Source organism: Mesorhizobium sp. B2-4-18, assembly GCF_006441385.1.
Classification (GTDB): domain Bacteria; phylum Pseudomonadota; class Alphaproteobacteria; order Rhizobiales; family Rhizobiaceae; genus Mesorhizobium; species Mesorhizobium australicum.
Window position 1 is genome coordinate 340359 of record NZ_VFUW01000005.1, and the last position, 112007, is coordinate 452365.

The 112007-nt window shown below is 62.1% G+C and carries 118 protein-coding genes and 1 pseudogene (2 of these 119 cut by a window edge); 66 read left to right on the plus strand and 53 right to left on the minus strand.

Features of this window, described 5'->3' with window-relative positions:
• A pseudogene (locus FJ527_RS14910) lies at window positions 1-822 on the minus strand (NAD(P)-dependent oxidoreductase); its annotated part reaches 369 nt to the left of the window's first position; the annotation flags it as partial.
• Between the two features lie 301 nt (window positions 823-1123).
• On the opposite strand from FJ527_RS14910, the gene FJ527_RS14915 reads away from it, so the two are divergent.
• Both FJ527_RS14915 and FJ527_RS14920 read left to right on the plus strand, forming a co-directional pair.
• Window positions 1124-2977 (plus strand): ABC transporter ATP-binding protein, encoded by a 1854-nt coding sequence (locus FJ527_RS14915; RefSeq protein WP_140823479.1) that lies wholly within the window; start codon window positions 1124-1126, stop codon window positions 2975-2977.
• The gene (locus FJ527_RS14920) at window positions 2977-4866 is read left to right on the plus strand and encodes an ABC transporter ATP-binding protein (protein ID WP_181166362.1); all 1890 of its coding nucleotides are present in this window, start codon (window positions 2977-2979) and stop codon (window positions 4864-4866) included. Before FJ527_RS14915 ends, FJ527_RS14920 begins: the two co-directional genes overlap by 1 nt.
• Window positions 4867-4919: 53 nt before the next feature.
• Here FJ527_RS14920 and FJ527_RS14925 read toward each other — a convergent pair whose 3' ends face one another.
• A complete protein-coding gene (locus FJ527_RS14925; RefSeq protein ID WP_140823481.1) occupies window positions 4920-6365 on the minus strand; it encodes a DHA2 family efflux MFS transporter permease subunit in 1446 nt (481 codons plus the stop codon).
• Window positions 6366-6645: 280 nt separating this feature from the next.
• On the opposite strand from FJ527_RS14925, the gene FJ527_RS14930 reads away from it, so the two are divergent.
• Complete coding sequence (locus FJ527_RS14930; protein WP_140617504.1) at window positions 6646-6975, plus strand: hypothetical protein; 330 nt, start codon at window positions 6646-6648, stop codon at window positions 6973-6975.
• Window positions 6976-7012: 37 nt separating this feature from the next.
• Here the strand turns inward: FJ527_RS14930 and FJ527_RS14935 are convergent, their stop codons facing one another.
• The 7 genes from FJ527_RS14935 to FJ527_RS14965 form a co-directional block, all read right to left on the minus strand.
• Window positions 7013-7795: an ABC transporter ATP-binding protein gene (locus tag FJ527_RS14935; RefSeq protein WP_140791513.1), complete on the minus strand. Its 783-nt coding sequence runs from the start codon at window positions 7793-7795 to the stop codon at window positions 7013-7015.
• A 10-nt stretch (window positions 7796-7805) separates the two neighbouring features.
• Window positions 7806-8669, minus strand: a complete 864-nt coding sequence (locus FJ527_RS14940) for an ABC transporter permease (protein ID WP_140617506.1) — start codon at window positions 8667-8669, stop codon at window positions 7806-7808.
• 28 nt (window positions 8670-8697) lie between these two features.
• A complete protein-coding gene (locus FJ527_RS14945) occupies window positions 8698-9708 on the minus strand; it encodes an ABC transporter substrate-binding protein (RefSeq protein ID WP_140617507.1) in 1011 nt (336 codons plus the stop codon).
• A gap of 265 nt (window positions 9709-9973) precedes the next feature.
• Entirely contained in the window at window positions 9974-10705 is a 732-nt protein-coding gene (hutC, locus tag FJ527_RS14950) for a histidine utilization repressor (protein WP_140617508.1), read from the minus strand.
• 1 nt (window position 10706) lies between these two features.
• A complete protein-coding gene (locus tag FJ527_RS14955; protein WP_140823482.1) occupies window positions 10707-11735 on the minus strand; it encodes an alcohol dehydrogenase catalytic domain-containing protein in 1029 nt (342 codons plus the stop codon).
• A 15-nt stretch (window positions 11736-11750) separates the two neighbouring features.
• The gene (gene hisD, locus FJ527_RS14960; protein WP_140823483.1) at window positions 11751-13073 is read right to left on the minus strand and encodes a histidinol dehydrogenase; all 1323 of its coding nucleotides are present in this window, start codon (window positions 13071-13073) and stop codon (window positions 11751-11753) included.
• Between the two features lie 79 nt (window positions 13074-13152).
• On the minus strand, window positions 13153-13926 hold the full coding sequence (locus tag FJ527_RS14965) for a glucose 1-dehydrogenase (protein WP_140724316.1): 774 nt from the start codon (window positions 13924-13926) through the stop codon (window positions 13153-13155).
• 304 nt (window positions 13927-14230) lie between these two features.
• Here FJ527_RS14965 and FJ527_RS14970 point away from each other — a divergent pair, with 304 nt between their 5' ends.
• Complete coding sequence (locus FJ527_RS14970; protein WP_140724313.1) at window positions 14231-15514, plus strand: FAD-binding oxidoreductase; 1284 nt, start codon at window positions 14231-14233, stop codon at window positions 15512-15514.
• Between the two features lie 201 nt (window positions 15515-15715).
• Here the strand turns inward: FJ527_RS14970 and msuE are convergent, their stop codons facing one another.
• Window positions 15716-16276, minus strand: a complete 561-nt coding sequence (gene msuE / locus FJ527_RS14975; protein ID WP_015319100.1) for an FMN reductase — start codon at window positions 16274-16276, stop codon at window positions 15716-15718.
• 707 nt (window positions 16277-16983) lie between these two features.
• On the opposite strand from msuE, the gene FJ527_RS14985 reads away from it, so the two are divergent.
• The 8 genes from FJ527_RS14985 to FJ527_RS15020 all read left to right on the plus strand — a co-directional run bounded on the left by FJ527_RS14985 (window position 16984) and on the right by FJ527_RS15020 (window position 22872).
• Complete coding sequence (locus FJ527_RS14985; protein WP_140661607.1) at window positions 16984-17955, plus strand: SDR family oxidoreductase; 972 nt, start codon at window positions 16984-16986, stop codon at window positions 17953-17955.
• Window positions 17956-17965: 10 nt separating this feature from the next.
• Window positions 17966-19678, plus strand: a complete 1713-nt coding sequence (locus FJ527_RS14990; protein ID WP_140823484.1) for an HAD family hydrolase — start codon at window positions 17966-17968, stop codon at window positions 19676-19678.
• Between the two features lie 20 nt (window positions 19679-19698).
• Window positions 19699-19884: a hypothetical protein gene (locus FJ527_RS14995; RefSeq protein WP_140617515.1), complete on the plus strand. Its 186-nt coding sequence runs from the start codon at window positions 19699-19701 to the stop codon at window positions 19882-19884.
• Window positions 19885-19996: 112 nt separating this feature from the next.
• Window positions 19997-20314, plus strand: coding sequence for a hypothetical protein (locus tag FJ527_RS15000; protein ID WP_015319105.1), 318 nt, complete (start codon window positions 19997-19999; stop codon window positions 20312-20314).
• A gap of 25 nt (window positions 20315-20339) precedes the next feature.
• Complete coding sequence (locus tag FJ527_RS15005; protein ID WP_015319106.1) at window positions 20340-20783, plus strand: PPC domain-containing DNA-binding protein; 444 nt, start codon at window positions 20340-20342, stop codon at window positions 20781-20783.
• A gap of 67 nt (window positions 20784-20850) precedes the next feature.
• Window positions 20851-21852 (plus strand): ATP-dependent DNA ligase, encoded by a 1002-nt coding sequence (locus FJ527_RS15010; protein WP_140823485.1) that lies wholly within the window; start codon window positions 20851-20853, stop codon window positions 21850-21852.
• Between the two features lie 157 nt (window positions 21853-22009).
• Window positions 22010-22528, plus strand: coding sequence for a ferritin-like domain-containing protein (locus FJ527_RS15015; protein WP_015319108.1), 519 nt, complete (start codon window positions 22010-22012; stop codon window positions 22526-22528).
• A 68-nt stretch (window positions 22529-22596) separates the two neighbouring features.
• Window positions 22597-22872, plus strand: coding sequence for a hypothetical protein (locus FJ527_RS15020; RefSeq protein ID WP_015319109.1), 276 nt, complete (start codon window positions 22597-22599; stop codon window positions 22870-22872).
• A 295-nt stretch (window positions 22873-23167) separates the two neighbouring features.
• Here the strand turns inward: FJ527_RS15020 and FJ527_RS15030 are convergent, their stop codons facing one another.
• From FJ527_RS15030 to FJ527_RS15060, 7 genes are all read right to left on the minus strand, one after another.
• Complete coding sequence (locus tag FJ527_RS15030) at window positions 23168-23371, minus strand: hypothetical protein (RefSeq protein WP_140661611.1); 204 nt, start codon at window positions 23369-23371, stop codon at window positions 23168-23170.
• Window positions 23372-23490: 119 nt separating this feature from the next.
• Entirely contained in the window at window positions 23491-25770 is a 2280-nt protein-coding gene (locus FJ527_RS15035; protein WP_140823486.1) for a xanthine dehydrogenase family protein molybdopterin-binding subunit, read from the minus strand.
• Between the two features lie 2 nt (window positions 25771-25772).
• The gene (locus FJ527_RS15040; RefSeq protein ID WP_140823487.1) at window positions 25773-26795 is read right to left on the minus strand and encodes a xanthine dehydrogenase family protein subunit M; all 1023 of its coding nucleotides are present in this window, start codon (window positions 26793-26795) and stop codon (window positions 25773-25775) included.
• Between the two features lies 1 nt (window position 26796).
• A complete protein-coding gene (locus tag FJ527_RS15045; RefSeq protein WP_167331131.1) occupies window positions 26797-27366 on the minus strand; it encodes a (2Fe-2S)-binding protein in 570 nt (189 codons plus the stop codon).
• Window positions 27367-27611: 245 nt separating this feature from the next.
• Window positions 27612-27980 (minus strand): DUF427 domain-containing protein, encoded by a 369-nt coding sequence (locus FJ527_RS15050; RefSeq protein WP_246677719.1) that lies wholly within the window; start codon window positions 27978-27980, stop codon window positions 27612-27614.
• A 255-nt stretch (window positions 27981-28235) separates the two neighbouring features.
• Window positions 28236-28418, minus strand: a complete 183-nt coding sequence (locus tag FJ527_RS15055) for a hypothetical protein (protein WP_015319116.1) — start codon at window positions 28416-28418, stop codon at window positions 28236-28238.
• Complete coding sequence (locus FJ527_RS15060) at window positions 28415-28774, minus strand: DUF768 domain-containing protein (RefSeq protein WP_140823489.1); 360 nt, start codon at window positions 28772-28774, stop codon at window positions 28415-28417. Before FJ527_RS15060 ends, FJ527_RS15055 begins: the two co-directional genes overlap by 4 nt.
• A gap of 149 nt (window positions 28775-28923) precedes the next feature.
• Here FJ527_RS15060 and FJ527_RS15065 point away from each other — a divergent pair, with 149 nt between their 5' ends.
• From FJ527_RS15065 to FJ527_RS29295, 4 genes are all read left to right on the plus strand, one after another.
• Window positions 28924-29994, plus strand: coding sequence for a YihY/virulence factor BrkB family protein (locus FJ527_RS15065; protein WP_140617522.1), 1071 nt, complete (start codon window positions 28924-28926; stop codon window positions 29992-29994).
• 424 nt (window positions 29995-30418) lie between these two features.
• Window positions 30419-31471, plus strand: a complete 1053-nt coding sequence (locus FJ527_RS15070; protein WP_140617523.1) for an HlyD family secretion protein — start codon at window positions 30419-30421, stop codon at window positions 31469-31471.
• Complete coding sequence (locus FJ527_RS15075) at window positions 31468-33093, plus strand: DHA2 family efflux MFS transporter permease subunit (protein WP_140823490.1); 1626 nt, start codon at window positions 31468-31470, stop codon at window positions 33091-33093. Before FJ527_RS15070 ends, FJ527_RS15075 begins: the two co-directional genes overlap by 4 nt.
• A gap of 91 nt (window positions 33094-33184) precedes the next feature.
• Window positions 33185-33349: a hypothetical protein gene (locus tag FJ527_RS29295; protein WP_015319121.1), complete on the plus strand. Its 165-nt coding sequence runs from the start codon at window positions 33185-33187 to the stop codon at window positions 33347-33349.
• Between the two features lie 57 nt (window positions 33350-33406).
• On the opposite strand, the gene FJ527_RS15080 is transcribed toward FJ527_RS29295, so the two are convergent.
• From FJ527_RS15080 to FJ527_RS15100, 5 genes are all read right to left on the minus strand, one after another.
• Window positions 33407-33838 carry a hypothetical protein gene (locus FJ527_RS15080; protein WP_023771244.1) on the minus strand — a complete coding sequence of 144 codons (432 nt, stop codon included), beginning with the start codon at window positions 33836-33838 and terminating at the stop codon, window positions 33407-33409.
• 212 nt (window positions 33839-34050) lie between these two features.
• Window positions 34051-34800, minus strand: a complete 750-nt coding sequence (locus tag FJ527_RS15085; protein WP_140617525.1) for a metallophosphoesterase — start codon at window positions 34798-34800, stop codon at window positions 34051-34053.
• On the minus strand, window positions 34793-35602 hold the full coding sequence (locus FJ527_RS15090; protein ID WP_015319124.1) for a hypothetical protein: 810 nt from the start codon (window positions 35600-35602) through the stop codon (window positions 34793-34795). The genes FJ527_RS15085 and FJ527_RS15090 overlap by 8 nt, the downstream gene beginning before the upstream one ends.
• Before the next feature lie 287 nt (window positions 35603-35889).
• Window positions 35890-36492, minus strand: a complete 603-nt coding sequence (locus tag FJ527_RS15095) for a general stress protein (protein ID WP_015319125.1) — start codon at window positions 36490-36492, stop codon at window positions 35890-35892.
• 21 nt (window positions 36493-36513) lie between these two features.
• Window positions 36514-37257, minus strand: a complete 744-nt coding sequence (locus tag FJ527_RS15100; protein ID WP_015319126.1) for a DUF4142 domain-containing protein — start codon at window positions 37255-37257, stop codon at window positions 36514-36516.
• A gap of 218 nt (window positions 37258-37475) precedes the next feature.
• Between FJ527_RS15100 and FJ527_RS15105 the strand changes: the two genes are divergently transcribed.
• The gene (locus FJ527_RS15105; protein WP_224595357.1) at window positions 37476-37763 is read left to right on the plus strand and encodes a DUF982 domain-containing protein; all 288 of its coding nucleotides are present in this window, start codon (window positions 37476-37478) and stop codon (window positions 37761-37763) included.
• 72 nt (window positions 37764-37835) lie between these two features.
• Complete coding sequence (locus tag FJ527_RS15110) at window positions 37836-38153, plus strand: hypothetical protein (RefSeq protein ID WP_140823543.1); 318 nt, start codon at window positions 37836-37838, stop codon at window positions 38151-38153.
• Window positions 38154-38181: 28 nt separating this feature from the next.
• On the opposite strand, the gene FJ527_RS15115 is transcribed toward FJ527_RS15110, so the two are convergent.
• The 8 genes from FJ527_RS15115 to FJ527_RS15150 form a co-directional block, all read right to left on the minus strand.
• Entirely contained in the window at window positions 38182-38514 is a 333-nt protein-coding gene (locus FJ527_RS15115; RefSeq protein ID WP_140617526.1) for a hypothetical protein, read from the minus strand.
• A 2-nt stretch (window positions 38515-38516) separates the two neighbouring features.
• Complete coding sequence (locus tag FJ527_RS15120; RefSeq protein WP_015319130.1) at window positions 38517-38876, minus strand: hypothetical protein; 360 nt, start codon at window positions 38874-38876, stop codon at window positions 38517-38519.
• Window positions 38876-40096 (minus strand): divalent metal cation transporter, encoded by a 1221-nt coding sequence (locus FJ527_RS15125; protein ID WP_140823491.1) that lies wholly within the window; start codon window positions 40094-40096, stop codon window positions 38876-38878. The genes FJ527_RS15120 and FJ527_RS15125 overlap by 1 nt, the downstream gene beginning before the upstream one ends.
• Window positions 40093-40497: a hypothetical protein gene (locus FJ527_RS15130; RefSeq protein WP_140617528.1), complete on the minus strand. Its 405-nt coding sequence runs from the start codon at window positions 40495-40497 to the stop codon at window positions 40093-40095. The genes FJ527_RS15125 and FJ527_RS15130 overlap by 4 nt, the downstream gene beginning before the upstream one ends.
• Before the next feature lie 445 nt (window positions 40498-40942).
• Window positions 40943-41170, minus strand: coding sequence for a hypothetical protein (locus FJ527_RS15135; protein ID WP_015319133.1), 228 nt, complete (start codon window positions 41168-41170; stop codon window positions 40943-40945).
• A gap of 245 nt (window positions 41171-41415) precedes the next feature.
• A complete protein-coding gene (locus FJ527_RS15140; RefSeq protein WP_015319134.1) occupies window positions 41416-41634 on the minus strand; it encodes a hypothetical protein in 219 nt (72 codons plus the stop codon).
• A gap of 319 nt (window positions 41635-41953) precedes the next feature.
• The gene (locus tag FJ527_RS15145) at window positions 41954-42178 is read right to left on the minus strand and encodes a hypothetical protein (RefSeq protein WP_015319135.1); all 225 of its coding nucleotides are present in this window, start codon (window positions 42176-42178) and stop codon (window positions 41954-41956) included.
• Window positions 42175-42441, minus strand: a complete 267-nt coding sequence (locus FJ527_RS15150; protein ID WP_015319136.1) for a hypothetical protein — start codon at window positions 42439-42441, stop codon at window positions 42175-42177. Before FJ527_RS15150 ends, FJ527_RS15145 begins: the two co-directional genes overlap by 4 nt.
• A 355-nt stretch (window positions 42442-42796) precedes the next feature.
• Here FJ527_RS15150 and FJ527_RS15155 point away from each other — a divergent pair, with 355 nt between their 5' ends.
• The 3 genes from FJ527_RS15155 (at window position 42797) to FJ527_RS29300 (ending at window position 45253) form a co-directional block, all read left to right on the plus strand.
• A complete protein-coding gene (locus FJ527_RS15155) occupies window positions 42797-43582 on the plus strand; it encodes an SDR family NAD(P)-dependent oxidoreductase (RefSeq protein ID WP_140715363.1) in 786 nt (261 codons plus the stop codon).
• Window positions 43583-43708: 126 nt separating this feature from the next.
• The gene (locus tag FJ527_RS15160) at window positions 43709-44887 is read left to right on the plus strand and encodes a zinc-dependent alcohol dehydrogenase (protein WP_140617532.1); all 1179 of its coding nucleotides are present in this window, start codon (window positions 43709-43711) and stop codon (window positions 44885-44887) included.
• Window positions 44888-45013: 126 nt separating this feature from the next.
• Entirely contained in the window at window positions 45014-45253 is a 240-nt protein-coding gene (locus FJ527_RS29300) for a hypothetical protein (RefSeq protein WP_015319139.1), read from the plus strand.
• A 23-nt stretch (window positions 45254-45276) separates the two neighbouring features.
• Here the strand turns inward: FJ527_RS29300 and FJ527_RS15165 are convergent, their stop codons facing one another.
• Both FJ527_RS15165 and FJ527_RS15170 read right to left on the minus strand, forming a co-directional pair.
• Window positions 45277-45648 (minus strand): response regulator, encoded by a 372-nt coding sequence (locus FJ527_RS15165; protein WP_015319140.1) that lies wholly within the window; start codon window positions 45646-45648, stop codon window positions 45277-45279.
• A complete protein-coding gene (locus tag FJ527_RS15170; protein ID WP_140617533.1) occupies window positions 45645-48755 on the minus strand; it encodes a CheR family methyltransferase in 3111 nt (1036 codons plus the stop codon). Before FJ527_RS15170 ends, FJ527_RS15165 begins: the two co-directional genes overlap by 4 nt.
• An 83-nt stretch (window positions 48756-48838) precedes the next feature.
• On the opposite strand from FJ527_RS15170, the gene FJ527_RS15175 reads away from it, so the two are divergent.
• A complete protein-coding gene (locus FJ527_RS15175) occupies window positions 48839-49081 on the plus strand; it encodes a hypothetical protein (protein WP_140617534.1) in 243 nt (80 codons plus the stop codon).
• A gap of 4 nt (window positions 49082-49085) precedes the next feature.
• Window positions 49086-49682 carry a response regulator gene (locus FJ527_RS15180; protein WP_015319142.1) on the plus strand — a complete coding sequence of 199 codons (597 nt, stop codon included), beginning with the start codon at window positions 49086-49088 and terminating at the stop codon, window positions 49680-49682.
• A gap of 144 nt (window positions 49683-49826) precedes the next feature.
• Here the strand turns inward: FJ527_RS15180 and FJ527_RS15185 are convergent, their stop codons facing one another.
• A complete protein-coding gene (locus tag FJ527_RS15185) occupies window positions 49827-50099 on the minus strand; it encodes a hypothetical protein (protein ID WP_015319143.1) in 273 nt (90 codons plus the stop codon).
• Between the two features lie 215 nt (window positions 50100-50314).
• Between FJ527_RS15185 and FJ527_RS15190 the strand changes: the two genes are divergently transcribed.
• From FJ527_RS15190 to FJ527_RS15230, 9 genes are all read left to right on the plus strand, one after another.
• A complete protein-coding gene (locus FJ527_RS15190) occupies window positions 50315-51421 on the plus strand; it encodes an NAD-dependent epimerase/dehydratase family protein (protein WP_140823492.1) in 1107 nt (368 codons plus the stop codon).
• Window positions 51418-52497, plus strand: coding sequence for an NAD-dependent epimerase/dehydratase family protein (locus tag FJ527_RS15195; RefSeq protein WP_140823493.1), 1080 nt, complete (start codon window positions 51418-51420; stop codon window positions 52495-52497). Before FJ527_RS15190 ends, FJ527_RS15195 begins: the two co-directional genes overlap by 4 nt.
• A complete protein-coding gene (locus FJ527_RS15200; protein WP_140823494.1) occupies window positions 52494-53786 on the plus strand; it encodes a TIGR04295 family B12-binding domain-containing radical SAM protein in 1293 nt (430 codons plus the stop codon). The genes FJ527_RS15195 and FJ527_RS15200 overlap by 4 nt, the downstream gene beginning before the upstream one ends.
• A complete protein-coding gene (locus FJ527_RS15205) occupies window positions 53771-54871 on the plus strand; it encodes a glycosyltransferase family 4 protein (protein WP_140823495.1) in 1101 nt (366 codons plus the stop codon). Before FJ527_RS15200 ends, FJ527_RS15205 begins: the two co-directional genes overlap by 16 nt.
• Window positions 54872-54873: 2 nt before the next feature.
• Window positions 54874-56004, plus strand: a complete 1131-nt coding sequence (locus tag FJ527_RS15210; RefSeq protein ID WP_140823544.1) for a glycosyltransferase — start codon at window positions 54874-54876, stop codon at window positions 56002-56004.
• The gene (locus FJ527_RS15215) at window positions 56001-57095 is read left to right on the plus strand and encodes a glycosyltransferase (protein ID WP_140724269.1); all 1095 of its coding nucleotides are present in this window, start codon (window positions 56001-56003) and stop codon (window positions 57093-57095) included. Before FJ527_RS15210 ends, FJ527_RS15215 begins: the two co-directional genes overlap by 4 nt.
• The gene (locus FJ527_RS15220; protein WP_140823496.1) at window positions 57092-58195 is read left to right on the plus strand and encodes a glycosyltransferase; all 1104 of its coding nucleotides are present in this window, start codon (window positions 57092-57094) and stop codon (window positions 58193-58195) included. Before FJ527_RS15215 ends, FJ527_RS15220 begins: the two co-directional genes overlap by 4 nt.
• A 23-nt stretch (window positions 58196-58218) precedes the next feature.
• Window positions 58219-59265, plus strand: a complete 1047-nt coding sequence (locus tag FJ527_RS15225; RefSeq protein WP_140617540.1) for a UDP-glucuronic acid decarboxylase family protein — start codon at window positions 58219-58221, stop codon at window positions 59263-59265.
• An 80-nt stretch (window positions 59266-59345) separates the two neighbouring features.
• Window positions 59346-59546 (plus strand): hypothetical protein, encoded by a 201-nt coding sequence (locus FJ527_RS15230; RefSeq protein WP_015319152.1) that lies wholly within the window; start codon window positions 59346-59348, stop codon window positions 59544-59546.
• A gap of 6 nt (window positions 59547-59552) precedes the next feature.
• On the opposite strand, the gene FJ527_RS15235 is transcribed toward FJ527_RS15230, so the two are convergent.
• On the minus strand, window positions 59553-61298 hold the full coding sequence (locus FJ527_RS15235) for a hypothetical protein (protein WP_140823497.1): 1746 nt from the start codon (window positions 61296-61298) through the stop codon (window positions 59553-59555).
• Window positions 61299-61453: 155 nt separating this feature from the next.
• Here FJ527_RS15235 and FJ527_RS15240 point away from each other — a divergent pair, with 155 nt between their 5' ends.
• The 10 genes from FJ527_RS15240 (at window position 61454) to FJ527_RS15285 (ending at window position 70403) form a co-directional block, all read left to right on the plus strand.
• Window positions 61454-62557 carry an inositol-3-phosphate synthase gene (locus FJ527_RS15240; RefSeq protein WP_140793148.1) on the plus strand — a complete coding sequence of 368 codons (1104 nt, stop codon included), beginning with the start codon at window positions 61454-61456 and terminating at the stop codon, window positions 62555-62557.
• Window positions 62554-63150 carry a histidine phosphatase family protein gene (locus FJ527_RS15245; RefSeq protein WP_140617543.1) on the plus strand — a complete coding sequence of 199 codons (597 nt, stop codon included), beginning with the start codon at window positions 62554-62556 and terminating at the stop codon, window positions 63148-63150. The genes FJ527_RS15240 and FJ527_RS15245 overlap by 4 nt, the downstream gene beginning before the upstream one ends.
• Window positions 63151-63164: 14 nt before the next feature.
• Window positions 63165-64265 (plus strand): glycosyltransferase, encoded by a 1101-nt coding sequence (locus FJ527_RS15250; protein WP_140823498.1) that lies wholly within the window; start codon window positions 63165-63167, stop codon window positions 64263-64265.
• Entirely contained in the window at window positions 64265-65068 is an 804-nt protein-coding gene (locus tag FJ527_RS15255; RefSeq protein WP_015319157.1) for a sugar phosphate nucleotidyltransferase, read from the plus strand. Before FJ527_RS15250 ends, FJ527_RS15255 begins: the two co-directional genes overlap by 1 nt.
• Before the next feature lie 2 nt (window positions 65069-65070).
• Complete coding sequence (locus FJ527_RS15260; RefSeq protein WP_140715391.1) at window positions 65071-65832, plus strand: TIGR04290 family methyltransferase; 762 nt, start codon at window positions 65071-65073, stop codon at window positions 65830-65832.
• The gene (locus FJ527_RS15265) at window positions 65825-66757 is read left to right on the plus strand and encodes a beta-xylosidase (protein ID WP_140724257.1); all 933 of its coding nucleotides are present in this window, start codon (window positions 65825-65827) and stop codon (window positions 66755-66757) included. Before FJ527_RS15260 ends, FJ527_RS15265 begins: the two co-directional genes overlap by 8 nt.
• Window positions 66758-66886: 129 nt before the next feature.
• On the plus strand, window positions 66887-67951 hold the full coding sequence (locus FJ527_RS15270; protein WP_140823499.1) for a glycosyltransferase: 1065 nt from the start codon (window positions 66887-66889) through the stop codon (window positions 67949-67951).
• A complete protein-coding gene (locus tag FJ527_RS15275) occupies window positions 67948-68940 on the plus strand; it encodes a GNAT family N-acetyltransferase (protein ID WP_140823500.1) in 993 nt (330 codons plus the stop codon). Before FJ527_RS15270 ends, FJ527_RS15275 begins: the two co-directional genes overlap by 4 nt.
• Before the next feature lie 70 nt (window positions 68941-69010).
• Window positions 69011-69991 (plus strand): class I SAM-dependent methyltransferase, encoded by a 981-nt coding sequence (locus FJ527_RS15280; protein WP_246677720.1) that lies wholly within the window; start codon window positions 69011-69013, stop codon window positions 69989-69991.
• Window positions 69992-70226: 235 nt separating this feature from the next.
• A complete protein-coding gene (locus FJ527_RS15285; RefSeq protein ID WP_015319163.1) occupies window positions 70227-70403 on the plus strand; it encodes a hypothetical protein in 177 nt (58 codons plus the stop codon).
• Here the strand turns inward: FJ527_RS15285 and FJ527_RS15290 are convergent, their stop codons facing one another.
• The gene (locus tag FJ527_RS15290; RefSeq protein WP_015319164.1) at window positions 70404-70967 is read right to left on the minus strand and encodes a sigma-70 family RNA polymerase sigma factor; all 564 of its coding nucleotides are present in this window, start codon (window positions 70965-70967) and stop codon (window positions 70404-70406) included.
• A gap of 291 nt (window positions 70968-71258) precedes the next feature.
• Here FJ527_RS15290 and FJ527_RS15295 point away from each other — a divergent pair, with 291 nt between their 5' ends.
• Window positions 71259-73370 (plus strand): catalase, encoded by a 2112-nt coding sequence (locus FJ527_RS15295; protein WP_140823502.1) that lies wholly within the window; start codon window positions 71259-71261, stop codon window positions 73368-73370.
• 66 nt (window positions 73371-73436) lie between these two features.
• On the opposite strand, the gene FJ527_RS15300 is transcribed toward FJ527_RS15295, so the two are convergent.
• From FJ527_RS15300 to FJ527_RS15310, 3 genes are all read right to left on the minus strand, one after another.
• Window positions 73437-73931 carry a hypothetical protein gene (locus FJ527_RS15300; RefSeq protein WP_140793116.1) on the minus strand — a complete coding sequence of 165 codons (495 nt, stop codon included), beginning with the start codon at window positions 73929-73931 and terminating at the stop codon, window positions 73437-73439.
• Window positions 73932-74298: 367 nt separating this feature from the next.
• Complete coding sequence (locus FJ527_RS15305) at window positions 74299-74601, minus strand: hypothetical protein (RefSeq protein WP_140823503.1); 303 nt, start codon at window positions 74599-74601, stop codon at window positions 74299-74301.
• 236 nt (window positions 74602-74837) lie between these two features.
• Window positions 74838-75500, minus strand: coding sequence for an isoprenylcysteine carboxylmethyltransferase family protein (locus FJ527_RS15310; protein WP_140665683.1), 663 nt, complete (start codon window positions 75498-75500; stop codon window positions 74838-74840).
• Window positions 75501-75733: 233 nt separating this feature from the next.
• On the opposite strand from FJ527_RS15310, the gene FJ527_RS15315 reads away from it, so the two are divergent.
• Complete coding sequence (locus FJ527_RS15315; RefSeq protein WP_140665680.1) at window positions 75734-76558, plus strand: sterol desaturase family protein; 825 nt, start codon at window positions 75734-75736, stop codon at window positions 76556-76558.
• Between the two features lie 42 nt (window positions 76559-76600).
• Here FJ527_RS15315 and FJ527_RS15320 read toward each other — a convergent pair whose 3' ends face one another.
• From FJ527_RS15320 to FJ527_RS15340, 5 genes are read right to left on the minus strand one after another with little or no spacing between them, the layout of a single operon-like run.
• A complete protein-coding gene (locus tag FJ527_RS15320; protein WP_140665678.1) occupies window positions 76601-77125 on the minus strand; it encodes a prepilin peptidase in 525 nt (174 codons plus the stop codon).
• A gap of 1 nt (window position 77126) precedes the next feature.
• Complete coding sequence (locus tag FJ527_RS15325) at window positions 77127-77684, minus strand: tetratricopeptide repeat protein (RefSeq protein WP_140665676.1); 558 nt, start codon at window positions 77682-77684, stop codon at window positions 77127-77129.
• A gap of 55 nt (window positions 77685-77739) precedes the next feature.
• The gene (locus FJ527_RS15330; RefSeq protein ID WP_140823504.1) at window positions 77740-78696 is read right to left on the minus strand and encodes a type II secretion system F family protein; all 957 of its coding nucleotides are present in this window, start codon (window positions 78694-78696) and stop codon (window positions 77740-77742) included.
• 8 nt (window positions 78697-78704) lie between these two features.
• Window positions 78705-79676, minus strand: coding sequence for a type II secretion system F family protein (locus tag FJ527_RS15335; protein WP_140823505.1), 972 nt, complete (start codon window positions 79674-79676; stop codon window positions 78705-78707).
• Complete coding sequence (locus tag FJ527_RS15340; protein ID WP_140823506.1) at window positions 79676-81061, minus strand: CpaF family protein; 1386 nt, start codon at window positions 81059-81061, stop codon at window positions 79676-79678. The genes FJ527_RS15335 and FJ527_RS15340 overlap by 1 nt, the downstream gene beginning before the upstream one ends.
• A gap of 541 nt (window positions 81062-81602) precedes the next feature.
• Between FJ527_RS15340 and FJ527_RS15345 the strand changes: the two genes are divergently transcribed.
• The 11 genes from FJ527_RS15345 to FJ527_RS15395 all read left to right on the plus strand — a co-directional run bounded on the left by FJ527_RS15345 (window position 81603) and on the right by FJ527_RS15395 (window position 90197).
• Window positions 81603-81785, plus strand: coding sequence for a Flp family type IVb pilin (locus FJ527_RS15345; RefSeq protein ID WP_140823507.1), 183 nt, complete (start codon window positions 81603-81605; stop codon window positions 81783-81785).
• A gap of 220 nt (window positions 81786-82005) precedes the next feature.
• A complete protein-coding gene (locus FJ527_RS15350; RefSeq protein WP_140823508.1) occupies window positions 82006-82188 on the plus strand; it encodes a Flp family type IVb pilin in 183 nt (60 codons plus the stop codon).
• Between the two features lie 97 nt (window positions 82189-82285).
• Window positions 82286-83371: a Flp pilus assembly protein CpaB gene (cpaB, locus tag FJ527_RS15355; protein ID WP_140823545.1), complete on the plus strand. Its 1086-nt coding sequence runs from the start codon at window positions 82286-82288 to the stop codon at window positions 83369-83371.
• A gap of 61 nt (window positions 83372-83432) precedes the next feature.
• Window positions 83433-84863 carry a type II and III secretion system protein family protein gene (locus FJ527_RS15360; protein WP_224582595.1) on the plus strand — a complete coding sequence of 477 codons (1431 nt, stop codon included), beginning with the start codon at window positions 83433-83435 and terminating at the stop codon, window positions 84861-84863.
• A gap of 4 nt (window positions 84864-84867) precedes the next feature.
• On the plus strand, window positions 84868-85149 hold the full coding sequence (locus FJ527_RS15365; protein ID WP_246677721.1) for a hypothetical protein: 282 nt from the start codon (window positions 84868-84870) through the stop codon (window positions 85147-85149).
• 77 nt (window positions 85150-85226) lie between these two features.
• Window positions 85227-86753, plus strand: coding sequence for a pilus assembly protein TadG-related protein (locus FJ527_RS15370; protein ID WP_140665654.1), 1527 nt, complete (start codon window positions 85227-85229; stop codon window positions 86751-86753).
• Between the two features lie 5 nt (window positions 86754-86758).
• A complete protein-coding gene (locus tag FJ527_RS15375; protein WP_224582593.1) occupies window positions 86759-87280 on the plus strand; it encodes a TadE/TadG family type IV pilus assembly protein in 522 nt (173 codons plus the stop codon).
• A 2-nt stretch (window positions 87281-87282) separates the two neighbouring features.
• On the plus strand, window positions 87283-87918 hold the full coding sequence (locus tag FJ527_RS15380; protein ID WP_140823510.1) for a TadE/TadG family type IV pilus assembly protein: 636 nt from the start codon (window positions 87283-87285) through the stop codon (window positions 87916-87918).
• A complete protein-coding gene (locus tag FJ527_RS15385) occupies window positions 87915-89078 on the plus strand; it encodes an AAA family ATPase (protein WP_140823511.1) in 1164 nt (387 codons plus the stop codon). The genes FJ527_RS15380 and FJ527_RS15385 overlap by 4 nt, the downstream gene beginning before the upstream one ends.
• Window positions 89065-89637: a L,D-transpeptidase gene (locus tag FJ527_RS15390; RefSeq protein ID WP_140823512.1), complete on the plus strand. Its 573-nt coding sequence runs from the start codon at window positions 89065-89067 to the stop codon at window positions 89635-89637. The genes FJ527_RS15385 and FJ527_RS15390 overlap by 14 nt, the downstream gene beginning before the upstream one ends.
• Window positions 89634-90197 carry a hypothetical protein gene (locus tag FJ527_RS15395; RefSeq protein WP_140823513.1) on the plus strand — a complete coding sequence of 188 codons (564 nt, stop codon included), beginning with the start codon at window positions 89634-89636 and terminating at the stop codon, window positions 90195-90197. The genes FJ527_RS15390 and FJ527_RS15395 overlap by 4 nt, the downstream gene beginning before the upstream one ends.
• Window positions 90198-90234: 37 nt before the next feature.
• On the opposite strand, the gene FJ527_RS15400 is transcribed toward FJ527_RS15395, so the two are convergent.
• The 4 genes from FJ527_RS15400 to FJ527_RS15415 form a co-directional block, all read right to left on the minus strand.
• Entirely contained in the window at window positions 90235-90771 is a 537-nt protein-coding gene (locus FJ527_RS15400) for a hypothetical protein (protein ID WP_140665641.1), read from the minus strand.
• Between the two features lie 84 nt (window positions 90772-90855).
• Window positions 90856-91671: an alpha/beta hydrolase gene (locus FJ527_RS15405; protein ID WP_140823514.1), complete on the minus strand. Its 816-nt coding sequence runs from the start codon at window positions 91669-91671 to the stop codon at window positions 90856-90858.
• Between the two features lie 9 nt (window positions 91672-91680).
• Window positions 91681-93168 carry an NAD-dependent succinate-semialdehyde dehydrogenase gene (locus FJ527_RS15410; protein ID WP_140823515.1) on the minus strand — a complete coding sequence of 496 codons (1488 nt, stop codon included), beginning with the start codon at window positions 93166-93168 and terminating at the stop codon, window positions 91681-91683.
• A gap of 17 nt (window positions 93169-93185) precedes the next feature.
• Window positions 93186-94412, minus strand: coding sequence for an iron-containing alcohol dehydrogenase (locus FJ527_RS15415; protein ID WP_140823516.1), 1227 nt, complete (start codon window positions 94410-94412; stop codon window positions 93186-93188).
• A gap of 155 nt (window positions 94413-94567) precedes the next feature.
• Between FJ527_RS15415 and FJ527_RS15420 the strand changes: the two genes are divergently transcribed.
• From FJ527_RS15420 to FJ527_RS15440, 5 genes are all read left to right on the plus strand, one after another.
• Window positions 94568-95269: a GntR family transcriptional regulator gene (locus FJ527_RS15420; protein ID WP_140823517.1), complete on the plus strand. Its 702-nt coding sequence runs from the start codon at window positions 94568-94570 to the stop codon at window positions 95267-95269.
• 11 nt (window positions 95270-95280) lie between these two features.
• Window positions 95281-96873 carry a sugar ABC transporter ATP-binding protein gene (locus FJ527_RS15425; protein ID WP_140823518.1) on the plus strand — a complete coding sequence of 531 codons (1593 nt, stop codon included), beginning with the start codon at window positions 95281-95283 and terminating at the stop codon, window positions 96871-96873.
• Window positions 96870-97859 carry an ABC transporter permease gene (locus FJ527_RS15430; protein WP_181166372.1) on the plus strand — a complete coding sequence of 330 codons (990 nt, stop codon included), beginning with the start codon at window positions 96870-96872 and terminating at the stop codon, window positions 97857-97859. The genes FJ527_RS15425 and FJ527_RS15430 overlap by 4 nt, the downstream gene beginning before the upstream one ends.
• 55 nt (window positions 97860-97914) lie before the next feature.
• Window positions 97915-98865 carry a substrate-binding domain-containing protein gene (locus tag FJ527_RS15435; protein ID WP_140823520.1) on the plus strand — a complete coding sequence of 317 codons (951 nt, stop codon included), beginning with the start codon at window positions 97915-97917 and terminating at the stop codon, window positions 98863-98865.
• 67 nt (window positions 98866-98932) lie between these two features.
• Window positions 98933-99526 (plus strand): DJ-1/PfpI family protein, encoded by a 594-nt coding sequence (locus FJ527_RS15440; RefSeq protein WP_015319191.1) that lies wholly within the window; start codon window positions 98933-98935, stop codon window positions 99524-99526.
• A 111-nt stretch (window positions 99527-99637) separates the two neighbouring features.
• Here FJ527_RS15440 and FJ527_RS15445 read toward each other — a convergent pair whose 3' ends face one another.
• The 5 genes from FJ527_RS15445 to FJ527_RS15465 all read right to left on the minus strand — a co-directional run bounded on the left by FJ527_RS15445 (window position 99638) and on the right by FJ527_RS15465 (window position 104620).
• Window positions 99638-100837: a mandelate racemase/muconate lactonizing enzyme family protein gene (locus FJ527_RS15445; RefSeq protein ID WP_140823521.1), complete on the minus strand. Its 1200-nt coding sequence runs from the start codon at window positions 100835-100837 to the stop codon at window positions 99638-99640.
• Window positions 100838-100846: 9 nt separating this feature from the next.
• A complete protein-coding gene (locus FJ527_RS15450) occupies window positions 100847-101173 on the minus strand; it encodes an NIPSNAP family protein (protein WP_140617572.1) in 327 nt (108 codons plus the stop codon).
• A gap of 102 nt (window positions 101174-101275) precedes the next feature.
• Window positions 101276-102631, minus strand: a complete 1356-nt coding sequence (locus tag FJ527_RS15455; RefSeq protein ID WP_140823522.1) for a mandelate racemase/muconate lactonizing enzyme family protein — start codon at window positions 102629-102631, stop codon at window positions 101276-101278.
• 55 nt (window positions 102632-102686) lie between these two features.
• Window positions 102687-103853 carry a mandelate racemase/muconate lactonizing enzyme family protein gene (locus FJ527_RS15460; RefSeq protein ID WP_015319195.1) on the minus strand — a complete coding sequence of 389 codons (1167 nt, stop codon included), beginning with the start codon at window positions 103851-103853 and terminating at the stop codon, window positions 102687-102689.
• Window positions 103854-103909: 56 nt separating this feature from the next.
• Window positions 103910-104620, minus strand: a complete 711-nt coding sequence (locus FJ527_RS15465; RefSeq protein WP_140665610.1) for a GntR family transcriptional regulator — start codon at window positions 104618-104620, stop codon at window positions 103910-103912.
• Between the two features lie 184 nt (window positions 104621-104804).
• Between FJ527_RS15465 and FJ527_RS15470 the strand changes: the two genes are divergently transcribed.
• From FJ527_RS15470 to FJ527_RS15495, 6 genes are all read left to right on the plus strand, one after another.
• Window positions 104805-106283: a sugar ABC transporter substrate-binding protein gene (locus tag FJ527_RS15470; RefSeq protein WP_015319197.1), complete on the plus strand. Its 1479-nt coding sequence runs from the start codon at window positions 104805-104807 to the stop codon at window positions 106281-106283.
• Window positions 106284-106356: 73 nt separating this feature from the next.
• On the plus strand, window positions 106357-107316 hold the full coding sequence (locus FJ527_RS15475; protein WP_015319198.1) for a sugar ABC transporter permease: 960 nt from the start codon (window positions 106357-106359) through the stop codon (window positions 107314-107316).
• Window positions 107313-108203 carry a carbohydrate ABC transporter permease gene (locus FJ527_RS15480; RefSeq protein ID WP_015319199.1) on the plus strand — a complete coding sequence of 297 codons (891 nt, stop codon included), beginning with the start codon at window positions 107313-107315 and terminating at the stop codon, window positions 108201-108203. Before FJ527_RS15475 ends, FJ527_RS15480 begins: the two co-directional genes overlap by 4 nt.
• Window positions 108204-108213: 10 nt before the next feature.
• Window positions 108214-109311 carry an ABC transporter ATP-binding protein gene (locus FJ527_RS15485; protein WP_140823523.1) on the plus strand — a complete coding sequence of 366 codons (1098 nt, stop codon included), beginning with the start codon at window positions 108214-108216 and terminating at the stop codon, window positions 109309-109311.
• A gap of 33 nt (window positions 109312-109344) precedes the next feature.
• Window positions 109345-110508, plus strand: a complete 1164-nt coding sequence (locus tag FJ527_RS15490) for a mandelate racemase/muconate lactonizing enzyme family protein (protein ID WP_140617576.1) — start codon at window positions 109345-109347, stop codon at window positions 110506-110508.
• 23 nt (window positions 110509-110531) lie between these two features.
• Window positions 110532-111272: a ribonuclease activity regulator RraA gene (locus tag FJ527_RS15495; RefSeq protein ID WP_015319202.1), complete on the plus strand. Its 741-nt coding sequence runs from the start codon at window positions 110532-110534 to the stop codon at window positions 111270-111272.
• Window positions 111273-111336: 64 nt separating this feature from the next.
• Here FJ527_RS15495 and FJ527_RS15500 read toward each other — a convergent pair whose 3' ends face one another.
• Window positions 111337-112007, minus strand: the 3' portion of a protein-coding gene (locus tag FJ527_RS15500; RefSeq protein ID WP_140617578.1) for a LysR family transcriptional regulator. It continues 226 nt past the right edge of the window; 671 of the gene's 897 nt are visible here — the last part of the coding sequence; its start codon lies beyond the right edge, outside the window — the gene reads right to left on this strand; it ends in the stop codon at window positions 111337-111339.

Consider the following 112007-nt stretch of genomic DNA (forward strand, 5'->3'; position numbering starts at 1 on the left):
GCCTTTGTTCACGCGCGACAGGACATCCGCGCCGATGAGCCCGGCATTGGCGTAGCGGCCGGTCTGCGCATCCTGCTTGCCCAGGCCGACATGAACACTCAACACATCGGCACCATCAGCCGCATCGAGGAGATCCGCCGCATAGACAAAGCCTTCGGCCTCTATCCAGTCCCGATGCCGGGGCCGTGCGTGGATCACCACGCGCATGCCGAAGGCCTGGGCAAGTTTGGCCACCTCCCTGCCGATATTGCCGTAGCCGACGATCGCGATCGTCTTGCCTTCGAGCTTTTCGGTCGGGAAATCGCGCAGCTCCCTGCCGGTGTCGAAGGCGCCGCGCGCCACCCGGTTGTGAAGCAAGTCCACCGGGAGATCCGGCAGCACTTTCAGGATCGCCTTCATCACCATCTGCGCCGTGGCGCGGCTGTTGATGCCGGGCGTATTCATCAGCACGGCCGTACCGCCTTCGCCGCTGCCGCCGCCCCAGGAGTGCGAACCCATATTGCCGGTGCCGGCGCCGATGCGGACGCCGGCGAGCGGAAAGACGGTTTCGGCGGGCAGGAAGGTCGCGGCGGCAATGACGGCATCATAGCGTCCATCGCCGGCGACTTCGATCAGCTCTTCGCGGGTGCTGAGGTCCGGCTGATAGAAGAAATGCACGCGGCCAGATTCGAGAGCGGCCTTGTCGCCAAGCGCAGCCGTATGAAAGCGGCCGCCCTTGGCTTCGATATGCGCACGCACCTCCGACGGGTCGGGCTTTCCGTCGGCGTCGAAGCGCAGGCCGATCAGATCGCAGACCAGCACGGTGTAGGCGCGTTGCGGATCGACCGGTTCAACGGCGCGGGTGTCGGCATTTGCGATCACGTCGGTTTCCTTCGTGCAAGAGCGGAGTCCTGCTGGTCCGGCAGGCTTTGAATAATCAGAACCTATCCGCCGGGAACGGCGCGAGATCGATCACCGGCGGCAGACCAGCGGCGAGTTGCGACACGATCTTGCCGGTTTCAGGTACAGTGCGATGCCGCCATTGGTCCCTTGAACGGGCAGGTCGGACGCGCGTAAAATCGCGCTATCTGATTGAGTCTGCTACATTCGTTCGGGCTAATGTCCGGATTGGTCTGGTATTTCCTTGCACACTGATGCGACCAGCGCGGCCAAGCGCGGCAAATCATTTGCCCATGTGGCGGAAGCCTCCTGGGGCAAGGGCCTCAGCACCTTGCTGCGCATCGTGCGCATGACGCTGCGCCATCCCTGGCAGGTTGCAATCACCCTCATCTCGACCTTCATCGCGGCGACGCTGCAGCTTTTCATTCCGCGTCTCCTGGGGCGCGCCATCGACCAGGCGCAAGGCGTGATGGCGGCGGGTGCCGGCATCGCGGCCGAGCAGGCGCTGTGGAATACGGCGCTGACGCTGTTGGTCGTCAGCATCCTGCGCGGCCTCTTCACCATGGCGCAGAATTACTATGGCGAAGCCGTCGGCCACCGGACAGGCTATGAACTGCGGCTCGCCTTCTACGAGAAGATCCAGCGGCTGAGCTTTTCCTTCCACGACAAGGTCCATACCGGCGATCTCATCACCCTCGGGCTGCTCGACCTCGACGGCGTGCGCATGTTCTTTTCGACCGGTATCCTGCGCGTGGTGCTGCTTGGCGTGCTGATCGGTGTCGGCGCCTATCTGTTGATCAGCACCGATCTCGTGCTCGGGTTGTTGAGCCTCAGCTTCGTGCCATTTGTTGCCTGGCGCTCGTCAGTGACGCAGCTCCGACTGCGCAGCACCTGGCTGACGCTGCAGGAGCGGCTGTCGGTGCTGAGCCGGGTGATGGAGGAGAATCTCGGCGGCATTCGTGTCGTGCGCGCCTTCGCGGCTCAAAGGCATGAGCTGGCAAAATTCGACCGTGCCAAACGGGACGCACTGGACCTCGCCAATGAGCGCGTCGACATCCGCGTCTCGAACACCAGCGCCATGAATTTTTCCTTCCTTGCCGCCATGGGCCTGGTGCTGTGGTTCGGCGGCCAGAAGGTGATCGCGGGTCAGATCAGCGTCGGCACGCTGGCCCAGTTCCTCACCTTCATGACCATATTGCAGATGCCGGTGCGCCAGCTCGGCCTGATGGTCAACTCCTTCGCGCGCGCCTCGACCTGCGGCACGCGGCTGTTCGAACTGCTCGACGCTGAGCTCGACATCGAGGACGCGCCCGACGCCAGGGAGCTCGTCATCGCCGAGGGCGTGCTGCGCTTCGACAATGTCGGTTTTCGCTATCAGGGCGCGGGCGAGCGTCCGACGCTTTCCGGCGTTTCCTTCGAAGCAAGGCCCGGCGAGACCGTCGGCATCGTCGGGCCGCCAGGCAGCGGCAAGTCGACCATCGCGCACCTGATCCCGCGCTTCTACGACGTGACCTCGGGCGCGATCACCATCGACGGACAGGACATCCGCAAGGTCACGCTGCAATCGCTGCGCAAGGCAGTCGGCGTCGTGCAGCAGGATGCGTTCCTGTTCACGACCTCGATCGAAAACAACATCGCCTACGGCAATCCCTGGGCGCGCGAGACCCGCATCGGCCAGGCCGCCGAATATGCCCAGCTGCACAATTACATCATCGGGCTTCCGGCCGGCTACACCACGGTCGTGGGGGAACGCGGCGCCTCGCTTTCCGGCGGCCAGCGGCAGCGCCTGACCATCGCGCGCAGCCTGATGCTAAGACCATCGGTGCTGGTCTTCGACGATTCCACGGCCGCGGTCGACGCCGGCACCGAGCAGCGGATCCGGGCGGCGATGAAGCGCTTCGCCAGGGATCGCGTGACGCTCATCATTTCGCATCGGCTGAGTTCGCTGATGCATGCCGACCAGATCCTGTTCGTCGAGGGCGGCCGGATCGTGGAGCGCGGCGCGCATGAGGAATTGCTGGCGCTCGGCGGACGCTACCGCGCGCTTTACGACCTGCAGTTGCGGCCGGACGGCGATCGGATCGAGGGAGCCGCCTGATGTCGACACAGGACGACGAGAAGGAAGACACAAGCCGACGCCCGACCAAGGCCGTCGTCGGCTCGCACCGCGATGAGGAAGAGGTCTTCGGCAAGGCCTACGATCCACGCATCGTCAGGCGCATCTGGAGCTTCGTCAGACCATATCGGGGCCGGATCTTCATCTCGGTCGCGGCGGTGCTGGTGTTCACGCTGACGCAGTTGGCGATCCCGCTGGTCATCCGCTACGCCATCGATCACGGTATGGCGCCAGGCAGGCTCGACCGTTCGGTGATGATCACCGCGATCGCCGCCTTTGCCGTGATCATCCTCATCAACTACGCGGCCAGCCATGTCCAAGAGAGCGTCGTCGGCAAGGTGGCGGAGAACGTGCTGTCCGACCTGCGCCGCGCCATGTTCAGCCACCTGCAGCGTGTCTCCCTGGGCTTCATGGACAAGACCGAGGTCGGCCGGCTGATGTCGCGCCTGCAGGGCGACGTCAATTCGATGCAGGAATTCCTCGAAACGTCCGTGATGTCGGTTGGCGACATCGTGCTTCTGTTCGGCATCGTCACCGTCCTGCTGTGGCTGGACTTCCGGCTCGGGCTGCTGACGCTGTCGACCATGCCGGCGCTGTTCATCGTGCGCCTGTTCTGGCTGCCGCGCGCCAAGGTCGCCTTCATGGCCGCGCACGAGACCAACTCCATCGCCAACGGTGCGCTGGCCGAAGGCATCCACGGCGTGCGTACGGTGCAGAGCCTGGAGCGCCAGCACGTCAATTTCGATCTCTATGACGAGAAGGTGCTGGCCAATCTCAACGCCCATCTGCGGTCGGCGAGATATGCGCAGGTGATGGTGCCGATCGTCGACACACTGACGGGCATCGCCATGGCGACCGTGATCGTCGTCGGCGGGTCGATGGTGCTGTCGCACAGTCTCGATATCGGCGTGATGGTGGCGTTCCTGTTCTACATCCAGCGCTTCTTCGACCCGATCCGCTCGCTCACCATGCAATACAGCGTCATGCAGCGCGCCATGGCGTCAGGCCAGCGCATTTCCGAAGTGCTCGACGTGCCCGTGGATGTCAGCGACAAGGAAAATGCGGTGGCGCTGTCGCGCGACATGGACGGTTCGGTCGAGTTCCGGAATGTCACCTTCGGCTACCGGCCGAACCAGCCGGTGCTGAAGAACATCTCGTTCCGCGTCAATCCGGGCGAGACGGTCGCGCTTGTCGGGCCGACCGGATCAGGCAAGTCGAGTTCGATGGCGCTGGTGCACCGCTTCTACGATGTCTGGTCGGGTGAGGTCCTGGTCGGCGGCCATGACGTGCGCGACCTGACGCAGGATTCGCTCGGCGATCAGGTAGCCATGGTGCTGCAGGAGCCGTTCCTGTTCTCCGGCACGGTGCTGGAGAACATCCGCTATCACAAGACCGGCGCCAGCCGCGAAGAGGTGGTCCGCGCCGCACAAGCCGTCGGCGCGCACGACTTCATCGAGCAACTGCCTGACGGCTACGACACCGAACTCGAGCAGCGCGGCGGCAATCTCTCGCTCGGTCAGCGCCAGCTGATCAGCTTCGCGCGGGCGCTGGTGGCCGACGCCAAGATCCTGGTGCTCGACGAAGCCACCGCCAGCATCGATTCCTACACCGAGATGCTGATCCAAAAGGCATTGGTCAAGCTGCTCGAAGGGCGCACCGGGTTGGTCATCGCGCACCGGCTGGCGACCATAAGGGGCGCCGACCGCATCATCGTGCTGCAGAATGGCGATATCGTCGAAAGCGGCAACCATGAACAGTTGATGAAGAGAAAAGGTCTTTACGCCCGCCTCTACAACATGAACTACGCTTCCTTCGACGACATTTCCGAGGAAGCCATGGGAATGGACGCTTCGGTCGGCAAAGCGACCTGAGCCGGTGCCGGCAGGGTGCGAGCCGACGGATTGCCTGATGCCTCCGACACGACCTATTTGCGAGATCCCTTGATGTGGCCGCTAACTTGAACGCCGTCTTCGGCGCGCAGGTACAGGAAGCCCGGAATCGAGAGCAGCGGGATGATCGCGGTCAGCAGGAACACCTGATGAAAGCGTTCCGGCGTCAGGACATGGCTTTCGCCCGCAATCAGGCCCAGCAGCATCGCGGCGATCGAGACACCAAGCGACACGCTGAGCTGTTGCAGCACGCCGCCAAGACTGGTGGCGCGGCTGAGCTTGTCGGCCGGCAGATCGGCGTAGGAGAGGGTGTTGGATGTCATGAACTGCGCCGAGCGGACGATGCCGAACAGAAAGACATAGAAACCGATCAGCCAATGCGGCGTATCGGGACCCATCAGGGCGAAGCCCGCCACGGTGGCGGAGCCGACGAGCGCGCTGCCGACCAGCACCACACCGAAGCCAAAGCGCCGCAGCAGCGGCGACAGCAGCGGCCGCATGAGCAGCGCCCCAAAGCTGCCGACGAATGTCAGCGAGCCTGATGTGACCGGGCTCATGCCGAAGCCGACCTGCAGCATCAGCGGCACCAGGAACGGCGCGCCGTTGAGACCGACGCGGCACAGGCCGCCCGCCAGCGTGCCGACCCAGAACGAGCGGAACCGAAACAGCGTCAGGTCGATAGCCGGCGCCACGACGCGGCGCGCATAGCGCCCGAAGGCAAGCAGCAGCAACGCGGCCGCGGCCAACACCAGCACCGTCGCGGACCCGGGAATGACCGGCCGGCCGATATTCTCCAGCCCGAACTGCAGTAGTGCCACGCCAAACCCCACCATCAGGAAGCCCGGGACATCGAAACGCTGCACCGCCTCGCCATGGAAGTCGTCGACGAAGCGCAGCGCGGCAACGATACCAAGGCAGCCGAACGGCACGTTGACATAGAATATCCAGCGCCACGACGCGTAGGTGGTCAGCAGGCCGCCGAGCAGCGGCCCGATGACCGGCCCCATGATGGCCGGCAGGGTCATATAGGTCATGGCGGTGATCAGGCCGCTGCGCGGAAAGCTGCGCAGCAGGATCAGCCGGCCGACCGGCGTCATCATGGCGCCGCCCAGCCCCTGCAGGGCACGCATCGCCAGCAGCATGCCGAAACTGTCGGCCATGCCGCACAGCGCCGAGCCAAGGGTGAAGGTAAAAAGCGCCAGCGCGAACACCCTGCGCGCGCCGAACCTGTCGGCAAACCAGCCGCTGACCGGGATGAACACGGCGAGCGTCAAGATGTAGGTGGTGATCGCAAGGTTCAGACGGACCGGCGTCGTGTCGAGACTTTGCGCTATTGCCGGGATCGCGGTGGTGATGATGGTGGAATCGAGCTGCTCCATCAAAAACGCGATGGCGACGATGATCGGAATGATCAGCCGCAGCCTCGGGTCGCGCTCGGTGGCAAATTGAGGCTGTTCCAATGCTCTGGTCAATTCCGTCATGCAGATGGCTTCTACCGGCCAAAGTGGCTTGTCCCGGTTCAAAGGCAAGATTGCCTTGCCGGCCAGCCGGGCCTGATCGCAGGCCCTCTTGTGATCCGGCAAATCGGCGAGCGGTAGTCATTTCCGCTTCGCTGGAAGTCAACAAATCTTGACCGGCACCACGAGTGCCGCGGACAAACACTGCCCATTTCAGCGAGCGCCGTCCCGATTTCGTGAAGGAACGTGTGCAGCGAGCCGGGCGTTCTTTCCCATATGTCTCGAATGGCAAGGAGACATGCTGATGAGAAAGCGAAGCGTATTCCTCGGCTCCCTCGTGGTGCTGTTGGCCGCGAGCGCCGTCCCGTTTGCCGCTGTGGCCGATGCCGCCGTCACCAGGCACCATTATGTCCGCGTCAACGCCGCCCATAATGACCACGCGCACGCCGCGAACCGCGGACGCGGCCACCGTCACGGTTGGGTCGGCAGGGGCTGGACCGGCGAGAATTCGGCCGACAATAACGACTGGATGGACAGCTACTACAATGGCTACGGCAGCTACCGGGGCCGTGCCGACGACTTCTGTGGAACCATCCAGTGGACGCTCGGCCTGTGCGGTCCCCACGGCCCATGATACCTGTCCGCCGGCGGGCCTACGAAGGTTGCTGGCACTACACCATTTCGGGACGTCTTGACGCCTCGCGAATCGCCTTGTGCACGCCGCGCTGCAAATCCATGAAGGCCGGCGTTTCCATCACTTCTTCCCGGCGCGGGCGTTCGATGTCGACGTTGAAGGTCTGCATGATGCGTCCCGGGCCGATCCCCATGACGACGATGCGGTCCGATAGATAAACGGCCTCCTCCACGTCATGCGTGACGAACAGCACCGTGAGCCGGTGCTCCTCCCAGATCTGGGTCAGCAGTTCCTGCATCTGGTGTCGGGTCAAGGCATCGAGCGCGCCGAAGGGTTCGTCCATCAGCAGCATTTTGGGGCGATAGGAGAGAGCGCGCGCGATGGCGACGCGCTGTTTCATGCCGCCCGACAGTTCGGACGGGAAGCGATCGGCGCTTTGCGTGAGCTTGACGAGGTCGAGATGCTCGAGCGCGATCTCGCGGCAGGCGGCGCGATCATAGCCGGCGGCCTTGAGAGCAAACTCGATGTTCTGCCGCGCCGTCAGCCAGGGGAGCAGCGTATAGGACTGGAAGACAACACCACGGTCGAGGCCCGGCTGCAGGATCGGCGCGCCATCGATGCTGAGATCGCCGGCGTCGAAATCCTGCAGTCCAGCGACGATCGACAGCAGCGTGCTCTTGCCGCAGCCCGACGTGCCGACGAGGGAGACGAACTCGTTGTCGGCGAGGTCGAGATTGATGTCCCGCAGCACTTGCGTGCGCCGCTCGCCGGTGCCGAAGCTCTTGTCGAGACCCGCGATGCGCAATTTGGGAACAGTCACCGGCGGTTCCTCATTGCTGGTGGCCTTCCTGCCGAAACAGCACCTTCTCCAGGGCCTTCATGACCTGATCGGTGATGAGGCCAAGCACGCCCAAGAGCAGGATGTAGCCGATGATGGTGTTTGTCTGGAAATAGCGCTGCGACACGGTGATGCGATAGCCGAGGCCGGATGTCGCAGCGACGAGTTCGGCCAGCACCAGCCAGGTCCATGCCCAGCCAAGGCTGATGCGCAGCGTGTCCCAGATGCCCGGCAAGGCGCTGGGAACGACGATGCGCGTCAGGATCTTGCGGTCCGGCAGGCCGAGCGTGCGCCCAAGGCCGATGAAGTCGGCGGGAACCCGTTTCACATTGTCCATGATCATCAGCACCTGCTGGAAGAAAGTGCCGATGAAGATGATCAGGAATTTCTGGGTATCGCCGGTGCCTGCCCACAGGATGGAGAGCGGCACGAAGGCGACAACCGGCATGTAACGGATGAAATCGACCAGCGGCTCGATGGCCGCCTCCCAGGAACGGAAACTGCCGATCAGCACGCCGATCGGCATGGACAGTGCCGAGGCGAGGAGGAAGCCGATGGAAATGCGGTACATCGAAGCCCTGAGGTCGAGCCACAAGGTGCCGTCGGCGGCGAGCTTGGCGATCTGGGTCGCAACGCTGCCCGGCGACGGCAGGAAGATGGGTTTCACCCATCCCAGCCCGGTCGCTGCCCACCAGGCAAGGCCAAGGCCAACAAAGACGGCCACCGCTATCGCAAGGAAACGCGACCGGGCGATGGGCACGCCGATCCCGGAGGATCGGCGTCGCCTTGCCTGTGTTGCGGCGGGCGCTCGTGCCGGGCGGGCCAAGCCGGTTTTCGCGGGAGGCTCCCCGGACATCCGCGTTACCACCGCGATCCGGATCTCGTCACTGCGCCGCCTTGACGAAGGACGGATCGATCATCTGCTCCGGCGTCACATCGGCCTGCAGAAGCTTGGCGTTCTTGGCGGCCGCTTCGACATCGGCGAATGTCTTGGTGGTAAACTCGCCGGTGAGCGCCGTCTTGTTTTCGGCGAGCGAATAGTAGCGCACCCCGTCGAAAGCGGTGTTGAGATCCTTGACGTCGGAACCGACCGCCTTGGCGATGATGGCGCGGCCGCCGGGGGTGTCGGCGTTATAATCCTTGAGCGCGGCGTCCCAGCTCTTGATCATGGCCAGCACCTGGCCGGGTCGCGATTTGATCACCTCGTCACGCACCACCAGCACGTCGCTGATCAGGCCGGGATCCTCGCCGGCGGTGAACAGCAGCTTGACGTCCTTGTTCTGCGCCATGGCGACAGTGAGGTACGGCTCGTAGGTGACCGCGACCGGCACCTGGCCCGCGATCAGGGCGCCGCCGGCGTCGGCGGCAGGCATCGGAACCGGCTGGATATCGGCGACCGACATGCCGTTCCTGGCGAGCGCGTATTTGAGCAGGATGTCGCTCGTCGTGCCTTCCTCGAAAGCGACCTGCTTGCCCTTGAGATCGGCGATGGAGGTGACATCCTTGCCGGCGACGATGGCGTCGGCGGTCATGGAGACATCGAGCAGCAGCACGATCTTCACCGGCAGACCGGCCGCAACCATGCCCATCGCCGTGTGGGTGGCGATGTTGGCGGCGTCGAGCTGGCCGCTTGCGAGCGCCGCGTTGATGTCCTTGTCCTCGGCAAAGTTGACGATCTGGACGTCCGACAGACCGTTTGTCTTGAACAGTCCCTTGGCCTCGGCGACGTGCCATTGACCATATCCAAGCCAGGGCTCGATGCCTATCTTGAACGATCCAGCTTCAGGTGTCGTCGGGATGGCAGCATCGGCTGCGTGGGCCACCGGGGCGGTGGCGAGCCCGATCGCGGCGGCCATCACGAGCGCGCGAAATTGTCCTGCTAGGTTAAGCGTCATCTTTCGTTCCCCTTGATGATCAGACCGCTTTTTACCCAGGCATCCGGTCTGGTGAGACTGCGGGGTTCTGCTCTTGCGGCACTGTGCCTCGGCGTCTTGCCCGCCACTTCATGGTTGAAGCGCTGACATATTTCAGCGGCAGCGGCAGCGGATGTCAAGGCTGAAATACATACATGCATATACAAGTTGGAGAGACTCAAATTTCAGGTTGATCCCGCTCGGCGGCTTGCATTGGCCCGTCGCCTTCAGCTCGCTCCCGTCGCCTTCAGCTCGCTTTGGAAGGCGAGTAGCGGCTGCCGAGCGAGTAGCGGCTGCCGGCATAGGTCAGCTTGCTGATCGTGGCCACGATGGCCCCCGTCCATGTCCGGCGATGCAGGAGAAGGCAGCAACTGCCGACATCGATGCCGAGATGCTGTGCGGCCTCCTTGTCGGCCGGGATGGCGGAGATGATATGCTCGACCTCGGTCACCGGCGTCTTCTGCATCAGGTAGTCATAGGTCGCTGTCTTGGTGAAGTCCTGCTTGTCGTAGTCGGGGATCAGGCCCGGATTGACGAAACGCTCCTCCAGTTGCACCGGCAAGTCGTTCTCGAAATTGACGACGACGGAGTGATAGATCGAAACCCGCTTCGCAAACTCGAACGACAGTGCCAATTCCTTGCTCGGCATCATCGTTTCGAGAACGAGGACTTCGGAGCGGTGGCTGTTGCCGCGCTCGACGATCTCCGCCGCGATATTGTTGATCTCGATCAGCGTCGACTGCGGCCGGGGCGGCGCGATGAATGTTCCCACACCCTGCAGCCGGATCAGGAATCCCGCCGAGGTCAGCTCCCGCAGAGCCCGGTGGACCGTCATCCGCGACACGCCCAGTGACGCCACTAGCTCATTCTCGGACGGCAGCTTGCGGTCCTTGCCCCACCGGCCCGTCCCGATATTGGTCAGGATATAGTCCTTCACCTTCTCGTAGAGGGGGCTTGCCGTGTCGGGCAAATCGATCATTTCAAAAATCCTTTCCGGCAGGTTGCCGCATGCGGATGATTGTTTTCAAGCCATCGCTGCTTCCCGCCAACAGCCGCTCATAGGCGGCTGGGATGTCGTCCAGACCGATCTCGCAATCGACCAGGGCCAGCAGCGGTTCACTCAGCTCACCCAGCATCCGGACAGCGTCGGGCAATTCGTCCGCGAAAGCATGGCAGCCGAGCAACGCGATCTCGCGTTCGACAAGAACATTGGGGTCGATGTCGAGGCGGCCACGGAAGATGCCGACCATCGCTATCGCACCACCAGGATCGAGAACGCCGAGCAACTGGCTGAACGCCGCGATGCTACCGGTCGCCTCGATGGCCGCCAGCAACGGGACATTGGCGGTCGCGGCTGCAATGGCCTCGCGGTCGAGATCGACGATCGTGGCGCCCGTCACCCGCGCCACGCGGGCGCAGCGCGCCTGGTTGCGGTCGGCGACAAGCACCGTGCCGGCGAAGGTTCGCGAAAGCAACAGCGCGGCAAGACCACCGATCGGCCCGCAGCCGACGACCAGAACCGAACCTACCGTCTTCGGCAGACGCCGCACCGCGTGCAGCGCGACGGCAAGCGGCTCGGCCATCGCCGCGACGCGCTCGTCAAGGCTCCCATCGATGACATGCAGCAGACGTGCGGGCAACACCGCCTGTTCTGCAAAGCCGCCGTCGCAGATTTCGCCGACGAAGCCCAGCGCAGCGCAGAGATGCCGCTTGCCGGCACGGCATTGCGCGCAGTCTCCGCACCAGAAACGGGAATCGGCGACGACCCTGTCGCCGACGGCAATGGTATCGACGCCCTCGCCCAGCGCGATCACCGTGCCGGTCAACTCGTGGCCCGCCGTCGAGGGCGCCCGGCTTATCCATTGGCCGGTGCGGAAATTGTGCAGGTCCGAACCGCAGATGCCGGCGGCATCGACCCTGAGCTTTACCCAGCCGGCATCGGGAATGCCTGGCGCGGCGATGTCCTCGACGCGCAGGTCGCCCGGTCCATAAAGTCGTGCCGCCCTCATCGCGATCGTCTCCGCTCAGCCGGCGAGATAGCGGTCGCGGATTTCCGAGACCGCGTTTTCGTGCGAGCTGAAGCCTTCGTAGCGGGCGAGCCTGCGGGCATGCTGCGCCAGTTCCGGATACGCGGCCGAGGTGACATAGCCGACCGAAGAGCGCTTGACGAAATCCGTCACCGAAAGCGGCCCGTAGGTTCGCGCCCAGCGGCTGGTCGGCAGCACCGCATTCGGCCCGAGGACGAAGTTGGCAAGGGTTACCGGCGTATGCGGGCCCATGAGGATTTCGGCCGCCTCGGTGATGTGGCCGAGATGCGCGAACGGCTCCTTCGACAGGATTTCCAGATGTTCGGGCGCGTAGTCGTTGATGAAGCGATAGCTTTCCTCCAGCGACGCCGTCAGCACGATGCCGCCGCGCTTTCCGGTCAGCACCGCGCGCGAGAATTCCACACGCTGTTCGGTCATCCGCGACCAGTGGTCGGGAAGTGCAGCAAGGGCTGCCTCGGCGACCTTTCGGCTGTGCGTCACCAGATAGGCTGAAGAATCCGGCCCGTGCTCGGCTTCGATCAGCAGGTCGAGCGCGGCAAGGCCTCCGTCGACGCTGTCGTCGGCAAAGATGATGGCCTCCGACGGTCCGGCCGGCAGGCCCGTATTGATCATTGAGGACAGCACGCTCTTGGCCGCCACCACCCAGGGGCTGCCCGGGCCGACGATCTTGAGCGCCGGCTTAACCGTCTCGGTGCCGTAGGCGACGGCGGCAACGGCTTGCGCGCCGCCGCATTTATAGACGGTTTCGACGCCGGCAAGGCGAGCGGCGACCAGCGTGGCCGCGTCCACCGAACCATCCGAAGTTGGCGGCGTCACGATCGCGATCCGCGGCACGCCGGCAATCACAGCCGGAACCGACGTCATCATCGTCACCGATGGAAAGGCGCCCTTGCCGCGCGGCACGTAGAGCGCGACCGATGCGATGGGCGTATACCGGTCGCCGGCATAGGCGCCCGGCCGGATCTCCTTGAGCCACATGGTCTCCGGCTTCTGCTCCTCATGAAAATGCCTGATATTCTCGATGCCGAACCTGATGCTCTCCACGACTTCCTTCTCGACCTTGTCGAAGGCCGCATCGAACTCCGCTTCCGACACTTTCAGTCCGCCTTCCCTCACATTGGCCTTGTCGAACTCCCTGGCGAAACGGATCAGGGCGGCGTCACCCTCTTCCCTGACGGCCTGGATGATCGGGCGGACCTTTTCGACGAAGGCCGACAGATCGCCTTCGGCGCGTTTCAGCAGACCGGCCCGTTGCGTGGTATTGAGGGATGACAGATCGTGGAAGCTGATGTCGGACATGGGTGCTCCTTCTGTTCAGAGCAATGCGCCGGCCGGTCACATTGCGGAAGACTTTGTTCTCTAACCTGGGCGAGCCGCCTCAGATCGATGCGAGGAAACCGCCATCCACCGGAATGGACTGGCCGGTAATGTAGGCTGAGGCATCCGAAGCAAGGAACACGGCGACGCCGTGCAAGTCGCGCAGATCGCCGAAACGATGCTGCGGGATTTTGGCGAGTATGGATTGCCGCCACGCTTCGTCGGCGTAGAACACCTCCGTCATCGCCGTCCTGAAATAGCCCGGGGCGATGGCGTTGACCCTGATGCCAAGCTGCGCCCATTCCGCTGCCAGCGCCCGGGTCATGCCGAGCAGGCCCGACTTGGACGAGCCGTATGGCACCGCCGTCGGAATGCCGACTTCTGAAGTCAACGAGCAGAGGTTGATAATGGCGCCGGGCCGCCCGGCGTCCCGCATCTGCCGTGCCGCCGCCTGGGCGCAGAAGAACGCCCCTTTGAGATTGGTATCGACGATCCGGTCCCACAGCGGCTCGTCAACGTCGAGCGAGGGCCGGACCTCTTCCACTCCGGCATTGTTGACGAGAATGTCGAAGCCGCCAAGCAGGCGGGCTGCCTCGGCGATGACCGTGCGGCACTGGTCGACATCGGTCACGTCAAGCGCAATGGCGTGCGCAACCCCGCCGGCCGCGCGGATGGCCGCCGTCGTCTCGTCAAGCGAGTCCAGGCTACGCGCCGTGACCGCGACGTCGGCGCCGGCCGCGCTCAGCGCCCCGGCGATGCTGCGGCCAATGCCACGGCTGGCGCCGGTGACAAGCGCCTTCCTGCCGGAGAGGTCGAAAAGAGAAGCGTCGCGCATGTGATCCTCCTTGGCCGCTCCATAGCCCAGAGACTACCAGATCGACTTACATATACAAGCATATACAAACAAAGCTGATTGCGATAACGTGACGTCAGCCGCCGCACCAGGATCGCGTAGTTGGCTCTTCATACGAGATGCCACGGGCGGCAGCCCTGTCGCAAATGTCGTAACCTCCCGAAAGCAAGCAGAATTGCCTGGCGTACCCGACACGAAAGTCTGGGTCTGCCGCGCGTGCGGGATATCGGCCATTGAAAACTATCGTGCCCCTCGAGCCGGCCGCCTTGTCGTGAGAGCCTCGTCCATGAACGAAAGCAGCCCGCCCCGGAGCCTCTATCGCGATACGGCTGGCGGCACCGGCAACTACCCCTCCCTTGCCGGCGCGCAGCGGGCAAGGGTCGCCATTGTCGGCGCTGGCTTGACCGGCCTGTCGACTGCCTTGCATCTGGCGGAAGCCGGCGACGACGTCTGCGTGCTCGAGGCCTATCAGCCGGGATGGGGAGCCTCGGGCAGGAATGGCGGCCAGGTCAATCCCGGCCTCAAATACGATCCCGACACGATCGAAGCCATGTTCGGCCCCGAGCTGGGGTCGCGGATGATCGACTTCTCCTACGGTGCTCCGGATTTCACCTTCAGCCTCATCAAGCGCCTGTCGATCGATTGCGAGGTCCGGCAGAACGGCACCATACGCGCGGCCATCCGGCCGCAGCCGGCAGCCGCGGTGCGGGCCACGGCCAACCAATGCGAGCGGCGGGGGATGCCGGTCGGCTTGCTTGACGCAAAAGCGATGGCGGCGCGAACCGGCACGGACAGATACATGTTCGGCATGTTCGATGCTCGCGGCGGCGACCTCCATCCCTTGAAATACGCGCGTGGCCTGGCGGCCGCCGCGCGGAAGGCCGGCGCGCGGATATTTGGCGGCAGCGAGGTTCTCTCGCTCAGCAGGCAGGCCGGGCGCTGGCTCCTCGAGACCGCAAACGGATCCGTCAGCGCCGAGAAGGTCCTTGTGGCGACAAACGGCTACACGGGAAACTTGTGGCCTGGCCTGGAGCAGTCGCTGGTTCCGGTGTTCAGCGCCATCGCGGCGACCGAACCGCTGTCGCCCACGGTCGCGGCCGCAATTCTTCCCGAAAGGCCGGTCGTCTACGAAGCCGGCAACATCACCGTCTATTACCGCATCGACGTCCAGAACCGGCTCCTCATGGGCGGACGGGGACCGATGAGGCCCATCGGCGATGCTTCCGCCATCCGCTATCTCACCGACTATGCGCTACGGCTCTGGCCGGCGCTTGCTGGAGCGGGGTGGACACATGGCTGGAACGGCCGGGTCGCGGTCACCAAGGACCATCTTCTACACGTTCACGAGCCGGAAGACGGCGTGCTGATCTGCCTTGGCTACAATGGCCGCGGTGTTGCCATGGCCTCGGCGATGGGCAATGCGCTGGCAAACCGCCTTCGCGGCGACGAGACCATTCCCTTCCCGATGCCGATATCGGGGCTGAAGCCGATCCGGCTCCACCGCTTCTGGCCGCTTGGCGTCAGAGCGGCGATCCTTTCGGGCCGGGTGAAGGACCGGTTCGGCCGATAACGGAAAAATACGCCGCTATGCTCCGGTCTTGGCATCGGACAATCTTCGGGCGTGGTCGTCCATGCATGCGGAGCATCAGCGCCTGCTGATTTGCGACCGTGCACTGCAAGTCGCCCTGCGGCGCGCAGGCGCGTTCAACGGCCGGCTTCAGCCAAGCGCCTCAGCGCGCCAGCGGTCGGAGCGGGATATGTTCCGAGCACGCTACTCGGCGGCTATCCTGGCGCGCTGCCGGCCGAAGAGCGCCAGACCGACATCGTCCACGGCGAGGCCAATGCGGGTCTGGATCGCTTCGGATGCCAGCACGCCATCAGCGAAATCTTTCTCCGAGGCGTATATGGCCGTCGGCAACGCAAAGGCTTCGAAAAAGCCGAACAGCGGCCGCAGCTGATGCTCGACGATCAATGCATGGCGATCGCCGCCGCCGGTCGCCGCCAGCAGCACCGGCTTGCCCCTGAGGGCCGCCGGATCGACGAGATCGAAGAAATGCTTGAACAGCCCGGTATAGCTGCCTTTGTAGGTGGGCGAGCCGACCACCAGGACATCGGCGGTCAGGATCCGCTCGAGGACGGCGCGGGCCTGCTCGTCCAGGTCCCGAGTGGCTTTGGCATTGCCAAGGCTGGGACCGAGATCGACGATGTCATGGGTACTGGCGGCGAGGCCGTATCGTCCGGCGATCTCCGTCACGATATGGTCCACGAAGCCACGGGTCTTGGAGGGCCGCGTGAAATTGCCGGAGAAGCCGACAATGGCCGGATTGGTCATGATGGATGCCCTGTGATCTTTTCGAACCAGTTTGCCAATGTCCATAGTTTTTATAGACATTGCTGCCGAACAAAAGGAATTCACGGTCGCCGTGGGACGAAATCGGAAAAGATTTTTCTCCCGGGGAGCCAGATCGCCCGCCTGCATGCCGGATGATGACGTCACCCGATCCAGATGCACTTGGCAGCCGTCGCACGCGAAGGGCGATGCGACCGGTGGCGAAAAGGGGGACCATCACCGTTTGTTCGGAACCTGATCGCCCGGCGGCTGTTTTCCGTTCAGCCAAATACGGAGGAAGCCATGGCACGCGACAGAACCGAATATGAAACCGGCGCACGGAAGTATCCCGCCAGGACCGGCCCGGATCCGAACGATGATTTCTCGGTTGACGCAGCGGGCAACAAGCCGCCGGCAGGCGGAATGGGGCTTACGCGACCGGCGGATCAGACAAATGAAGAGACACACCAGTCAGAAGGACAGAACCCGCCTCGCAAGGCGACGCCCAGCCCCGCAACGGAGAAGACATCCGGCGCGGGCCCGGCGATCTCCGAGCACTCGAAGGACGCGAAGGCTCCAAGGTCGGGCCGCCAACCCGGCGCCTATGTCAAGGACTGACGCGGACGGGGGCGATACCTTCTGACAAGCCATGCGCCGCGCAGACCGCCGGTCTGCCGCGCGTTGAACTTTCTTCAGCCGAGGAGACGACCATGCAGACGAAGTCACAAACGGCCGGTGAAGTCGCCAAGCAGCGCCATATCCAGCGCGGCATCGATGCCAAGGACAAATCGAAGCGCAACGGAAAGGCGGAGCACGCCATGCAGGCAGGCGCGCGCCCCTATCCCGAGCCGCCCTTCCCCAAGCAACATCAGGCGAAACCCGGGCATGAAGCGGCGATCGAGCCTGCTCCGCTCTACGATGCACCCTACTATGTCGGATCAAAGAAACTCGAAGGGAAGGTGGCTCTCATCACTGGTGGCGATTCGGGTATCGGCCGCGCGGTCGCGGTTTTGTTCGCTCGCGAAGGCGCCGACATCGCAGTCGTCTACCTGGCCGAGGACAGGGATGCCGAGGAGACAAAATCCGCTGTCGAAAAAGAAGGCCGACGCTGCATCCTGTTGAAGGCCGACGTCAGTGAACGCCAGGACTGCCACGATGCCGTGGCGACCACGGTCGAAACATTCGGCCGCATCGACGTGCTGGTCAACAACGCCGCCTTCCAGATCCATTCCAGCGACTTCGGCGACCTGACCGAAGAACATTTCGACACGACGCTGAAGACCAATCTCTATGGCTATTTCCATATGGCGCAGGAAGCCGTGCCCCACATGAAGCCGGGCTCGGCGATCGTCAACACGGGTTCGGTTACCGGCATAGAAGGCTCGAAGCAGCTGGTCGACTATTCGATGACCAAGGGCGGCATCCATGCTTTCACGCGCGCGCTTTCGGGCAACCTCATCGCCAAGGGCATCAGGGTGAACGCGGTCGCGCCTGGCCCGGTTTGGACACCGCTCAATCCGTCCGACAAGGAAGCCGACGACGTCTCGAAATTTGGCGCCGACACGCCGATGAAACGGCCGGCCCAACCGGAGGAACTGGCTCCCGCCTATGTTTTCCTCGCCTCCCCGCACTGTTCGAGTTACATCACCGGCGAGATCCTGCCGATCGTCGGCGGCTACTGAGGTCAGCGCAATGTATTTCATTGCCCTGGCGACCGACTATGACGGGACCCTCGCACATGACGGGACGGTCTCCAACAAGACGCTCGCGGCACTGGAGCGGTTCAAGAAAAGTGGCCGTAAACTGCTTCTGGTCACCGGCCGCGAGTTGCCCGACCTCAAGCGCGTGTTTCCCGATGTCGGCCTGTTCGACAAGGTCGTCGCCGAAAACGGCGCCCTGATCTACACACCGGCCAGCGAGGAAGAGCGGGCGATCTCACCATCGCCGGAGCCCGAATTCGTCGCCAGGCTGAAAAAGCAGGGGGTGAAGCCACTTTCCGTGGGACGGTCGATCGTCGCCACCTGGGAACCGCATCAGGCGACCGTGCTCGAGGTCATCAAGAAGATGGGGCTCGAACTCGAAATCATCTTCAACAAGGGCGCGGTGATGATCCTGCCGAGCGGCGTCAACAAGGCCACCGGTCTGGCGGCCGCGCTCGAGGACCTTCACCTGTCGCCGCACAATGTTGTGGGTATCGGCGACGCCGAGAACGATCACGCCTTCCTGAAGGCCTGCGGCTGCAGCGTTGCGGTCGACAATGCCATTCCCGCGGTCAAAAGCACCGCGGACCTGGTCACGCGCGGCGCACGCGGCAAAGGCGTCGAGGAACTGATCGCCAAGCTGATAAAAAGCGACCACGGGATCGTGCCGAAGCGTCATGGCGGGATTGTTCTGGGATCGTCCGGTGGTGACGACATTTATCTGTCGCCGACCGAAAGCGTGCTCATCGCCGGCAGTTCGGGCATCGGCAAATCCACTTTGGCCACCGCACTGACGGAACGCTTCGTCGACAGCCAATTTCAATTTTGCGTCTTCGATCCAGAGGGTGACTATGACGGCCTCGAGGGCGCCGTTCGGCTGGGGGATGCATCGAGCGCGCCGACAAAGGCGCAGGTGCTCGACCTGATCGCCAAGGCCGACAGCAATGTCGTCGTCAACGGGCTGGCGCTGCGTGTCAACGAACGGCCAGACTTCTTTGCCGACCTGCTGCCTGGCCTTGGCAGTTTCCGTCGCCGCACCGCAAGGCCGCATTGGCTGATCATCGACGAAGCGCACCATCTTCTTCCGAAGCGGCGCGACGACACCCGCGCCGTGCTCTCCCTGGAACTGCCGGGCACGATCCTGATCACCGTCCATCCCGAGGCGATTTCGACCGACGCCCTGCGCCTGATGACGGCCGTCATCGCCCTTGGCCCGAAGGCGAAGGACGTGGTGAAGACCTTCTGCCATGAGACCGGCATCGAGCCGCCGAAGGACATTCCCACGCCCAAGGGCGATCGGGTTCTGTTCTGGCGGCCGGGGGCGCGCAAAAAACTCACAATGGTCAAGGTCATAGAACCTCGCCAGTCGCTCAAGCGCCACAGCCGCAAATATGCCGAGGGTCAACTCGATGAGACAGGCAGCTTCTATTTCCGCGGTCCCGACGACGCGATGAACCTCAGGGCCCATAATCTGATGATCTTTGCTCAGATGGCCGAAGGCATAGACGACAAGACCTGGGAGTTCCATTTGCGCGCGGGCGACTATTCGAAATGGTTCCGCCACCAGATCAGGGACAAGGACCTCGCCCGCGAAACCGCCGAGGCGGAAAAGGACAGCAAGCTTTCGGCTGACGAGAGCCGCAAACGGGTGCTCGATGCCGTTCGGCGGCGCTACACGGCACCCGCGACGGCGCCCGAGGCGTAACAGCCCGACAGGAGGCGGTCATGAGCGACGACCGGCATGGCAAAGACGACAAAGACGGACGCGGCGAAAATGGACCTGTCTTCTCCGCGCGCCAGGCTTCGCAAGGCGAGATCATCCTGCGAACCCGCACGCGCCGGATCATCTTCGTGGCAGGACTGGTCGGCATCCTGATCCTGGCGGCGGTGGTCAGGTTCGCGATCGGTTGAACCTGCCTTGTTGCAGCAGCCGCCGCGACAGGGTGTGTCGGGCAAGGCTGACCGCGATTGGAACCCGGGCGCCGACTTGGCGTTCAACCTCCATCGAGAAGGAGAAACGATCATGCCCCGAGGCGATAAATCCAAATACACCGACAAGCAGGAACGCAAGGCCGACCATATTGCCGAAGGCTACGAGAAGCGTGGCGTCTCCGACAAGGAAGCCGAGCGGCGCGCATGGGCGACGGTCAACAAGGACGATGGTGGCGGCAAGAAGGAAGGCGGCTCCGGGCGTGGCAAGCACACAGGTCACCCAGCGGCGCACAAGGGCGGCAAAAGCGGCGGAAAGGCGTCCGCTTCCCGATCGGCCGCCAGCCGGTCCGAATCGGCAAAGAAGGCGGCGGCGACCCGCAAGAGGAACGCCGAACACCACGCCCACTGACCGACCGCGAGGATTGGACGCCGGCATGAAATCGCGACTCGTCAACGAGGCCAATGGCCAACGGACATTTGTCGTGGTGCTCGACCCGGGCGAGGAAGCGTTCGCGGCACTGACCAGCTTCGCGGTCGAGCAGAAGATCGGCAGCGCCTCCCTGACGGCGATCGGCGCGTTCCAACGGGCCACCGTCGGTTGGTTCGACCTGGAGGCGAAGAGCTATCGAAAAATCCCGATCGACGAACAATGCGAGGTCCTGAGCGCGATCGGTGATGTCGCGACGGGCGATGATGGCAAGCCAAGCCTTCATGTCCACGCGGTGCTTGGCTTGAGCGACGGCACGACCAAAGGCGGCCATCTGCTCGAAGGCACCGTTCGGCCGACATTGGAAATTACCGTGGTGGAAGCGCCGGGTCACCTGCGCCGCCGCAAGCGAGCCGAATTCGGCGTGGCTTTGATCGATCTCGGTGCCTGAAGCTGCCGCGGGTGTCGGTTGGCGGGCTTCGCCGCTGGCGCGTGCCCCAGAAAGCGACGTAAAGGCAATGACGGACAGCTTTGCCCTACCCCTGAACACGCCCCCCATGGAGGCCAAGGCAGCCGACGCTCTGCCGGATAGGGAAGGCTTTTGGCAATACGAGCCCAAATGGGACGGGTTTCGCTGCCTCGCCTTCAAAGGCGACACGGATGTCGACTTGCGCGCCAAATCCGGCAAACCGCTCGGTCGTTACTTCCCGGAGCTCGTCGCCATGCTGCGGCAAGTCGAGGCCCGCAATTTCGTGGTCGATGGCGAGATCGTCATCGAGCTCGAAGGCCAGCTTTCTTTCGACGCGCTGCAGATGCGGCTTCACCCAGCCGAAAGCCGCATCCGCAAGCTGAGCGCGCAAACGCCTGCCCGGCTGATCCTGTTCGACATGCCGGTCGCGCCGGGCGGCACGATCCTGCTCGGCGAGCCGTTGTCGCAACGACGCCGGGCGGTCGAGGGCTTCGTTCAGGACTACGCCGAGCCTGGCTTGCGGCTCTCGCCCAGCACGACCGAACCGGCGGCCGCCAGACGCTGGCTTGAGGAAGCCGGCCATGGTTCCACCGACGGCGTGGTCGCCAAATTGCTGGCCGACCCCTACCGTCCAGGGGAACGCGCGATGGTCAAGGTCAAACGGTTGCGTACGGCCGACTGCGTGGTTGGAGGATTCCGCTATCTGACCCGCAGCAAGGAGGTCGGCTCGCTCCTGCTCGGCCTTTACGATGATAGGGGCAAGCTCGACCATGTCGGCTTTACCTCGACCATCGGCAGGGATGACCGGGCTGGCGTCACCCGAAAGCTGGAAAAGCTGCGTGGCGGACCCGGCTTCACCGGCAAGGCGCCGGGCGGGCCTAGCCGCTGGAGCACGCAGCGCAGCGGCGAATGGGAGCCCCTGCGGCCGGAACTGGTGGTCGAGGTCCGCTTCGACCATGTCACCGGCGACAGGTTCCGGCATGGCACCAAACTGTTGCGCTGGCGGCCGGACAAGGCGCCGCGTCAATGTACCATGCAACAGATCCAGTGATGGAGTTCGTGCCGCGGACGCGCTTGCGAAGCCCGGTCGCGATGAGAGCCGACGCAGCGGTCGCCTCTTTGCGAGATGGCTGGAACAACCGTCCTCACGGCAAGTTGTGCTCCAGCTACACCGCTGGTGGGCTTCACGACAATTGGAGATGACAATCATGGCGACTGCGAAGAAAGCGGCAACGAAAGGGCTTGAAGCCCTGTTCCTCGACGGGCTGAAGGACATCTACTACGCCGAGAAGAAAATCCTGAAGGCGCTGCCGAAAATGGCAAAAGGCGCCGAATCCGAAGATGTTTCGGCAGCATTCGAGAAACACCTGCAGGAAACCGAGGGCCAGGTCGACCGCCTCGAACAGATCTTCGAACTCCTCGACAAGCCTGCCAGGGGCAAGACCTGTCCGGCCATCGACGGCATCATCGAGGAGGGTTCGGAAATCCTCCAGGAATACAAGGGCGACCCCGCGCTGGATGCTGGGCTGGTCGGGGCTGCGCAGGCCGTCGAACACTACGAGATCGCGCGCTACGGGACGCTGATCGCTTGGGCCGAACAGCTCGGCAAGAGCGACGTGGTCAAACTCCTCAACGAGACCCTTGAGGAGGAGACGGCGACCGACGAGGCACTTTCCAGCCTTGGCGAGGGCGGCGTCAACGAGCGTGCCCTGGAACAGGCCGCCTAGCTGGCGAGCTGTTGCCCCGGACGCTTCAGGCGATCCGGGGCAAACTCCCCGGATTTCGGAGAACGACAATGGACCCCCGCAAAAGAGAGCAACCCGCAGTTCAGACGGAAGACCCGACGGAGACTGAAGGTCCCACGGTAGAGCAGCAGGACTGGGACGCGCTAGCAGGCGCGAAAATCCTTCCGGATGACGTCGAGGTGGAAGACGAGGCCGACGGCGAATTGCCCGAGGAAGATGACGACAACGCCTACCAGGAAAGCGACGAGGCATTGCCCGACGATGTGGAGGAAGCGGTGCTGTCACGCGATCCTTCAAGGGAAGGCGGCCGCTTCGACGAGGAGTGACCAAACTACGGGCGGATTCCGCTCAGCCGACCGCGTGCATTGGGGGCTCTTCGTTCTCGTCAGGATTGGGTAACGGCGCCTCATCGGGCAATCCTTCCGGCTCCGGTTCGCCGATCGGCTTGGGCTTCCAATTGGGAGCCGGCATGGGTACGTCGCGGTTGGGGTCGGGTTCTCTCGGATCGGGCATCAAATCTGTCTCTCTTTCGGCGAACTGTGCGGGTCGGCTCTGCCCAGCACGGTCGCATGCAGAGCCCGTCCCGAGCGCTCGGGACGGGCACGGAGCCACACAGGTTTGCTAGCGATTCTTGTGGCTTTGCTCGCCAGCTCTCACATGCTGTTCATGGGTTCCGCCACGCGTCGTGCCGGCGCTGTCGCCGCCTTGTTGGCGATGGTTGTCACCGGCCGCCTGCTGCTGACGGCGATTCTTATCGTCCATGTTCTTGTGGCTCTGCTGGCCTGCTTTCACATGTTGCTCATGGCTACCACCTTGATTGGGCATCTTCTTCTCCTTTGAGTTATGCGAGGCGGTCAACCGCCTCAAGGGTCAAAGACGCTGGCGGCCAGGACGTTCCCTCACGTAATATTTCGTGAATCGGACCGTCCATGGGGTAGGCCAGATCAGACGATAAGCTGCTCGATCCTGATCGGAAGATCGCGGATGCGTTTGCCAGTCGCATGGTAGACCGCGCTGGCAACGGCGGCCGCCGTGCCGACATTGCCCAGTTCTCCGAGGCCTTTGACGCCTGCCGGATTGACCTCGTGGTCAATCTCCGGAACCAGAATCACCTGGAGATCCTTGATGTCGGCATTGACCGGCACGAGGTAGTCCTGCAGATCTCGATTGACGTAGCGGGCATAGCGGCTGTCGACCTCGGTCGCCTCATGCAGCGCCTGGCCGATGCCCCAGATCATTCCGCCCATCAGTTGGCTGCGCGCCGTGCGCGTGTTCATGATGCGGCCAGCGGCAAAGGCCCCGACAATGCGCGGCACGCGGATTTCCCTGGTAAGGCGATTGATGCGAACTTCGATGAATTCCGCGCCGAATGCATATTTCACCGAATCCTCGTCCTGCTCGCCGCCGTGAAACTCCGGCTGGCCGGCATAGAGCTTCTTGAGCGCTTCGGGGCTCGCCCCCTTGGGCGCATACTCGGCATACTCCTCGATCGCCCCCACCCGCATGGTTTTCAAGACGTCCTCGACCTTTGCCGAAGCGCCGCCCTTGGCAATGATTTTGCCATCGAGGATATCCAGCTCCTCATTGTGGGCGCCGGCAAGCGCACCACCTTCGCCGGTCGCCGCGGCAAACAGCTTCGTCCTGATCGCGTCGCAGGCCTTGAGCACCGCCGAACAGACGCTTGCCGTGGAGATAGAGCCTCCCGACACGGGCGCCGGGGGCAAGGTGCTGTCGCCCATCTCGACGCTCACCCTGTCCATGGCGACACCGAGGCGCTCTGCTGCCATCTGGCCGGCGACCGTGCGCACGCCGGTGCCGATTTCATGCGAGCCGCTCTGGACGCGCACATCGCCGTCGACGGTCAGCCATACGCGCGCAGCGCAGGGAGCCGACGAGGTCGGATAGACTGCCGTCGCGCAACCCATGCCGATCAACCAGTCGCCGTCGTGCATCGACCCGACCTTGGCGTCCCGCTTCGTCCAGCCGAATGCGTCCGCCGCCTGATCGTAGCATTGCATCAGCGAGCGGCTCGAGAACGGCTTTCTCCCGATCGGCTCGGCTTTTGGCTCGTTCACCCTTCGGAACTCCACCGGGTCCATGGCCAGGGCCACCGCCATCTCGTCCATGGCGTTCTCCAGCGCATAGACGTAAGGCGTCTCGGGAGGCGAACGCATGTAGCCGGGCGTGTTGCGGTCCGCCTGGACCAGCGACACGTGCGTAAGCACCGCGCCGTAATCATACATGCGGCCGGTCGCCGACGTTCCCCCGACCACGTAGGGATCGGGGCGCGATGTCACCTCCCAGCCCTCATGCGCGAAAGCGGTTATGCGGCCGTCCTTGTCGGCGCCCATGCGGATCCGGTGTCTGGTCTCGGCGCGATAGGTCTGGGTACCAAACGCCTGCATGCGGCTGACCACGCAACGCACCGGCCGGCCGAGACGCCTTGCCGCAACCGCGACGATCGCCGTGCGGGCCGTCATCGGTCCCTTCGAGCCGAATGCGCCGCCGATGTATGGGCTGACAATGCGAACCTTCGCCGGATCGATCTTCAACTGCCTGGCAAGTTCCGCCTTCCAGCCGGTGACGTTCTGGGACGGCTCATGAATGGTGAGTTGATCGCCCTGCCACATTGCCGTCGTCGAAAACAGTTCGATCGGATTGTGGTGCTGCGTTGGTGTCGAATAGCGTGCATCGATCCTGACCGGAGCAGCGGCATAGGCAGTATCGAAATCGCCGACCTTGACGTCTTCCTTGAACATCGGGCTTTTGCCCGCGGCGGCAATGGTCGTTGCTCCAGGGCTGTCGAAGCCCGCACTCGGTTTCTCCTCGGCGTAGTCGGCGCGGATCAGCAGCGCAGCCTCCTCCGCCGCCTCGAAGGTCTCGGCGACCACCAAGGCAATGATCTGCCCATCGTGAAAGACCTTCCGGTCATGCAGCGGCGCGATCGAGGCGGCGGCGGTATTGCCGAATTTCGGCTTGTCCACCGCGTCCATGTCGCCATAGGTCACGATGTCGAGCACGCCCGGCACCGCTCGGGCATTGTCCAGGTGAAGTGCCGTCACCGTGCCCCTGGCGATACTGCTGGTGGCCAGCACGCCATAGGCGACATTGGCCGCCGCGAGGTCCGCCGGATAACTCGCCTGGCCGGTCACCTTCAGCCGCCCGTCGATGCGCGGCAGCGGGGCACCCATGTTCTCCTTGGGCTGCGGAGCGGCTGCGTTCATGATCACACCTTCATGTCACGGGTTTCGAGGAGCGCCCGCACCAGCGTCCGTTTGCCAAGCTCGATCTTGAACGCATTGTGGCCGCGCGGCCTGGCATCGGCGAAAGCCGTCTCCGCGGCCGCCCGCGCCATTGCCTCGTCCAGCATCTTGCCGTGCAGGACCGCTTCCGCTTCCCTCGCCCGCCACGGGACCGTGGCGACGCCGCCAAGGGCTATGCGTGCCTCGCGGACGCTGTTGCCGTCGAGGTCGAGAGCGACCGCCGCGGAAGCCAGGGCGAAGGCATAGGATTCGCGGTCACGAACCTTAAGGTAGCGGGAACGCCGGGTCCAAGGACCCGCGGGCACATCGATGGCGGTGATGATCTCGTCAGCGGCGAGGCCGGTCTCGACATGAGGGGTATCGCCGGGCAGGCGATGCAGGTTGGCGAACCGGATTTCGCGCGCGCCGCCAGAACCCTCGACATGGAGGTTGGCGTCAAGGGCAATCAGTGCCTGGGCGAAATCACCATGATAGGTGGCGATGCAGGCATCACTGACGCCCAGCACCGCGTGTTGCCTATTGAAACCGTCCATTGCCGCGCAGCCCGAACCCGGCTGGCGCTTGTTGCAGGCCCATGAGATCTCCCTGAAATACTCGCACCGCGTCCGTTGCAGCACGTTGCCGGCAAGGCTGGCCATGTTGCGGAGTTGGCCGCTGGCTGCCAGCCTGAGGCTGTCGGCAATGACCGGATAGTGGAGCTTGACGTCTTTATCGTCAGCCGCCTCGCCCATCCGCACCAGCGCGCCGAAACGAACCCCTTCGGTGGTGACGCGGATTTGCCGAAGCGCCGGCTCGGAGAGACGATTGAGATCGAGCAGGCGGTTCGGCCGGGCAACGTCGAGCTTCATGTAGTCGGCCAGATTGGTGCCGCCAGCGATGAATTGCATGTCTGACTGGGTCGGCGGCCGATCCGGCGCGGCAAAGTTCGAAGCGAGGGCGACAGCCGCCGGGATGTTGGCCGGTTGCTCGAGAACGAAAGGACGCATGTCAGGCTCTCCCGGTTTCGTCGCGAGCCTGCACGATCGCGGCCACGATGTTGGGGTATGCGGCGCACCGGCAGATGTTGCCGCTCATGTATTCCCGGATATCGGCCTCGGAACCGGCGTGGCCTTCGTTGACGCAGCCGATGGCCGACAGAATCTGGCCCGGCGTGCAATAGCCGCACTGGAAGGCGTCATGGTCGATAAAGGCCTGCTGCATCGGATGCAGGGCGCCGTCGCGCGAGGCGAGCCCCTCCACGGTCGTCACATCCTTGCCCTGCATCATCACCGCGAAGCTCAGGCAGGAGAGGACCCGTTTTCCGTCGACGAGCACGGTGCATGCACCGCATTGCCCATGGTCGCAGCCTTTTTTCGTCCCGGTCAGCCCAACGTGGTCACGCAAGGCGTCGAGCAGGCTGGTCCTGGTGTCGAGCGAAAGCTCGTAAGCTTGCCTGTTGATACGAAGCGAGGTGACGACCGGCTCCCGGAGCTTGGAACGGGACGCGGCCACTTCCTCCGCCTTGGCCTCAGGAGACAGGAGCGGTGCGACCGCAGCGGCCGAAACCGTGCCCGTCATGAAACGTCTCCGGCTGAGGCTAATTGGCTTTGGGACGAGGGTTTCGGACATGGCTCGCTCCTGGGCTGGCTTTCGCCGCTAACCTTTCACTCCGGGCATTTGTTCCGAATGCAGTGCGACAAAACCCAGCCTGATCGCGAAAGAGTGATTTTGCTCCCGCATGGCGGTGAGGCGCGGCTAAACCTGATCGAAGTGGCTTTGCCGGCATGGCGACAAGCAAGAAGAACGACGGTCGAGGCGGCATCCTACTCAATGACATGTGGAGTATGCCGCTTGTCCTCCTTCGGATCGACGTCAATACGTGCCTTTTTCGGATCGAAGGCGCCATGACGCGCGATGGCCAGGGCCGCGGTATCCGGCGTCTCATACGCCCACATGAAGTCATCGGCCGAGCCGCCGACAGCATGAACACGCCAATAGCTCGCTGTTCCCTTCAACGGGCACTCGCTGGTGGTGTTGGTCTTCTCGAGGAGGTCGAAATAGATATCCTCGAAGGGGATATAGAAGACCGGCTCATGGCCCTCCTCCCGAAGAATTTTCGCACGGTCGCTTGCGGCGACTATCGCGTCGGAGAACCGGACCGTCACCGTGCCGAGGAATGGTTCTATGCTCATGCCGCCGATAGGGCGCCTGGAAATCGCTTCTAAACCTTGCATCTGAATTCTCCTTGGCCAGCGTCTTGATGGTTGGATGACATTTGTCTTCCACGCGTGAAGTCGAAATGCGCGGCAGTGGATTGAGGTTCCGGTCCCTCCGGAAATCCTGGCGTCCGCAGTCATCAGCCTAGCCGCGCCAGGGGAATGACCGGAGCCTCATCCGTCAGGCCAGCCACGCAAGCGGCAGCGGCGTATAGCAATAGGAAATCACGTTCATTTGGTCGCCGGGGCAGTTGGCTGATCGCCACCGGTCGTCGACTTCGGTCTGGCGTCCTGGTCGACTGGTGGGTTCTTGGTGACGGTGTCGGTGTTGGCCTTCGTCGGCTCGGTGTTGTTGTCACATGCGGTGAGCGCAAGACCCGTTGCCAGGATCAGAAAGGATAGGAACCTCGTCATCGCCATCTCCTCGGGTTGACACTCGACAAACGAGGTTCCGCGATTTTGGTTGCCGCCGTGGCCACCTCTTCCAAGGGGGAGCCGTTCCCTTCATCGATCGTTTCCGCGATGTATTCAGTAAGATCGCCCACCTCATCCTGGATGTCCTGCGCCGCGATCCCCTCATCTTGCGCATCCGCCACGCACTGATTTGCGAGTTCCTCCGCGGCATCGATGCCGGACATAGGGATAGGCTCGTCAACGACGTGTTCTTCGATCCAATCCGAAATGAAGTGGGCTGTTCGATTGACGATCAGGTCGGCGTCCTCGGACAACTCCGCTTCGCCCCTGAGCTTATCCCTGGTTGTCGTTCTCATCGGACACACCCGTTCACTTGACCAATTTCAAACGCCGATCGGCCGCAAAAGATGCAGGGAAGGAGGAAAATCGTGATCGGCCGCGCATCGGGAACGGGTGTCTTCATCCCGCGTTGTCAGCCACGCTTTGGACATCAGCGAACCCGGTAATGGCTTTGAAACCACAACGAGGCTCTCCGCCGAACGACAAGCAGCCCTCGCTGATCGATGAGGAAGCAGCCGGCCGCGCGGCCTCGACAACGAAGGACAGCAACGCCGCGGCAGGGCGGGAGCCAGGAAGCCGTGGGCGCGACGCCACGTGGCCATCTCAAATCACTGGGCTGGGGTGGAAGGACATCTTCTGGCGACTTTGGGAAGAGTTCAACAAGGACCGGGTTCTGCTGGTGGCTGCCGGCGCAACCTTCTATCTCCTGCTCGCCTTGTTTCCCGCCCTGGCAGCCTTCATCTCGATCTATGGCTTCGTCGCGGACCCGGTCACGGTCGCCGACCATGTCGCTTACCTCCAGGGATTGCTACCGCAGGGCGGGCTCGATCTTATCCGCGATCAGTTGCAGGCCTTGGCCCGCCAGAAAGCAGGCGCTCTCGGCACAGGCTTTTTCATAGGCCTGACAATCGCCCTCTGGAGCGCCAACAGCGGCATGAAGGCGCTCTTCGACGCGATGAACATCGCCTACGAAGAGCGTGAGAAACGCTCGTTCATTACCCTCAATCTGATGTCGATCCTGTTCACGGTCGGAGCCCTGCTCATCGGCATCGTGCTGCTGCTTACGGTGGGTGTTGTCCCGGCGCTGTTGCGCTTTTTCTACCTTGATGCCTGGACAGAAACCGTGGTTGCGGTATCTCGATGGCCCATCCTGGTAGTGTCGATCCTAACCGGCATTTCCTTGCTCTACCGCTTCGGGCCGAGCCGGGAACATGCGAAATGGCGATGGTTGAGCTGGGGAGCGCTTGCGGCAACCGCGGCATGGATTATCGCGTCGTGGCTGTTCTCGTTCTACCTCCAGCATTTTGCCAACTATAACGCGACATACGGCTCGCTCGGTGCCGTGGTCGGCCTGATGATGTGGACATGGATTTCAGTCATCATCCTGATCGCCGGCGCCGCCATCAACGCGGAAATGGAACATCAGACAGCCTGTGACTCGACCACAGGCCCGGCGGTTCCCATGGGTGAGCGCGGCGCGGTCGTCGCCGACACATTGGGCAAGACTGCGGACTGATGAAACTTTCAGGTAGATGTCCCATCGTCACCTGCACGAGCGACAAGGTTCGAGCCACTCTCACCAAGTGCGGCTATCGTCTATAAAACGGGAATGCTGGTACTCAGCGCCCCAGGTTGATGGGAGGGCGGTCCTATTGCCCAATCGGGCAGGCCAAAGAGGATGAGCAGCCACACACCGACTGGCTGAAGGGCGTCGCTGCCCATGGCGCTGGCGGGAAGTCAAAACAGGAACCTTTGCCAAGGCTTTGCCGTTGAAACCGCGTTCGCCATCGCGGACATCACCCTTCAGTCTGCTGAAAGCCAGTTCCGTGGATACGAAGCCTCAGAAAAGCGAGCCGGACCCATCCGACGACAGGGCTGGACAAAGCAAGCGTCTCGCCAGCCAGCCAAGTTCGCGGCACGACAAATCGGACGATCGGCAAATGGACGACAGGCCGCAGAAATCGAACCTGCTGGGCTTTCCCAGGCGCCATCCCTATTGGACAGCGGCAATTGTCCTCCTGCTTCTGCTTGTTGCGATGGGTGTAGCGATCTGGTGGCTGAATACGCGTCAGTATGAATCCACCGATGATGCCTTCATCGATGCCCGCACGGTAACGGTGAGCGCCGAGATTGCCGGGCGTATCACCGATGTGGCCGTCACCGACAACCAGCCGGTGCGCAAGGGTGACGTTCTCTTGCGCATCGACGACAGCGACTACCGGGCATCGCTCAGCCAAGCGGATGCCGGCGTAGCCGCCGCTCAGGCCGACATCACCAATGTGGCGGCCCAGATCGAGGCGCAAAATGCCAAGATCGACGCCGCCCAGAAGCAGGTGGCGCTGGCCCAGGCAGCGCTCGACTTCGCCAAGGCCGAAGACCAGCGCAATCGCGAATTGCTGACGAAGGGCACGGTGACGCAGCAGCAGGCGCAGCAGGCTGCATCGACCCTTCGACAGGACCAGGCAACCCTGGACAGCGCCGAGGCGGACGTGGCCGCGGCAAAGAGCCAGGTGACAGTGCTGCAGGCACAGACCAAAAGCGGCGAAGCCAAGCTTCACCAGGCACAGGCCAGCCGGGATCAAGCCCGCACGGCATTGACCCGTACCACTATTACAGCCCCTGTCGCCGGCCGCGCGACAAGCATTTCGGCCGCCATCGGCACCTACACCCAGCCGGGTCAGGTGCTCATGATGTTCGTTCCCAACGAAGTCTGGGTAAAGGCGAACTTCAAGGAAACCCAACTCGACAGGATGCGAACCGGACAGCCGGTCGACATCGATATCGACGCCTATCCGGACAAGACCTTTCATGGCCATGTCGACAGCCTGCAGGCCGGCAGCGGCACCGCCTTCAGCCTGCTGCCCGCCGAAAATGCCACCGGCAATTTCGTCAAGGTGGTGCAGCGTGTGCCGGTCAAGATCGTCTTCGACAACCCGCCCGATGTGCTGCTCGGCCCAGGCCTGTCGGTGGTGCCGACGGTCAAGGTGCGATGAGCCGCGACAACGCCAGCGACCAGGGCGAAAGCCGATCCGCGGCCGGTGAGCGCAATCCCTGGCTCATCGCCATCATTGTCTCCATTGCCACCTTCATGCTGGTGCTCGACACCTCGATCGCCAATGTGGCGCTGCGCAACATCGCCGGCAGCCTGGCTGCCGGCATGGATGAAAGTACCTGGGTCATCACCACCTATCTGGTCGCCAACTCCGTGATCATTCCAATCAGTGGGTGGCTGGCCAGCGTGATCGGCCGCAAGCGCTACTACACGCTTTGCGTCGCGACGTTTACCCTGGCATCGCTGCTGTGCGGGCTGGCGCCCAATCTCGAGATGCTCATCGTCTTCAGGATCCTGCAGGGCCTCGGCGGCGGCGGCATGGCGCCAAGCGAGCAATCCATCCTGGCCGACACCTTTCCGCCTGAAAAGCGCTCGCAGGCATTTGCCCTCTACGGCATCGCCGTCATCGTCGCGCCGACGGTCGGGCCGACCATCGGCGGCTGGCTGACCGACAATTTTTCGTGGCACTGGATCTTCTTCATCAACGTGCCGTTCGGCATCATGTCACTGGCGTTGGTGCAGTGGCTGCTGGTCGAACCGGAGGTACTCGAACGCGAACGCCAGCAGCGGCTGAAAGGAGGTCTCAGGATCGACTGGGTCGGATTCATCCTGGTGGCGACCGCGCTCGGCTGCCTCGAAATCTTTCTCGACGAGGGCCAGCGCAACGACTGGTTCGCGTCGAGCTTCATCACGACTTTCGCCATTATCTCGGCGATCTCCTTCGCCCTGCTGATCCCATGGGAATTCCGCCACCGCGATCCGATCGTCGACATGCGCCTGCTGTTCACCCGCCAGTTCGGTACATCCTTCCTGGTGATGATGGCGGTCGGTGCGGTGCTGTTCAGCACCACGCAGCTGATGCCCCAGCTGCAGCAGACCGCCTTCGACTACACGGCGACGCTATCGGGCCTGTCGATGATGCCGGGCGGCATCGCCATGCTGATGCTCATGCCGATTTCGGGATTTGCCGCCGGCATCGTCCAGCCAAAATACCTGATCATGGCGGGCATGGCGGTGGTGGCGATCGGCCTGTGGCATATGACTTCGCTTACGCCCGACGCCAGCTTCAGCTTCTTTGCCTTTGCCCGCATCTTCCTGATGATCGGATTGCCGTTCCTGTTTATCCCGATTTCGACTGCGGCATATGTCGGTCTGGCGCCGCAAAAGACCAACCAGGCCTCGGCCTTGATCAATGTTGCCCGCAATATCGGCGGCAGCATCGGCGTGTCGCTCTCCAACACCGTGATCGCCCAGAACGCACAACTCCATCAGGCGAACCTTGTCGGCCACACCGCGCAATCGTCGCCCGCCTACCAGCAGGTGGTACGGCAGGCGACCGAGCACTTCGTCGCCGAGGGTTCCTCGATGCTCCAGGCCAAGCAGCAGGCCATTGGCTGGATCGGGCAGTTGATCGCCCGCCAGGCTTCACTGCTCGCCTATATCGACGTCTTTCGCTACTGCGCGGTGGCAACGGCGCTGCTGGTTCCTCTCGCCCTTCTGCTGCGGTCTTCGCAAGGAAACCCGACCGGCAATAGCGGGGAGGCGTCTGGACCTCCTGGATGACAGGAACCGATCGCCGGCCGGTCCGCACCGCGAACCGCTCCAAGCGGAACGGATCGTCTTCTTGCCGGTTGTGAAGGAAAGGAGATTTCCCATGTCAGACGGTATCATGTGGCTAATCGTCGTCGCCGGCGGGCCAGCGTTGCTGGTCATACTGATTGCCTATGTCCTGGTAACCCGCCGTAACCGTGGTCCGGTTGAACGCAGGGAAAGCGACCGCGCTACCGATCAGCTCTATCGCGAGGACGATCGGCGATAGCTTGCGCATTGGCGGTGTAGGAGGTCGTCGCGGACATGCAACGACCTCCCCTTGGTCTCACCGCATCAAGCACCGCCTCAGGAACGCAAAGAGCCTGTTCCCGCTGATCGTTGCACGGACCCGAGCCGCGGCCCATCGGGCTTTCATGGTGGCACCGACGTGGCAATCACAGACAATGTCGTGGAGTTGCCAGTCGCTCAATTCGAAGAAGCGCTTTGCCTCGCCGTATGTGTCGTCCCCCAGCCCCGATGCACGCAAGATCGGGTCTTCGAAGGCAACCGCGAGTGCCGATCCTTCCCCACGTGCGATGGCCCGTGCTTCAGGACGCAAATGTTCCGTGCCGGTTAGCGCACCGAGGCATCGTTCGGGATTTTGCTCGAGAAGTTCAGCCCAACGCGCGATGCGTTCATTACGTGTCATTACCGAAAACGGCGCCAGCGGCTCAATCCTGGCGACGGTTTGGAGCTGGTCGAGTGTCTGATGTTTCATGGTCGGCTCCTGTCTGAGAGGGAGAAGCACCCACGCCTTCTGAAGAAATTATCGCCCGGCAGGGCTTCGACAAGACGGAGGTTTGACGAATTCGCCGCTGGCGACGAACTCCAAAATAATGTCGCGGGCAAACAACCGTGATCAGCTCGCACTATCGCGCCGCCACTTCCTGGCAGAGCGTTCCAACTGAATGCTCGCACGATGCCGTGGCGTCAGAGTTCCAGCAGGGCATAGGGGCGGCCGTTCGGTTTGGCCACGTGCATGGCGACGTTGTAAACCTTGGCGCCGCCGGGCGTTTGGCCTTCATAGGAGCCGCGATGCGCGTGACCGTGCACAACGGCGCTGACCTTGAACCGATCGATCGTCTCGGCAAGGCGTGAAGAGCCAAGAAACGGAAATATCTCCAGCGGTTCTCCCTCGACGGTCTCAGCGATCGGCGCGTAGTGGAGGACCACGAGCGTCCGCTTCGCCCGTACCTGGCGCATCGCGTTTTCGAGGCGCATTGCCTCGTTGACACTTTCCGAGACCATCGCCTTGATCGCGGGTTCGCCGAAGGAGCCGAGCATGCGCGATCCGAAGCCACCGACGAACCCTTTCACGCCGACGAAGCCGACCTCCTCGATTTCGACCGCATGGCCATCGAGAAGGTGAACGTGCGCCTGGCGCAGGATGTTTGCGACGTCGTCCACCGCGCCGGATTCGTAGTCGTGGTTGCCGAGCACCGCCACCACGGGGATCGAGCAGTTGCGCAGGTCCTCGGCGAGCATCTCCGCCTCACGAGGCTTGCCGAGATTGGTGAGATCTCCCGTCAGGACGAGAATCTCGGCTTCCCTCGATATCTCGCCGAAGAGATCGCGATACGAGGTTCGGGGATCTTCCCTGACATGCAAATCCCCCATGGCAGCAACTCTGAGCGTCCCTGCGTTATCCTTCGGCGCGACGTTCTCCAGGCGGTCAGGCATCACGAAAATCTCCCACGCCGCCGACGCCGGCGAAGCCCCATTCCTTGACGTCGATCTCGTAGTCGGTTTGCGACAGCAGCCGCCCGCGGCAGATCTTCATCCTGGGGGACGGCAATTGCCGTTGCTTTGCGAGGCGGTCGAGCAGTTCATCGAGGAGCCATGCCGGGATGTGATCGCGCTCGCTTGGGTAAATCCATCTGAAGTTGATGAGCTGCATCAGCAGGACCTCCCAATGAACCTCCAGATAGGAAAGCAGCCGGTGCCAATCTATCTGGTCGTGTGCCTTGAGGATCGTGTGGGCGATATCGGCGCCGTCGTGCCGGCCCCTGTCTTGAATGAAGCATTTGGACCAGATGAGTTCGGTCGGCCCGATGATCCGCACACGGCTGCCCAGCAACTCGGTCTGTCTGGCGTGCTCCAGCCATCGATCGCCAACAGGCATCATGCCGTTGGCCGATCCGAAGATGACGTCGAAGAAATGCCTGCCCTTGAACACCTTGCCAAGCCACCGGTCGTCCACGATTTCGACGGCATATCCAAGCTCCTTGAAATGGGCGAGGATCCGCGCGTAGTCACCGGCCTTGCAGAAGATATCGAGATCCTTGGTCTGGCGAGTGACGCCGGTATAGGCGCTTACCGCATAGGTTCCAGCGACCAGAAAGGGAATGTCCGTGGCGGTGAGCTCGCGGACGGCTTCCATGTAGAACACCTCCGCGCCGGCGTGCTTAAGCGTCGGCGCCGCCTTTGCATTGATCAACGGGAGCGAAACCAGGACGTCTTCGCGTGATCGATCGGTGGTCATCAATGATGGCTCCTAGCCGCCAACCGACAAGTCGGCCGCTGGGACAACAACGTCGACCCCTCCATGGTTCCGCCTTGCGGGCGGGGTCCGTTTCGTCATGGGGCGATCTGTTCTGAGCGGCGGAGATTCCGCTGGGAACATGGCTTCAAACGAGATCGAACCCAGCCCGATATCCTCGAGATGGGTTCGATGGTGCTTAAACGCCGCAAAGCGCCCCAGCATAGCGCGGCAAGATCGATTTCCGCGACCTCGTCGCTGCGTGCCAGTCAGAGGAACGTGAGCCGCTTTCAGGGTCGATTGATTGCACGTCCGCCGTCGCGATCGATCTCGCCCGGCACGTATTCGCCTGCATTGGCATCGAAGCCGGTCCAGCCGTCGGCCTCGTACGATCTGCGGCGTTCGGCCAGGTCCACCGATCGGGATTGCCCCAAAATCTGCTCGGCATTCGGCACGAGTTCGTCCTCCACCTTGGCCGTCACCAAGGTACCGCCGCGGCGTACACCTTCCGCATAGACGTGCGCATCGCGCTCGGGCACGCCCGATTCCGTCAGAGCGCCAATGATGCCGCCGGCCGCTCCACCGGCCACGGCACCGGCAACCGCACCGGCGGCGGTGGCGGCGAGCCATCCGGCCGCGACCACCGGGCCAACACCCGGGATGGCCATGACGCCAAGTCCCGTGAGCAACCCCCCGGCGCCGCCGATCACGGCTCCGATTCCGGCACCGCTGCCAGCGTCTTCAGCGGCCTCGGAACGATTTGCGTCGTACCAGTCATCCGAGTTGTTGGCGACGATGCTGATGTTGGAATGCGGGACTCCCGTCGCCTCAAGCTCGCCGACCGCATCGGCCGCGTCGTCATAATTATCGAACAGTCCAGTTACGGTTTTCATGTGATTTCTCCTGATCCACGCTCACTTGCTTGCGGCAACCACGTTGCCCTGGTAGTCGACGCCAACGTTGAGGTTTTCGCCTCCCTTGGCCGCCTGGCCGCGCCAGATGCCCTGATCGTCCTTGGTCAGCTTCGACACGTTCGAATATCCGGCGTTCTCGATACGGCTCTTGGCCTGGGCTTCGGTGAAGCTGTTTGCACCAGGAACGAGGGCGGCGGCGTTGGGAGTATTGTCGGTCTTCACCGCCGGCGTTGTCGCTCCCGTAACGGAATCTTGCCCGGCGGCGATCTTTTCGATCGCCTGCTGGTGCATCTTCAGTGTGCCGACCGTTTGCTGGGCAAAAGTCTTGAGCGCGGCGTTGTCACCCCCGCTGGCATAATCCTCGAACAGCTTGACGGCTTCGTCATGCGCCTTGCGCTGCGCGTCGACATAGGCCGGATCAATCGGCCCCTGCGCGTTCTTGAGCTTATCCAGATCGCCCTGATGCTGAGCGTCGAGCGCTGAGGGCACCTTCAGTTTTTGTTCGCCGGCGACCGCTTGCAGCTTGGTGTTGGCGGCGCCGTGGTCCCGGATCATCATCTGGGCAAAATCCTTGATGCGCTGGTCCTGGGCCTTGCCCAAGGCAATCTGACTCGAGTCCACTTCGAACTTGCCGCCGACGGCAGCCTTGTCGACAAAATCCTGGGCGCTGTCGGCCGCGAAGGCAGGCATTGCGAGAACCGTGGAAGCAACCGCGAGGGATGCGAGAAGGTGTCGTGTTTTCATCGGCTTTGTCCTTGTCGGTGAGCGAATTTGCGCTGCGTCCTAACAAGCCAAGATGCGCTTTGTTCCGCTCTCCAGGCCCCATGCCGCTAGACCCGGCAGCGCCAGAAAACCATGGGTGGAGACGAGCGGCTCAGGCGTCGTTATTCCAAATTCCAAACGCCAGGTGCACTGGAACAAATCGACTGTCGCGGCGTTAGAGGCCGTCCGCGGAAGGCTCCGTGGAGCAACAGGCGAAGGTCTTGGAGGGGCGGGTGCGTACAGGCCATTTCAGAAAACCGATCGTTATTCAACCTGGCCGCATAGACCGCGACAGGGTTGTGGTCTCTGTGTCCGATGCCGCCGAAGTGCTGCTGCGGGACTGGCCAAAGCCGACGTCGGAAAGGCGTCTTGCCGCGATCAGGGCCTGCCTTGCGGTGATGCGTGGCGAAAAGCCTCCAAGGGTTGCACGACAGGCGTTCATTGTTGCGGCCAAGGACGCCAGGATTCTGCTCGGCGATCAAATCTAGTCGTTGGCGCTATGCGCACCACCGCTGCGGATTTGGCAGAGCCTGGTTCGAACGAGAGAGGTCAGTGCCAAGATGTCAATTCCTACACCGGCCTCTGCCAGAGGCGAGATCCAGGGGGGAGAGACGCAGGACAAAACGCCGGGCTTCGATCCTGCCGTTGCTCCGATGGAGACCGATGCCGAGGCGGCGGACACACAAAATCCGATCCCTACGGAGCCGCCACGTTCCCGCCGGCCGAAATTCGAAAATGACGCCAGCTTCGCCAATGCGATGCGGCCGGTCGAAGGCGAGCCGGAACTACGACCTCGCAGCAACTGGCCGCTGTTGGTCGTTGCAGCCGTCGTTTTGGCAGCGGCCGCGGTTTTTCTGGCGGCGAGCATGCTTCGGTGAAACGTCTGCGAGAAAGCGCGGCGACGGCCTATTCGCGAAGATCGGGTGCGCTCTTCATGCCGGAAAGTTCGGTTATCGGACACAGCAGCCGCGGCCGCGCCGGGTTAGAAATGTCGAGCTTGTCCCAAGGGATGCGGTATAGGCCATCGCGGCGGCGCAGCCGAAAGAGATCGAGCACGGCCACGCCTATGGCCGAGGTCGAAAGACGCTCGAAAGCGGCGTAGACGCCGACATGGAATTCGGTAACGACAAAATCGTCGCCATCCGGTTCGGCGCGGATTTCCTCGATGTAGCCGATGCTCTTGCCCCGCTGCGAAAGCACGCGTCGCCCAGCCAGATGTTCAAGATTGACGATGGTCATCATCAAGCTCCCGGAATGCGTCCGATGACATGATCGCGCAACCAGTCCTGCCAGGCGAAGATCGTCGTGCGACGCACATCGATATCGAACTCGATGTCGACGCCGATATCCTTCACCTTGTGCCAGGCGATCCGATGCGGCTCGCCGTGGCGCTTGCCACCCAGCTTTGCCGCGAGTTGCGCCATCCATCGCCCCGGCCACGTGCCAAGGCGACGCGCCAAAGTGATGGAGCCGAGTTCGATCGCGACGATCCTTGGGGGCTTGCCCTGCCGCAATTCGGCCACCAGCCCATCGACCTTGCCGATTTTGACCTGGCGGCGGTCGACCACCTGCTTGTCCAGGAGATCACGCAGCAACTCCATCATGTGCCTCCGAATATCTGCAGCGGGATCGTCACCACGGCCAGCACAAAGCCGAGCGCGATGATGAAGATGACCGCGGCATTCGAGAGAATGCCGTTGCGATGCTCGCCGACGTAGCGTTCGTCGTTCAGCAGAAAAAGGAATGGAACCACCGTCAACGGCAGGCTGGCCGCCGTCAGCGCCATGGAAAATATGGTGAGCCTCAACGGATCGACACCAAGCATGATCGGGATGGCCGCAAGCAACAACGATATCGTATACACGGCGCTGAAGCCTGGATTGTCGCGCGGCTTGCGGTCCTCGCCCCAGGTCCAGCCGAAACCTTGCGCCACGAGGTAAGCCTGTTGCAGCGCGACTTCGAGTGCAGCGCCGAAGCAGGCAATGGCGAGAGAGGCTACGAACAGGATGAAACCCCATAAGCCGAATACCGGGATCAGCATCAATGGCATTTGGTGATAGTCGTCGACCTGGTTGATGCCGTGCGTGGCCAGCACGAGAGCGGCCACGATCAACACGCCGATCGAAATAGTGCCGCCGAAGGTCATCCCCAGTCCCGCTATGGCCCGGTTGGCGCCGAGGTAGCTCTTGTCCCACTGGTCCTCGATAGCCCCCGAGGAATAGAACATGAACAGGTAGGGCGATATCGAGGCGCCGAGAATGCTGACCGCCATGAACCAGTAATTGGCGGTATCGTGGGCTGGCAGCGAAGGCACTGCGCCAGCCGCGACCGCCGTCCAATCGGGTTTCAGCATCACGGCCGCGACGACGAAACACAACGTCACCAAGCCGAGCATCGACACACCTTTCTCGATGAAACCGAACGTGCCTTTCCAGAGCAGCAGCCATGCCAGAAAAGCCACCGGCAGAGCCCACCACTGGAAGCCTATGCCCGTGGCAAGTTCGAGTGCGATGGCAACGCCGCCGATCTCGGCGGAGAGCACCATGAGACTGAGCAGCAAGGTGGCAAGCAACGGCCACACAAAGACGTTGAAACCAAATCTCTCGCGGATGCCGTCGCAGATCGTGTGATGGCTCACCGCGGCGAACCGGCCGGCCATTTCCACCAGAAAGATGATGCAGATGGTGCCGAGGACCACGGCCCAGATCAACTGGAAGCCGAAGGTTGCGCCCGCTTGGGCCGCCGTTGCCATCGATCCGACTTCAAGGAAGCCGCCAACGCTGGTAACCACGCCAAGCGATATCTCCACGAGCTTCTTCATGGCTTCGGCGCGAAATATCTGGCATAGGCGGTGGCCAGCGTGCGCGAGCCCCGTCGAAGATCCTGCTTTGCGTTTTGGACCTCCGCTCGATTGTCCGCCTGCAATCCCGCTTCGGCGCGAGCCACCGCGGCTGACAGATCCTTGATCGCTGCCGCCAAAGCAGATTGCTCGGCGGGTTCAGCCGTTCCGGCCGATCGGATTTGTGCCTCGGCGTCGGCCAGAGTCTTGCCGGTCGACCGCAGCGTGCCGGCTGTGTATGCGAACGGCGCCGCCCCATCCATCCAGGCATCGAGCATTACCGATACGGTCTGTGCCGCGGAGGCCGCCGTTTTTGATTGCTGCTCGATCTGGTCGGAGGACGAGCATCCCGCCAAGACGCCCGTGAGCAACAGCACGCGCATACAACTCAGCCTCGGATAACGGCCACTAAAGGTCAAAGCCGGCGTTTGGTGCGCCACGAGAATGGTCTCCCGAGCCGATGGAAGTCACGGTCGGCGTGAATTGATCTAGAGCGCCCGGTGTGCCCGTCAATCAAACGCCACCGCTCGGACAGGCGCCGACCGCGAGACATAAGGACCAACGACAGAGGCCCGCCGGCCACGAGACCCAATTCAAGCGGAACAAAGCATCGATTGTGGGATTGGAACACGGGAAGGTGGCGACCCGTCCTGATCATCGACGTGATGGACTGCTGCACAGAGGATTCGGCAATGCCTCGTCTCATAGTCTGGATAGCCATCCTGGCAGCCGCCATCATTGCGGCTTGGTTGTGGCTCGGCAGCCATAGAACGAGCAACGATAGCGGCAGCCAGCCCGCGCCCCACGCGATCGACCAGAACGGCTAATTCACTCCTGCTCTGTTGGATCTGCAGGGTTCTCGATCCTGTATTCGTGGACCAGGCCGAGAACCTGATTTCTCACTGTCTCGCGCGCTTCGGGCTGAATGAAAAGCATCAGCCGGTCGACGGTTTCAACGACCGGCCGCGGCAGGTCCGCTACCGCGTCGGTGAGCTCACTGCCATGTTCATACATGTTGTCCGTCAGCTTCTTGTCCAGATCGGAAAGGATACCCATCACCAAGCTCCATAGCTTTGCTCTCCATGCCGATAATGGTCAGTCCTGCGGAGATGTTCCGAGAAGCACGCAAGCTATGCGAAGCGCGATGGCAGAGCCAGACCGGGAAACCAGCAACCAACCAGACCAGGAGCAGAAGGAACATCAAAAACAGTACGGTGGGATGACAGACAACGCGTTGAGCTGAAATGATATGAAAGACGGCGCCGTCGGTGCCCAAGTTGCGGCTGTTGGCTAGCCGTGAATCACTGCTGCCCCGGCATCTCGGTATTCTCCTTGGGATCTTTCTTGACCCCTGCAGCCGGTGAGGTGTCCGCCGGAGCGTTGCCGCCCTGGTTCTGCTCAGGCGCTCGTTTCAGGGGCGAGGTGCGCCACCCCACATCGACGTAGAGAAAGCCGATCAGGAAACCGACGATGATGACAGCGGCTATCACCAGCGAGAGTAGTGCGTTGCGTCGTTCCATCCTGCGGCTCCCTTCGCCTGCCGAACAGCCACTGACGAAAATAGTTCCACAGCCAGGTGGCACCGAGGCCGGGCGCCGGCCGTCACCGCAGCAGCGTGGCAAACGTAAGGGATCGAGCTCGGCCGGGTCGCGCCAGCGACGTGCGCCCTCGCATGCTCCGGAACTTCAAGAAAGGGCGAAGTTTGGTGTTCGTATTTGAAGGGCGTGATGAAACTTCCGTTGCCGATCATGTCGAAACCAGACGCGGCGTCGCTTTGGATCTCATGCGCGTCTCACGGTTCTCGCCGGCGTCACTACCCGGGCAAGCAACGGCAAAACCCTAACCACCAGATGGCTTCGGTGATGCCGGCTGTGTCGGCTGCGTGCCTTGCTGGTCCCCGCCGGTGCTGGACTGCGGTGTCGGATTGGTATCCGTCGTTGGATTCTTGTTCACCGGCTGGCTGTTCATCGTATCCGTCTTGGATTTGACGGGGTCGGCATTGTTGTTGCACGCCGCTAAGGCGAGCAACGCCGATGCCGACCAAATCAACCACATCGCTTTCATACTGACTTTTCCTGGATGAGTTCGGGTGAAGCAACCTGCAAGGGACCTATTCGATCGAACCGGATGGAAAGCCCTTGTTTGACGGCACTTTTAGCCAGCAAATGATCCAGCTCGCTATCGTCGATGGGGCTGCGAACCAGCTGACGAATGGCCTTGCACGCCAACTCGGTCGAGACGAAGTCATATCTCCTGCTTCTGGCGGATACATATTGTTCGACCAGCATCTTCACGCGCCTGAGCGCGATTTCATCGGCATATTGCATTTTCGTTTCTCCTGCGCGCCGAACTGCCGAGTGTGTGGGTTGTTCCCAGCTGAACTCGAAACACGACCGCCAAGCTCATGAGAAAGCCCGCGCCTCCCGGCCGGGGAGCGCGCGGGCTGATCAGGCTGAGGGGAACCCGATCGCGCGGCGCCAAACAAGGGGAGCGACGACGCCGCACGACACCGAACCTGGATCGGCCTCAGTTGTTCCACTTCGTCATCTTCGCGTTGTTCGTGCCTGAACGCGCCAAGGGGGTCGACTGGCATGGCCCTTCGGCAGCCCGGCATTCGATCCGGTCCACGCGGAACAATCAGGGACCCCGCTGGTTCGGCCGGAACGAACTTCGGAGGACATGATGACCAACGCAAAGCTGGCCGTGGTGACGGGCGCATCGAGCGGCATCGGGAGGGAACTTGCCAAACTATGCGCCAAGGACGGCTATAACCTGGTCATAGCCGCCGACGAGCCCGCGGTCCAACAGGCGGCCGAGGCTCTGGCTTCGCATGATGTGACCGTTGAAGCCGTCGAGGCAGATCTGGCATCCGTCGAAGGCGTCGATCAACTCATTGCGCGGGTCGGCGATCGCGACATCGACCTTCTGTTCCTGAACGCCGGACGCGGCCTCGGCGACGGCTTTCTCGACCAGGACTGGCAGAAGGTTCGCCGGGTCATCGACACCAACATCACCGGCACGGTCTACCTTGCGCATGAGCTCGGCGCCAGGATGGCACGCCGCGGCCGTGGCCGAATTCTGTTCACCGGATCGATTGCCGGCTTCATGCCCGGCACTTTCCAGGCCGTCTACAACGGCACCAAGGCGTTCATCGATTCCTTCTCGATCGCGCTGCGCCATGAGATGCGGGACACCGGCGTCACAGTCACGGTGCTGATGCCAGGGGCGACGCAGACGCGGTTCTTCGAACGCGCCGAAATGATGGATACCAAGGTCGGCACCGACGAGAAGGACGATCCGGCAGATGTCGCCAGAACCGGTTATGAGGCGATGATGGCGGGAGAGGAACAAGTGATCAGCGGCTGGAAGAACAAGCTGCAGGTCGCCGCCGCGCATATCACTCCGGCAGGTACGCTGGCCGAACAGCACCGCAAAATGGCCGAGCCGGGTTCAGCGTCCAGGGACTGATCTCTTCCTGTCTGCGGACGCAGACCCTTTGCGAGTATCGCAAGGTAATCGTCGGTGGCGCCCACTTCGGCTGAATGAAAGCTGCATTTGCCGATACCTCAAAATAGTCAACGCAGGAGCAACAGGATGAAAGCCCTCACATGGCACGGCAAAGGCGATATACGCTGCGATCAGGTGCAGGATCCGGCCATCGAGGATGACCGTGACGTCATCATCAAGGTCACCTGCTGCGCCATTTGCGGCTCGGACCTGCATCTGATGGACGGCTACATGCCGACCATGGAATCGGGCGACGTGCTTGGACACGAGACCATGGGAGAGGTCGTGGAGGTCGGCCGCGGTCATTCCAAGTTCAAGAAGGGCGACCGCATCGTGGTGCCGTTCAACATTTCGTGCGGCGAATGCTGGTTTTGCCAGAAGGGGCTGTTCTCGCTTTGCGACCGGTCCAATCCCAATGCCAAGCAAGCGGCCGAGGTGATGGGACAATCGCCGGCCGGCCTGTTCGGCTATTCGCATCTGGTTGGCGGCTATTGGGGCGGCCAGGCCGAATATCTGCGCGTACCATTCGCCGATGTCGGCCCGATCAAGGTGCCGGAAGGCATGGATGACGAGCAGGTGCTGTTTCTTTCCGACATCTTTCCGACCGGCTACATGGCAGCGGAAAACGCCGGCATCGAGCCCGGCGACACGGTCGCGATCTGGGGCTGCGGTCCGGTCGGCCAGTTCGCCATCCAGAGCGCATGGATGCTCGGCGCCGGTCGCGTCATCGCGATCGACAAGGTTCCGGAACGACTGGCCATGGCTCGCGAACATGGCAAGGCCGAGACACTCGATTTCAGCAATTCAAATATCTACGACGCCCTGATGGCGATGACCGATGGCCGAGGGCCGGATCGCTGCATCGATTGCGTGGGTACCGAAGCCGATGCCGGCGCCAGTGCAGACTCCATGCTCGACAAGGTCAAGGCGGCTGCCTTCCTCGGCACCGACAGGCCACATGTGCTGCGCGAAGCAATCTACTGTTGCCGCAAGGGCGGCACCATTTCGATCCCCGGCGTGTATATCGGCCTCGTCGATCATATCCCCTTTGGCGCCGCGATGAACAAGGGCCTGACGTTCCGTATGGGCCAGACCCACACGCAGCGGTATCTCGAACCGCTTTTGGCCAAGGTCCAGACCGGCGAGATCGACCCGTCCTTCGTGATCACGCACAGGGCCGGCCTTGAAGCCGGGCCCGATCTCTACAAGACGTTTCGCGACAAGCAGGACGGCTGCATCAAGGTGGTCATGCGGCCGCATGGGTGAGCCGTTCATCGGCACGAGAACCGTTTCGTCTTCGCTCGTGCCTTCCCCTTCATGGCGCCGTCGCGGTCGCGGAACTTTCAATCGTGCCGATGATTGAAATCGTTTCGTGCAAGGAAAGGAACCATCATGGCCAAGGAAGATTCTGCCTCGAAACCCGCCGTCCGGTCACCCAACGCCGAGGGCCTGCCGCACCCAAGGAGGGATGCCAGCGACACGGATGCCGGTGCAAAACCGCTGACGCCAAAGACCGCGGGCGCGTCGCGCCCGTCAAGCGTTCCATTGGACAATCCGGTCGCCAACCGAAATGCCGGTCGGCCACGCCAGGCGAGCACCACGCCCCGGCCCACCGACAAGCCGCTGGATTGATCGCGACAGGCTAGCTCTTTGGATCACGGTTTCTTGGCGCGAAGCGATGCCAGGTCGGCCACGGCAGTGAGGATGGCCGCTTCGCTTGCGGGTTTTGCCACGAATTTGCAGTTTCGGAACCGGGCGGGAAGATCGCCCCGCCCATATCCCGTTACGAAAGCGAAAGGAGTGCCGCGAGTCAGCAATATCTCCGCGATCGGCAGGCTCGTTTCGGCGTTCAGTTGAACGTCCAGCAACGCCATGTCGACCTTATCGGCCTCGACCAGCCGAAGTGCTGCGGCAACGGACGAAACAGGCCCGACCACGGGATAGCCCGCCGCACGCAGATCAGACGCGACGTCCTCCGCGATCAGCCACTCGTCCTCAACCACCAGAACGCGCGGTCTGTCGCTCACGGCGCGTCCTTGTGGTTTGCCGAAAAAGCGATCTGGACCTCAAGACCTTCCTTGTGGAAGGAGGTGTCGACCTGGCCCCCGAGCCTGTAGCCGATTTCCCCCTTCAACAGGTTCAGGCCAAAGCCGTTGTTCAACGGCTCCTTGACCGGAGGGCCGTCCTTTTCGCGCCAGCCAAGCGTGAAATTATCGCCGTCCATCGCCCATCTGACACCAATCCTGCCTCGAGGCTTGGACAGGGCGCCATACTTGGCCGCGTTGGTTGCCAGTTCATGGATGGCCATACTGAGGGAAAGCCCCTGTTGCGGGCCGAGTCTAACGTCGTCGCCATCGAGTTCGATCCGTTCGATGCCGAACGGCTCGAGTTCCTGGTGGAGCAGTTCCTTGACCGAAGCTTCTTTCCACCTCTCGCGGGTCAGCAGTCCGTAGGCCCGGGACATGGCATGCAACCGGCCGATCAAGGCCTCCGCGAACTCTTCTTTCGTATCCGAACTGTCCCGCGTCCGGTTGGCGATGCTGGCGATCACCGCCAGCATGTTCTTGACGCGATGGTTGAGCTCCGAGATGAGCACCTGCTGATGCTCTTCCGCCCGCGCCAGGGTGGTGACGTCGACCAGTGTCACCACGACGCCCTGTATCCTGTTGCCCTTGTCCCGATAGGGATTGATGCGGACCATGTGAAACAGGCCCCTGGAATCGCGCGCAAGATGGTGGTTCAGGGTCTCGCCTGTCTCGAACACCTTGTCGATGTGCTGCTTCAACTCGGGATAATCGAGTTGGCTCGACAGATCCGTCAGCGGTCGGCCGACGTCGGAGGGGCGCAGACTGAAGAAGGATGAGGCCGCCGGCGTGAAGGTCCGCACCACAAGACTGCGGTCGAGAAAAATGGTCGCGATGTCGGTGCTTTCGAACAGATTGCGCAGATCGCTGTTGGCGTGATCGAGCTCTTCTATCTTGCTGGTCAACTCCGCGTTGATCGTGTTGAGCTCTTCGTTGAGCGACTGCATCTCTTCCTTGGACGCTTCAAGTTCCTCGTTGGTGGATTGCGCCTCTTCGTTGACGGAGACGAGTTCCTCGTTCGACGATTTCACCTCTTCGAGGGCCGTCTCGTATTCCTCTATGGTGGATTGAAGGCGCTCTCTTGTGTCGCGCAGTTCCCGCTCAAGATCGGCGGTGCTGTCGCTGTCACGGCCGCCCCCGTCCTCATCGGATCGGGCCTGGGTCGGGCCCGACGGCTCGAAGAGGACAAGGTAAAGCGGCTCACCATTGCCCCTCTCGGCCAGGGGTTCGATGGTCAGCCTGATCGGTTGGACGCGTTCGTCGTCTTCCTCGACGGCGAGATTGTCCCGCACAACAGTGCGGCGTGTCGTCGTCGCCTCCCTCAATGCGGCGCGCAGGTCCAGGCGAAGCCCGCGGCGCGCCATCGTCAGCAACTGCCGGCTGGGGATGCCTTGCGGCGCTTCGAGGTATCTTCCGGTCCTCGCCGAATAGTAGACGACGTCGCCTTCGGCGTTGACGAGGACATGCGGCGGCGCGAACCGCTCCAGCACCTGCGCCTCGACAGCCTGGCGCAGCGGATAGCCGACCGTGCCCTTCTTTAAGCCGGCGGTTTCGGCGGGAAAGACGCCGGAATGGACATCCCCGATCAGCGCCGGCAGCCTGATATGTGGCGAGGCATGCTCCCGTGCTTGGAAGAGGCGATGTTTCTTGTCGACGGTGGCGAACAGATTTTCGTGCTGCCCGACGCTTTCGGACGTGCCGAGGAAAAGATAGCCACCCGGCTTCAGCGAATAGTGGAAGACAGGAAGAACGCGGCTTTGAATGGCTGGGCCGAAATAGATCAGCAGATTGCGGCACGAAACCAGATCCATGCGCGAGAAGGGCGGATCGCGGATGACGCTGTGCGGCGAGAAGATGCACAGTTCCCGGATCTCGTTGCTGATGACGTAGCTTTCGCCATCGCCGTTGAAAAACCGCTGTTTGCGCTCCGGGGAAAGACCCTGCATCAAGGCCTCGGGATAGCGTGCGGCGCGCGCCACGGCCAGGGCCGGCTCGTCTATGTCGGTGGCGAATATCTGGACGCGCGGAACGGCTGAAAGCGTTTCCATGTGTTCACGCAGCAGGATGCCGATGGAGAACACCTCCTCGCCGGTGGCGCAGCCGGGAACCCAGACCCTGACCGTATCGGTCGCGGTCTTGCCCTCGAACAGCCGCGGGATGATCTTTTGCTCCAGCAATTCGAAGGCATCGGGATCGCGGAAGAAGTTGGTGACATTGATCAGCAGATCGCGAAACAGGTTCATCACCTCGCGAGGGTCCTTCTTCAGCCAGTCGATATAGCCATTGATGGACTGTATCTGGGCGATCTGCATGCGCCGCTTGATGCGGCGCAGGAATGTCTTGGTTTTATAGCCTGAAAAGTCGTGGCCGGAGTGGCTGCGCAAAATGCCGTATATCTGTTCGCGGACCTTATCTATGTCGGCCGCATGGTCGTCCTCTTCGTTCTTCAGCCCGTCCAGCGTGTCGAAGCCCCTGGCGTAAGCCTCGAGCTTCGCCCCAATCTCCTCGGCGGGCACGGCAACATCGATGAGCCCGCTGGCAATGGCGCTCTGCGGCATGTCGGGGTTGCGCGGACCGTAGCCGTCCGGCGCTTGCGCGACGGTGAGCCCGCCCCGCTCCTTGATCGCCTTCACGCCCAGGGTGCCATCGGAATCACCGCCCGACAGAATCACGCCGACCGAGTATTCGCCCTGGTCGTCGGCCAGTGCGCTGAAGAAGATATCGACAGGTTTGCGCTCCTGGGTAAGCCCATTGGGGCGCCGCAGGTGCAGCACGCCATTCTCGATGACCAGAGTGACGTTTTCCGGCATCACATAGACGTGGTCGGGTTCGACGGCCACGCCGTCCTCGACCACCACGACAGGCATGGCGGTGTAGCGGTCGATGACCTCGTGCAGCAGGCTGTTGCGCTTGGGACTGAGGTGCGTGATGATCACGAACGCCATGCCGGGCCGGTCGGTGATGCCCTTGAAAAGCCCTTCCATTGCGGGAATGCCACCAGCGGACGCACCGATGCCGACGATGGGGAACTTGATTGATCGGGCTGTCACGGCTTGTCCCCCTTTCGCCCGACCGACATGAAGCCTCTCAACGTCGGATCGGACAGGACACAACCATATAGCGCGCAGGGAGGATGGAACAAGTCAGCAAGGATGACGTTGAACCCGATATCCATGGTGGTTCAATGACAAAACGCTCTGCTGGCCTGAAACTCCTGGCGCCAATGGTGCCGGGGGCGCCTGAATTAATCGAAGGTCTCGATGGGCCCATCCCGGATCGCATGCTGGTGCTTGCGAAACGGTTGCAAGCGGCGCTGGATGACAGGAAAGTGGAAGTGCCTTCTTTGCATCCTAAACTCCGTTCGAAGAAAGGATGACGACGTGCGCGATCTGCGGGGGTTGCATCTTCTGATTGTCGAAGACGAATGGTCGATGGCTGGAGATCTTGCGAGGTTTTTCAGCAACATGGGTGCTATCATTCTCGGGCCCGCCGCTACCGTCGAGCAGGCGTCTGAACATACCGATCAAGCCGAAGCTGCAATCCTGGACGTCAATCTCAACGGCCGACGTGTGTTTCCGATCGCCGACAAGTTGATGCGCCGCGGTATCCCCTTCGTATTCTTCAGCGGCGACAACGACATCGCCATCCCCGAGCATCTCCGTTACGCCAGCAATTTGCGGAAATCCTCGGGCAGCAAGGCTGTGTTCAATGCCCTTTTTCCGCCGCAGGCGTCCGAACAAGCGGACATCTCCGTGCCCTCCCCGCCAGACGACGTTTTCACCCTTTTGCCCAAACTGCGCCTCGCGGCGCGTCTTCTGCTGGGAGACGTCAACGCATCGGACCGGCTGGTCGAGAGGACACTCGAGCAAGCGATCCGGGACGTCGACCACCGGCAGCTTGGCCAGTCCACCGAAAACTGGCTCAACGACGTCATGCGAGAAGTGGCCAAAGCCCGCGGCGCAAAGCTGATGCATTGAATTCTCCTGGGCCGAGGCCAAGGCGCTTCCCTTGGGGGCTGCTGGATCACCTTTCTGGATCAGCGCCCGAAGCAATAGGGCAGTCGATTGTTCCAGCGACTTTCGAGATTTTCTGGGGCCCGCTGCATCGGCCGCCAGGCCTTCTTAACCTTTGCGATCGCGCTCGACGAATTTGTTGAAACGGCTGGATTTTCCGTCGCTGGTCTTGGCCTGATAAAGGAAGGCCAGATCGTTCTCGTCGAATATCCGGAAGAACTCGTCCCAATCGATGGGGTCGAATGCTTCCTCGGGCTCGCCAAAGTCGATCCGCAGGATGCCGCCCTCGCCCTTGGTGCGGACCACCGCCGGCCGGCCCTGCCGCTCCTCGGCCCATTTGCGAATTTCGTCGTGATTGGTGGTCGTCTGGGACTGCGACATTGAAATCTCCCTTGATCATCGGCTTCGCCTTTCGGCGTCACGGCGGCTGTCGAGCGCCCTAACAGCATACCGGCGGCAATGTTCCCGCATCGCGGGCCGATGGTGTTGCGCTTGCTTTCAGGCGAAGCCCGCGAAGGGAACTTTGTTGAAGCACAGGGAACAAACCTTTTGCCGAAAAGTTCGGGGCGCCGAGGTCACTTGTCCGAGGAGTCGTCGTGAAACGCATATTGGTTACAGGAGGCTGCGGCTTCATCGGCCGCCACGTCACACAAGAACTCATCGCTAAGGATTATTCAGTTCGCATTCTCGACGCCCTGCTGGAGCAGGTGCATGCGGGTGAAGCGGTCGCGCTTCCCGCAGGTGCCGAACTGATCAAGGGCGACATTCGCGACCGCGAAGCCGTTGCCGAGGCGCTGGAAGGCGTCGACGCCGTCATTCATCTGGCATCGGAAGTCGGCGTCGGACAATCAATGTACGAGATCGCGCGCTATGTCGGCACCAACGATCTCGGCACGGCGACATTGCTTGAAGCGCTGATCAAGCATCCGGTCGAACGGATCGTCGTCGCCTCCTCGATGAGCGTCTATGGCGAGGGCCTCTATGCCACGCCCGACGGCCGGCGCATCGACAATGCAAGGCGCAAGTCAAGCGACATCAAAAGCGGACAGTGGAATCCGCTGTCGCCGGAAGGCGAACCCCTTTCGCCGCTGCCGACGGATGAAGAAAAGCCGGTCGACCTCGCCTCGATCTACGCGCTGACGAAATACGCCCAGGAACGCGCCGTGCTGATCTTTGGCGAAGCGTACAACATCGATGCGGTCGCGTTGCGCCTGTTCAATGTCTTCGGTGCCGGCCAGGCGCTATCAAATCCCTACACCGGCGTGCTGGCCAATTTCGCTTCACGTCTCGCCAATGGCCAGCGGCCGATGATCTTCGAGGATGGCGAACAGAAGCGCGATTTCGTTCATGTGCATGACGTCGCCCGCGCCTTTCGCCTTGCGCTGCAGCAACGTCAGGCAAAGGGCCACGTCATCAACATCGGCAGCGGCCGCGCCTATGCGATCAGCGAAGTCGCGCGATTGCTGGCGGAAGCCATGGGAACCCCGAACCGTTCGCCCGAGCTGCTCGGCAAGGCGCGCTCCGGCGACATTCGCAACTGCTTCGCCGATATCTCCAAGGCACGTGAGCTGCTCGGCTTCGAACCCGCCCTGCAATTGGAGAACTCTCTCGGGGATTTCGTTTCCTGGGTGCGCAACACGGCCGCCGTCGATCGCGGCGCCGAAATGAAGCGCGAACTCGAAGAGCGCGGGTTGGTGTCATGAGCCCGGGCGCACGCAACCGACGCGAAGCGCCAGTCGCCATCGTCGGCGGCAGCGGCTTCATAGGATCAAATCTGGCCGACAGCCTGTTGTCGGATGGCGAGCCGGTGCTGGTGGTCGACAATCTCAGCCGTCCCGGCGTCGAACAGAACCTGCAATGGCTTGCCCAGAAACACGGTGGCCGCCTTACGGTCGAGACCATCGATGTGCGGGACGCCAATGCCTTGGCGCCGGCCCTGATGAGATGCAAGGCGATTTTCCATCTGGCCGCGCAGACGGCCGTCACCACGAGCCTAGTCCGGCCGGACGAGGATTTCGACATCAATCTTCGCGGAACGTTCAACGTGCTGGAAGCGGCGCGGCTGAGCGGCGAGCGCATCCCGGTGATTTTCGCCAGCACCAACAAGGTTTACGGCAGCCTCCCCGACGTCGCGGTTCGCGCGGACGACGACCGCTACATACCTTGCGATAGCGCGATCCAGGCCGGCGGGATCGACGAGGCTCGCGGCCTCGATTTCTGCACACCCTACGGCTGCTCCAAGGGCGCGGCGGACCAATATGTGCTCGACTACGCCAAATCCTACGGCATGCCCACGGCGGTGCTGCGGATGAGCTGCATCTACGGACCGCGCCAGTTTGGAACCGAGGACCAGGGTTGGGTAGCGCACTTCCTGCTCAGCGCCCTGACGGGACGGGAAATCACCATCTATGGCGACGGCAGGCAGGTGCGCGACATCCTGCACGTCTCCGATGCGGTCGCCGCCTACAGGGCCGTGCTGGACCATATCGAGATCACCAAGGGCCAGGCATTCAATCTTGGCGGCGGACCTGAAAACGCGCTCAGCCTGCGTATGCTGTTGAGCGAGATCCGCAGCCTGACCGGTCGCGAGCTCTCGGTCCGCCACGATGGGGAACGGACCGGCGACCAGCCCTTCTTCGTCGCCGATACCCGCAAGATCGAGACGGCGCTTGGCTGGAAGGCGCAGGTTGCGTGGCGTGAGGGCATTCGCGATCTCGCCGACTGGCTGCAGCGCCACCGGCTCGAGCCCCGCCCCGAAGCCGTGAGGTACGTCGCATGAGAATAGCCCTCGTCAACCCGTCCTGGACATATGACAACAGCATCTATTTCGGCTGCCGCCAACCGCATCTGCCGCTGGAACTCGGCTATTCGAAAGCCCTGATCGAGGCGGCCGGCCATGAGGTGCTGATGCTGGACGGGCAATTGCAGAAGCTCGACAATTCCGGGCTCTGCGAACGCGTGGTTGATTTCGCGCCGGCAATGACGGTCGTCAGCACCGCGCCGACCTATCTGTTCTGGCGCTGCGCACCGCCGGAATTGCGGGTGCCGGCCGATTTCCTCAATCGCCTGGCCGGGCGTGGCGGACGCACGGTCGCGGTCGGGCCACATGGTTCGGCGACACCGGCGCCGACCTTGCGCAAGCTGGGCGTCGACATTGTCGTGCGCGGCGAATGCGAGGAAGTCGTCGCGGAACTTGCACGACGCGACGATTGGAGCGCGGTACCCTCAACCGCCTATCTGCGGGATGCCAAGCTGGTTTCGAACGGCGGCGTCCATTCCAGTTCGTTTGTCGATCACCCGCCGCTGGAATGGCCATCCGACTGGATTGCCGCCCATTCACACCACCATCACCGGTTCGATGACCAACAGCTTGGATTCGGCGCCGAGGTCGAGGCGTCGCGCGGCTGTCCCTACAATTGCAGCTTCTGCGCCAAGATCGATTTCCGCGATGCCTATCGCCGCCGCAACCACGAAGCGGTGGTGACTGAAATCGATGGGCTGATCGCCCAAGGTGTCGGCTACATCTACTTCATCGACGAAATCTTCCTGCCCCAAAAAGCGTTGCTGGAGGCGTTGGTCGGCCGCGATGTGAAATTCGGCGTCCAGACCCGCATCGATCTGTGGAAACCCGAGCTGCTGGAACTGCTGGGGGCGGCTGGCTGCGTGTCCATCGAAGCCGGCCTCGAAAGCCTGACGGTGGAAGGGCGGGCCATGCTGGCGAAGCGCTGCCGGCTGGGCACCGAGGAGCTTGCCGCGCTGCTGGTCAAGGCCAGACGCCACGTTCCCTTCGTCCAGGCCAATCTGATCGGCGTCGTCGAGGACGATCCTGCCCTTGTCGATCACTGGCGAGCCCACCTGATCGACAATGGCGTGTGGGCCAATGAACCCGTGCCGCTGTATCCATATCCGAGTTCGCCCAGCTATCGCGAGCTTTGGGGCGAACCCGACGACCTCGCCTGGGAGCGCGCCCATGATCATTATCTCGCATCGTTCCAGAAGTTCAGCGACATCCAGGAAAAGCGCCCGCGCCCGCTGGCGGAACTGGAGGCGGCATGTTGCGGACACTGACGCCACGCAAGCGCCGCATCCTGATGACCGTCGACGCCATGGGCGGAGTATGGCGCTATGCGCTTGATCTCGCCCGGGAACTGGTCAATGGCGGCGACAGCGTTGTGTTCGCCGGCCTGGGGCCGCAACCATCCAGGCAACAGGCCGAAGAGGCACGGTCCTTCGCGACGCTCATCTGGCTGAATACGCCACTGGATTGGATGACCCGCAGCGCCGGCGACCTCGACCGTCTGCCGCTGGAATTGCGTGCGCCGATACGCGACTACGCCATCGACCTTGTCCATCTCAACGGACCGACGCAGGCCGTGGGGTTGGACGCGCCTTGCCCAGTCATAGCCGTCTCGCATTCATGCGTGACGACATGGTTCCATTCCGTCAAGGGACAGGCGTTGGATAGCGCATGGAGCTGGCAGAAAGAGCGCAACAGGCGCGGCTTCGACAGGGCCGACGCAGTCATCGCCCCAAGCCGCAGCCATGCCGAGATGCTCGAGACCTGCTATGGCCCGATCGCACGCCTTCACGTCGTCGGAAATGCCGCACGCCCGGTCCCGACAGCGGAAACCCGCCAGCCGCTCGTCTTCGCCGCCGCCCGCTGGTGGGACGAGGGAAAGAATGTGGTGGTGGTCGACCAGGCCGCCTCGTTGACGCGATGGCCTCTCTTTACAGCCGGTTCGCTTCACGGCCCGAACGGCGAGCGCGCCATCGTCAACCATGCCGTTCCTCTCGGAGCACTGCCGCATGGCGAGGTGCGCTCCCTGATGGCCCGCGCCGGTATTTTCGTGTCCCCGTCGCTCTACGAACCGTTCGGTCTGGCGGCTCTGGAAGCGGCCATGTCGGCAACGCCCCTGGTGCTCTCGGACATCCCGACCTATCGCGAGTTATGGGACGGGGCCGCGATGTTCTTTGACGGTCGCGACCCGCATGATCTCGCTGCCTGCATCAATCGTCTTTCCAGCGATGCCGGGCATAGGCGAGAGCTCGGCCACGCCGCCCTCCGCCGAAGCCGCGGGTACACGCTGGCGAGACAGGCAGCGGCCATGCGCGATGTCTACGAAAAGGCGGCGCTGGCCGTGGCGGAGCGCTGATGATGCGCTTTTTGTTCTACACCCACTCGCTCGTCTCCGACTGGAACCACGGCAATGCCCATTTCCTTCGAGGCGTCATGCGCGAACTGGTGGCGCGCCGGCATCAGGCCATCGCTCTGGAGCCGGCGGACGGCTGGAGCCGATCGAACCTGCTGGCCGAGAAGGGATCCTTCGCGATCGAACGTTTTCGCAAGGATTTTCCCGAACTGATGCCGGTGACCTATGATGCCGGGTTCGACCATGAAGCCTGGATCGCCGAGGCCGACGTGGTGATCGTCCACGAATGGACCGACCCGGAGCTTGTCGCTCGCATCGGCCGTGCCCGGGCCGATAGCGGCAAATTCACCTTGCTGTTTCACGATACTCATCACCGCGCCGTGTCGGCCACCGAGGCAATCTCGGCGCTCCGCCTTGAACATTATGATGGCGTTCTCGCCTTCGGCGAAGCGCTGCGCGAGAGCTATCTGCGCGCCGGTTGGGGCAAGCGTGTCTTCACCTGGCATGAAGCGGCGGACGATCGGCTGTTCAAGCCGCACCCGGAAATCCGCGCGACGTCCGACCTGGTCTGGATCGGAAACTGGGGCGACGATGAGCGGACGGCCGAAATCCAGGAGTTCCTGATCGAACCAGTGCGAGATCTCGGTCTCCAGGCCACTGTTCACGGTGTCCGCTATCCCGAGCCGGCACTTGCCGATCTGGCCGCCGCCGGTCTGCGCTACGAAGGGTGGATCGCCAATGCCGACGTCCCGAAGGCGTTCGCCGCGCATCGTGTCACCGTGCACATCCCGCGGCGTCCTTATCGTGAAGGCTTGCCCGGAATTCCGACAATCCGCATGTTCGAGGCACTTGCCTGCGGCATCCCGCTGATTTCAGCGCCTTGGTCCGATGTCGAGCAGCTTTTCAGGCCCGGGGTCGACTTCCTGTTTGCCGAGGATGGATCGCAAATGCGGCAACACCTCCAGGCGGTGTTGGCCGATCCCGATTTTGCGGCCTCCCTGGTGACCTCGGGTCTTGAGACCATCCGCTCGCGGCACACCTGTCGTCACCGCGTCGACGAGTTGTTCGACGTGCTCTGGCAATGCACGACCCTGCACACCGCCGAGCTGACCGCCGCAAAGGAAGCCGCAGCATGAAGATCGCATTCTATGGATCGAGCCTTTTGTCGTCCTACTGGAACGGCGCCGCGACCTATTACCGAGGATTGCTGAAGGCGCTTTCGCAACTGGGCTACGAAATCACCTTCTATGAGCCTGACGTCTATGACCGGCAGAAGAACCGCGACATCGAGGCGCCGGACTGGTGCTCTGTCGTCGTCTACGAGGCAACCCACCATGCCCTGATGCAGGTGGCGGCGCGTGCCGCCGAGGCCGATATCGTCGTCAAGGCGAGTGGCGTCGGCTTCGAGGACGAGGCGCTGCTTCGCGCCGTGCTCGACCACGCCCGCAGCGATGCGCTCATTGTATTCTGGGACGTCGACGCGCCGGCCACACTCGCCCAGCTGCGCGACGAGCCGGACCACCCGCTGCATCGTGCGCTGCAAGAAATCGACCTTGTGCTGACCTATGGCGGCGGCGATCCCGTGGTCTGGGCCTATCGTGCCATGGGCGCGAACGAGTGCGTGCCAATCTACAATGCGCTCGATCCCGAAACGCACCACCCGGTCGCCAGCAATGCGCGTTTTGCCTGCGACCTGGCGTTCCTCGGAAACAGGCTGCCGGATCGTGAAGCGCGGGTCGGATCGTTCTTCCTCGATCCTGCGAGCCAGCTGCCGGAACAACGTTTTCTTCTCGGCGGATCTGGGTGGGGCGACAAGCCGCTCCCCGCCAATGTCGGCTGGCTCGGCCATGTCGGCACCCGCGATCACAACGCCTTCAATGTCACGCCGAAGGCGGTGCTGAACATCAGCCGCGACAGCATGGCCGCGAACGGTTTTTCACCCGCCACGCGTGTCTTCGAGGCGGCCGGCGCCGGCGCTTGCCTGATCACCGATGCCTGGCTCGGCGTCGAGCTGTTCCTGAAACCCGACGAGGAGATCCTTGTGGCGCGCGACGGCGGCGATGTCGCCGAGATCATGCAGGCGCTGACCCCCGTTCGGGCAAAGGCGATCGGCCAGGCCGCACTTCGACGCGTTCTCGCCGATCATACCTACGCATTGCGGGCGGCCGTGGCTGATGCGGTCTTCAAACGGCATTTGACGCACGGGACCGTGGAGGCAGCCGAATGACCAGGCAGTTGGACATCGTCTTTCTCGGCCTGTCGCTTTCCTCGTCCTGGGGAAACGGCCATGCCACCACTTTTCGAGGTCTGTTGAAAGGCCTCCACCAACTCGGCCATCGCGTAACTTTTCTGGAGCGCGATGTGCCGTGGTACGCCAATCACCGCGATTTGCGCGACCCGGATTTCTGCGCCTTGCGCTACTACGAAACCGTGCAGGAACTGCAACGCGACTACGCGCGGTGTCTGCAACAGGCCGATGTCGTGGTGATCGGCTCCTTCGTACCGGAAGGGCGCGCGGTGATCGACACCGTCGCTTCACTTTGCAAAGGACAACTCTGCTTTTACGACATCGACACGCCGGTGACCCTGGCGAAGCTGTCGGCGGACGATTGCGACTATCTGAGCTGGCGCCAGATCCCCTACTTCGACATCTATTTCTCTTTTGCCGGCGGCCCGATGCTTGCCGATCTGACGCAGACCTTCGGCGCACGCCGCGCCGAGCCGCTCTACTGTTCGGTCGATCCGGAACGGCATCACCGCACCGCCGATCCGATCGGATGGGATCTCGGTTATCTCGGCACCTACAGCGCCGACCGGCAAGCCACGCTCAACGCGCTCCTGCTCGAGCCTGCACGGCGCATGCCGGATCGGCGTTTCGTCGTGGCCGGCTCGCAATATCCGTCCGACATCGATTGGCCCGACAATGTCGAGCGCATCGAACACTTGCCGCCGGCCGATCATGCCGCATTCTATAGCCGTCAGCGCTACACCCTGAACGTCACACGCAGTTCCATGATTGCCGCGGGATGGTCGCCCAGCGTGCGCCTTTTCGAAGCCGCTGCTTGCGGCACGCCGATCATCAGCGACCGCTGGCCAGGCCTCGACAGCTTCTTTCCCGCATCGACGATCCACACGGCCAAGAAGGCGGACGAGGTCGTCGCGATCCTGTCCCGGGAATCGGCTCGTACACGTCTCGCCATGGCCGACCGGGCACGCGAACTCGTCCTTGCCTCCCACACCGGTGTGGCCAGGGCTCGCGAATTCATCACGGCGCTTACGCAAAAGGGGGCGGTGGTCGTCGATCTCGATATCGGAAGTGCAGCATGACTGGCAGACAGGAGAAAATCGCGATGCGACAAACAAAAAAAGCGCAAAGGGCAAAGACGGTGCTCGTCGCCGGTGGCGCGGGCTTCCTCGGTTCGCATCTTTGCGAAGCATTGTTACGCGATGGCTGGCGTGTGATCTGCGCCGACAATTTTCTTACCGGTCGCATGGAGAACATCAACGCGATCATGGACCAGCCGGGTTTCCGGCTGATCGAGCAGGATATCTGCCGGCCATTGGACCTGGGCGAGCCGGTGGATCGCATTTTCAACATGGCCTGCGCCGCCTCGCCGCCGCGTTACCAGGCCGATCCGATCCACACCACGCGAACCTGCGTCATCGGAACGTTGAACCTGCTCGAACTCGCCGCCCGCAACGACGCGCGATTGCTGCAGGCCTCCACGAGTGAAGTGTATGGCGATCCGGAGCAACATCCGCAGAGGGAAGATTATGTCGGCCATGTGAACTGCACCGGCCCACGCGCCTGCTACGACGAAGGCAAACGCACCGCCGAAACACTTTGCTTCGACTATCTGCGAGCCGGCAAGGCCGACGTTCGTGTCGCGCGTATCTTCAACACCTACGGGCCGAGAATGGATCCGGCGGACGGCCGCATCGTCTCGAACCTGATCATGCAGGCGCTCGAGAAGCGCCCGCTGACGATTTTCGGCGACGGCATGCAGACGCGATCCTTCTGCTACGTCTCCGATCTGATCGATGGGTTGATGGGCCTTATGGATATCAATCCCAATCCGGGCAAGCCCGTCAATCTGGGCAACCCCGGCGAATTCACCATTGTGCGACTGGCGGCATTGGTGAAGGCTATGACCGGCACCAAATCGGACATGACGTTCCTGCCGCTGCCGCAGGATGATCCTCGACGCCGGCAGCCCGACATCTCGCGCGCAAAAACGCTGCTCGGCTGGACGCCAAGAGTGCCTCTCACCGAGGGGCTCGCGCGGACGATCAGCTATTTCGCCACGCTTGAAGGCGGCTCGATCGGCGATCAAATGGCAGGACGCTCCACAAGGGCGAGACCCACGTCAGGCGGGCTGCAGAACCTCCCTGCCTGATGCCGGACCGCGGTCACATCTTGGCATCGATTCCCGCGGGAACATCCAGGCAAGCTTTTGGTTTGACAGGAGGACCACATATGGAGGACCTCCTCATGCACCCCAAGCGATCTCGGACCGATATCGACAAGATGGCGGAACGAGAGACGGCTGCGTATTTGCGGCGAGCCTCAATCACCTATCTGGAGTGCTGTGTCAGCCTGATGATGACGCATCTGCAGCGGGAGGAGGTGGCCAGTATTCTCGAGCAGGAAGCAGACATGCTGCGCAGGCTGGATTGACGCAGACTAATCGGCCCTGGCCTGGCCCAGGAACCGTGTCAGCCCTGCCTCATATCGGTTTGCCGTCTCCTCCAGCCTTGCTCTTTCCCAGCCATTCTCGGATTGGGCGGCCATGCTCCACAGCCCGAGCTGAAACGCCAAATAGCAAGGTTTGAAATAATCGATGAGCCTGGTGTCGATGCGGCTATCCATGCCGCCGATCAACGTCGCCGCCTCGGCTTCGGACAAGTCATATTCTACGCAGGCGCCGGCAATATCCCATTCTATCGGCTGGCAGCCGATCAGATCGTGTCCTCGGCAATGGTCGACTGCATCCGTCTTAATCAGCGTACCATCGGAACCGACCAGAAACTCCCAGGGGTGAAGCCTGCCGTCGATCTCGACCCGTTCCAACACCTCTATGGGCGTCTGCTTCGAGAACCAGGTCCGCAGTCTCGCCGCCTGGCTTTCGCCCAAAGCTTCGGAAGCATTGTGAACCGCCATCTCCGCGAGGGCGAGCAATGATGCGCCGGCTTCGCAGGTCCGCAGATTGGTCGCACGCCAGGCCAGATAGCGTGTGAACGCCGCGACAAGTCTCTGCCTGGACAGCGGCAGCTGATCCATCGTGGTTCCATCGGTCCACCGTTCGACCAGAAAACCGTGGCAGACCCCGATGACTTGCGGTCCGAATCCGGCTTGATGCAACATCCTGGCGGCTTGCATCTTGCGCAGCCCGGTTTCGCCGAGGCCGACAAATTTGACAAGCCAGCGACCTTGACCCGCGGAGGCCAGGAACTTTCGCCGTTCGGTGCCGCGTGTGCTCGGTGGCCAGCGCTTTTCGTCGGCGTAGTGAAGGGAGCGCCACGCGCCCCCGGATATTTCGGTCAAGCGCAATTTCGGACTGCCAACCGCCTCGGCTACCCAATCGCGCAGCGTTGGACTTTGCGAGCTTTCGGGGAAGGTGCGTTCGAACGTCATCGCCACATGCCTGCGGCAGCGCACCCATGTCTCCCGAACATCCGGCGAGGCTTCGGCGCCCGGATCGCCCGAATGGCTGGGGAACAGGTGAATGCGGTCCGTATCGATGCCCTGTTTTCTCAGCCACGCGACGACGGCATGGACCGAACTTCCCGACAGGCCGGGACCTTCGTCGACGACCGCGAAACGGGCCGACGGCTCGTTCCTCCAGGCCGCCGCCAAACCCGGATCGGCATTGAGGCGCCGATCGAAAGGATGCCCGATCGGGCGCACGCTGATGGGCGCCGGCGCACCGATCGCGGCCGCCACCATGGCCGCGAGCCCCAGGCCGATGCTGCGGATGCCGATCACGCATGTGTTCGCATCGAGACCTGATATCCGCGCCGCGCCGAGATAACTCTCTGGATAAAGGGCATAGTGCGCGTAGCCCTCGGCCGAGCCGGTCAAAACCTCTGCCTTGCAATCGAGCCCGGCCAGCATTTGGAGAAGTCGCAGGTCGATGCCACCGTCTACGGCGAACCCGTTTCGCCACGACCTCGCCACCTCTGCCGCAAGCCCGACCAGCAGCCTGGCGCCTTGCCGTTGCGAAGGCGAATTGGTGTCGACGCCCCGGGCCTTGAAGTCGACATCCGCGAGCCCCTGGACCAGTTCCGACACGCTGACGAACAGCCCGACCAATGCGGCATGGCGCCGGATGCCGCAAGGCATGCGATCGAGGCCTTGGGCCATTTCGATCGCCGCCTTCTGAAGCTGTCGTGCGTTCTCGGTCCGCTTGTGGTCGCCGTAGACGATCATTGGTCGATTTCCGATGCTTGCCGTGCGGGCAACGCGGCGCGCGCAGCTTCGATCCATGCTGCTTCGCGCAATTTTTGACCAAGCCAAGGAACATTCCGGCACGGTGGCGGTTCGGCGCAAGGAACTTACCTTTGAACAGCATAGGCGGCAGTTTCGTGGGATCGAAAAAAGTTCGTGTTGGTATCGTTGGAGTGGGCAATTGCGCATCCTCCCTGGTGCAGGGCCTCTCCTATTATCGCCATGCCAAAAGCAACGAACCAATCCCGGGGCTGATGCATGCCGATCTCGGTGGCTATCACGTCGACGACATCGAAATTGTCTGTGCGTTCGATGTCGCCAGAAGCAAGGTCGGCCGTGACGTCGCGGATGCGATCTACGCTCCCCCCAACAACACGTTCCGCTTTGCCGACGCGCCGACGACCGGCGTTCTCGTCGAACGCGGGCCGACGCTTGACGGGATCGGCAAATATCTGCGCGACGAAATCGAAGAAGCGCCCGAACCGGTTGCCAATGTCAGCGAGATCCTGCGCGACAGCGGAGCCGATGTGTTGGTCTCCTACCTGCCGGTGGGTTCGGAAGAGGCGACGCACTTCTACGCTGAATGCGCGCTCGAGGCCGGCTGTGCCTTCGTCAATTGCATACCGGTTTTCATCGCCTCGCGTCCGGAATGGCGCCGGCGCTTCGAGCAACGTGGGCTGCCGCTGGTCGGCGACGATATCAAGAGCCAGGTCGGCGCCACCATCGTGCACCGGTTGCTGGCCAATCTCTTTCGCGAGCGCGGCGTGCGCATCGATCGCACCTACCAGCTGAATTTCGGCGGCAACACCGATTTTCTCAACATGCTCGAACGCGAGCGGCTGGAATCGAAGAAGATCTCCAAGACGCAATCGGTAACCAGCCAGCTCGATGTTCCCCTGGAGCCGGGCAACATCCATGTCGGCCCCAGCGACCACGTGCCTTGGCTCACCGACCGCAAATGGGCCTACATCCGCGTCGAAGGCACGACCTTCGGCGGCGTGCCGCTGAATGCCGAGCTCAAGTTGGAAGTGTGGGATTCGCCCAATTCAGCCGGCGTGGTGATCGATGCGGTGCGCTGCGCCAAGCTCGCGCTCGACCGCGGCATTGCCGGGGCGCTGACGGGTCCTTGCAGCTATTTCATGAAATCGCCACCCGAACAGTTCACCGACGCCGAAGCGCGCCAGCGCACGCTCGCTTTCATCGCCGGCAAGGACGAGCCATTGCTGGATGCCGCGGAATGACGACGACGTTCTTTTTGATCCGCCATGCGGCGCACGACAATGTCGGCTCGTACCTTGCGGGCCGCATGGCCGGTGTATGTCTCGGCGAGGCCGGCAAGGCTCAAGCGGAGCAGCTTGGCGGCCGCATGGCCCGTGAGACGATTGCAGCCATTCTATGCAGCCCGCGCGAGCGCACGCAGGAGACGGCGGTTCCGATCGCTCTCGCTTGCGGTGTCGGCGAAATCGCGATCCGCGCCGAACTCGACGAGATCGACTTCGGCGACTGGTCGGGGAAGACTTTCGACGAATTGAACGGCGATGCCAGTTGGCGCGCGTGGAACGATCAGCGGCAGGAGGCCCGGACACCGAGCGGCGAGACCATGCTGGATGTCCAGGAGCGCATCGTCTCGCTGATGAACGGCGTCCGCGAGCTGCATCAGAACCAATGTGTCGCCCTGATCAGCCACGCCGATGTGATCAAGGCCGCCGTCTGCAAGGTGCTTGGCTTGCCGGTAGGCGACTGCTTTCGCTTCGACATCGATCCCGCCTCGATCACGACGATCGTATCGGGCGACTGGGGCTCGAAGCTCCTGCGATTGAACGAAGCTGCCTGACGAGGAAATTCCCCATGCGGATGGTCATTTTCGGTCTTACCGTCACGTCTTCATGGGGAAACGGCCATGCCACGCTGTGGCGTGGGCTGATCCGCGCCCTCGCCCGGCTGGGCTGGTCGATCACCTTTTTCGAACGCGACACCCCCTATTATGCCGGGACCCGCGATCTGGATCAGCTCGATGGAGGCAACGTCGTCATCTATCCGGACTGGGAGGACATCCGCCGCGTCGCGGAACGGGCGATGAAGCAAGCGGATGTCGTGGTCGTCACCTCTTATTGTCCCGACGCCGTCGAGGCTTCGCGCCTCGCGCAGCAGGCATGCCGCGGACTGCGAGCCTTTTACGATCTCGATACTCCAGTCACGCTTGCCCGCGTCGAACAAGGTGAGCGTCCGCCCTATTTCGGACCTGAAGGCCTTGCCGACTACGACCTCGTCCTGAGCTACACCGGCGGCCCGGCGATCGAGGCGCTGAAGACGGTGCTGGGCGCGCGCCGCGTGATGCCGCTCTACGGGCATGTCGATCCGGACCAGCACCGGCCGGCAGAGAAGCGGGCCGAATTCGCCGGTGATCTGTCCTATCTCGGGACCTACGCGGCGGATCGCCAGGCGGGCGTCGAAAAGCTTCTGGTTCGCCCGGCCGCGCGCCTGCCCGACCAGCGCTTCATCATCGGCGGCGCACAATATCCGCAGGAATTCCCATGGAGCGACAACATCTTCTTCGTCAGGCATTTGCCGCCCGCCGACCATCCGGCGTTCTTCTCCTCGTCGCGGCTGACACTGAACGTCACCCGCGAAGCGATGGCGCAAAAGGGCTGGTGCCCCTCGGGACGGCTCTTCGAAGCGGCCGCGTGTGGGGCTGCCATCGTCACCGACGCATGGCCAGGCCTCGCGGAATTCTTCGAACCCGGCCGCGAAGTGCTGTTGGCGCGCGACACGGATGATGTGGTCGCGGCAATGCAATTGCCGGAGTTCGAACTCGACGGCATTCGAAGGCGAGCCCGCGAACGGGTCTTGGGCGAGCACACTTCCGCCAAGCGCGCAGCGGAACTGGACAAAATCCTGGCCGATGCCTTGCGAAACCCAGTCGGTGAACCGATGAAGGAAGCAGTCTGATGTTGGGCATCGTGCCCGCTGCCGGACGCGGCAGCCGCATTCAACCGCTCGGCTTCTCGAAGGAGCTGCTGCCGGTCGGCAGCAGGATCGACGGACAGACCGAACGTCCCTGCGCCGTGAGCGAGTATCTGGTACGGCGCATGGTCCAGGCCGGCGTCGACAAGATTTGCTTCATCATCGGATCGGGCAAATCCGACATCCTCGAATATTATGCCGCCGGCTATGGTGAGGCGGCAGCGCTCTTCGTGGTGCAGCCCCAACCCGTAGGTCTCTGCGATGCGATTTTCCGGGCAGCGCCCCTCGTCGCGCCCGACGAGGTCGTCCTCGTCGGCCTTCCAGACACGATCTGGTTTCCCGAGGACGGTTTCTGTCACTTGCCTGACGATCAGCTTTCATTTCTGCTCTTCCCGGTGGATAGCCCGGAATTCTTCGACGCCGTCGTTACCGATGATGACGAGCGGGTGATCGAAATCCAGGTCAAGCGGCAGGACGCCGCCACGAACTGGGTTTGGGGCGCGTTCAAGATGCCCGGCCATATCCTGCATCGGCTTGCGGCACTCTGGCGCGAGCGGGATGGTCGTGACGAATATATCGGCACGTTGATCAACGCCTACCTTGCGGGCGGGGGTGTGGCCTATGGGGTCAAGGCAGGGTCCGCTTATGTCGATGTCGGTACTTTCAATGGGTATCGCACAGCTCTGCGGTTGCTTGAAAACGGCGTCCCGTCAGCTCATCACCAGCCCGCAACGATCATGCCCGGCGCGCATTCGCATGTGCCTGTCGTTCCGGGCGAAGGAGCCTGACCATGTTGCATTCCCATGCTGAAATCCGCCGGCGCATCGACGCGCTCGGCCCGTGGTTCCACAATATGGACCTGGCCGGCGTCGAAACCGCGCCCGACCACTTTCTCGGCAACTACCCGCTGATCAAATGGCGCAAATTCGCCGATGCCATACCCGCTGATCTGACCGGCAAGACCGTGCTGGATATTGGCTGCAATGCCGGCTTCTACTCGATCGAGATGAAACGGCGAGGCGCCGCCCGTGTCCTCGGGATCGATTTCGACGAGGCCTATCTGGCGCAGGCCCGCTTTGCCGCCGAGATCGCGGACTGTGATATCGAATTCCAGAAGCTGTCGGTCTACGACGTCGGTGCCCTGCGCGAGACATTCGATGTCGTGCTCTTCATGGGAGTGCTTTACCATTTGCGCCACCCCTTGCTCGCGCTCGACCTGATCCGTGAGCACGTCGCCGTCGACCTGATGATCTTTCAGTCCATGCAGCGCGGCAGCAAGGACCTGCCCGCATTGGAAGAGAACTATCATTTCTGGACGCATGATTTGTTCGACCAGCCGGAATTTCCCAAGCTGCATTTCATCGAACACCGCTATGCCGACGATCCGACCAACTGGTGGATACCGAACCGGGCCTGCACCGAAGCGATGCTGCGCAGCGCCGGTTTCGAGATCGTTCTGCATCCCGAGCAGGAGGTCTATTTCTGCCGCGCTGCCGGCGATCCGGCCGGCGGCGGCGCGATATATCCGTCGAAAGGAAAGCTCCATGATTGAAGCCGCGATGATCTGGAACGAGCCCAACAACAAATCGCATTGGGACCCCGAGCTCGACCCCGATTGGAGCCGCTTTGCCAGGATGGCAGTCCTGTCGGCGGACGCGATCGCATCCGAGAACCCGGCTCTGACAAAAGTGCTTGGCGGCATCTCGCCGATAGACCCCGGCTTTATCACGCGCATGAAGGAATTCGGCGTGCTGGACCATGTCGACGCCGTCGCTGTTCACGGCTTTCCCCTCGACTGGAACCTGTGGCAAATTCAGGAATGGCCGCAGAAGATCGGTGAGATCGCGACCGTCACCGACCTCCCCATCTGGGTCAGCGAGGTCGGCGTATCGACCTTCGGGGCCGAGGAAATACAGGTCTGGGGGCTCAAGCGCACCGCCGAATTGCTGCTCGGCAACGCACCGCGAATCCAGTGGTACAGCCTCTATGACCTTCCGCGCGAATGGGAAGCAACGACGCGGCATCGCGAGGCGGAGGGATCTTCCTATTACCGCCATTTCCACATGGGGCTGCTGCGCCAGGACGGTACGCCAAAACCGGCGTTGGAAGAATTCCTACGCTACACACCCGCAATGGGCCTGGTGCAGTGGTTTCATTTCGAGGACCCGCGGCTGGACGATGCCGTCGCCTGGATGAAGCGGCTCGGCGTGACCAATATGCGCACGGGGCTTTCCTGGGCCGATAGCTTCAGGCCGAATGCGTTGGACTGGTTCGACCGACAGATGGAAGCACTCGCCGCTTTCGACGTCACGGTCACCTTCTGCTTCACGCCCGAGCATCGCGGAATGATGCCTCACCACACCAGCCCCCCGCTGGTGCCCGAGGAATTCGCCGAGTTCTGTGCAACGATGATCCGCCGCTACGCGCCCGGCATGACGTCCGCCTCGCTCCCGACGCAGCGGGCCTCGGCTGCGTGAGGCTCTCATGCGACCCGGTCCGCGATCATCGGAGGCACTGACCGAAGTCAAGGCTCTCGGCCCCTTCGAGATCGGCGCCAGGTCGTGCGCAACCGCCTGCGCCCATCCCGCACCATGGCTCGGCCGGCCATGACGCTCACCGTCCTCAATGTCGCCTATCCCCTCGCGCCTGTCGGACCGGATGCGGTCGGGGGTGCCGAACAGGTCCTGTCGATGCTCGATCGCGCGCTGGTTGGCGCGGGTCATCGGTCTATTGTCGTCGGCTGCCGGGGCTCCAGCGCGAGCGGCACGCTTGTGGAAACACCGGCGGAAGGCGGCGTGCTCGACGAGGCGGCGAAGAGCCGCGCGCAGCAGGCTCATCGAACCGCGATCGCGGCTGCCCGCGCCAGATGGCCGATCGATGTGGTTCATCTGCATGGCATCGATTTCGATGCCTATCTGCCCGACGATGGCCCGACCTTGGTGACCCTTCACCTGCCGCTGGACTGGTATCCGGCCGGGGCCTTGCAGCCGACGCGCGACGACCTGTGGCTTCATGCAGTCTCGGCCGCCCAGCAGAAAACCGCGCCACCCGGCGCCAAACTGGCCCCGCCAATTCCGAATGGAGTAGACATAGAGGCGCTCAGCCTGCTGCAGCCGAAGCGCGACTTCGCACTGGTCCTGAGCCGCATCTGCCCGGAAAAGGGCATCCACCTGGCGCTGGACGCGGCCAAGCAGGCAGGTGTACCGCTGGTTGTCGGCGGTAAGGTCTATCCCTATGAAACGCACACGCGTTACTTTCACGACGAGGTCCAACCTCGCCTCGACGGCCGCCGCCGCTTTCTTGGTCCGCTCGGTTTCACCGCCAAGCGGCGCTTTCTCAACGCAGCACGCTGTCTGGTCATCCCGAGCCTTGCCGCCGAGACCAGCTCCCTTGTCGCCATGGAGGCGCTGGCCTGCGGCACACCGGTGATCGCCTTTCCGAATGGTGCGCTTCCGGACGTGATCGAGCACGGCAAGACTGGTTTTCTCGTCAATACGGTCGACGAGATGGCACAAGCCATCGTTGCGGCGTCAAGCCTGGACGCCGAGACATGCCGCGCCGAGGCGCGACGGCGGTTCTCGCTGAAGCGAATGATCTCGTCTTACATGGATGCCTATCAAGCACTGGCACGACTTGGCACCGACGCCGGGCGCCTCGCCGTCACGCCGTGAGCAAGCCTGTGTTGCGCGGCGAGATCATCGATGATCCGGCGCAATTCGATGCGCTTGCGGCGGATTGGTGGGGACTGTGGGAGCAGAGTTCCTCGGCGACGCCGTTTCAATCTCCTGCGTGGCTGGTGCCATGGTGGCGCACATTCGGGCCCGGCGACCTGGCGACGGTCGCGGTCTGGCGCGGAAGCGACCTGATCGGGCTGGCGCCGCTTTATCTGGAGCACGGAACCGCCGGCTCGAAACTTCTTCCGGTCGGCATTTCGCTCAGCGACTATCTGGATATCCTGTGTGTTCCCGGCGTCGAAAACCAGGTCGCGGCCATTGTTGCCGAAAAGATCCTCTCGGTCGGCTGGTCGCAGTGGATCCTGTCGGATTTGCCGGAAGGCGGCGCCGGTCTTGCGATTGCGCATCCCGATCTGAAGGCGGGGCGGCCAGCCACTCATGGTGCTTGCCCCGTGCTCGCCATCGCCGGAGACGATACCCTTGCAGGCTGTGTACCCTCCCGGCGCCGGCGCCAGTTGCGACGGGCGCGGCAGGCCGCATCCAGACGCGGCCGAATCGCGTTGTTGTCGGCACGAGGCGATCCTCAAACCTTCCTCGATCAGTTGATCCGCCTGCACGACGCGCGCTGGGCCGAACATGGAGGTGGCGTGTTGGCCGACGCGGCTGTAGAGGAATTCCACCGGCGCTCACTTCCCTTGCTCGACGCTCGCGGCCTGGTCCGATGCTGGCTTTTGGCAATCGATGGCAGGACGGTCGGGGCCTATTACGGCTTCCACCATCGCGGTCGTGCCTATGCCTATCTCGGGGGCTTCGACCCCGCCTATGCCGAAGAGAGCCCAGGGGCGATCCTGATCGGCCACGCGATCGCGGAATCGATCCGCGAAGGTGCGCGCGAGTTCGATTTCCTGCGCGGCCAGGAAGCCTACAAATATGGCTGGGGCGCCATCGACAGGTGGACGATGCGCCGGGTCTGGACGCGGAGTTGATGACATGCCTGCGACCAAGCCAAAATCCGCTCCGCGCCGCACTACGATCAGATCGGCTGTTGAAGACTGCATGGCGGACGGTGTTTGCGCCGAAGCAGTCGTCGCCAGGCTGGCGCTTCACCTGCAGACAGGGATCAGGGCGGCGGAACTGGCAAAGATCGTGCTGGATATCGTTCCGTCGAATGCGCGAGACGCGGAAAGACTGCAAGAGATAGCCGGGTTGCTTCGCCGCAAGCCTGATGTTTTTGCCACATTGCGAGCGACGGGAGCGGCCGTTCGGCACACACGCGACGACGGGGAGACCGGTGCCGCCGTCGTCACGCGGCTGGCCTCGAGCTTCGATGCGGCGGCAGCGATTTCGGAGACAGCAAGTGTCCAGCTCGCATCCCTAGGGGATGAGGAAAGGCTCTCAACCACGACCGACGAAGTCGTCGCCTGGCTCAAGCAGCAGGACTTCTCCGGAACCCGCCGGGATATTCTGGACATTGGTTGTGGCATCGGCCGTTTCGAGCATGCGCTTTCCAACTCCTTCAACCGCATAGTCGGCATCGACATATCCTCGCGGATGATCTCCATCGCCTCCGAGCGGTGCGCCGCGCTGGGCAATGTCGAGTTGCGGCAAACCTCCGGTCTCGATTTGAGCGAATTCGACGACGGCAGTTTCGATTGCGTGCTGGCGGTTGACAGCTTTCCTTATCTGGTTCTGGCCGGCATGGCCGAGGGGCATTTCGATGAGATCGCACGCGTTCTGAAACGGCCTGGCTGGCTCGCCTTGCTGAACTATTCCTATCGCGGATCGCTTTCGTGGGACCGCGCCGATGTCGGCCGCCTGGCGGAAGCTCACCAAATGCGGGTCGTCATCAATGGCGAGAAGCCGTTTCGATCATGGGATGGCGAGGCTTTCCTACTTGCTCGAGGCGGCGGAACATTACTGCGCGCCGCCAGTTCGGACGTCGAACCCGAGGCGCTGAAGAGCGGCACCGATCCGAAGGAGGAAATCATGGCACCCGGCGGCAAGAAACATCGGCCGCGTGAAGCAGCACGGCTATGAGCGCGGGCTGGACGGCAATCGCATCAAATCCGATCGATATCAAGATCACGCCGCCGACCAGGCGCCGAACGACTGAACGCGGTCGCTCCACGTCCTTTGCCTGCAGCGTAAGGCCAAGGAAATAAAGCTGTGCAAGGATTGGCGGCAACCCTGCCGGCGGCGGACATCGCCTTGTAATGTCCGGCGTTTGTCACCACACTAAAGTCAGGGACTGCTGGTTATCAAGAGAATATGGATGTCTCATTCGAGCGACGATACCGCGGACCCGCAATTCGGTCTGGCCATGGATCAGGAGATCACTTCTCTCCTGGACGCCATAGAGCAGGAAAAAATTCCAGACCGGCTAACCAGGCTGGCCATGGAGTTGCAAAACGCGCTGGTTGAGAAACGTCGACGTGACGTGCAGAACTGATTATCTGCGGCTGTCACCCTCCATATCGAGTTGACCATCCGATAGATGATTTCGTCTTTCGATTAGTGTCTGCAACGAACTCTCCCCAAGCAACTCGAGAATATTGGCGCGGGCACGGTTCAGCCGACTTTTTACCGTCCCCACCGCGCAGCCGCATATCTCGGCCGTTTCTTCATAACTCACCCCCAGAACGCCAATCAGCATCAGAACCTCGCGTTGGTGTTCCGGTAGCTTTTGTATGGCGGCGTGGACTTCCTTGCTTTGAACGCTCCATTCCTGGGTGGCTTCCGAAATCGGTCGGGACGACGCGCAGTCGAGCAGGCCTGGCGCTTCCCGGGCAGCGATCTTGACCCGGGTGTAGTACGTGTTGCGCATGATGGTGAAGAGCCACGACTTCATGCGTGTGCCGGGTTCGAACTTGTCGATGTTGGCGAGACCCTTGGTCAGTGTCTCCTGTACCAGATCGTCGGCATCGTCGGGGACGCGGCAGAAGGTACGCGCGAAAGCTCGCATGGCGGGTATGAGCTCAACGATGGAAACTTCATTGGTTTCTTGGTCGGCCAAAATGTAGCCTCCGGATGACAATGGTCCAGCTCCCAGAAGAAGAGTGTATGAACGCAGCCCCTGCTAAATGCATGGAAGTTTGGTTCGTTCCTCGCGCTGAAGACAACTCTTCAGAAATTCCGCGCAGCGGGGGCATCTTACCCAATCGGCCCATGCCGTCGCCGCGATAGGGATGTCGCCTTGGGCGATGCACGCGCGCGCAGCGGTTCTTTCACGGGAACAAAGCCGCGCACCGGCAGTTTGACCTCCTGAGTACTTCCACCCCCCTCCGGCATCAAAACGAGGTATGTCATGGCCAAATCCGCCCGTCGCTCCGCTCGCCAATCGGCAAGTGGACAGGAACCGGATAGCGCGCGCGGAAACGGCGGGGAATTGCACCAGATCGCCGGGGGTGAGACGCCCACTCTGACCACGGCGCTCGGAACACCCGTCTCCGACGATCAAAACACATTGCGGATCGGCGAACGCGGACCAGCTCTGATCGAGGACTCTCATTTTCGGGAGAAGATTTTCCACTTCGACCACGAACGCATTCCCGAAAGGGTCGTCCATGCCCGGGGCTATGGCGCGCATGGTTACTTCGAGACCTACGAGTCTCTGGCCAAATACACACGTGCCGATATTTTCCAGAGGGCCGGCGAAAAGACACCGGCTTTCGTGCGCTTCTCGACGGTTGCCGGCAACAAGGGCTCGTTCGATCTCGCCCGCGACGTCCGCGGCTTCGCGGTCAAGCTCTACACCAGGGAAGGCAATTGGGATCTGGTCGGCAACAATATCCCGGTTTTCTTCATCCAGGATGCGATCAAGTTTCCCGACCTGATCCATGCCGCCAAACAGGAGCCGGACCGGGCCTTTCCTCAAGCCCAGACCGCTCACGATAATTTCTGGGACTTCATCAGCCTGATGCCGGAATCGATGCACATGGTGATGTGGATCATGTCGGATCGCGCGATCCCGCGCTCCTTCCGCTTCATGCAGGGCTTTGGCGTCCACACGTTCCGCCTGGTCAACGCCAAAGACGAGTCCACCTTCGTCAAATTCATCTGGAAGCCAAAGCTCGGCATGCAATCGGTGGTCTGGAATGAGGCTGTCAAGATCAATGGCGCCGATCCAGACTTTCACCGTCGCGATCTATGGGACGCCATCCAGTCCGGCAATTTCCCGGAATGGGAGTTGACGGTGCAATTGTTCGATCAGGCGTTTGCCGACAGCTTCGACTTCGACATTCTGGACGCAACCAAGATCATTCCTGAAGAGGTGCTCGAACCGATCCCGGTCGGGCGGCTGGTGCTTGACCGGATGCCGGATAATTTCTTCGCGGAGACCGAGCAGGTTGCCTTCATGACGCAGAATGTGCCGCCCGGAATTGACTTCTCCAACGATCCGCTTCTGCAGGGCCGCAACTTCTCCTATCTCGATACCCAGTTGAAACGGCTGGGCAGCCCGAACTTTACCCATCTCCCGATCAATGCGCCGAAGTGCCCGTTCGCCCATTTCCAACAGGACGGACACATGGCTATGCGCAATCCTGTCGGTCGCGCCAACTATGAACCGAATTCATGGGGGCTGGGACCGCGCGAGGATCCGCAACGCGGCTTTCGTTCCTTCGCCGATGCCGAGGACGGGCAGAAGGTGCGTCTGCGCGCGGAAAGCTTCGCCGATCACTACAGCCAGGCCCGGCAATTCTTCAACAGCCAGACACCGCCGGAGCAGCGCCACATCGCCATGGCGCTGACCTTCGAATTGAGCAAGGTCCAGGCACCGGCGATCCGCGAACGCATGGTTTCGCATCTGCTGAACATCGACGAAACCCTGGCGACCACCGTCGCCGACAAGCTTGGCATTCGGAATATGCCCGACCCTGCGGAGGCAGCCGTTCCGACGCGCGACGACCTGCCGCCTTCGCCGGCGCTCAGCATCATCGAGAACGGGCCTGACAGTTTCAAGGGCCGCAAGGTCGGCGTCTTGCTTAGCAATGGAACCGACCCCGCGCTGTTCGAAGAGCTCCGTTCCGCCATCGAAACGGAAGGGGCCGTGATGGAGGTGATCGCGCCCAAGGTGGGCGGCGTCGACGCGGCTGACGGCAGCCACATCGAGGCCAGGCACATGATCGACGGCGGCCCGTCTGTGTTGTTCGACGCCGTGGTGCTGCTCCTCTCCGAGGAGGGTGCCGAGATGCTGCTCGACGAGGCGGCCGCGAGGGACTTCGTGTCGGATGCGTTCGCCCATTGCAAATTCATCGGCTTCACAGCGGCGGCCCAACCTCTCCTGGCCAAGGCGGGCGTAGCTCCCGATGCCGATGAGGGGTTGATCGGGCTTGATAACGCAGGTTCCGTGAAGACGTTTATAGAGGCGTGCCGCAAACTGCGGCTGTGGGCACGGGAGACCGCCGTCAAGCTTTGATGCGGAGAGCCATGCGCTGTCACACCGGCGCATGGCTGCAAGGCCGGTATGCAGCATGCCTAGGCCCTATGGTTGGCGGGCCTCTCTGGCGGCCTGTTCTCGCTGCTGTTTCAGGACCTCGTCGGTCCCGACCAGCTTCTTTGCTCCGCCTGGAATTGCCGTGGACACCACCGCTGGAGGGTCGCTTGCCGGAAAAGAATCCTCCAACCCGGCCTGCAGTTGATCCTCGAGCGTCTGCGGTTCTTCGGAGCGGCCAGGCGTCCTGCGTGTATCCATCTTCTCCAGCGACTGTTTCTTCTTTGGTGACTCATTGGCTTCGCGGATCAAGGCATAAAGCTGCTCGATCGCGAATTCCTTGATCGTTTCGAAATCGGGCCGATCGTCCTTCGTCGCCTCTATCTGATCGACCATGGCCTTCTCGAACCGCCCAAGGCTTTCACCGCCGCAGGCATGGGAAAGGCGCAGCAATGCCTCGTGCAGCATCATCGGGGTGAAGTAAGCCGACGCTTCAAGCTTGAGTTGCCGCAGACGATCCGGAGTGGCAGCCTGGAATTTTGACATGGACGGTGTCCTTTCTCTCACGAGCGTGTCAACGACAGTTGATCGCCGATGTTCCACCATGCCTGAACATACCTGATGTCCAGCGACCTACCGGAACCAGCTTGCCGCCTCCGGAACCGTCCATGATCTTGCGTGACTGGTCATGATGAGCCGGTTCTCCCGCAAGGCGCCCGGCCGCCGTTTTCCAGCATGTCACGAATTTCTTGTGATGAAGGAATGCAGGTCCGGCACGCGCCTGCCAACCCGATCGAGCGGACGGCGTTGCCTGACGCCATCGCGGCTCATCGGCGCCCCTGCAGCAAGAACACCGCCCGATCAGTCGCCCCAGGGAGAAGAGCGACTTCGGGCGGCGCGCCGAGCCGGTGGCTCATTTGTTGCAGTTCTGCATGTTCGACGTCGTGTTACCGCTGGCGGTGTTGTTGTCGATGTCATTGCCCGCGGCATCCTTGCAGCGGTCGGTCATGCCGTTCGACTTGGTTGTCGAATTTGTCGTGCTCGGGTCGGCGGGCGTGGTCGTCGCACCGGAACCCGTGCCGACGCCGGTGCCGGTCGTGGTGCCACCACTGGTGGCGCCGGACGTCGAGCCTGAACCGGTGCCGTTCGACTGTGCCATGGCCGACGTGGCCAGAGCGACCGTAAGCACGGTGGCGGAGAGAAGTTTGGTGATCATTGGAGCATCTCCTTTGGTTGTGTACTGCTTCCACCAAACCTGTCTTTCCCGGATATGTTCCGAGTGAAACGCTCTTCGGCCAAATTCTCATGGATGGGTTCTTGTGCCGATGCGAACGCTTTCGGCGCGCCTGGGTTTGCTTGCAGCGGTCGGCGTTGGGCGCTGGATCGCCACGCAGATCAAGCGCGCGATCGCGCCTTAATGCGCTATGCGGCTCCGTTCAGGAGGACCGAACATCAGTGGCCGGGCGCAGGCGCCGCTCGACGGAAACGCGGGAGCAGCATTGGGACGCGTTGGGCATATGCCTCATATTCAGGGAAGGTCTGTCGAAGGATACCTTCCTCGTTGCGGGCGCGCCGGTACTGCAGAAGAAACTGAAGCGCACCGAGGACCACCATCAGCGCTGAAAAATGCGAGAGGATCATCCCGAGAACGAATGCCAACTCACTAACGTATAGCGGATGGCGAACAACCGAGTACGGACCGGAGGTGACCAGCTGTCGGGCCGTAGCCATGATCGAGAAGGAGCGGCCCAGCCAATAGAGGCAAAACACCGAGCTGACCATCCCGATGAAAATCAAGCCGAGCGCCACCATTTGCACGGCGTCGCTTTCCAATGCCGGTGTCAGAAACATTGCAACGACGACCATGAACGTCCCGGCCATCGCTGTGATCCTCGGTTCGATTCCCTGAGCGGTTCCTTTTGGCGGGAGTCGGCTGATAGTCAGGAAGACCTGCAAGGCAGACAACACGGTCGCCAGAATTTGATTCAGGACTGCAAGCGCATTTGCCGATACGTTCTGATGGAAATAGGCAAACAGAGGAATCGCGCTGAGAACCGCCAGGACCGTCATGATACAGACGATCGCGATACGGCCGAGAAAATCCTCATTCAACATTTCGCCCTCCCCTCAAAGCGGCACTGAAGCACTACTTGCGCGCGGCGACAAGCAAATGGTTTCCTGAGCGTTAACGGCAAATTGACCCTTAGTCGAAATGTACTTCGAAGCCGCCAAAGCCTCCGGGCTAAAGGTCATGGCGCGCCAGTTAACTGTTTGGACACCATTGCCTTGTGTGCCGGATCACGAAGTGGTTCACTCCTCTCCAGGACGATGTCGTGGATAACAGAGAGATGGAGCCGATGGACCTCTTTGGTCTGCAAGCGCTGCTTATTTGTGCTCTGATCTTCGTGCCGCTTGAACACATCCTCGCGCTCCGGACGCAGCAAAAGATACTCCGAAAGGGTCTCGGCACCGATGTGATCTACGCGGTGGTGAACGGCGCGTTCCTCAAGATCTGCCTCGTCCTAATCGCGGCAGCGGCAATGAGCGCCTCGGCGATATTGGTTCCGCAGAGGATAACGGTGACGGTGAGCAGTCAGGCGACATGGCTCCAGGTCATGGAGATCATTGTCTTGGCCGATATCGGCGTCTACGCCTCACATCGAGCGTTCCATGCAATCCCGGCGCTGTGGCGATTCCACGCAATTCATCATGGGGTCGAGGAGTTGGACTGGATGGTTGCTTTCCGGGCCCATCCAGTAGACCAAATCGTCACCAAGGCCGTCTCGCTTCTGCCGGTGTTCTTTCTGGGATTTTCGTCAAAGGCAATCGCAGTGTACTTCATTATTGCTACCGGGCATGCGCTACTGCTGCACGCCAACGTCAGGATGAAATTCGGGCCGCTCAAATGGCTGATCGCAACGCCGCAATTTCATCACTGGCATCATGCGGATCAACGCGACGCCTATGACAAGAACTTCGCCAGTCATCTTGCCGTCATTGATGCGCTGTTTGGAACGTTCCATGTTCCGGGCTCGAAAATGCCGGAAAAATATGGGGTCGATGAGCCGATCCCGGCGGACTATATCGGCCAGCACGGCTATCCGTTCGTGCGTGGGGGCCAACAACGCCGAAATTCAGCGGATGCCATCGCAAAGCCGGCGGCCGAAACATAAGCCAGACGAAGCAGCGCATCGGCCGCCCAGCGTCCGTCGCTGTCACATCACCAGAGAGCCAGGAACCAAAAAGCCGTATCCGACTTGCAAGGCGATCATGCAAATCGACGCCACCGAGATCGGGACGCCGAACGGAACGACACCTTTGCGATCCAGGTGTTCAACGTAGAGGCGGAACGCACCTTGCGGCAGCAAGAACGGATTTTTCACGACCATGGCCGTGGCGAGGGCGAAAAGCAGCAGCAAGATGGAAAACCCGGCGAGATCATTGCCGCCGACTAGAAACGGCACCACCCCCATCAGCTTGACGTCCCCCGCGCCGACCTTTCGCAGCACCCAAAATGGAAAGAGCGCCACGAACAACACAAGCGCGGCGATGGCGCTCAGCCCCATGTTCCACCACGATCCGGACTGCAGCGACAACAGCAGCAGCGACCCCGCCCCCAGGCAGAGCAGCAGCAGCGCGTCGCGATTGGCTATCTTCTGTGTCGTGAAGTCCAGCCAGGCAACCCTTGCGAGCAAGGGTATCGCGAGCGCCTTCAGCAGCAGCACCTCAACAAGCAGCATGCTAGCGCTCGACGTTCTGCACGCTCGACGACAGCAGCTTCAGATTGTTGGCCACGGTCGGGTCTTTTGGCGCTAGTTCATAGGCTTTGAGGAAACTCGTTCGCGCGTCCTGGAGCTTGCCACGCAGCAGGTAGGAATAGCCGACATTGTTGTAATATTCGGGCGACGCGCCAACTAGCCTGAATGCCCTGGCATAGGCACGGTCAGCAAGGTCGAAACGGCGGATGCGGTCGCAGGAAGCGGCCAGCCCCATCCAGGCGCCACCATCGTTAGGGGCGAGTTGCGTCGCCTTGAAGAACAAGGCGCCGGCATTGCCGTAATTTTCGGCGCGGAACTGGTTCGTGGCTTCTCCTACTGCCTGGTCCGAGGCGTAATATTCGACATCGCTGACCGTCTTCAGCCCGTCAAAGGCATCGCCAAAGGACGTCACGTCGCCCTTCGACGGCTCGTTGGTGCGGGCGACCCCCCCGGTGGTGTCCGCACTATTGGTTTGGCAACCGGCAAGCGCCATCAAAAGACTGGCTGCGGCTACGGCTGCGAGGCACATTGGCCTTTTCATTTTATCCCCCAAGAGTCCTCCGACTCTGTTTTTTAGAACCAAAGCATATACCTACTCAGAAGAAAATGCCCTTCATGCGAATGAGTACGGGCAACATGACGACCATCATCACGACTGGAAAGATGCAGAGCCCTAACGGGATCATCATCTTGACCGGCAAGGCGTTGGCACGCTCCTCGGCGTTCATAATTCTCTGGGTGCGCATCTCGTCGCTATAAATGCGCAAGGCGTCTGTGAGACTGGTGCCCAGTTCTTCCGATTGGCGAAACAGGACGGCCAAGGCGCGCGCCTCTTCCAGCCCGATGCGGTCCGCGAGTTCTCGCAGTGCCTCGCGCAACGGTTTGCCTGCACGTAGCTGCAGCGTCACGATCGAGAGCTGAATGCCCAGCCATTTGTGGGTGCCAGCCAATTCGGCGCCGACGCGCTCCACGGCCGCCTCGAGACTCATCCCGGCGTCAGCGCAAGTGATCATCATGTCCATGAAATCGGGAAAGCCTCGCCGATAGACCTGTTTCTGCCCGCTCTCGAAGCGGTCGAGGGCAATGCTGGGAATGACCAGGCAACCAAGCCCGATCAAGGCTGAACCTACGAATGCCACCAAGCCCGGCAATTGCGGCGGCAACACCCGCGATAGAACGGCATAACAGACAAGGAAGCCGACACAAACGGCGCCTAGGCGAGAGAGTGTGTAAATGACCGGTGCGCTTGCCTGATAGAACCCCGCCCTGAACAGTTTCGCTTCAAGGGCATTCTGCTCGCCACGCTCCTTTTCCACGCCTCGGAAATAAGCATCGACCGGCCGTTGCGCGGAAATCCTGTTGAGTTCCTGCTGGGCATAGAGCGATCGGCGACTGGTGACCCCCTCGGACAGGAGCGTTTGGGTGACCAGTTTCCTTGTCTGGAAGACCGGGACGAGGACAAAGGCGGCCAACATGAAAATGGCCACTGCCGCCAGGAAGATAGCGAGCGAGAGCAGCGTGGCCGAATTGTCGAGGTTGCTGAACACGTCCATGCCCGCCGCTAGAAATCGAAGTTGACCATTCGGTACATTATGAAGTCCCCCACCAGTGCCCACGATCCGAAGATGACGAACACTGGCACGACTATTGGATTACCCCAGACGTCACCGTAAAAGCTGGGAGCCGCGATCGACAGCACGGCAAGCATCAAAACTGGAAACAGCGAGATTATCCAGGCGGACATGCGGCCTTCGGCGGACAGAGCCCTGATCTTCATCCGCAGTTTCCGACGTTCGCGTAAGACCGTCGACAGGTTCGACAGTATTTCGGTAAGATTGCCACCCGTCTTCGCTTGGATGGACAACGACACCGAAAGCAGATGCAGGCCTTCGAAGCCGACCCGCTCCGACAGCTTTCGAACAGCCTGCTCTAGACTAAGACCAAAGCTGATTTCGTCAGAAACGATGCCGAATTCAGTTCCGAGCGGATCGGGCATTTCACGCGCGACGAGCCCTATCGCGACTGTAGTTGGGTGACCAGCGCGCAGAGAACGCACGATCATGTCGAGTGCATCGGGAAGCTGAACCGCGAATTTCTTGATGCGCTTGTTCCTGGCACTTTTCAGAACGAAAACCGGCAGAGCAAATCCGACAACCAAGAAGGCGATGGCGGCGACAATGACGGACAAGTGCAGAAGCAGCGGCAAAAGGAGCGCCAGAACGAGGCCGGCTAGCAGGAATACGGCCAGGAAAGCCAGCGGATTTCCGGTGATGCCGGATTGCGTATAAAGCCGGTTGAGCGCGACTGCGCCGAAAATGAAGTCGCCCGATGCAGTCAATCCGCGTTCCTGCAGCAGCCCCTGCAGACTCTGCTCGGCCGGCTTTTCTTCTCCCAGACGCTGCAAGCGTCGATTTATGATGCCTGCCCGCGCTCGCCGGCCGGCGATTGAGAGAAAGAAGGACTCGGCGGCGAGAATTACCGATGCCGCTGCAAGCACATAGATGAAGTAAAGAAGGGTCTGACCGGTCGGCATCAGAGCGGCACCTGCGGGTTGAAAGCATCTTTCGCGAAATGGTGTCCCATCGCCGCGGCTTCGGTGGCAAATCGCGGACGCACCCCGGTAGCGCGAAATTCACCGACGATGGCGCCGTCGGCCCGGACATCGCGGCGGATGAAGTGATAGATTTCCTGAAGCTGGACAACGTTACCTTCCATGCCGGTGATCTCCGATATGGAGGTGACGCGCCTCCCCCCGTCCGAGAGACGCTGGGTCTGCACAATGATATCGATAGCCGAGGCGATCTGCGCACGAATGGAATCATTGGTCATCGGCATGCCGGCCATACCGACCATCTGCTCAAGCCGCGAGATCGCATCGCGCGGCGTGTTGGCATGGATGGTGGTCATCGAGCCTTCATGGCCGGTATTCATCGCCTGCAGCATGTCGAAGGCCTCCTCGCCGCGGACCTCGCCGACGATGATGCGGTCCGGCCGCATGCGCAGCGCGTTCTTGAGCAACTCGCGCTGGCGAACCTCGCCCCTGCCTTCGACATTAGGCGGGCGCGTCTCCAGCCGGCCGACATGCGGCTGCTGCAGTTGCAGTTCGGCAGCATCCTCGATGGTGATCAGACGCTCTTTCGAGGGAATGTAACTCGACAAGGCGTTAAGCAAGGTGGTTTTGCCACTGCCCGTACCGCCGGAAACCAGGATCGATTTTCGCGCCTGCACGGCGATGCGCAGCAGATCGACCATCGGCTGACGGATCGAGTTGAACGCCATCAGGCGTTCAAGCGAATACGGGTTCTTGGAAAATTTACGGATCGAGACCAACGGCCCGTCGACAGAGATCGGCCGCACCGCAATGTTGACACGCGAGCCATCTTCCAGCCGCGCATCGACCATCGGCGCGGATTCATCGACGCGACGGCCGATAGCCGAAACGATCTTGTTGATGACGCGCAGCAAATGCGCCTCGTCACGAAAGCGGATAGAGGTCTCCTCGATGACGCCACGCCGCTCTATGAAAACGCGCTTATGGGTGTTGATCAGGATATCGGCGATCGAATCATCCTTGAGCAGCGGCTCTATCGGGCCCAGACCCAACATCTCGTCGGCGATATCGCTGGTCAATTGATCGAGTTCGCGGGCATTCAGCGGTACATTGCGACCGCGTACGAACTCGCGCACGATGGGGCGAATTTCGTTCAGGATCTCGTCCTTCGAAGCACTTTCGAGCGCCGCAAGGTTGAACCTATCAATAAGATGTCGATGCAGATCGACTTTCAGCGCCAGGAACTCGTCACCATGCGGTTCGAGATCGGCGGCAGGCTGGGCGCCGTTGGCAACGGGAAGGACCGCGACCGACTCCGCCTTCGGCTCGGTCCTCGCCTCGCCACCCTTGATGAACCGCCCCAACATAATCCCTTATACTCCCTCCGTCGCACATTAGCGGAAACTAAACGTTAACCAAGCGACGCACAAGCGGCGCGAGGGGCCACTCGCCGCCAATACTTTCAACATAGTTAAAAAGCGACGCCAGAAAATATCGTTTTTATTTCTGGCCCCCACGCTGGCAAACATGAGTGGCGGACTAAGCTTCGCAGCCTCCTGTGCCCCTCGCGTCCTCCGACGTCGGCATACACTCCATATCTGGCTATAACCCCTTAGATATAAAGGGATATGCCGTATACCTAAAGTAGCCACTTCTTCATTAGGCTGAATGCATAATTGTGAACGAATGGTTAAGGACGCTTGAAAAATTAGACGAATCAAGCTCTTGCTGAAATTTAGGATCGCCCTGAACGCGAGAATTCATGTATTGAGAAGTTAAGGAACCGTTAATCCCGTTTGACTCCGCATTTTCCCGGGACCTAGGATTGAGGTGACGGGGGATGCTTGGGTATGGAGTTCATCCTTGGCTCTGTCTCGTCGGGTTCAAACTCCAAAGGGAGAAATTGACATGAAGAAGCTCATGACGATGACCCGGCAGTTCCGCGACGACGAAAACGGCGCTGCCATGGTCGAATATACGGTGCTGCTGGGCATCATCACGGTAGCGGTCATCGCTACGGTGGTGTTGGTCGGCACTTGGGTCAGCGGTAAGTGGACAGCACTGAACACGAATCTCACTGCAGCGTCGTAATTCTTCGGCTGGCCTGACCGGAAAGGACTGGCCAGCCGATCTTATCAGAAGGTCGAGACGCCTCGGCATGCATCTTAGTTCGGTGGCAGGCAGGATAACGCAGCTGATCGTTCTCGATGATGTATCCGGCATTTTGGCTGTCGACTCGAGGTGCGAGGATGCTTGAATGGATCCATCCTCATCTCGCCTCGTCGGGTTCAATTCTAAAGGAGTAATTGGCATGAGGAAGTTCATGACGATGACCCGGCAGTTCCGCGACGACGAAAACGGCGCTGCCATGGTCGAATATACAGTGTTGCTCGGCATCATCACAGTGGCTGTGATAGCGACCGTGGTTCTGGTCGGCACATGGGTGAGCGGCCAGTGGGGCACACTTAACACTACGCTTGCTGCTGCTTCGTAGCAGTACTCTGGCAGGCCGGGCGAAAATGCTTGGCCGCCTCTTTTCAACAGAGGCAGGCGACCTTTTGGGCACGTCGTCGATTGAATGGGTTGGGGTTATGCGCGCAAATACCATCATCATGATCGTTCTCGCAGGCGTGTTCGGCGTGCTTGCCGTTGTGCTCGCCAATATATGGCTGGCCAACCAGCGCAACGCGATTGCGCAGACGAATGATGTGCAGCGCGATACGGTGGTAGTGGCCGCGGTGGCACTGAAGTTTGGCGACACGCTATCCGCCGACAAATTGCGCGAAGTCGCTTGGCCGGCAGGCGCGGTTCCGGCGGGCGCTTTCAAGACAATGGAAGACCTCCTGACCAAGGACGTCCCCACTGGCGGAGGCCCCAAGCAGGCGTTGCAGGCGATCGGCGTCAACGAACCCGTCCTTGCAAGCAAGATTACCGGCCCGGGCCAGCGCGCCACGCTTTCGGCGGTGCTTGGCGAGGGCATGAAGGCCGTGTCCATTCGCGTGAACGACGTGCTTGGTGTCGCCGGCTTCGTCTTCCCTGGCGACAGGGTCGATGTTTTGCTGACGCGAACGGTGCGCAGCCAAGAAGGCGCGGACCAGAGTTTTGTCGATGTGCTGCTGCAAGGCATGAAGGTGCTCGCGGTCGACCAGGTGGCCGACGAAAGCAAGGACAGCCCGACGGTCGTCAAATCGGTTACGCTCGAGGCCAGCACCAAGGATGCACAGAAGTTGACCCTGGCGGCTGGCGCGGGCCAGTTGTCGCTCGCGCTTCGCCAGGCCGCCGCCAGCAAGGGCGAGACGACCGAGCGCGTGACGCTTTCCGATCTGACCGGCGAGACGCCGGCCGACGTCGCCAAAAAGCAGGCTGAACTGGCCAAGCAGGCTGCAGCCGATGCCACAGCCGCTGCCGAACGTCAGCGCGCGGAGGATGAGCGCAAGCGCGCGGACGCCAAGATCACCGGGTTGGCCGAGGCCGTGGACCGAGTGGGAAGCCAGCTCGATCAGTTGAGCAAGGTGAAGCCGGCTCCCGTCATGGTGTCGGCCCCGGCGGCGCACGAGGTCGTGAAGGAAGTGGTCAAATATGTACCGGCGGAGCCGCCACCACCACCGGTGCGCGCCACGGTCGGCGTGTATCGGGGTGTGGTGCTCGAATCATATGACGTGCCGAGACAGCAATAACAATCGGCTCGACCAGGTGGGGACTGCCCGATGCGGGCAACGAGGTGAGGGAATGGTTGGAATGTTGGAGAGATTGGCGGGCGCCCTACTGGTCATATTGGGCGTGCTCGCGGCATCCGCAACGCAGGCGGCGGACCGCTTTATCGACGTGTCCAATCCGAGTGTCCACCGTGTTTTCCTGCCGGCATCGCAATCGGTGACAATCCAGGTGAATGCCACCCTCGGCGATATCGTCGTCGGCGACCAAAAGATCGCCGATGCCCAGCCGATGACCGACCGCACGCTCTATGTCATCGGCAAGAGCGCAGGCACCACCACGGTCAATCTGTTCTCCACCGACAAACGTTCGCTCGGCGTCATCCAGATCGAGGTCGGCGTCGACGTCAGCGACATGGCGCAAGCGATCCGTCAGGTGGCGCCAAGGTCGCGCATCGAAGTCGGATCGGTCAACGGTCGAGTCAGGCTTGGCGGTCATGTCAAGGACGGCGCGACGCTGGCGGCCATCCTGGAAGTTGCAAAGCAATATGGTCCCGACGATATCATCAATTCCGTGTCGGTTGATGACAGCCAGCAGGTCAATCTTGAAGTACGCGTGCTGGAAGCCAAGCGCAACGCGGGCCGGGATCTTGGCGTCTCGATCAGGAGCTCCAACGGCGACGGCACAACTCTAGTTGGAACCGGGATTACCGCCGTCGACAAAGATAAGGTGGTGCTCGGCACCGGAGGTTTTCTCAGCGACCTGTTGTCCACCTCCACGCCCTTCGGAGCACTGCTCACTCGCGTTGTCGACAGCAACATCAAAGTCGATTTGTACATCGAGGCGCTTGAAGCCAAGGGCGCGGTGCGCATGCTCGCCAACCCCAATCTCACCACGCTTTCCGGCGAGCAAGCCAGCTTCAACGCCGGTGGCGAAGTCCCTATTCGCACGCTCGACAAAAATGACGAAATTAGCATCGTGTACAAGCAGTTCGGCGTCAATCTGGTGTTCACGCCGGTCGTACTCGACGAGGGCAAGATCCACATGAACCTGGCGCCGGAGGTCAGCGACCTGACCGGCTTCACTACCGCCGGCGACCCGATCTTCACCAACCGCAAACTGTCGACCGTCGTCGAGTTGCGCGACGGCCAGAGTTTCGCGGTCGGCGGACTTCTGTCCACCAAGACCACCAAGCTGCAGAATCAGGTGCCATGGCTTGGCCAGGTGCCGGTGATCGGAACGCTGTTTCGCAATTCGAGCAACCAGAAGGAAGAGACCGAGCTGGTGGTCATCGTCACGCCGCACATCGTGCGGCCGGTGAAGCCGGGTGAGCAGCTCGAGACGCCGTTTGACAAGACACGGCCCGCCAACGATCCGGAATTCTTCGTGCTCGGCCAGCTCGAAGTGAACAAGGACATGATCCGGAAATATGAAACGGGCGACGGCGTCACCGGCCCCTATGGCCACATGCTCAACTTTAAATCGAAGGACAAGATGCTCTATGTCAAGAAATAGCGCTTTGGTCCTCACTCTGTGCACCGGCCTGCTGACGGGCTGCGCCGCGGACTATCTGAATCACTATGATTCGGTGACGCTGGCCGCCGGCGACACGCAGAAATACAACTCGATGCTGCAGACGGTCGATCCGCTCAATCCAGCCTCGCGGAATACGCATATCGAAGGCGACGGCACGCGCGCTGCAGCTCTCGCCAACAACTACAAATATCCGCCGCCGCCGCCGCCGCCGCCGGCCATCACAGTCAATGTCGGCGGGTCGGGTGTGACGACTACGACGCAGTGAACTGAATAGAAGGATGCGGTTTCAGTGCGCCAGGCTGTACGAGGAAACCTGGCGTCAGGGGAGCAAAGAGTAAGGCCATGTTGCGGACCATTCGCGCCTTCTGGCACGATCAGAGGGGAATAGCGCTGATCCTCGTCAGCGTTACGCTGCCGGCGATCATCGGATTTTCGCTGCTGGCAATCGATATGAGCCGGGTCAACAATCTGCACAACGATCTGCAGAAGGCAGCGGACGCATTTGCGTTGGCTGGCGCCGCCGAGCTTGATGGCTTGCCCGGTTCATGGGCCAGAGCCGAACGCGCCATGGCGAAACTGGTCGCCAACGATGCTACTTTCTCGACCGTTGGCGCTACCGGCCGGTTCACCTTGAAGTCCGGGGAGCCGGGCGGCACCGCACAATGCAACAGCGCCGCCAACATTTCGTGGTGTTTCCTCAAAACCTTGCCCGCGTCTGACGGAGCGCCGGTCACCAGCGCGAACTATGCCAATGCAACGCAATCCATCGGCGAAGATGAAACCGCATTCATCGAAGTGAGGGTGGCTCCGACCGGCTTCGCGGCAATATTCCCGGCGTCGTTTCTGACGAGCAATTCGGCCAGCAACAGCTTCAACGTTGCTGCCCGTGCGACGGCAGGGTTCACGTCGGGCGTCTGCGATTACACGCCCGTTTTCATGTGCAACCCGTATGAGGACACAACCATCACCGGCGGCGTCACGCTTGAGCAGGCGGCACAAACCAGGCAATATCGTCGCCGCCAAATCATGCTGCGCGGAGACGGATCCTATTTTCCCGGCAACTTCGCTTTCCTGGCTTCGCCATTTGGCAACGGCGCCAATCAGCTCGAAAAGATGCTCGCCGATTCCAAGCCGCAGAATTGTTATTCGCGCGACGGCGTCGATACGGAGCCGGGACAGAACGCTGGCCCTGTCGAGAACGGTATCAACTCGCGTTTCGGCATCGATTCGTCAAGCTACTCGGATGGTCCTGCGACCAATGTGCGCAAGGGTGCCACAAACTGGGACCAGTACGTCAAGAGCAACAAGGTCACCTATGAAACGGACCCGACAAAGGGGGTCGGCCTTGAACGTGACTCGTGCCAGATCGCCGGCAACTGCACCTTGATGGGCGGTCGCATGGGCGCCGGAGATTGGAATTTCGCGCGTTACTGGGCCGCCAATCATCCCACACGTGCTGTGCCTGCTGCTCTGTCGGGAACCGGTGCCAACCTGCCGACGCGGTATGAGGTCTATCGTTATGAGAACGATCCCGACGGCAACCCTCTCACCGATGACAGTATTGCCGGCGATGCCGCGGTTGGAGGTGAAAGAGGCACACCGCCCGCAGAAGCCCGCACCCCTATCTCTACGCCCGACCGCCGGCTGCTTTACGGCGCAATCCTGGACTGCAATGCGTTGCAGGCTTCGGGTACGAATTTCAGCGGCCGCCAGACGGGTATTCCGGTGAGGAGATTCGGCAGCTTCTTCATCACCGAACCGATCAAGGACGGTAAGAATATTTACGTTGAGTTGGTCGACATCACCGGAAAAGGCGGCAATGGCACGCTCGACAACTACCTGCGCGATGAAGCGCAGCTCTACCGGTGACCACCATGTTCGCGATGCTGTCTCGATATCTCGATCGATTTAGGCACGACCAACGTGGCGCGGTGCTTGTTGAGATGACACTGATCACGCCACTGATGCTGATCTTGTCGGCCGGGGTGTTCGAGTTCGGCAATCTGATCCATGACAAGTTGCTAATGGAGGCCGGCCTTACCGACGCCGCCCGCTATGCCGCGCGTTGCAACAGTCAATTGTATACCGACTCCGGGCTGGCAGCCATCAACTGTGCGACGATTGCCGCGAATATAGCGGTGTTCGGCAACCCGACAGGGACGGCGCCCGCACGTGTCGCCGGCTGGCAGACCTCGAATGTCACCGTGACCACGAACTATGGGTGCCAGGACACCGTGGTGGCCGGCGTTACCCAATATCGCTCCACCACGGCACAAGTCTGCACCGTGCGCGCGTCCGGCACCTACCCATACACCGGTGTCGGGATGCTGGCATTCATCGGTGTCGGTCCGATAACGCTGCAAGGCTCCCATGACGAGCGGTTGATCCGGTTTTGACCATGATCCAGAGTTTCACAAAGTCAGAAGACGGCGCGGCGATGGTGGAAATGACCATTGTATCGACGCTGCTGTTCTCACTTGTCCTGGGCTTCGTCGATTTCGGCTACGCGTTCTACCAATGGAACGCAGCAACCAAGGCCGTTCAGGTCGGCGCCCGGCTGGCTTCGATATCGGATGCGGTGGCAACCAACCTCGCGACCGCGGGCCCGATCTCGTCTCCCGGCGCCCCGATTATCGCCGACGCCTATGGACCTTTCGTCTGCACCTACACCGCCGGCACGGGCGCCTGCAGCAATAGCGGCGGCTTCAGCGCCGCCAATTTCAGCCGCATCTTTCGTGGCGACACCGCAAACACCAATGACGACGCCTGCCCCGATCTGGCTGCAAACCAGCGGGCTGGAATGTGCCACTTCTTCCCGGGCCTGCTGCGCAGCAACGTCGTCATCACCTACAGGGCCAGCGGCCTTGGATATCAGACCCGGCTTGGAGGGCCGGTGCCGACAATCGCCGTCAGCCTGCAAAACAGGACTTTCCAGTTCTTCTTCCTCCAAGGACTGATGGGTTTCGCCAACATCAACATGCCCTCCATGCTGAGCACGGTTACGGGCGAAGACATCAAGAGCACCTGGCCATGAATGCCATCAGCACTAAGGTTACCCCCACCAAGCGAAAGCAGGTTGCGCTGTTTTCCTCGGATCCGAATTTCAAGCGCGATGTGGCGACGCGGCTCGATGCGCTGGCGATCTATGATGTGCGGGTTGCCGAGACGGGCGACTTCCTCAAGGGGCCGCCGGCCGACACGCGCCCGGGCATCGTCATCCTCGATCTCGGCAATGGCGAATTGCTTGGCAAGCCAGGCATTGTCGAGGGGCGCGCGCTGTGGGCTGGTGTGCCGCTGATCGCGGTTTCGGACGAATTGACATCGGAGCAGACACGCGTCCTGGTGCGCATGAATGCCTCGGACTGGCTGCACAAGCCGCTCGACGGCAAGGAACTGCTCAACGCCGTGACCTTCCACGACAGCGGCAACCAGGGCGCCAAGAGCCGCATCATCACCTTCATCGGCGCCAGCGGCGGCGCCGGCGCCACGACGCTGGCGCTGTCGGCGGCCGAGTTCCTGGCCTCGAAATCGACCGAGCGCGCGGCCTCGACCTGCCTGGTCGACCTCGACTTCCAGAGCGCCAATTGCGGCGCCTATCTCAACCTGTTCAACCAGTTCGACCTCGCCGGCATCATCGGCCAGCCTGAACGGCTCGACGTCGAACTGATGGATGTCATCAAGCTGTCGCGGCCTTCCGGCCTGACGCTCTATGCGTTCGAGCGGCCGCAGCTGCCGTTCGAGCCGCAGGGCGCCGATTTCGTCTTCCGGCTGCTCGACCTCGTCGCCTACCGTTTCGACGACATCGTCATCGACCTGCCGAACATCGAAACGCCCTGGCACAATTCCGTGCTGTCGACGAGCGACGAGATCTTCATCGTCTTCGAACTCAATGTCGCTTCGCTGCGGCAAGGCAAACGGCTCTACAAGAAGATCCGCGAGCTGCGCGGCAATGCCGTCTCAATCACGCTGGTGGCCAACAAGCACAAGCGCAAATGGTTCGGCAACCACTTCTCGCGCAGCGAGCTGGAGAAGATCTTCAAGGCGCCGCACATCAAGTCGGTCGGCCTCGACAACGCCCTGCTGGCCGACGCGCTGAACCGCGCCATGCTGCCGTCCGAAGTGGATGGGCGGGCGCGCTTCAACAAGGACCTGAAGAAGATGTTCCGCGAGCGACTCGACGATGCGGCCCGCTAGCGGCCACCGCCTGCGGCTGACAGCCGCCTGCCTGCTTGGCCTGGCGCTGACGCCAGCGCCCGGACAGATCGCGTTGGCGGACAGCCGCCCGCCTCTGCCGGCCATGGGCCCCAGCCTGCGCAAGACTGTGGCGTTTTCCACCCAGGAGAAGACCGGGACCATCATCATCCGCAAGCAGGAAAAAGCACTCTATCTGGTGACCGGCAAGGGCGAGGCCCTGCGCTACCGGATCAGTGTCGGACGCGACGGCTTCGGCTGGACGGGTACGGTCCAGGTGGGAGCCAAGACCGAGTGGCCGGCGTGGCGGCCGCCCAGGGAAATGCGCGCCCGCCAGCCGGAACTGCCTGACATGGTGCCCTCGGGGCCGTACAATCCGCTCGGCGCAAGGGCGCTCTATCTGCTTCGGGACGGCCGCGACACGCTCTATCGCATCCATGGCACCAACGACCCTTCGGGCGTGGGTTTCGACGGCACGTCGGGCTGTTTTCGCCTGACCAATACCGATGTCATCGATCTTTTCAGGCGCGTGCCTGTCGGCACCAAGGTGGTGGTCCAATGACGACGATCAGCGATCCCGACGACCTTGTGATAGCGGTCGAACCGCTATTGCTCGACAGGGAGAAGAGCCGGTCCAGGCTCGCTTTTGCCGTCTCTGTCGGCCTGGCGCTGTTTGCCCTGCTGAACGCCACCGCGGCCGTCTATCTCTACCGCGGCATTAACGATCTGCGCGCGATCGAGGCGCGACTGGAGGACCTCGGCCAGTTCGAGCAGCGCATGAGCGCGCGGCTCGACACCGTCAACAATGGATTTCAAAGCCGGTTCGAGGCGCTGGACGACCGGCTGCGGGCGAGCTTCGGCGAGGTCAACGCCAACATCGCCCGGCAGCCACCGGAGATGTCGGGAAATCACGGTGGCGAGGAGCCGCGCGTGGTCGAACTCCCCTCGCCCGCCGAAGACATGGCGGCGGTCGCCAGCGCCGCCGACGCGGAGCCTGCCATCGGGGATATGCCGCGGGTAACGCGAAGGCGGTCGGCACCGGCAGCGCCTCCCGCGCCGAGCTCCAACTACCAGCGGAGCGTATCGCCGGAAGGCAAGGTCACCTATCACAAGATAAACTAGGACGGGACCTGCGCGCGGCCCGTAGCGCTGCGCTGGTCTAGAAATCCCGCTGCAGTGCCATGATCCGGACGCGCCGCGATTCAACGCGCATGCCGAGTTCACGGATATAGGCAAGGTGGCAATAGGCGCAGGCGGTGACCCCGATGACCGCCAGCAGGCAGTTCAGCCAGGTGAAGTCCATCATCAGCGAGAACCGAAAGCCACTCGGCGCCGTGAACGCGGCAATGGTGCTGGCGGTCTGCGAACGGCCACCAATGAAAATCATCGACGCCGCGAGGACCAAGATGCCGTGGTTGGCAAGAAAGAATGCGGCCGACCTTCTGGCCCGGCTTGCCATCCAGCAGACCACCAGGGCCGCGCCCAGCAGAGCGAAATCCAGGACCATCGACCCTCCCAGATAGACATCGACCTGCTGCCAGACCATGCCCGACGAGGGATGCAAAGCGAGCCAGATCTTCCACATATCGGGGCTTGCGGGGTAGGTTCCGAGCAGGAGCGTGGCCATTCGCTCCGCCGCCAGGATCAGCAGGACACAGGCAGGAAAGGCGAAAAGCAATAGTGGTTGGCGCTTCATGGTGCCTCGCAATCTGGCAGGCAGATTACGCGCCATGAGTTGCGCAAGGCTTAACGGGGAAAGGTTCGGCTGAGACAGGATCGATCAAGCGGCTCGGATCAGGTCGTACAGCCAAGTGCCCGCTTTTGTATGCCTGACACCCAAATCCCGGACGCTGTCCATGTGATTGCGCCCCTCGACGATGCCGATCGAAGCCGTCAGGCGCTGCTCCGTCAGGCGATCGGCAAACAATTTGGCCTGCAGGTGAAACGGTTCGGTTTCCCGCTCGCCGACCAGCAGCGTGACCTTTGTCCGCGACGAGTGGGATTTGCCCATCGGCGAATACGCCCCGACTTCCGTGTCGGTCAGGCCTATCAAGGGCTCAAGGAAGGATTGCTGGAGGGGCTTCAAATCGTAAAGCCCGCCGAGCAGAAGTGCCGCCGACGGTGGATGTGCCGACCCCTCGTCGAACAAAAAGGTCGCCAGATGCGCCCCGGCGGAATGGCCACTGACGCTTAGGCGACCAGGATCGCCGCCATGGCTGGCGATATTATCCAGCACCCATTGCCTCGCGCGCCGGACCTGGTCGACGATTGCCGCCATCCTGACGGCGGGCATCAGCGCATAGTCGATCACGACCGCGATTGCCCCGGCGCTCGTCACCGTTTCGGCGATGTAGGAATAGTCGCTTTTGGCGAACATGCGCCAATAGCCGCCATGGATGAAGATGTGCACCGGGAGGTCCCTGCGCGGCCCCTCCGGAAAGAACAGGTCGAGGCGTTCGGCCTCGTGCGGACCATAGGCGATATCCGCCAGCATCGGCAGCGAAGTCCGCGTCGCGGCACTGCGTGCGACGATGTCGGCCACGATGTCATCGAAATCGGCAACGTGGTCGCGGGTGCGAAAAGGATCTTTCGACATGGCGTCCGCTCAGAAGGTTACAGCGATGTATTTGGCCTCCATGAACTCGGCGATGCCGTGATGCTGGCCCCCTTCCCGCCCGAGGCCGCTCTGCTTGACTCCGCCGAAGGGCGCGGCGGGATCCGACATCAGGCCGCGGTTGAGGCCGATCATGCCGGCCTCAATCTCGGCGGCCACCCGCATGCCGCGCGCCACATCGCGGGTGTAGAGATAGGCGGCGAGGCCGTATTCGGTGTTGTTGGCGTGGAGAATGGCCTGCGCCTCGCTCTCGAAGCGGGTGATGGGCGCTACCGGGCCGAAGATCTCCTCATGCGCCATGTCGGCGTCCGGCGAGACTTCGGACAAGACGGTCGGCGGATAGAAAAAGCCATCCCCTTCAGGCACCGAGCCGCCGCACAGCACCTTGGCACCACGGTTGACCGCGTCCTTGACCAGCCGGTCGATCTTGTCGACCGCCTTCTTGGTGATCATGGGTCCACATTCGGTGTCCGCCTTGGTGCCGGCGCCGATCTTGAGCGCAGCCATGCGCTGCGCAAGGCCGTCGGCGAACGCATCGTGGATGCCGGACTGGACGTAGATGCGGTTGGCCGCCGTACAGGCTTCGCCGGCATTGCGCATTTTGGCGATCATGGCGCCGTCGAGGGCAGCATCGAGATCGGCATCGTCGAAGACGATGAAGGGTGCATTGCCGCCAAGCTCCATGGAACAGGAAATCACACGCTTGGCGGCCTCGGCGAGCAAGGCCCGGCCGATCCCGGTCGAACCGGTGAAGGAGAGCTTCCTGACGCGCGGATCGGCCAGCATGGCCGACGTCAGGGGGCCGGGTGTCGACGTCGTCAGCACGTTCACGACACCGTCCGGTACGCCGGCTTCGCTGTAAAGCGCGGCCAGCGCATAGGCGGTCAGCGGCGTCTCGCTGGCCGGTTTCAGAATGACCGTACAGCCTGCCGCCAGTGCCGGTGCGATCTTGCGCGTCGCCATCGCGGCGGGGAAATTCCACGGCGTGATGAGGACGCAGATGCCGATCGGCTGGTAGTCGACGACGATGCGGTTGGTCCCGGATGGAGCGGTGCCGAACTCGCCGGTGATACGAACCGCTTCCTCGGCGTTCCAGCGGAAGAATTCAGCTGCATAGGCGACCTCGCCGCGCGCGTCGCGCAGGGCCTTGCCGTTCTCCAGCGAGATCAGCATGGCAAGCGTCTCCGACCGCTCGACCATCAGCTCGAAACAGCGCCTGAGAATCTCCGAGCGCTTGCGCGGCGCTGTCTCGCGCCACCCCTTGGCCGCCTTGGCCGCCGCCTCGACCGCGGCGGCGGCATCCTCCAGGGTCGCATCGGGGACCGCCGCGATCACCGCGCCGGAGGATGGATCGGTGACCTCGATGAGCCCGCCGTCGGACGACGGCAGCCATTGTCCGCCAATATAGAGCCGGTGCGGAAAGCCCCGAACGTCGTACGGATCCTGATCGAGAGGGAAGGCATTGTAGGGAAGGTTCATCGTCTTGTTCCTGACGTTCACATGGCGCAGGCGGTGAGATCGCCGTCATAGGCCGCCTGGACAAGGCGGCGCATGGCGGCAAGGTCGAATGGGCGCGGGTTGTTCTTGATCAGGCGATCGATGCCGAGCGCCTGCTCGGCGGTCCAGTCGAGCTTGTCGGCCGGAAGCCCCAGACCGGCCAGCGTCGGGGTGATGCCGATCGCCGCAAATAAGCGCCTGATCTCCTCGATGGTCGCGTCCGCCATTTCGTCGACGCCACGACCGTTCGGCTCCAGGCCAAGAGCAATCCCTATCTCGGCGATCTCAGCCGCGGCCACGCGGCTGTTGTAGCTCATGACGTAAGGCATCATTGTCGCCACTCCCAGCCCATGCGGCGTATGTGTGAGCGCGCCGGCCGGGTATTGCACCGCGTGCGCTGCCGCCGTGCCGGCGGTGCCGAACGCGCAACCCGCAGCCAGCGCTCCCATCATCACGTCGGAGCGCGCCTCGGCGTCGCCGCCGTCAATGCACGCCTTCTCCAGGCTGCGGCCGAGAAGTTTGACGGCCAGCAGCGCGAAATGGTCGGTCAGCGGCGTCTTGCCGATGAACACGTGGCGCTGCGGCAGGCTGAAGTCCCCGTCCCGGCGCATGGCCGTGAAGGCCTCGATCGCATGCGTGAGCGCGTCGGCACCGGCAACCGCGGTCAGGCCCGGCGGACAAGTCATTGTCAGTTCGGGGTCGCAGACGGCAACGGCAGCGATAAGATAGGGGCTCGATATGCCGACTTTGAGCGTCCGGTCCGGATCCGATATCACGGCGACGGGCGTCACCTCCGATCCTGTGCCAGCCGTGGTCGGCACGGCGATCAGCGGCAGCATCGGCCCCGGGACCTTGAACTCGCCGTAGTAGTCCCGTAGCTCGCCGCCGTGGCTGATCAGCAAGGCGGCACATTTGGCGAAATCGAGACAGCTGCCGCCGCCGATGCCGATCACCATATCTGGCCGGAAGCCCCTCGCTTCCTCGACGCAGACCGCCACCGAATCGCGCGGCACGTCCGGGAGGACACCGTCGTGAACCAGCACGTCGATTGATGCCGACCGCAGGGATTCCATCATTTCGGCGAACACGCCGGTGCCGGCGAAACGTTCGTCGGTGCAGACCAGGGCGCGGCGGCCGTGGCGGCTGGCCACGGTCGGCAGCGCATGACGCTGTCCCTTCCCGAACAGAATTTCGCGTGGGAGCCGGAGGGCTGTGAGAAGGCTCATGACAGGCTGCATCCTTGGGGAGTTTCGGAGAAACGCATTGCAAAAATCCGCACTGAAAAATCCTCAACTGAGCGGCGCCGACAAAATCGTATAGGATATAGTATTGCATCGGTCAAACCCTCGTGTTAGCAGTCTGCCCTGTCGAGAGGCGAAAAATGCAACCTGTCAGTTTGAGCAATAATGGTGAAACGCCCACGGGAGCGGGCCGCATTCAGCGGGCCGGCAGCCTGGCCGAGGACGTCTACGAGGCCATCTTCGCGCAGCTGATGTCGCTGAAGATCGCGCCCGGTTCGCGCATCACCGTCGACAATCTGGTCAAGGAGTTCGACGTTTCCCATACGCCGATCCGCGAGGCGCTGGGGCGTCTCGAAGGCGAAGGACTGGTTCTGAAGACGCACCTGATCGGATATCGCGCCGCGCCGCAGATCACGCGGCGTCGTTTCGACGAATTGTACGAAATGCGTCTCCTGCTCGAACCGCACGGCGCGGCGAAAGCCGCTGCCACGATGGACGAAGCCAAACTCGGCACGCTGCTGGAGGCCGCAGGCGTGATGTCGCGCCGCGAGGGCAAGGACGAGCGCCTGCGTTATTCGAACTTCGCCAGGCAGGACGCGATCTTCCACGACAAGATCATGGAATACGCCGAAAACGAGCTCATCCGCGAGACGCTGGGTTTTCAACACACCCACTTCCACATTTTCCGCCTGATGTACCATTCCCGCGTGACCGAGGAGGCGCTGGACGAGCATGAGGCGATCCTCGCCGCGTTCGGCTCTGCCGATCCGGATGCCGCCGCGAAAGCAATGCGCGCCCACATCGAGCACTCGCGCGATCGCCTGCTGCCGGCCTTCGATTGAGGCCTGAACGAATGTCCGTTACCGCCAATATTGCCGGAGAGGGAGGAAGTGCGCTGCCCGGCGGCAGTGCGCCCGGGGCCGTGGAGCCGGTGCTGCGCGCTCAGGGTCTCTCGAAGCAATATGGGCCGGTGACCGTGCTCTCCGACGTCACGCTCGACATCCTGCCGGGCGAAATCCACGCCATCATCGGCGAGAACGGTGCCGGAAAATCCACTTCGATGCGGCTGCTGTCCGGCTATGCCGAGCCCACCCGCGGCACCTTGTCCATGGCCGGTCGGCCGGTGACGTTCGCCAAGCCCGACCAGGCCCAGAAAGCCGGCATCGCCCTCGTCCACCAGGAGATCCTGCTCGCCGAAGCGCTTACGGTGACGGACAACCTATTTCTCGGCCGCGAGCTTTCGCGCCGCCATGTGATGGACGACCGCGCCATGCGGCGCCTGGCAGCCGAGAAGCTGGCACGGATCGGCTGCGCGGTCTCGCCGACCGCGCTGGTGCGCGACATCTCGCTGGCCGACCGCCAGCTGGTCCAGATCGCCCGCGCGCTGCTCGACGACTACAAGGTCGGGATCTTCGACGAACCGACCGCCGTGCTGACCGGCGAGGAAGTGGATCGGCTCCTCGAAATCGTCCGGCAGCTAAAAGGTCATGGCACGGCCGTCCTCTATATCAGCCATCGGCTGGATGAGGTGCAGCAGCTTGCCGACAAGGTGACCGTGCTGCGCGACGGCAGGATGGTCGGCACCTATCCGGGCACGGCCTTGACGCAGATGGACATGGCACGCCTGATGGTCGGCCGCGAGCTTGCAACGCTTTACCCGCAGAAGAGCGCACCGTCCAATGAGCCGATGCTGAGCGTGAAAAACGCCACCGTCCCGGGCTACGCCGAAGACGTCTCTTTCACCGTCCACAGGGGCGAAATTCTTGGCTTTGCCGGCATGATCGGCGCGGGCCGCACGGAACTGTTCGAAGGGCTGGTGGGCCTGCGTCCGGCCCACGCCGTGATCGAACTCGAGGGACGGCCCGTCCGGATCCGCTCGCAACGCGAAGCGATCGACGCAGGCATCGGTTACCTGACCGAGGACCGAAAGAGCAAGGGCCTGCTCCTCGAGGAACGGCTGGCGCCCAACCTCACGCTTTCCGCACTTGAACGGTTCCATCCCGCACTGGCTCTCAGCAGACGCCGCGAGTCGGCCGCGCTGACAGAGGCCGTCCGGAGCTACGATATCCGGCTCAAGAGCCCTGGCGTGAAGGCGGGACAGCTTTCCGGCGGCAATCAGCAGAAGCTGCTGCTCGCCAAGGTGCTGCTCACCAACCCCTCTGTGGTCGTCATCGATGAACCGACCCGTGGCATCGACATCGCCAACAAGGCTCAGATCTACGCCTTCATCCACGCCATCGTCGGCAGCGGCAAAGCCTGCATCGTCATCTCGTCGGAAATGCAGGAGCTGATCGGCATCTGCGACCGCATCCTCGTCATGCGGGAAGGCCGCCTGACGGGCGAGGTCCAAGGCGCCGAGATGACCGAAAGCAATGTGGCGCTGCTGGCGACAAGCGGCCCGAAACCGAGGCCGAAGGCCGAGGGAGGAACAGAATGGCTGTCATGACCGGATCCCCATCCACACATCGCGTCGGTGATTTGAACATCACCTGGACCGACGTGGGTCCCTTCCTGGCATTGGCCGCCCTGCTGGTGGTCGGCTTCCTCATCAATCCAGACTTCCTCTCCGCGACCAACCTTGCCAACGTCATCACCCGCAGCGCCTTCATCGCCATCATCGCTGTCGGCGCGACGTTCGTTATCTCGTCGGGAGGGCTCGATCTTTCCGTCGGCTCGATGGCCGCCTTCGTCACCGGCATCACCATCATGTTCATGAACGCGGTGGCGCCGCACGCCGGCCTGTGGGCGATACCGGCTGGAATGCTCGTGGCGACCCTGGTCGGTCTTATGTGTGGCCTCGCCAACGGCCTAATCGTCACCATAGGCCGGATCGAACCGTTCATTGCGACGCTCGGCACAATGGGCATTTTCCGCGCGTTGATCACCTATCTGACCGACGGCGGCACGATACCGATAGACCGGTCGCTGCGCGAAGCGTATCGGCCGGTCTATTTCGGCACCGTCGGCGGTGTCCCGGTCCCGATCCTGATATCCGTCGCCGTCGCCGCGGTCGCATCGTTCGTCCTCTACAAGATGAAGTATGGGCGCAAATGTGCGGCGGTCGGCGCAAACGAGGACGTCGCGCGCTATTCCGGCATCTCCGTCATCAAGACGCGCACCATGGCTTACATCGTCCAAGGCGTCTGCGTGGCCATCGCCGCAATCTGCTACGTACCGCGACTGGGTGCGGCAACGCCGACCACCGGGCAGCTCTGGGAACTGCAGGTGATCACCGCCGTGGTGATCGGCGGCACGGCGCTGCGTGGCGGCAAGGGTCATGTCTGGGGAACCGTCGCCGGCGCCGTCATTCTGGAGCTGATCGCCAATCTCATGGTGCTGTCGGACTTCGTCTCCGAGTACCTGGTCGCCGCGGTTCAGGGCGTCATCATCATCATCGCGATGCTCATTCAGAGGTTCTCGAATTCGAAATAGCCCCGTGTCCGGACCACACGGGTGCGTCTTTGCAGGTCCAATCTGGGAGAAGAAAATGTTCAGTAAAAAATGGATGGCTGCGGCCGCGCTCGGCACGCTGCTGCTCACGGGCCATGCCATGGCCGAGGACAAGAAAGTCATCGCCGTTTCGATACCGGCCGCCGACCACGGCTGGACCGCCGGCGTCGTCTATCACGCGCAGACGGCCGCCAAGGAAATCAACGCGGCTTTCCCCGGCGTCGAGGTCATCGTAAAGACGTCGCCGTCGGCGGCCGATCAGGTGTCGGCGATCGAGGATCTCTCCGCCTCACGCAAGATCGATGCGCTGGTGATCCTGCCTTACTCCTCGGAAGAATTGACTGAGCCGGTCAAGGCCATCAAGGAGAAGGGCACCTTCATCACGGTCGTCGACCGTGGCCTGACCGACCCGACCATCCAGGGCCTCTACGTCGCCGGCGACAACATCGCCGTCGGGCGCAACACCGCGAAATACATGATCGACAAGCTTGGCGGCAGGGGCGACCTGGTTGTCCTGCGCGGCATCCCAACGGTGATCGACGATGAGCGCATCAAGGGCTTTCAGGACGCCATCGCCGGGACCGGCCTCAAGGTTCTCGACATTCAGTACGCTCATTGGAACAGCGACGAAGCCTTCAAGCTGATGCAGGACTACCTCGCCAAATATCCGCATATCGACGCGGTGTGGGCGAACGACGACGACATGCTGCTGGGGGTGCTCGAGGCGGTCAAGCAGTCGGGCCGCACCGATATCAAGCTGGCGCTTGGCGGCAACGGCATGAAGGACATCGTCAAGAAGGTCATCGACGGCGACACCATGACCCCCGTCGAGACTCCCTACCCGCCGTCCATGATCAAGACGGCCATATACATGACCATGGCCAATTTGGTTGGCCAGGCCCCGGTTCGCGGCGCCGTCAAGCTGGACGCGCCGCTGATCACCAAGGACAACGCCAAGGAATACTTCTTCTCCGACTCTCCGTTCTGAAGAACGCAATCAATGCGGGGCGCAGCATGACTCGCCCCGCCCCTTTCACACGACAGAGGACATGATCATGTCAGGCAAGAAAATATTGATGCTCACCGGCGAGTTCACCGAGGAGTACGAGATCTTCGTCTACCAGCAAGCAATGGAAGCCGTCGGTCACACCGTCCACGTGGTCTGCCCGGACAAGAAGGCCGGAGACCTCATCAAGACCTCCCTGCACGACTTCGAGGGCGACCAGACCTACACCGAAAAGCTCGGCCATTTTCAGGTGATCAACAAGACGTTTGCCGAGGCGGAAAAGCAGCTCGATCAATACCACGCCGTATATTGCGCCGGCGGCCGCGGCCCGGAATACATCCGCACCGACAAACGGGTGCAAGCCATGGTGCGCCACTTCCACGATACCCAGAAGCCGATCTTCACGATCTGCCATGGGGTCCAGATTCTGATTGCCGTGGACGGTGTCGTGCGCGGCAAGAAGGTCGGCGCGCTCGCCGCTTGCGAACCGGAAGTGACGCTGGCCGGCGGCACCTACATCGACCTCTCGCCGACGGAGGCGTATGTCGACGGCACCATGGTGTCGGCCAAGGGATGGACAGCCCTCGCTGCCTTCATCCGCGAATGCCTGAAGGTGCTCGGGACCGAGATCCGCCACAATTAAACAAGGTCGGCGCGCGTCAACAATGCGCCGGCTTCTGTTGTGATGGGATGTGCATCCACGTGTCTTTGAAGCGGGCCCTCGGTCGATGGGATCGAGGGCCACCGTCGCCGGTCAATCGAAGAATCCGGCATCCTCCGCCAGCAAATACTTCCTGGCGCCTTCGGCGTCGATATCGAGGCCTAGCCCTGGTGCTTCCAGCAGATCCACCATGCTGTCCTTCACGATCTGCTTGGGCAGGCCAATGACGATGTCGTTCCACCAGGGGTCCGAGGCACTGGGGTATTCGAACGCCACGTAATTGGCGGGCAAGGTGGCGCAGACGTTGATCAGCGCCCCGAGGCCCAGCAGGCCATTCGCCGTGCCATGCGGCGCCATCAGAATCGAGTGCATATAGGCGTGCTCGGCGACCCATTTGAGCTCGGCAATGCCGCCGATGTCGGCAGGATCGGGGCCGATGACGCGCACCGCCTGCGTCTCGATCAGTTCCTTGAAATTGTGCCTGAGGTAAATCTGCTCGCCGGTATGGATCGGCGTCGAAGTGGAGGTGGTCAGTTCCCGGTAGGCCTGCGGATTGACCCACGGCACATAGTCGCCGGTCAGCATGTCCTCCAGCCACATCAGATTGTACTTCTCGAGCGCGCGGGCGAACTTGATCGCATCGGGCAGCATCCAGCCCGGGCCGCAGTCGAGTGCCAGGCTGACCTTGTCGCCCAGCACTTCCTTCATCGCGATCACGCAGTCGAGCATGTGGTTGAAACCGCGTTCGCTAATCACGCCCTGATCCATGGCGCCGTGATAGCCGGCCTTCTTCTGCGTCACGCCGTAATGGAAGTCCTCGATGGTGTCCTTCATGTTGGAATGGAACGAGATTCCTTGCTTAACCATGAAGAAGTTCTGCGGCTGCTCCATCATCCATTTGACGTCTGCGGCATAGTCCTCCGGCCGGTCGCCTGTGCGCTTCTGGCGGATCGAGCCGTTATAGACGCGTACCTTGTCGCGCACCTTGCCGCCGAGCAGCTTATAGGCCGGCACGCCCGCGGCCTTGCCGGCAATGTCCCAAAGCGCATGTTCGATAGCGCTGACCGCCGCGCCATAAGGCTTGAAAGAACCGCGTTGGCGGATCTTCAACATGACCCGCTCGACATCGGTCGGATCCTCGCCGATCAGCGCCTCGCGGAAATGCAGCACAAAGGGCTTGAGGTAGGTCTTGGTGAACTCGACTTCTCCCAGTCCATAGAGGCCCTCGTCGGTCACGACGCGAACGATGGGGTGCTTGCCGATAACGGCACAGCGAAGGTCGGTGATCTTCATCGCGCGGTCCTATCTCACGGACGAGAAAGCTGTCGGCGTGAGCAGCTGGCTGCTGATATTGGCAACGATCTGCCCGTCGCGCTCGGACTCGTCCCGGGCCCTGTGCCATGCCGGATCGGTGACGAAAGCCGTCCATTTCGCCTCACGCTCGGCCAGTGATTCCCAGGCTAGGAAATAGGTGAGGCGGTTGCTGTTTTCGCCGATTGCCGTGGTGAAAAACCCGGCTTGGCGGATGCCATGCCTCTCCCAGATGGCCAGCGTTTGGTCGGAAAAGCGCTTGAGCAAAGCCGGCAGCCTGCCCGGCAGGCAGTCATAGATGCGCAGTTCGTAGATCATGGTTTCGTCCGTTTCCTTCTTCGCCTCTCCCTTGGGAGAGGTCGACACGAATGGTCGGTCGTCGGCCCTGTGAGCCAAGGAGAGTGAGGGCAGGAATCTGGGCTAACTCCAGGTCCGGTCCCAGCTATATTCATTGTCCCAATGCTCGGTGGATTGCCATATCCCGGTGACACCGGGCTGCAGGTGCTGGCTGATCACCTCGTCGACCACATCGTCTATGCCCAGCCCCGGCTTGTCGGGCACGGTGATGAAGCCGTCCTTGACGAGCGGCTTGGGAAGGCCGGTGACGATATCGTCCCACCAGTCGACATCGGCGGAGTGGTATTCGAGCGCCATGAAGTTCTCGGTCGCGGTGGCGACATGCGAGGCGGCCATCGCGGCGATCGGACTTTCTGCCATGTGGATGGCCATCGCGACGCCCCGGTCCTGGGAAGCATCGCCGATCTTCTTGGTCTCGAGAATGCCGCCGGAGGTAAGGAGGTCCGGATGGATGACCGAGATGCCCGAGTTGAGCAACGGCTCGAAGCCTTCCTTGAGATAGATGTCCTCACCCGTGCAGATCGGCACGGACGTTGACTCCTGCAGCTGCCGGTACTGCTCGGTGTGTTGCCAGGGGATCACATCCTCCAGCCAGGCCGGCGCATATTTCTCGATCCGCCGGGCCAGACGGATGCCGTCCTGCAGCGAGATATGGCCGACATGGTCGATGGCGAGCGGGATCTCGTATCCAATCACCTCGCGAACCTCGTGGATGTACTGCTCGAGCAGGTCGATCCCCTTCTCGGTGAAATGCAAGCCGGTGAACGGGTGCTGCACGTTCTGCGCGTCGTAGGCGAGATTGCGGGCCTTGCGCTCCTCAAGCGTGCCGCCACGGCCGCGCGGATTGGCATGAAACTCTTCGAGCGCGCCGGCGGGCGCGGATACGGCGCCCGGGACATGGGCGATCTGCATCAAGCCCAGGTCCATCTTGAGGAAGGTGAAACCACGGTCCATGCGCTGCTTGAGGCGCTTTCCGGTTTCGGTGCCGCTCGGTTTCTCGGCATCGGTATCGCAATAGACGCGCACCTGATCGCGGAACTTGCCGCCGAGCATCTGGTAGATGGGAACGCCATAGGCCTTGCCGGCGAGGTCCCAGAGCGCGATCTCGACCGCCGAGACGCCGCCGCCCTGCCGACCGTGCCCGCCGAATTGCTTGATGCGGCGAAACAGGCGATCGATGTCGCAGGGGTTCTCGCCAAGCAGCCGGCTCTTCAGCATCAGCGCGTAGGTGGCGCTGGCGCCGTCGCGCACCTCGCCAAGCCCGACGATGCCTTGGTTGGTATAGATCTTGAGCAGCGCCGAGGTGAACGGCGCACCGACGATCTCGGCCACCCGCATGTCGGTGATGCGAAGCTCGGACGGCTTCGAGTCGGTGTTGACCCGGTTGAGGGCCTCGTCGGCTCCATCGGTCTTTGGCATGACTTATCCCCGTTCTGATTTGCGGGTTGTCGCCCGCATGCTGCCGATTGCGTTGCTAGCCCAGTTCGATCTCATGGGCTTGCAGGTAATCGCGGTTCATCTCGATGCCGAGACCCGGCCTCAACGAGAGCTTGAGGCTACCGTTCGAAACATCGAGCGGCTTGTCGATAAGATGATCGTACTTGCCCAAATTCCACTCCGACGTTTCGAGCTTGTAGAAGTTCGGAACGGTCATCATCACCTGCGCTCCCGCAACCACGTTGATCGGTCCCGCGGCGTCATGCGGCGAGACTGGGATGTAGTAGGCTTCGCACAGGGCGGAAATCTTCTTGAGTTCGGTAATTCCGCCCGTCCAGGTGACGTCAGGCATGATGTAGTCGGCGAGCTTGTTCTCGAGAACCGGCACGAAATCCCACTTTGTGTGGCCACGCTCGCCCCAAGAGATAGCGGCACTGACCTTTTCGCGAACCTGCTTGAGGGCGTTAAGGCTCTCGGGCGGGCATGGCTCCTCGAACCAGTCGATCTGGCCGGCCTCCTCGAGGCTGCGACAGAGGCGAATGGCGGTCGGAACATCGAAGCGGCCGTGCGCATCGATGAGGATGTCGATGTCGGGGCCTGCCGTTTCGCGGATCAGAGCCGTGAGTTCGGCAGCCTCGCGCTCGTCCTTGCGGGTCATGCCGCCGTCGAGATAGCCGTCCCGCTGTTCGCGCGACACACCGTCGGCATCGCGACCCTGGTGGGGGAAGGGGTCGAACTTGAGAGCAGTATGTCCGGACTCGACGATGTCCAGGATTTCGCGCACCACAGCGTCCTTGCTGGTGAATTTGGCCTGGTTGGGGTGGGTGTAGAGCGCGATCTCATCGCGGACCGGCCCACCCAACAGCTCGTAGATCGGCTTGCCGAGGACTTTGCCCCTGATGTCCCAGAGGGCTATGTCGATCGCGCTCACGCATTCGACCGCGGCGCCACGGCTACCCATATAGGTGAAGCCGCGGAAGATCTTGTGCCAGAGGCATTCGATACGCGCCGGATCTTCGCCTGTCACGGCGGCTCCGATCTGTCGAAGGATCGTGCAGAGGGCGCGGTTGGCGAGCTTCGTGGTGGTGGTGATCTCTCCCCAGCCGCTCACTCCCTCGTCTGTCGTTACCTCGACGAACAGGAATTCCCCCCAATAGGAAGCACCAGACTTGATCAGCCACGGCCGAACGCTCGTGATTTTCATTTCAACTGCCTTTTCACTAGTGGTCAACCACGCTGTTCCAGACCTGACCCCTCGTCCTATCCGGCCCGAGCGGCGTTGCGTGCACGCATCTGTTCGAGAACATGCCGGCCGGAACCCTCGACGTGGCGGGAGATGAGTTCGGCCGCCTTGTCGGCCTCCCCGGCCTTGATGAGCGCAATGAGTTCGCGATGCTCACGAATGATCGCGGCACGCCGCGCGAGCGTGAAATTGAAACGCCGGCTCACCGCTCGCAGCACTTCGCGATGCTTCCACCAGAGCTCGGCGGCATGGCGGTTATAGTGCCGCTGGTACATCACCGTATGAAATGCGGTATCCAGTTCACTGTGCCTGAAAGTGTCGGCGAAATTGTTCTCTTCGATCAGGCCTTGGATGCGTTCGAGTTCGGCGATGTCCTCGCCGGTGGCCATACCTACAAACCATCGCGTCAGGGCTGGCTCGATCAGAACTCCGATCTCGTAGATATCGCGGACGAAATCCTGATCGATGGGCCTTACACGCGCCCCGCGGTTAGGAGAAAAGATGACGAACCCCTCGCCCCGCAACAGTTGCAGGGCCTCGCGCACGGGATTGGTCGACGTGCCGTGGCGGCGAGCGAGATCGGTCACAACAAGCCGTTCGTTGGCGGCGAGCCGTCCCTCGATGATGTCTTCCCTGATCAGTTCGTAAAGCGAGGCACCCTCGCTGGAGGCTCCGGTGGCGTCGATCCCCGGGGGTGGCTTTGCTTTGAAATCGTCTGTTTCGGCCAAGGGCCGGCTCCCCAAATTAATACACAGTCTGTCCGATATCACGCACGGTTCCCATAAACAATGTACGATCCGGTGCGTTGACAGGCAATCCATGTTCTGAAAACGTACCAAGTGGTCGAGAGGATACACCGTACTGCAATAACCATCCTCGCGATCGCAGGGCGGAGAACCAGGGAGGATACCTATGACGAGGATCATGCTCGGCAGTGCGGTCCTGCGCGGCACTGTCGTCGGTATTTTGACGGCATCACTTATGTCCACATCGGCGTTGGGTGCGCCACCGGTCGACCTCAGCAAATGGTCGCCCGAATATGTGCGCTCCATCGCGGGAACACAGGATTTCGACACGGCCGGCGATTGCGCCAAGGTCACGCCGCTGGATTACAAGGGGCGACTGACTTTCTGGTATCAGGGCGTGTTCGAGGGCGATCCCGACCTGCTGCGCCAGTACTACAAGGATTTCTTCGAGACTTTCCGCAAGACCTATCCGAACATCAAGCTCGAGGAACAGGCCCTCACCTATAACGACCTTCTCGACAAGTTCCGCACCGCGCTCCTGGGCAATGCCGCGCCGATGGCGGTGCGCCTGCAAATCCTGGGCGGTACCGAATTCGCCTCGAAAGGCTATCTGCAGCCGCTCAAGCCGGAGGATGTGGGCTATTCGACCGAGGATTTCTGGCCCGGCGCCATGAAGGCCGTGACCTGGGATGGGGTCACATACGGCGTTCCAACGAACAACGAGACGATGGCGTTCATCTGGAATGCCGACATCTTCAAGCGTGCGGGTCTCGATCCGGACAAAGCTCCCGCAACCTGGGACGACGTCGTCAAATATTCCAAGCAGATCCACGACAAGCTCGGCATTGCCGGTTACGGCCTCGTGGCTCGCAAGAATGCCGGCAATACGCCCTATCGCTTCATGCCACAGCTGTGGGCCTATGGCGGCGGCGTCTTCGACGAAGCCACCGCGAACCCGACTTACAAGGAGGTGGAGCTCGACAGCCCGCAGAGCAAGGCGGCGCTGCAAGCCTCATACGACATGTATGTCCGCGACAAGTCGGTTCCGGTTTCGGCACTTACCAACCAGCAGGCCGACAACCAGCCTCTGTTCGTCGCCGGCCAGTTGGGCATGATGGTTTCCCACCCGTCCGACTACAATGTCATGCTCGACCTGCAGGCAAAGGCGACCGGGACCGACAAGGACAAGGCGCAGACCGTCATCGACAATATGCGTTACGGCCTGATCCCGACCGGTCCTGACGGCAAGCGCGCCGTCGTGTTCGGCGGCTCGAACATTCACATCCTGAAGCCCGAGTATGTAGAGGGTGGCAAGGTGGACGAGCCGGCCGCGAAGGCGATGATCTGCATGTGGGCGAGCCCCGAATGGTCGCTGAAGATGGCCTATGCCGGCTCGAACCCGGGCAATCTTAACGGCTTCAAGACCAAATGGATGAAGGAACGTCTGGACCATATCAAGTTCCTCGATGTCACGACTTCGATGCTGCCCTATGGCATCCCCTTCCCGGCGCTGCCGGAATCCCCCGAGATCATGAACATCATCGTCCCGGACATGCTGCAGAATGCGCTGACCGGCGCGATGACCGTCGACCAGGCAGCGGACGATGCGGCCAAGAAGGTGAAAGACCTAATGGGCGGGCTCTAGTCCCAACCTGACCTGCGAACCGGCTGCGCCAAGAGCGCAGCCGGTTCTTTCCGAAAAACAAGGGCACGCCACAGTGACGATCGTGACCGGCAAGGCCGAGGCTCGCCGAAAATCGCAACCCGGCGGGTCAGGCGCATTGCGGAACATCTGGGCCCATCGCGCCGACTACGCATACGTGCTCCCGGCGATCGCCGTGATGCTCGTCGTCATCGCCTATCCGATCTACTACACGATCGAGCTGTCGTTCTATAAGACGCCGCCCGGTCTGCAGCTCCGCGACAAGACCTTCATCGGCTTCGACAATTACACCACGATCCTCACCAGCGATGTGTTCTGGAAAGTAACCTGGAACACCCTGATCTGGACATTCGGATCCACTTTCATCTCCTTTGTCCTGGGGTTTGCCACGGCGCTGGCGCTGCACCGAGACTTTGTCGGCCGCGGCGTCCTGCGCGCCATCCTGATCATTCCCTGGGTGATCAGCGCCGTTGCCGCCTCCTATATCTGGAAGTGGATCTACCATTCGGATTTCGGCATCATCGGCGCGGTGCTGGTCGGCCTCGGATTGACTGACCGGCCACCCAATTTCATCGACAACGTCAGCACGGTGCTGCCCTCCCTGATCGTCGTCAATATCTGGCGCGAGTTTCCGTTTGCCATGATCATGATGATGGCCGGCCTGCAGACAGTCCCCGAGCAATTGTTGCGGGCCGCCAAGGTCGACGGGGCCAATGCATGGCAGCGCTTCTGGCACGTCACTTTCCCGCACTTGCGCAACGTCTCGGTGGTGACGATCCTGCTGCTCGCGGTGGCCAACTTCAATTCCTTCATCATCCCCTGGATCATGACCGCAGGCGGGCCGTCGAACGCATCGCATATCTGGATAACCCACATCTATGAGCTCGCCTTCGGCCGCCAGCGCTGGGGCGTGGCATCGGCTTATTCGGTGCTCCTGTTCCTCATCCTGATGACGCTGGGCTATTTCTACGTCCGGGCGCTAAGCGGCAATGAGCGGAAAGAGGGGAGCACATGAGCACGCTTGCAGAGACAGCCTCCCGAGGCCGGCCCCATCGCCGCATGCGCGTCGACGGATGGCGCTGGGCCGGGCGCATCTTCCTCTTGTTCATGCTGATTTACACCGCGGTGCCGATGATCTGGATGCTGATCACCTCGATCAAGTCCGGCTTCGCGGCGACGCAATTCCCGCCGCAATGGTGGCCAAACGAGCCTACGCTTGCCAGCTACAAGAAGCTGCTCGATCCGCAGAACAGCGTCGGCCAGGACTTCCTGCGCTTCTTCTGGAACAGCCTGTTCGTGTCGACCGTCACGACAATCCTTTCGGTGATCGTTGCCGTCCCCGCGGCCTACGCGTTTTCGCGCTTCACCTTCCCCGGCCGGAACTTCCTGTTCTTCGCCGTGCTGCTGCGCAACATGTTCCCAGCGGTGATCTTTCTCGTGCCGCTCTTCATCCTGATGCGTGCGATCGGGCTGGTGAACACGCATGGCTCGCTGATCCTGACCTATCTCACCTTCGGCCTGCCCCTGGCGATCTGGCTGCTCAAGGGTTTTTACGACAACATCCCGGTGCAGCTCGAGCAGGCGGCGCGTATCGATGGGGCAACACGGTTCCAGGCCTTCATCATGATCGTGATGCCGCTCTCGACGCCGGGGATCATCGCCACCGCGATCTATTCCTTCATCGGCGCGTGGAACGAGTACATCTACGCCTACACGTTCCTCTCCAAAAATGAACAGTTGACCCTGCCGGTCGGCATCCAGCGCTTCTTCTCGGAAAACACGACGGACTTTCCGGGACTGATGGCGGCGAGCTTCATGATGAGCGTGCCTGTCGTGGTGCTGTTCCTCGTCCTGCAGCGATACTTCGTACGCGCCCTGACAGAAGGCGCGGTCAAGCATTAGGGAGTTGCCGATGGCCCATGTGGTCCTCAAAGATCTCGTCAAGACCTATGGCGGCTTCAAGGCCGTCAACGACGTTTCACTGACGGTCAACGACGGCGAGTTCGTTGCGCTTGTCGGCCCTTCAGGCTGCGGAAAGACGACCACGCTCAATCTCGTTGCCGGGCTGACCCCGATCACATCGGGCGACATCCTCATTGGCGACCAGGTGGTCAACGATCTCGACCCCAAGGACCGGGACATCGCAATGGTGTTCCAGAACTACGCGCTCTATCCGCAAAAGTCGGTCTACATGAACCTCGCGTTCCCGCTACAGATGCGCAAACTGCCCAGTGACGAGATCGACAAGAAGGTTAAGGAAGCGGCGCGCGTGCTCGACATGACGCACCTGCTCGAGCGCAAGCCGCGCGAACTTTCGGGCGGGCAGCAGCAGCGTGTGGCGCTGGGCCGTGCTCTCGTGCGCGATCCCGCGGTGTTTCTCATGGACGAGCCGCTCTCCAACCTCGACGCGAAACTGCGCGTACAGATGCGGTCGGAGATCAAGCGCTTCCACCAGGACCTCAAGGCGACGATCATCTATGTGACGCACGACCAGCTCGAAGCCGTCACCATGGCCGACAAGATGGCGGTGATGAACGGCGGCTTCCTGCAGCAATACGATTCACCGGCGCAGGTCTTTGCCCATCCGGTGAACATGTTCGTCGCCAGCTTCATCGGCAGCCCGGCAATGAGCCTCATTCCGCTGGAGACATCGACGGCGAACGGCAACACCGTGCTGACCAGCGCGGAGGGCTGGAGCCTCGGGCTCTCGCCGCGCAACGTCCAGAAGGTCACGGGGGCAACGACCAGGAAAATCGTGCTCGGCGCACGCCACTCGACGATCAAGCTGCACAAGAGCGCCGTGCAAGGCGGCATCCCGGCCAAGGTCTACACGGTGGAACCAACCGGAGACGTCACCTTCGTGCAGGCGTTCCTGTCCGGTGCCATCGTCAACGTCAGCGTGCCGCCCAACATTGCCGTCGCGCCCGACGAGCGGATCTGGCTCGAGTTCGACCAGGAGCGGATGCATCTGTTCGACGGTGAAACCGAGATGGCTCTCGAGGCCAACTGAGACAGGGCGGATGCGTGTGGGACATGGGCGTGGATGACTACGAAACTTAAGATCACGGCGATCAAACCCTATCCGGCATGGGTGGGAACGCGCAATCAGATGCTGGTCAAGGTCGAGACCGACCAGGGCATTTTCGGTTGGGGCGAGAGCGGCCTGAGCGGCCGCGAGAAGGCCGTGGCCGGCGCGGTCGAGCACTATCGCGAGTTTCTCATCGGCCGCGATCCCATGCAGATCGGGCGGATCTGGCAGGAGGTTTATCGCAGCCAGTATTTCGAAGGCGGTCGGGTTCTGCAGGCAGCTATTTCGGCCATCGATATCGCCCTCCACGATATCAAGGGCAAGGCGCTGGGGGTGCCGGTCTACGAATTGCTGGGCGGCAAGCAGCGCGACCGGATCCCCACCTTCGCCTCGACCGGAGACGAGGCCGAGGGCGATGTTGCCATCGAGCGGGCCCGCGAACTGCGCGCACAAGGCTGGCAGGCGATCCGCTTCTTTCCCGTCGGGCAAAACAGCAGGGATGTTTTCGAGCCACGCGAGTCGATCGGCGCTACCGCGACCATGCTGAACAAGGCGCGCCGGGCGCTGGGTAACGATGTCGTCCTCGGCATCGACTATCATCATCGGCTGTCGGTGGCGGAGGCGGCGAGCTTCTGCAACAAGCTCGACCGCGGCGTGCTCGATTTTCTTGAGGAGCCGATACGCGACGAGACGCCGGAAGCCTACGAATCCCTGCGCACGATGACCGACATCCCCTTCGCCATTGGCGAGGAATTTGCCAGCAAGTGGCAGTTCCTGCCCTACATCGAGCGCGGCATCCACCAGTTCAACCGGCTCGATATCTGCAATGTCGGCGGGTTCACCGAGGCAATGAAAATCGCCGGCTGGAGCGAGGCGCACTATGTGGACCTGATGCCGCACAATCCGCTTGGTCCAGTGTGCACGGCCGCGACCGTGCATCTGGCCGCCGCGGTCCCCAACTTCGCATGGCTCGAGACCAGGGCTCCCGAAGCAAGGCTCGGCTTCGACAATTCCGAATTTTTCCCGGTGCAACCACGGCTCGACGGCCCCGACTACCCGGTGGGCGATCTGCCGGGGCTCGGCGTCGAGGTCAACGAAGAGGCCGTCCAGGCGCAGAGCTTCCGTTTCTGGGAAGCGCCCCACCTCAAGCGCCGCGATGGTTCTGTCACGAACTGGTAGTTCCCTTTCAATCGGAGTCCACAATGACGCATACTTCCGACATCACGCGGCCGCCGAAGGATCTGATCGACGCGCTAAAGGAGATCGGCGCCGCGACGGTTGCCGGCACGCTTGGCCATATGGGCTTCCGCAATCCGCATATGGTCGGCCCGGTGGCGCAGAACCACGGGAGATCGATCGTCGGGCCGGCGCTGACGCTGCAGTTCCTGCCGCAGCGGCCCGATCTTTTCAACGAGGGAGAATATGCCGATCCGGAAACACAGCTGCACCGGCATGTGCTGTACCACGCACAGGAAGGGGATGTGGTCGTAGTCGATGCGCGCGGCGACATGAGTTCGGGCGTCTTCGGCGATATGATGTCGACGTATTTCAAGGGCAGAGGCGGCGCGGGCATCGTCATCGACGGCTGCATGCGCGACCGGCCCAATGTCGAAAAGCTCGATCTGGCCCTATGGCTGCGCGGCTGGACGCCCAACTACCATGTGCAAACCAGCATTTATCCCAATGCCGTCAACGTTCCGATTGCCTGCGGCGGTGTCACCGTGATCCCCGGCGACATCATCGTCGCCGACGATGATGGGGTGGTGGTGCTACCCGTTGCGATGGCCGCGAAGGTGATCGAAGAATCCCAGAAACATCACGACTGGGAGGAGTTCTCACGCATGAAGCTCATGGAGGGCGGGTCGTTGCAACGCTATTATCCGCTGCACCCAAGTGCGACCGAAGAGTACGAGGCTTGGCGGGCAACCAACCCAAAATTTTGATGGACGATCGAGATCCCGAAATGTCTCATGAAGGGCAGGCGAACCGCCAAGTCCCAGACGGGCGTTAGTCACGCGTTACGGACAGTCCTGCGATAAGCGGAGCGTACGCGGCGAGCCTGCGGGATACGAACTCCGTGAAAAGCCGAACGCGCTTCGTCTTGCGTGTCTCCCCCTGCGTGAGAATCCAGAGTGTCCCATGCATGGGCGGGTTGGTGCCCGGCACCCTCACGAGCAGGGGGTCGGCATCTCCGACAAAGCACGGCAGTTTCGTCATCCCGATCCCTTGCTGCGCCGCGATGATCTGCGTCTCGGCATCCGGAGTCCTGAACGGAGCTCCCGTGATGTGAACTTCTCCCTCGCGCGCCCAGTCCGGAATTCCATGATTGTCTATTGCGATCCACCGGAGGGGATCAGGCGTGCCCGCACGCAACGCGGGTAGTCGATCGCGAGACATGTAGACGCCGCTGAACACCTCCGGTCCCTTCAGGCCGTGAAGATTGAGCGGCAGGGTCTTGCGGTCGGCGACAATGCGGATCGCGACGTCGGCCTCTCGGTTAGTCAGATTCGCCACCTCGCCAGTGGTCAAGATTTCCATCTCGATGTCCGGATGCATACGCGCGAAGTCGGCGAGATCCGGCATGAGCAGGTGTGTGGCGAGGAACGGTGGAACTGTCACCCGCAAAAGCCCGCGCGCGCTCTGGTCGCGACCGAAGACACGCGTCTCCAGCTGGTGCG

Coding starts and splice junctions, on each gene's coding strand:
- FJ527_RS14920 (WP_181166362.1), top strand. CDS start 2,977: ATGTCGACACAGGACGACGAGAAGGAAGACACAAGCCGACGCCCGACC.
- FJ527_RS14925 (WP_140823481.1), bottom strand. CDS start 6,365: ATGACGGAATTGACCAGAGCATTGGAACAGCCTCAATTTGCCACCGAG.
- FJ527_RS14930 (WP_140617504.1), top strand. CDS start 6,646: ATGAGAAAGCGAAGCGTATTCCTCGGCTCCCTCGTGGTGCTGTTGGCC.
- FJ527_RS14940 (WP_140617506.1), bottom strand. CDS start 8,669: ATGTCCGGGGAGCCTCCCGCGAAAACCGGCTTGGCCCGCCCGGCACGA.
- FJ527_RS14945 (WP_140617507.1), bottom strand. CDS start 9,708: ATGACGCTTAACCTAGCAGGACAATTTCGCGCGCTCGTGATGGCCGCC.
- hutC (WP_140617508.1), bottom strand. CDS start 10,705: ATGATCGATTTGCCCGACACGGCAAGCCCCCTCTACGAGAAGGTGAAG.
- FJ527_RS14955 (WP_140823482.1), bottom strand. CDS start 11,735: ATGAGGGCGGCACGACTTTATGGACCGGGCGACCTGCGCGTCGAGGAC.
- hisD (WP_140823483.1), bottom strand. CDS start 13,073: ATGTCCGACATCAGCTTCCACGATCTGTCATCCCTCAATACCACGCAA.
- FJ527_RS14965 (WP_140724316.1), bottom strand. CDS start 13,926: ATGCGCGACGCTTCTCTTTTCGACCTCTCCGGCAGGAAGGCGCTTGTC.
- FJ527_RS14970 (WP_140724313.1), top strand. CDS start 14,231: ATGAACGAAAGCAGCCCGCCCCGGAGCCTCTATCGCGATACGGCTGGC.
- msuE (WP_015319100.1), bottom strand. CDS start 16,276: ATGACCAATCCGGCCATTGTCGGCTTCTCCGGCAATTTCACGCGGCCC.
- FJ527_RS14985 (WP_140661607.1), top strand. CDS start 16,984: ATGCAGACGAAGTCACAAACGGCCGGTGAAGTCGCCAAGCAGCGCCAT.
- FJ527_RS14990 (WP_140823484.1), top strand. CDS start 17,966: ATGTATTTCATTGCCCTGGCGACCGACTATGACGGGACCCTCGCACAT.
- FJ527_RS14995 (WP_140617515.1), top strand. CDS start 19,699: ATGAGCGACGACCGGCATGGCAAAGACGACAAAGACGGACGCGGCGAA.
- FJ527_RS15000 (WP_015319105.1), top strand. CDS start 19,997: ATGCCCCGAGGCGATAAATCCAAATACACCGACAAGCAGGAACGCAAG.
- FJ527_RS15005 (WP_015319106.1), top strand. CDS start 20,340: ATGAAATCGCGACTCGTCAACGAGGCCAATGGCCAACGGACATTTGTC.
- FJ527_RS15010 (WP_140823485.1), top strand. CDS start 20,851: ATGACGGACAGCTTTGCCCTACCCCTGAACACGCCCCCCATGGAGGCC.
- FJ527_RS15015 (WP_015319108.1), top strand. CDS start 22,010: ATGGCGACTGCGAAGAAAGCGGCAACGAAAGGGCTTGAAGCCCTGTTC.
- FJ527_RS15020 (WP_015319109.1), top strand. CDS start 22,597: ATGGACCCCCGCAAAAGAGAGCAACCCGCAGTTCAGACGGAAGACCCG.
- FJ527_RS15030 (WP_140661611.1), bottom strand. CDS start 23,371: ATGCCCAATCAAGGTGGTAGCCATGAGCAACATGTGAAAGCAGGCCAG.
- FJ527_RS15035 (WP_140823486.1), bottom strand. CDS start 25,770: ATGAACGCAGCCGCTCCGCAGCCCAAGGAGAACATGGGTGCCCCGCTG.
- FJ527_RS15040 (WP_140823487.1), bottom strand. CDS start 26,795: ATGCGTCCTTTCGTTCTCGAGCAACCGGCCAACATCCCGGCGGCTGTC.
- FJ527_RS15045 (WP_167331131.1), bottom strand. CDS start 27,366: ATGACGGGCACGGTTTCGGCCGCTGCGGTCGCACCGCTCCTGTCTCCT.
- FJ527_RS15050 (WP_246677719.1), bottom strand. CDS start 27,980: ATGAGCATAGAACCATTCCTCGGCACGGTGACGGTCCGGTTCTCCGAC.
- FJ527_RS15055 (WP_015319116.1), bottom strand. CDS start 28,418: ATGACGAGGTTCCTATCCTTTCTGATCCTGGCAACGGGTCTTGCGCTC.
- FJ527_RS15060 (WP_140823489.1), bottom strand. CDS start 28,774: ATGAGAACGACAACCAGGGATAAGCTCAGGGGCGAAGCGGAGTTGTCC.
- FJ527_RS15065 (WP_140617522.1), top strand. CDS start 28,924: ATGGCTTTGAAACCACAACGAGGCTCTCCGCCGAACGACAAGCAGCCC.
- FJ527_RS15070 (WP_140617523.1), top strand. CDS start 30,419: ATGGACGACAGGCCGCAGAAATCGAACCTGCTGGGCTTTCCCAGGCGC.
- FJ527_RS15075 (WP_140823490.1), top strand. CDS start 31,468: ATGAGCCGCGACAACGCCAGCGACCAGGGCGAAAGCCGATCCGCGGCC.
- FJ527_RS29295 (WP_015319121.1), top strand. CDS start 33,185: ATGTCAGACGGTATCATGTGGCTAATCGTCGTCGCCGGCGGGCCAGCG.
- FJ527_RS15080 (WP_023771244.1), bottom strand. CDS start 33,838: ATGAAACATCAGACACTCGACCAGCTCCAAACCGTCGCCAGGATTGAG.
- FJ527_RS15085 (WP_140617525.1), bottom strand. CDS start 34,800: ATGCCTGACCGCCTGGAGAACGTCGCGCCGAAGGATAACGCAGGGACG.
- FJ527_RS15090 (WP_015319124.1), bottom strand. CDS start 35,602: ATGACCACCGATCGATCACGCGAAGACGTCCTGGTTTCGCTCCCGTTG.
- FJ527_RS15095 (WP_015319125.1), bottom strand. CDS start 36,492: ATGAAAACCGTAACTGGACTGTTCGATAATTATGACGACGCGGCCGAT.
- FJ527_RS15100 (WP_015319126.1), bottom strand. CDS start 37,257: ATGAAAACACGACACCTTCTCGCATCCCTCGCGGTTGCTTCCACGGTT.
- FJ527_RS15110 (WP_140823543.1), top strand. CDS start 37,836: ATGTCAATTCCTACACCGGCCTCTGCCAGAGGCGAGATCCAGGGGGGA.
- FJ527_RS15115 (WP_140617526.1), bottom strand. CDS start 38,514: ATGACCATCGTCAATCTTGAACATCTGGCTGGGCGACGCGTGCTTTCG.
- FJ527_RS15120 (WP_015319130.1), bottom strand. CDS start 38,876: ATGGAGTTGCTGCGTGATCTCCTGGACAAGCAGGTGGTCGACCGCCGC.
- FJ527_RS15125 (WP_140823491.1), bottom strand. CDS start 40,096: ATGAAGAAGCTCGTGGAGATATCGCTTGGCGTGGTTACCAGCGTTGGC.
- FJ527_RS15130 (WP_140617528.1), bottom strand. CDS start 40,497: ATGCGCGTGCTGTTGCTCACGGGCGTCTTGGCGGGATGCTCGTCCTCC.
- FJ527_RS15135 (WP_015319133.1), bottom strand. CDS start 41,170: ATGGGTATCCTTTCCGATCTGGACAAGAAGCTGACGGACAACATGTAT.
- FJ527_RS15140 (WP_015319134.1), bottom strand. CDS start 41,634: ATGGAACGACGCAACGCACTACTCTCGCTGGTGATAGCCGCTGTCATC.
- FJ527_RS15145 (WP_015319135.1), bottom strand. CDS start 42,178: ATGAAAGCGATGTGGTTGATTTGGTCGGCATCGGCGTTGCTCGCCTTA.
- FJ527_RS15150 (WP_015319136.1), bottom strand. CDS start 42,441: ATGCAATATGCCGATGAAATCGCGCTCAGGCGCGTGAAGATGCTGGTC.
- FJ527_RS15155 (WP_140715363.1), top strand. CDS start 42,797: ATGACCAACGCAAAGCTGGCCGTGGTGACGGGCGCATCGAGCGGCATC.
- FJ527_RS15160 (WP_140617532.1), top strand. CDS start 43,709: ATGAAAGCCCTCACATGGCACGGCAAAGGCGATATACGCTGCGATCAG.
- FJ527_RS29300 (WP_015319139.1), top strand. CDS start 45,014: ATGGCCAAGGAAGATTCTGCCTCGAAACCCGCCGTCCGGTCACCCAAC.
- FJ527_RS15175 (WP_140617534.1), top strand. CDS start 48,839: ATGGAACAAGTCAGCAAGGATGACGTTGAACCCGATATCCATGGTGGT.
- FJ527_RS15185 (WP_015319143.1), bottom strand. CDS start 50,099: ATGTCGCAGTCCCAGACGACCACCAATCACGACGAAATTCGCAAATGG.
- FJ527_RS15195 (WP_140823493.1), top strand. CDS start 51,418: ATGAGCCCGGGCGCACGCAACCGACGCGAAGCGCCAGTCGCCATCGTC.
- FJ527_RS15200 (WP_140823494.1), top strand. CDS start 52,494: ATGAGAATAGCCCTCGTCAACCCGTCCTGGACATATGACAACAGCATC.
- FJ527_RS15205 (WP_140823495.1), top strand. CDS start 53,771: ATGTTGCGGACACTGACGCCACGCAAGCGCCGCATCCTGATGACCGTC.
- FJ527_RS15210 (WP_140823544.1), top strand. CDS start 54,874: ATGCGCTTTTTGTTCTACACCCACTCGCTCGTCTCCGACTGGAACCAC.
- FJ527_RS15215 (WP_140724269.1), top strand. CDS start 56,001: ATGAAGATCGCATTCTATGGATCGAGCCTTTTGTCGTCCTACTGGAAC.
- FJ527_RS15220 (WP_140823496.1), top strand. CDS start 57,092: ATGACCAGGCAGTTGGACATCGTCTTTCTCGGCCTGTCGCTTTCCTCG.
- FJ527_RS15225 (WP_140617540.1), top strand. CDS start 58,219: ATGCGACAAACAAAAAAAGCGCAAAGGGCAAAGACGGTGCTCGTCGCC.
- FJ527_RS15230 (WP_015319152.1), top strand. CDS start 59,346: ATGGAGGACCTCCTCATGCACCCCAAGCGATCTCGGACCGATATCGAC.
- FJ527_RS15235 (WP_140823497.1), bottom strand. CDS start 61,298: ATGATCGTCTACGGCGACCACAAGCGGACCGAGAACGCACGACAGCTT.
- FJ527_RS15245 (WP_140617543.1), top strand. CDS start 62,554: ATGACGACGACGTTCTTTTTGATCCGCCATGCGGCGCACGACAATGTC.
- FJ527_RS15250 (WP_140823498.1), top strand. CDS start 63,165: ATGCGGATGGTCATTTTCGGTCTTACCGTCACGTCTTCATGGGGAAAC.
- FJ527_RS15255 (WP_015319157.1), top strand. CDS start 64,265: ATGTTGGGCATCGTGCCCGCTGCCGGACGCGGCAGCCGCATTCAACCG.
- FJ527_RS15260 (WP_140715391.1), top strand. CDS start 65,071: ATGTTGCATTCCCATGCTGAAATCCGCCGGCGCATCGACGCGCTCGGC.
- FJ527_RS15265 (WP_140724257.1), top strand. CDS start 65,825: ATGATTGAAGCCGCGATGATCTGGAACGAGCCCAACAACAAATCGCAT.
- FJ527_RS15270 (WP_140823499.1), top strand. CDS start 66,887: ATGACGCTCACCGTCCTCAATGTCGCCTATCCCCTCGCGCCTGTCGGA.
- FJ527_RS15280 (WP_246677720.1), top strand. CDS start 69,011: ATGGCGGACGGTGTTTGCGCCGAAGCAGTCGTCGCCAGGCTGGCGCTT.
- FJ527_RS15285 (WP_015319163.1), top strand. CDS start 70,227: ATGTCTCATTCGAGCGACGATACCGCGGACCCGCAATTCGGTCTGGCC.
- FJ527_RS15295 (WP_140823502.1), top strand. CDS start 71,259: ATGGCCAAATCCGCCCGTCGCTCCGCTCGCCAATCGGCAAGTGGACAG.
- FJ527_RS15300 (WP_140793116.1), bottom strand. CDS start 73,931: ATGTCAAAATTCCAGGCTGCCACTCCGGATCGTCTGCGGCAACTCAAG.
- FJ527_RS15305 (WP_140823503.1), bottom strand. CDS start 74,601: ATGATCACCAAACTTCTCTCCGCCACCGTGCTTACGGTCGCTCTGGCC.
- FJ527_RS15310 (WP_140665683.1), bottom strand. CDS start 75,500: ATGTTGAATGAGGATTTTCTCGGCCGTATCGCGATCGTCTGTATCATG.
- FJ527_RS15315 (WP_140665680.1), top strand. CDS start 75,734: ATGGAGCCGATGGACCTCTTTGGTCTGCAAGCGCTGCTTATTTGTGCT.
- FJ527_RS15320 (WP_140665678.1), bottom strand. CDS start 77,125: ATGCTGCTTGTTGAGGTGCTGCTGCTGAAGGCGCTCGCGATACCCTTG.
- FJ527_RS15325 (WP_140665676.1), bottom strand. CDS start 77,684: ATGAAAAGGCCAATGTGCCTCGCAGCCGTAGCCGCAGCCAGTCTTTTG.
- FJ527_RS15330 (WP_140823504.1), bottom strand. CDS start 78,696: ATGGACGTGTTCAGCAACCTCGACAATTCGGCCACGCTGCTCTCGCTC.
- FJ527_RS15335 (WP_140823505.1), bottom strand. CDS start 79,676: ATGCCGACCGGTCAGACCCTTCTTTACTTCATCTATGTGCTTGCAGCG.
- FJ527_RS15340 (WP_140823506.1), bottom strand. CDS start 81,061: ATGTTGGGGCGGTTCATCAAGGGTGGCGAGGCGAGGACCGAGCCGAAG.
- FJ527_RS15345 (WP_140823507.1), top strand. CDS start 81,603: ATGAAGAAGCTCATGACGATGACCCGGCAGTTCCGCGACGACGAAAAC.
- FJ527_RS15350 (WP_140823508.1), top strand. CDS start 82,006: ATGAGGAAGTTCATGACGATGACCCGGCAGTTCCGCGACGACGAAAAC.
- cpaB (WP_140823545.1), top strand. CDS start 82,286: ATGCGCGCAAATACCATCATCATGATCGTTCTCGCAGGCGTGTTCGGC.
- FJ527_RS15360 (WP_224582595.1), top strand. CDS start 83,433: ATGTTGGAGAGATTGGCGGGCGCCCTACTGGTCATATTGGGCGTGCTC.
- FJ527_RS15370 (WP_140665654.1), top strand. CDS start 85,227: ATGTTGCGGACCATTCGCGCCTTCTGGCACGATCAGAGGGGAATAGCG.
- FJ527_RS15375 (WP_224582593.1), top strand. CDS start 86,759: ATGTTCGCGATGCTGTCTCGATATCTCGATCGATTTAGGCACGACCAA.
- FJ527_RS15380 (WP_140823510.1), top strand. CDS start 87,283: ATGATCCAGAGTTTCACAAAGTCAGAAGACGGCGCGGCGATGGTGGAA.
- FJ527_RS15385 (WP_140823511.1), top strand. CDS start 87,915: ATGAATGCCATCAGCACTAAGGTTACCCCCACCAAGCGAAAGCAGGTT.
- FJ527_RS15390 (WP_140823512.1), top strand. CDS start 89,065: ATGCGGCCCGCTAGCGGCCACCGCCTGCGGCTGACAGCCGCCTGCCTG.
- FJ527_RS15395 (WP_140823513.1), top strand. CDS start 89,634: ATGACGACGATCAGCGATCCCGACGACCTTGTGATAGCGGTCGAACCG.
- FJ527_RS15400 (WP_140665641.1), bottom strand. CDS start 90,771: ATGAAGCGCCAACCACTATTGCTTTTCGCCTTTCCTGCCTGTGTCCTG.
- FJ527_RS15405 (WP_140823514.1), bottom strand. CDS start 91,671: ATGTCGAAAGATCCTTTTCGCACCCGCGACCACGTTGCCGATTTCGAT.
- FJ527_RS15410 (WP_140823515.1), bottom strand. CDS start 93,168: ATGAACCTTCCCTACAATGCCTTCCCTCTCGATCAGGATCCGTACGAC.
- FJ527_RS15415 (WP_140823516.1), bottom strand. CDS start 94,412: ATGAGCCTTCTCACAGCCCTCCGGCTCCCACGCGAAATTCTGTTCGGG.
- FJ527_RS15420 (WP_140823517.1), top strand. CDS start 94,568: ATGCAACCTGTCAGTTTGAGCAATAATGGTGAAACGCCCACGGGAGCG.
- FJ527_RS15425 (WP_140823518.1), top strand. CDS start 95,281: ATGTCCGTTACCGCCAATATTGCCGGAGAGGGAGGAAGTGCGCTGCCC.
- FJ527_RS15430 (WP_181166372.1), top strand. CDS start 96,870: ATGACCGGATCCCCATCCACACATCGCGTCGGTGATTTGAACATCACC.
- FJ527_RS15435 (WP_140823520.1), top strand. CDS start 97,915: ATGTTCAGTAAAAAATGGATGGCTGCGGCCGCGCTCGGCACGCTGCTG.
- FJ527_RS15440 (WP_015319191.1), top strand. CDS start 98,933: ATGTCAGGCAAGAAAATATTGATGCTCACCGGCGAGTTCACCGAGGAG.
- FJ527_RS15445 (WP_140823521.1), bottom strand. CDS start 100,837: ATGAAGATCACCGACCTTCGCTGTGCCGTTATCGGCAAGCACCCCATC.
- FJ527_RS15450 (WP_140617572.1), bottom strand. CDS start 101,173: ATGATCTACGAACTGCGCATCTATGACTGCCTGCCGGGCAGGCTGCCG.
- FJ527_RS15455 (WP_140823522.1), bottom strand. CDS start 102,631: ATGCCAAAGACCGATGGAGCCGACGAGGCCCTCAACCGGGTCAACACC.
- FJ527_RS15460 (WP_015319195.1), bottom strand. CDS start 103,853: ATGAAAATCACGAGCGTTCGGCCGTGGCTGATCAAGTCTGGTGCTTCC.
- FJ527_RS15470 (WP_015319197.1), top strand. CDS start 104,805: ATGACGAGGATCATGCTCGGCAGTGCGGTCCTGCGCGGCACTGTCGTC.
- FJ527_RS15480 (WP_015319199.1), top strand. CDS start 107,313: ATGAGCACGCTTGCAGAGACAGCCTCCCGAGGCCGGCCCCATCGCCGC.
- FJ527_RS15485 (WP_140823523.1), top strand. CDS start 108,214: ATGGCCCATGTGGTCCTCAAAGATCTCGTCAAGACCTATGGCGGCTTC.
- FJ527_RS15490 (WP_140617576.1), top strand. CDS start 109,345: ATGACTACGAAACTTAAGATCACGGCGATCAAACCCTATCCGGCATGG.
- FJ527_RS15495 (WP_015319202.1), top strand. CDS start 110,532: ATGACGCATACTTCCGACATCACGCGGCCGCCGAAGGATCTGATCGAC.